Annotated in this window: 89 protein-coding genes; 51 read left to right on the top strand and 38 right to left on the bottom strand. The window is 72.7% G+C overall.

Going from position 1 to position 86,818, the window contains the following annotated elements; genetic code table 11:
- From C1I92_RS10455 to C1I92_RS10445, 3 genes are all read left to right on the top strand, one after another.
- On the top strand, window positions 1–233 hold a 233-nt coding region (locus C1I92_RS10455), incomplete at its 5' end, for a toxin-antitoxin system HicB family antitoxin (RefSeq protein WP_146605091.1).
- A gap of 31 nt (window positions 234–264) precedes the next feature.
- Window positions 265–1,110 carry a DUF4097 family beta strand repeat-containing protein gene (locus C1I92_RS10450; protein ID WP_111254599.1) on the top strand — a complete coding sequence of 282 codons (846 nt, stop codon included), beginning with the start codon at window positions 265–267 and terminating at the stop codon, window positions 1,108–1,110.
- Between the two features lie 36 nt (window positions 1,111–1,146).
- Window positions 1,147–1,338, top strand: coding sequence for a hypothetical protein (locus tag C1I92_RS10445; RefSeq protein ID WP_111254598.1), 192 nt, complete (start codon window positions 1,147–1,149; stop codon window positions 1,336–1,338).
- Window positions 1,339–1,357: 19 nt separating this feature from the next.
- Here C1I92_RS10445 and C1I92_RS10440 read toward each other — a convergent pair whose 3' ends face one another.
- The 5 genes from C1I92_RS10440 to C1I92_RS10420 form a co-directional block, all read right to left on the bottom strand.
- On the bottom strand, window positions 1,358–2,482 hold the full coding sequence (locus tag C1I92_RS10440) for a YihY/virulence factor BrkB family protein (protein WP_111254597.1): 1,125 nt from the start codon (window positions 2,480–2,482) through the stop codon (window positions 1,358–1,360).
- Window positions 2,483–2,490: 8 nt separating this feature from the next.
- The gene (locus C1I92_RS10435) at window positions 2,491–2,793 is read right to left on the bottom strand and encodes a DUF3618 domain-containing protein (protein WP_111254596.1); all 303 of its coding nucleotides are present in this window, start codon (window positions 2,791–2,793) and stop codon (window positions 2,491–2,493) included.
- Window positions 2,793–3,203: a phage holin family protein gene (locus tag C1I92_RS10430; RefSeq protein WP_111254595.1), complete on the bottom strand. Its 411-nt coding sequence runs from the start codon at window positions 3,201–3,203 to the stop codon at window positions 2,793–2,795. Before C1I92_RS10430 ends, C1I92_RS10435 begins: the two co-directional genes overlap by 1 nt.
- Window positions 3,169–3,480: a YtxH domain-containing protein gene (locus tag C1I92_RS34840; protein WP_111254594.1), complete on the bottom strand. Its 312-nt coding sequence runs from the start codon at window positions 3,478–3,480 to the stop codon at window positions 3,169–3,171. Before C1I92_RS34840 ends, C1I92_RS10430 begins: the two co-directional genes overlap by 35 nt.
- Before the next feature lie 97 nt (window positions 3,481–3,577).
- Complete coding sequence (locus tag C1I92_RS10420) at window positions 3,578–5,686, bottom strand: S9 family peptidase (protein ID WP_111254593.1); 2,109 nt, start codon at window positions 5,684–5,686, stop codon at window positions 3,578–3,580.
- A gap of 69 nt (window positions 5,687–5,755) precedes the next feature.
- Between C1I92_RS10420 and C1I92_RS10415 the strand changes: the two genes are divergently transcribed.
- Complete coding sequence (locus C1I92_RS10415; protein ID WP_111254592.1) at window positions 5,756–6,109, top strand: GntR family transcriptional regulator; 354 nt, start codon at window positions 5,756–5,758, stop codon at window positions 6,107–6,109.
- Window positions 6,106–7,113, top strand: a complete 1,008-nt coding sequence (locus C1I92_RS10410; RefSeq protein WP_111254591.1) for a DUF1648 domain-containing protein — start codon at window positions 6,106–6,108, stop codon at window positions 7,111–7,113. The genes C1I92_RS10415 and C1I92_RS10410 overlap by 4 nt, the downstream gene beginning before the upstream one ends.
- Before the next feature lie 3 nt (window positions 7,114–7,116).
- On the opposite strand, the gene C1I92_RS10405 is transcribed toward C1I92_RS10410, so the two are convergent.
- Entirely contained in the window at window positions 7,117–7,713 is a 597-nt protein-coding gene (locus C1I92_RS10405) for a nitroreductase family protein (RefSeq protein WP_111254590.1), read from the bottom strand.
- Between the two features lie 78 nt (window positions 7,714–7,791).
- Entirely contained in the window at window positions 7,792–8,220 is a 429-nt protein-coding gene (locus C1I92_RS10400; protein WP_199521111.1) for an SPW repeat protein, read from the bottom strand.
- A gap of 49 nt (window positions 8,221–8,269) precedes the next feature.
- Between C1I92_RS10400 and C1I92_RS10395 the strand changes: the two genes are divergently transcribed.
- Window positions 8,270–9,367, top strand: coding sequence for a hypothetical protein (locus C1I92_RS10395; RefSeq protein ID WP_146605090.1), 1,098 nt, complete (start codon window positions 8,270–8,272; stop codon window positions 9,365–9,367).
- A gap of 140 nt (window positions 9,368–9,507) precedes the next feature.
- On the top strand, window positions 9,508–10,935 hold the full coding sequence (locus C1I92_RS10390) for a multidrug effflux MFS transporter (protein WP_199521110.1): 1,428 nt from the start codon (window positions 9,508–9,510) through the stop codon (window positions 10,933–10,935).
- Window positions 10,936–10,945: 10 nt separating this feature from the next.
- Here the strand turns inward: C1I92_RS10390 and C1I92_RS10385 are convergent, their stop codons facing one another.
- The 3 genes from C1I92_RS10385 to C1I92_RS10375 all read right to left on the bottom strand — a co-directional run bounded on the left by C1I92_RS10385 (window position 10,946) and on the right by C1I92_RS10375 (window position 15,413).
- Window positions 10,946–11,968: a lactonase family protein gene (locus C1I92_RS10385; RefSeq protein WP_111254588.1), complete on the bottom strand. Its 1,023-nt coding sequence runs from the start codon at window positions 11,966–11,968 to the stop codon at window positions 10,946–10,948.
- 42 nt (window positions 11,969–12,010) lie between these two features.
- Entirely contained in the window at window positions 12,011–13,372 is a 1,362-nt protein-coding gene (locus C1I92_RS10380) for a GGDEF domain-containing protein (RefSeq protein WP_438940526.1), read from the bottom strand.
- Between the two features lie 733 nt (window positions 13,373–14,105).
- Entirely contained in the window at window positions 14,106–15,413 is a 1,308-nt protein-coding gene (locus tag C1I92_RS10375; RefSeq protein ID WP_111254587.1) for an MFS transporter, read from the bottom strand.
- Between the two features lie 929 nt (window positions 15,414–16,342).
- On the opposite strand from C1I92_RS10375, the gene C1I92_RS10370 reads away from it, so the two are divergent.
- The 5 genes from C1I92_RS10370 (at window position 16,343) to hutI (ending at window position 23,297) form a co-directional block, all read left to right on the top strand.
- Window positions 16,343–16,987 (top strand): hypothetical protein, encoded by a 645-nt coding sequence (locus tag C1I92_RS10370; protein ID WP_111254586.1) that lies wholly within the window; start codon window positions 16,343–16,345, stop codon window positions 16,985–16,987.
- Window positions 16,984–19,116: an Rv1355c family protein gene (locus C1I92_RS10365; RefSeq protein ID WP_111254585.1), complete on the top strand. Its 2,133-nt coding sequence runs from the start codon at window positions 16,984–16,986 to the stop codon at window positions 19,114–19,116. The genes C1I92_RS10370 and C1I92_RS10365 overlap by 4 nt, the downstream gene beginning before the upstream one ends.
- Entirely contained in the window at window positions 19,113–21,347 is a 2,235-nt protein-coding gene (locus C1I92_RS10360) for a putative bifunctional diguanylate cyclase/phosphodiesterase (protein WP_111254584.1), read from the top strand. The genes C1I92_RS10365 and C1I92_RS10360 overlap by 4 nt, the downstream gene beginning before the upstream one ends.
- Before the next feature lie 217 nt (window positions 21,348–21,564).
- Window positions 21,565–22,062 carry a helix-turn-helix domain-containing protein gene (locus C1I92_RS10355; RefSeq protein ID WP_111254583.1) on the top strand — a complete coding sequence of 166 codons (498 nt, stop codon included), beginning with the start codon at window positions 21,565–21,567 and terminating at the stop codon, window positions 22,060–22,062.
- A gap of 23 nt (window positions 22,063–22,085) precedes the next feature.
- Window positions 22,086–23,297 (top strand): imidazolonepropionase, encoded by a 1,212-nt coding sequence (gene hutI, locus C1I92_RS10350; protein WP_111254582.1) that lies wholly within the window; start codon window positions 22,086–22,088, stop codon window positions 23,295–23,297.
- On the opposite strand, the gene C1I92_RS35430 is transcribed toward hutI, so the two are convergent.
- Entirely contained in the window at window positions 23,256–24,242 is a 987-nt protein-coding gene (locus C1I92_RS35430; RefSeq protein ID WP_111254581.1) for a LysR family transcriptional regulator, read from the bottom strand. The genes hutI and C1I92_RS35430 overlap by 42 nt on opposite strands.
- A gap of 93 nt (window positions 24,243–24,335) precedes the next feature.
- Between C1I92_RS35430 and C1I92_RS10340 the strand changes: the two genes are divergently transcribed.
- On the top strand, window positions 24,336–25,520 hold the full coding sequence (locus C1I92_RS10340; RefSeq protein WP_146605089.1) for an MFS transporter: 1,185 nt from the start codon (window positions 24,336–24,338) through the stop codon (window positions 25,518–25,520).
- Window positions 25,521–25,574: 54 nt separating this feature from the next.
- Window positions 25,575–26,081: a ferritin gene (locus C1I92_RS10335; protein WP_111254579.1), complete on the top strand. Its 507-nt coding sequence runs from the start codon at window positions 25,575–25,577 to the stop codon at window positions 26,079–26,081.
- A 58-nt stretch (window positions 26,082–26,139) separates the two neighbouring features.
- Here C1I92_RS10335 and C1I92_RS10330 read toward each other — a convergent pair whose 3' ends face one another.
- Window positions 26,140–28,623 (bottom strand): M14 family zinc carboxypeptidase, encoded by a 2,484-nt coding sequence (locus C1I92_RS10330; protein ID WP_158564082.1) that lies wholly within the window; start codon window positions 28,621–28,623, stop codon window positions 26,140–26,142.
- 503 nt (window positions 28,624–29,126) lie between these two features.
- On the opposite strand from C1I92_RS10330, the gene C1I92_RS10325 reads away from it, so the two are divergent.
- Window positions 29,127–30,434 carry an SGNH/GDSL hydrolase family protein gene (locus C1I92_RS10325; RefSeq protein ID WP_111254577.1) on the top strand — a complete coding sequence of 436 codons (1,308 nt, stop codon included), beginning with the start codon at window positions 29,127–29,129 and terminating at the stop codon, window positions 30,432–30,434.
- Here the strand turns inward: C1I92_RS10325 and C1I92_RS10320 are convergent.
- Both C1I92_RS10320 and C1I92_RS35260 read right to left on the bottom strand, forming a co-directional pair.
- The gene (locus C1I92_RS10320; protein ID WP_111254576.1) at window positions 30,408–31,568 is read right to left on the bottom strand and encodes a heparan-alpha-glucosaminide N-acetyltransferase domain-containing protein; all 1,161 of its coding nucleotides are present in this window, start codon (window positions 31,566–31,568) and stop codon (window positions 30,408–30,410) included. The genes C1I92_RS10325 and C1I92_RS10320 overlap by 27 nt on opposite strands.
- Window positions 31,569–31,570: 2 nt before the next feature.
- A complete protein-coding gene (locus tag C1I92_RS35260) occupies window positions 31,571–31,699 on the bottom strand; it encodes a hypothetical protein (RefSeq protein WP_267896733.1) in 129 nt (42 codons plus the stop codon).
- Window positions 31,700–31,843: 144 nt separating this feature from the next.
- On the opposite strand from C1I92_RS35260, the gene dnaK reads away from it, so the two are divergent.
- Genes dnaK through C1I92_RS10295 form a run of 5 tightly spaced genes read left to right on the top strand, consistent with a single transcriptional unit; the run spans window position 31,844 to window position 36,729 of the window.
- Window positions 31,844–33,736 carry a molecular chaperone DnaK gene (gene dnaK, locus C1I92_RS10315; protein WP_111254575.1) on the top strand — a complete coding sequence of 631 codons (1,893 nt, stop codon included), beginning with the start codon at window positions 31,844–31,846 and terminating at the stop codon, window positions 33,734–33,736.
- The gene (gene grpE / locus C1I92_RS10310; RefSeq protein WP_111254574.1) at window positions 33,733–34,443 is read left to right on the top strand and encodes a nucleotide exchange factor GrpE; all 711 of its coding nucleotides are present in this window, start codon (window positions 33,733–33,735) and stop codon (window positions 34,441–34,443) included. The genes dnaK and grpE overlap by 4 nt, the downstream gene beginning before the upstream one ends.
- 31 nt (window positions 34,444–34,474) lie before the next feature.
- Complete coding sequence (gene dnaJ / locus C1I92_RS10305) at window positions 34,475–35,623, top strand: molecular chaperone DnaJ (protein WP_111254573.1); 1,149 nt, start codon at window positions 34,475–34,477, stop codon at window positions 35,621–35,623.
- Window positions 35,624–35,625: 2 nt separating this feature from the next.
- A complete protein-coding gene (locus C1I92_RS10300) occupies window positions 35,626–36,042 on the top strand; it encodes a heat shock protein transcriptional repressor HspR (protein WP_325048139.1) in 417 nt (138 codons plus the stop codon).
- Window positions 36,043–36,093: 51 nt separating this feature from the next.
- A complete protein-coding gene (locus C1I92_RS10295; RefSeq protein WP_146605088.1) occupies window positions 36,094–36,729 on the top strand; it encodes a hypothetical protein in 636 nt (211 codons plus the stop codon).
- A gap of 55 nt (window positions 36,730–36,784) precedes the next feature.
- On the opposite strand, the gene C1I92_RS10290 is transcribed toward C1I92_RS10295, so the two are convergent.
- Window positions 36,785–37,195, bottom strand: coding sequence for a hypothetical protein (locus C1I92_RS10290; protein WP_111254571.1), 411 nt, complete (start codon window positions 37,193–37,195; stop codon window positions 36,785–36,787).
- Between the two features lie 61 nt (window positions 37,196–37,256).
- Here C1I92_RS10290 and C1I92_RS10285 point away from each other — a divergent pair, with 61 nt between their 5' ends.
- Entirely contained in the window at window positions 37,257–37,862 is a 606-nt protein-coding gene (locus C1I92_RS10285) for a TetR/AcrR family transcriptional regulator (protein ID WP_111254570.1), read from the top strand.
- Here the strand turns inward: C1I92_RS10285 and C1I92_RS10280 are convergent.
- On the bottom strand, window positions 37,851–38,207 hold the full coding sequence (locus C1I92_RS10280; RefSeq protein ID WP_158564081.1) for a DUF4333 domain-containing protein: 357 nt from the start codon (window positions 38,205–38,207) through the stop codon (window positions 37,851–37,853). The two genes, C1I92_RS10285 and C1I92_RS10280, sit on opposite strands and share 12 nt — an antisense overlap.
- 107 nt (window positions 38,208–38,314) lie before the next feature.
- On the opposite strand from C1I92_RS10280, the gene clpB reads away from it, so the two are divergent.
- Window positions 38,315–40,903, top strand: coding sequence for an ATP-dependent chaperone ClpB (gene clpB, locus C1I92_RS10275; RefSeq protein ID WP_111254568.1), 2,589 nt, complete (start codon window positions 38,315–38,317; stop codon window positions 40,901–40,903).
- 25 nt (window positions 40,904–40,928) lie between these two features.
- Here clpB and C1I92_RS10270 read toward each other — a convergent pair whose 3' ends face one another.
- The 3 genes from C1I92_RS10270 to C1I92_RS10260 all read right to left on the bottom strand — a co-directional run bounded on the left by C1I92_RS10270 (window position 40,929) and on the right by C1I92_RS10260 (window position 42,767).
- Complete coding sequence (locus tag C1I92_RS10270; RefSeq protein WP_111254567.1) at window positions 40,929–41,687, bottom strand: siderophore-interacting protein; 759 nt, start codon at window positions 41,685–41,687, stop codon at window positions 40,929–40,931.
- Window positions 41,688–41,754: 67 nt separating this feature from the next.
- Window positions 41,755–41,964, bottom strand: a complete 210-nt coding sequence (locus tag C1I92_RS10265; protein WP_111254566.1) for a DUF397 domain-containing protein — start codon at window positions 41,962–41,964, stop codon at window positions 41,755–41,757.
- Window positions 41,961–42,767 carry a helix-turn-helix domain-containing protein gene (locus C1I92_RS10260; protein ID WP_158564080.1) on the bottom strand — a complete coding sequence of 269 codons (807 nt, stop codon included), beginning with the start codon at window positions 42,765–42,767 and terminating at the stop codon, window positions 41,961–41,963. The genes C1I92_RS10265 and C1I92_RS10260 overlap by 4 nt, the downstream gene beginning before the upstream one ends.
- Window positions 42,768–43,009: 242 nt before the next feature.
- On the opposite strand from C1I92_RS10260, the gene C1I92_RS10255 reads away from it, so the two are divergent.
- Window positions 43,010–43,237, top strand: coding sequence for a hypothetical protein (locus C1I92_RS10255; protein WP_111254564.1), 228 nt, complete (start codon window positions 43,010–43,012; stop codon window positions 43,235–43,237).
- A gap of 69 nt (window positions 43,238–43,306) precedes the next feature.
- On the opposite strand, the gene C1I92_RS10250 is transcribed toward C1I92_RS10255, so the two are convergent.
- Entirely contained in the window at window positions 43,307–44,722 is a 1,416-nt protein-coding gene (locus C1I92_RS10250) for a serine hydrolase domain-containing protein (RefSeq protein ID WP_199521108.1), read from the bottom strand.
- Between the two features lie 133 nt (window positions 44,723–44,855).
- On the opposite strand from C1I92_RS10250, the gene C1I92_RS10245 reads away from it, so the two are divergent.
- Window positions 44,856–45,620 (top strand): SDR family NAD(P)-dependent oxidoreductase, encoded by a 765-nt coding sequence (locus tag C1I92_RS10245; RefSeq protein WP_111254563.1) that lies wholly within the window; start codon window positions 44,856–44,858, stop codon window positions 45,618–45,620.
- 5 nt (window positions 45,621–45,625) lie between these two features.
- Here the strand turns inward: C1I92_RS10245 and C1I92_RS10240 are convergent, their stop codons facing one another.
- Entirely contained in the window at window positions 45,626–46,273 is a 648-nt protein-coding gene (locus tag C1I92_RS10240) for a hypothetical protein (RefSeq protein ID WP_111254562.1), read from the bottom strand.
- A 29-nt stretch (window positions 46,274–46,302) separates the two neighbouring features.
- Between C1I92_RS10240 and pyrE the strand changes: the two genes are divergently transcribed.
- Window positions 46,303–46,842, top strand: coding sequence for an orotate phosphoribosyltransferase (gene pyrE / locus C1I92_RS10235; RefSeq protein WP_111254561.1), 540 nt, complete (start codon window positions 46,303–46,305; stop codon window positions 46,840–46,842).
- Here the strand turns inward: pyrE and C1I92_RS10230 are convergent.
- Both C1I92_RS10230 and C1I92_RS10225 read right to left on the bottom strand, forming a co-directional pair.
- The gene (locus tag C1I92_RS10230; protein WP_111254560.1) at window positions 46,839–47,723 is read right to left on the bottom strand and encodes a hypothetical protein; all 885 of its coding nucleotides are present in this window, start codon (window positions 47,721–47,723) and stop codon (window positions 46,839–46,841) included. The two genes, pyrE and C1I92_RS10230, sit on opposite strands and share 4 nt — an antisense overlap.
- Window positions 47,716–48,201, bottom strand: a complete 486-nt coding sequence (locus C1I92_RS10225; protein ID WP_369124089.1) for a SigE family RNA polymerase sigma factor — start codon at window positions 48,199–48,201, stop codon at window positions 47,716–47,718. Before C1I92_RS10225 ends, C1I92_RS10230 begins: the two co-directional genes overlap by 8 nt.
- Before the next feature lie 155 nt (window positions 48,202–48,356).
- Here C1I92_RS10225 and C1I92_RS10220 point away from each other — a divergent pair, with 155 nt between their 5' ends.
- The 8 genes from C1I92_RS10220 (at window position 48,357) to C1I92_RS10185 (ending at window position 55,402) form a co-directional block, all read left to right on the top strand.
- Window positions 48,357–49,088, top strand: coding sequence for a DUF5642 family protein (locus tag C1I92_RS10220; RefSeq protein WP_111254559.1), 732 nt, complete (start codon window positions 48,357–48,359; stop codon window positions 49,086–49,088).
- Between the two features lie 89 nt (window positions 49,089–49,177).
- A complete protein-coding gene (locus tag C1I92_RS10215) occupies window positions 49,178–49,816 on the top strand; it encodes a hypothetical protein (protein ID WP_111254558.1) in 639 nt (212 codons plus the stop codon).
- Between the two features lie 35 nt (window positions 49,817–49,851).
- On the top strand, window positions 49,852–50,490 hold the full coding sequence (locus C1I92_RS10210; protein ID WP_199521107.1) for a TrmH family RNA methyltransferase: 639 nt from the start codon (window positions 49,852–49,854) through the stop codon (window positions 50,488–50,490).
- Entirely contained in the window at window positions 50,483–51,841 is a 1,359-nt protein-coding gene (locus tag C1I92_RS10205; RefSeq protein ID WP_111254557.1) for an FAD-dependent oxidoreductase, read from the top strand. The genes C1I92_RS10210 and C1I92_RS10205 overlap by 8 nt, the downstream gene beginning before the upstream one ends.
- A gap of 131 nt (window positions 51,842–51,972) precedes the next feature.
- Window positions 51,973–52,881, top strand: coding sequence for an ABC transporter ATP-binding protein (locus tag C1I92_RS10200; protein WP_111254556.1), 909 nt, complete (start codon window positions 51,973–51,975; stop codon window positions 52,879–52,881).
- Window positions 52,874–53,767, top strand: coding sequence for an ABC transporter permease (locus C1I92_RS10195; protein ID WP_111254555.1), 894 nt, complete (start codon window positions 52,874–52,876; stop codon window positions 53,765–53,767). The genes C1I92_RS10200 and C1I92_RS10195 overlap by 8 nt, the downstream gene beginning before the upstream one ends.
- Window positions 53,764–54,675 (top strand): ABC transporter ATP-binding protein, encoded by a 912-nt coding sequence (locus tag C1I92_RS10190; RefSeq protein ID WP_111254554.1) that lies wholly within the window; start codon window positions 53,764–53,766, stop codon window positions 54,673–54,675. Before C1I92_RS10195 ends, C1I92_RS10190 begins: the two co-directional genes overlap by 4 nt.
- Window positions 54,676–54,685: 10 nt before the next feature.
- Window positions 54,686–55,402: an ABC transporter permease gene (locus C1I92_RS10185; RefSeq protein WP_111254553.1), complete on the top strand. Its 717-nt coding sequence runs from the start codon at window positions 54,686–54,688 to the stop codon at window positions 55,400–55,402.
- A 4-nt stretch (window positions 55,403–55,406) separates the two neighbouring features.
- On the opposite strand, the gene C1I92_RS10180 is transcribed toward C1I92_RS10185, so the two are convergent.
- The gene (locus C1I92_RS10180; RefSeq protein WP_111254552.1) at window positions 55,407–55,904 is read right to left on the bottom strand and encodes a pyridoxamine 5'-phosphate oxidase family protein; all 498 of its coding nucleotides are present in this window, start codon (window positions 55,902–55,904) and stop codon (window positions 55,407–55,409) included.
- A gap of 128 nt (window positions 55,905–56,032) precedes the next feature.
- Here C1I92_RS10180 and C1I92_RS10175 point away from each other — a divergent pair, with 128 nt between their 5' ends.
- Both C1I92_RS10175 and C1I92_RS10170 read left to right on the top strand, forming a co-directional pair.
- On the top strand, window positions 56,033–56,680 hold the full coding sequence (locus C1I92_RS10175; protein ID WP_111254551.1) for an NADPH-dependent F420 reductase: 648 nt from the start codon (window positions 56,033–56,035) through the stop codon (window positions 56,678–56,680).
- A gap of 71 nt (window positions 56,681–56,751) precedes the next feature.
- The gene (locus C1I92_RS10170) at window positions 56,752–57,243 is read left to right on the top strand and encodes a DUF4262 domain-containing protein (RefSeq protein ID WP_111254550.1); all 492 of its coding nucleotides are present in this window, start codon (window positions 56,752–56,754) and stop codon (window positions 57,241–57,243) included.
- Between the two features lie 579 nt (window positions 57,244–57,822).
- On the opposite strand, the gene C1I92_RS10165 is transcribed toward C1I92_RS10170, so the two are convergent.
- The 6 genes from C1I92_RS10165 to C1I92_RS10140 all read right to left on the bottom strand — a co-directional run bounded on the left by C1I92_RS10165 (window position 57,823) and on the right by C1I92_RS10140 (window position 61,567).
- Complete coding sequence (locus C1I92_RS10165; protein WP_111254549.1) at window positions 57,823–58,266, bottom strand: hypothetical protein; 444 nt, start codon at window positions 58,264–58,266, stop codon at window positions 57,823–57,825.
- Window positions 58,267–58,332: 66 nt separating this feature from the next.
- Entirely contained in the window at window positions 58,333–59,010 is a 678-nt protein-coding gene (locus C1I92_RS10160; protein ID WP_158564079.1) for an HAD family hydrolase, read from the bottom strand.
- Window positions 59,007–59,468, bottom strand: a complete 462-nt coding sequence (locus C1I92_RS10155) for a PTS sugar transporter subunit IIA (protein WP_233506902.1) — start codon at window positions 59,466–59,468, stop codon at window positions 59,007–59,009. Before C1I92_RS10155 ends, C1I92_RS10160 begins: the two co-directional genes overlap by 4 nt.
- Window positions 59,465–59,695 (bottom strand): PTS sugar transporter subunit IIB, encoded by a 231-nt coding sequence (locus C1I92_RS10150; RefSeq protein WP_111254547.1) that lies wholly within the window; start codon window positions 59,693–59,695, stop codon window positions 59,465–59,467. Before C1I92_RS10150 ends, C1I92_RS10155 begins: the two co-directional genes overlap by 4 nt.
- Before the next feature lie 37 nt (window positions 59,696–59,732).
- On the bottom strand, window positions 59,733–60,773 hold the full coding sequence (locus C1I92_RS10145) for an SIS domain-containing protein (protein WP_369124091.1): 1,041 nt from the start codon (window positions 60,771–60,773) through the stop codon (window positions 59,733–59,735).
- A gap of 53 nt (window positions 60,774–60,826) precedes the next feature.
- The gene (locus C1I92_RS10140; RefSeq protein WP_111254603.1) at window positions 60,827–61,567 is read right to left on the bottom strand and encodes a GntR family transcriptional regulator; all 741 of its coding nucleotides are present in this window, start codon (window positions 61,565–61,567) and stop codon (window positions 60,827–60,829) included.
- A 249-nt stretch (window positions 61,568–61,816) separates the two neighbouring features.
- Between C1I92_RS10140 and C1I92_RS10135 the strand changes: the two genes are divergently transcribed.
- The 4 genes from C1I92_RS10135 (at window position 61,817) to C1I92_RS10120 (ending at window position 66,229) form a co-directional block, all read left to right on the top strand.
- Window positions 61,817–62,515, top strand: a complete 699-nt coding sequence (locus C1I92_RS10135) for a GntR family transcriptional regulator (protein WP_111254602.1) — start codon at window positions 61,817–61,819, stop codon at window positions 62,513–62,515.
- Window positions 62,516–62,567: 52 nt separating this feature from the next.
- Complete coding sequence (locus C1I92_RS10130; RefSeq protein ID WP_111254545.1) at window positions 62,568–64,043, top strand: PTS transporter subunit EIIC; 1,476 nt, start codon at window positions 62,568–62,570, stop codon at window positions 64,041–64,043.
- 91 nt (window positions 64,044–64,134) lie between these two features.
- Window positions 64,135–65,793 carry a phosphoenolpyruvate--protein phosphotransferase gene (gene ptsP / locus C1I92_RS10125; protein WP_111254544.1) on the top strand — a complete coding sequence of 553 codons (1,659 nt, stop codon included), beginning with the start codon at window positions 64,135–64,137 and terminating at the stop codon, window positions 65,791–65,793.
- A gap of 58 nt (window positions 65,794–65,851) precedes the next feature.
- The gene (locus C1I92_RS10120) at window positions 65,852–66,229 is read left to right on the top strand and encodes a RidA family protein (protein ID WP_111254543.1); all 378 of its coding nucleotides are present in this window, start codon (window positions 65,852–65,854) and stop codon (window positions 66,227–66,229) included.
- On the opposite strand, the gene C1I92_RS10115 is transcribed toward C1I92_RS10120, so the two are convergent.
- The 4 genes from C1I92_RS10115 to C1I92_RS10100 all read right to left on the bottom strand — a co-directional run bounded on the left by C1I92_RS10115 (window position 66,226) and on the right by C1I92_RS10100 (window position 70,677).
- Entirely contained in the window at window positions 66,226–67,404 is a 1,179-nt protein-coding gene (locus tag C1I92_RS10115; protein WP_111254542.1) for an ROK family transcriptional regulator, read from the bottom strand. The two genes, C1I92_RS10120 and C1I92_RS10115, sit on opposite strands and share 4 nt — an antisense overlap.
- Window positions 67,401–68,240 (bottom strand): carbohydrate ABC transporter permease, encoded by an 840-nt coding sequence (locus C1I92_RS10110; protein ID WP_369124090.1) that lies wholly within the window; start codon window positions 68,238–68,240, stop codon window positions 67,401–67,403. The genes C1I92_RS10115 and C1I92_RS10110 overlap by 4 nt, the downstream gene beginning before the upstream one ends.
- 86 nt (window positions 68,241–68,326) lie before the next feature.
- A complete protein-coding gene (locus C1I92_RS10105; RefSeq protein WP_111254601.1) occupies window positions 68,327–69,268 on the bottom strand; it encodes a carbohydrate ABC transporter permease in 942 nt (313 codons plus the stop codon).
- Between the two features lie 5 nt (window positions 69,269–69,273).
- The gene (locus C1I92_RS10100; protein WP_111254540.1) at window positions 69,274–70,677 is read right to left on the bottom strand and encodes an ABC transporter substrate-binding protein; all 1,404 of its coding nucleotides are present in this window, start codon (window positions 70,675–70,677) and stop codon (window positions 69,274–69,276) included.
- Between the two features lie 130 nt (window positions 70,678–70,807).
- On the opposite strand from C1I92_RS10100, the gene C1I92_RS10095 reads away from it, so the two are divergent.
- The 7 genes from C1I92_RS10095 to C1I92_RS10065 all read left to right on the top strand — a co-directional run bounded on the left by C1I92_RS10095 (window position 70,808) and on the right by C1I92_RS10065 (window position 78,642).
- The gene (locus C1I92_RS10095) at window positions 70,808–71,857 is read left to right on the top strand and encodes a zinc-dependent alcohol dehydrogenase (RefSeq protein ID WP_111254539.1); all 1,050 of its coding nucleotides are present in this window, start codon (window positions 70,808–70,810) and stop codon (window positions 71,855–71,857) included.
- Between the two features lie 142 nt (window positions 71,858–71,999).
- The gene (locus C1I92_RS10090; RefSeq protein ID WP_199521103.1) at window positions 72,000–72,422 is read left to right on the top strand and encodes an SDR family oxidoreductase; all 423 of its coding nucleotides are present in this window, start codon (window positions 72,000–72,002) and stop codon (window positions 72,420–72,422) included.
- Window positions 72,423–72,529: 107 nt separating this feature from the next.
- Window positions 72,530–73,795: an ABC transporter substrate-binding protein gene (locus C1I92_RS10085; RefSeq protein ID WP_158564078.1), complete on the top strand. Its 1,266-nt coding sequence runs from the start codon at window positions 72,530–72,532 to the stop codon at window positions 73,793–73,795.
- Entirely contained in the window at window positions 73,792–74,730 is a 939-nt protein-coding gene (locus C1I92_RS10080) for a carbohydrate ABC transporter permease (RefSeq protein ID WP_111254537.1), read from the top strand. The genes C1I92_RS10085 and C1I92_RS10080 overlap by 4 nt, the downstream gene beginning before the upstream one ends.
- Window positions 74,727–75,563: a carbohydrate ABC transporter permease gene (locus C1I92_RS10075; protein WP_199521102.1), complete on the top strand. Its 837-nt coding sequence runs from the start codon at window positions 74,727–74,729 to the stop codon at window positions 75,561–75,563. Before C1I92_RS10080 ends, C1I92_RS10075 begins: the two co-directional genes overlap by 4 nt.
- Before the next feature lie 12 nt (window positions 75,564–75,575).
- On the top strand, window positions 75,576–76,469 hold the full coding sequence (locus C1I92_RS10070) for a dihydrodipicolinate synthase family protein (RefSeq protein WP_158564077.1): 894 nt from the start codon (window positions 75,576–75,578) through the stop codon (window positions 76,467–76,469).
- Window positions 76,470–76,530: 61 nt separating this feature from the next.
- Window positions 76,531–78,642, top strand: coding sequence for an alpha-galactosidase (locus C1I92_RS10065; protein ID WP_111254535.1), 2,112 nt, complete (start codon window positions 76,531–76,533; stop codon window positions 78,640–78,642).
- Here C1I92_RS10065 and C1I92_RS10060 read toward each other — a convergent pair.
- Together C1I92_RS10060 and pdxR are read right to left on the bottom strand one after the other, a co-directional pair.
- Window positions 78,639–79,148, bottom strand: a complete 510-nt coding sequence (locus C1I92_RS10060) for a GNAT family N-acetyltransferase (protein ID WP_111254534.1) — start codon at window positions 79,146–79,148, stop codon at window positions 78,639–78,641. The genes C1I92_RS10065 and C1I92_RS10060 overlap by 4 nt on opposite strands.
- 15 nt (window positions 79,149–79,163) lie before the next feature.
- Window positions 79,164–80,579 carry a MocR-like pyridoxine biosynthesis transcription factor PdxR gene (gene pdxR, locus C1I92_RS10055; RefSeq protein ID WP_111254533.1) on the bottom strand — a complete coding sequence of 472 codons (1,416 nt, stop codon included), beginning with the start codon at window positions 80,577–80,579 and terminating at the stop codon, window positions 79,164–79,166.
- Between the two features lie 100 nt (window positions 80,580–80,679).
- Here pdxR and C1I92_RS10050 point away from each other — a divergent pair, with 100 nt between their 5' ends.
- Window positions 80,680–81,171 carry a DUF4440 domain-containing protein gene (locus C1I92_RS10050; RefSeq protein ID WP_158564076.1) on the top strand — a complete coding sequence of 164 codons (492 nt, stop codon included), beginning with the start codon at window positions 80,680–80,682 and terminating at the stop codon, window positions 81,169–81,171.
- A gap of 3 nt (window positions 81,172–81,174) precedes the next feature.
- On the opposite strand, the gene soxR is transcribed toward C1I92_RS10050, so the two are convergent.
- On the bottom strand, window positions 81,175–81,621 hold the full coding sequence (gene soxR, locus C1I92_RS10045) for a redox-sensitive transcriptional activator SoxR (RefSeq protein WP_111254531.1): 447 nt from the start codon (window positions 81,619–81,621) through the stop codon (window positions 81,175–81,177).
- Window positions 81,622–81,675: 54 nt separating this feature from the next.
- Here soxR and C1I92_RS10040 point away from each other — a divergent pair, with 54 nt between their 5' ends.
- Window positions 81,676–83,088, top strand: a complete 1,413-nt coding sequence (locus tag C1I92_RS10040; protein WP_111254530.1) for an MFS transporter — start codon at window positions 81,676–81,678, stop codon at window positions 83,086–83,088.
- Here C1I92_RS10040 and C1I92_RS10035 read toward each other — a convergent pair.
- A complete protein-coding gene (locus C1I92_RS10035; protein WP_111254529.1) occupies window positions 83,044–83,787 on the bottom strand; it encodes a TetR/AcrR family transcriptional regulator in 744 nt (247 codons plus the stop codon). The two genes, C1I92_RS10040 and C1I92_RS10035, sit on opposite strands and share 45 nt — an antisense overlap.
- A gap of 80 nt (window positions 83,788–83,867) precedes the next feature.
- On the opposite strand from C1I92_RS10035, the gene C1I92_RS10030 reads away from it, so the two are divergent.
- The 3 genes from C1I92_RS10030 to C1I92_RS10020 all read left to right on the top strand — a co-directional run.
- Window positions 83,868–84,806 carry an ABC transporter ATP-binding protein gene (locus C1I92_RS10030; RefSeq protein ID WP_111254528.1) on the top strand — a complete coding sequence of 313 codons (939 nt, stop codon included), beginning with the start codon at window positions 83,868–83,870 and terminating at the stop codon, window positions 84,804–84,806.
- Window positions 84,803–85,582: an ABC transporter permease gene (locus C1I92_RS10025; protein ID WP_111254527.1), complete on the top strand. Its 780-nt coding sequence runs from the start codon at window positions 84,803–84,805 to the stop codon at window positions 85,580–85,582. Before C1I92_RS10030 ends, C1I92_RS10025 begins: the two co-directional genes overlap by 4 nt.
- Window positions 85,579–86,818: excinuclease ABC subunit UvrA (locus C1I92_RS10020; protein ID WP_499797826.1), on the top strand; the 1,240-nt coding region annotated here is incomplete at its 3' end. The genes C1I92_RS10025 and C1I92_RS10020, both read left to right, overlap by 4 nt.

Genomic DNA, 86,818 nt, shown 5'->3' with positions numbered 1-86,818 from the left:
CACCGCAACCGCCCGCCCCGCCGATGCCGCCCACGCCGCCGGAGGACGAGAGCATGTCGCGGGTGTCGCTCCGGTTGCCCGAGACGCTCAAGGTCAGGGTGGAGGAGGCGGCCGCCGCCGAGGGCATGTCGGTGAACGCGTGGCTGATCCGCGCCGTGCTGCAGACCCTCGAGCCGGCCCGCTCGTCCGCCCGCGTGACCATCGGCCGCAACCTCACCGGCTGGGTCCGCTGACCTCCGACCGCTCGACCACCAGGAGACCACCGTGTCCGACATCGTCACGCACACCTTCGCCACCGACGGGCCGATCAGCCTCAGCGTCGGCCAGCGCTCCGGCGACCTCGTCGTCACCGCCGCCGACACCGCCGAGATCGTCGTCGAGCTGCGCCCGGCCGGCGCCGACGGCGAGGACCTCGCCCACCGCACCCAGGTCGAGCACCGCCCGGGCGCGCTGCGCATCGAGGTGCCACGCACCATGTCGGTGCTCGGCCGCTCGACGTCGGTCGACATCGTCGTCACCGTGCCGGCCGGCAGCACCGTCGACGCGACCGCCGGCTCCGGCGACATCCGCCTCGACGGCCGCTTCGCCGACGTCGCCGCCAAATGCGGCTCCGGCGACATCTCCGTCGACACCTGCGACGATGTGCGGCTCAGCACCGGCAGCGGCGACGTCTACGTCAACGAGAGCGCCGCCGCGAGCGTCCGCACCGGCTCGGGATCGATCCGGTTCGGCACCGCCGGGGGGAGCGTCGACCTCGAGTCCGGCTCCGGCGCCATCGAGGTCGAGCAGCCGCTGACCGACGGCCGCATCTCCGCGGCGTCAGGCGACATCCGCGTCGCCACCGTCGACGGCCGGGTCGAGCTGAAGACCGCGTCCGGCGACATCACCGCACACCGCGCCGTCGAGGGCGACCTGCGCGCCCGCAGCGCCAGCGGCGACGTGTTCGTCGGCATCGTCGCCGGCACCGCCGCCAACCTCGACGTCTCGTCGATCTCGGGGTCGATCCGCTCCGAGCTCGACCAGGCCGACGCCCCCGGCGAGTCCGACCGGACCCTGCTGCTGTCCGTCAGCACGGTCAGCGGCTCGATCCGCCTGAACCGCACGACGTGAACCCGCCCTCTCGCTTGTGACCGAAAGGAGGCCGCCGTGACGTTCGAGCCCTACGCCGACACCCTGCACCGGGTGCGCGCCGAGGAACTGCAGCACGACGCCGTCACCACCGCGTTGGCCCGCCGCGCCCGCCGCGCTCGCCGGCTGGACCTGGCCGCGCGGCTGCTGGACCGGCTGGCCCGCCGGCTCGAGGCCCGCGCCGGCGCCAGCCGGGCCCGCCTGCTCTGACCCGCGGACAGCGCGACCGTCAGCCGCGTTCCTCCGGCAGCGACGTGGTGTCGCCGCCGGACTGGCGCAGTCGCCTGCCGCGCCGGACCAGGGTCGTGTGCTTCTCGGCTTCCTTCTCGATCTGGCGCGTGTCGCGAGGCGGCAACTGGATCGCCTCCTCGGCGGGCACGCCGGCCAGCAGCTCGCGGGCCCGCTCGGTCTCGGCGTCGACCTCGGCGCCGAACAGCAGCGCCAGGTTCGTCAGCCACAACCACAGCAGGAAGACGATCACCCCGGCCAGCGACCCGTAGGTCTTGTTGTAGCTGCCGAAGTTCGCCACGTACAGCCCGAACGCGGCCGAGCCGAGCGCCCAGACGACGATCGCGATGAAGGCGCCGGCGCTGACCCAGCGGAACCGCGGCCGGCGCACGTTCGGCGTGCCCCAGTAGAGCATCGCCACGATCATCGCGACGACCAGCACGAGCGCCGGCCACTTGGCGATGTTCCACACGGTGACGGCGGTGTCGCCGACGCCGATCGAGTCGCCGATCGCCCGCGCCACCGGGCCGCTGACCACCAGCAGCACGGCGGCCGCCAGCACCAGCAGCATCGTCGCCAGCGTGAGCGCGAGCTGCTGCGGGCGCAGCTTCCAGAACGGCCGGCCCTCGTCGACGTCGTAGATGCGGTTCATCGCGCGGCCGAAGGCGCCGACGTAGCCGGACGCCGACCACAGCGCGGCCAGCAGACCGATGACCAGCGCTGAGCCGGCACCCGGGGCATTGGTGAGCTGATTGATGGGCCCCTCGAGATCCGACGTCATCAGTGACGGCGCGATGTCCTGGACGATGCCGACGAGCTGGTCGGTCGTCCGCTGGCTGTCCTGCCCGATGAGCGCCGGCAACGACGCCAGCGCCACCAGCGCCGGGAACAGCGACAGCATCGAGTAGTACGTCAGCGCCGCTGCGAGGTCCGGGCACTCGTCGCGGAGGAACTCGCGCACCGAGCGGCGGGCGACATACGTCCAGGACGGGCGGGTGAGGGAGGTCGGGCCGGCGGGCGCCGCGGCGCCCGCCGGCAGCGTGCCGTCCGGCTGCGCAGAGCCGGACCTGTCCAGCCGCGCCCCGCCCGGCGCCGGGGACGGTCGTCCGTGCGCGTGGGTCGCCATGAGCGCTCCTAGTGACGGCGCTTCCAGGCGACCGCGCCCGCCACTCCCGCGACGACCGTCGCGCCGGCGACGATCATCGTGACCGGGCGCATCGCCAGCATCTTGATCGTCGCGGCCATGGCGCCGGCCCGGTGGCGGACGGCGCTCAGCCGCTCGCGTGCCTGGCTGCGCACGTCGAGCTTGTGCTGCAGCGCCTCGACGGTGCGGCCGAGGTCCGCACGGGTGTGCTCGATGTGCTTCTCGATGTCCTCCGGCTTCGCGCCCTTCGGCGGTTCGGTGGACATCCTGCTGCTCTTCGTCGTGGTGCTCATCAGCGCCTGCCTTCCCTGAGCTCTTCGACGTCGCGCTTGACGTTCTCGACGGTGCGGTCCGGCGTGGGCGAGGCCTGCTTGGTCTCGCCGCGGCCGAGCAACGCGGCCACGCCGGCCAGTGCGAACAGCACGGCGGCGACGATCAGCGCCGCGGCCCACACGTCCAGACTGGTCAGCGACAGTCCCGCGATGGCGGCCGTCACCAGGGCTCCGACCCCGTAGAACGCCAGCATCCCGGCGCCGCCGTACAGGCCCATGCCGATCCCGGCGTGCCGCGCCTTCTGCGACATCTCCGCCTGGGCCAGCCGCATCTCGTCGCGGATCAGGTGCGACGTCTGGGTCGAGAACTCCCGGACCAGCTCGGCGACTGACCGCTCATCCGGGCTTCGGGAAATGCCCGTTGCGACCATGGGCCGTCACCTCCGGTGTGTCCACATCGTCGTGCCGCTGCATCGTCGAGCGCACCTTGTCGGTGGCCTTGGACGCGGCGTCGGTGACCTTCTCCTGCAGCTCCGGCGCCCGGGTCCGCACGGCCTCCTGCGCATCGGCGACCTTCTGCTGCACCTTCGGGTCGTGCCACAGTGCGTCGGCGCGGCCCTTCAGCTGCTCGTAGCGTTGCCGCCCGGCGCGAGTGCCGAGCACGTACCCGACCGCGGCGCCGGCCAGGAGGATCAACTTGCCCTTCATGGTCCCTCCAGGTGTTTCGCCGTTGAAGGGCGGTTACCCGATCGGGACGCACGCATGCGGCGGCGTTCGCGCTGGTCGCGAACGCCCGGAAGGTGAGCTATGCGAGGTTGGCGGGACTCGTCGTGTCGATGATGAAGGCCAGCGTGAACGCCTCGTCGCGCCAGGCGTCGTACCGGCCGGACGGCCCGCCGTGGCCGGCCCCCATCTCGGTCTTGAGCAGCAGCGGACGGTCGCCGGTGGCGACGGCTCGCAGCCGGGCCACCCACTTCGCCGGCTCGTGGTAGCCGACCCGCGGGTCGTTCAGCCCGGCCGTCGCGAGGATCGCCGGATAGGCGCGCGCCGACACGTTCTCGTAGGGCGAGTACGACTTCATGTACGCGTACACCTCGGCCGAGTCGACCGGGTTGCCCCACTCCTCCCACTCGACGACGGTCAGCGGCATCGACGGGTCGAGGATCGTGTTGAGCGCGTCGACGAACGGGACCTCGCCGACCAGTGCGGCGAACGTGTCGTCGGCCAGGTTCGCGACGGCGCCGATGAGCAGCCCGCCGGCGCTCCCGCCCCGGCCGGCCAGCCGGTCCCGCGACGTCCAGCCGGCGGTGACGAGGTGCTCGCCACAGGCGATGAAGTCGGTGAACGTGTTGCGCTTGTGCAGCAGCTTGCCGTCCTCGTACCAGCGCCGGCCCAGCTCGCCGCCGCCGCGGATGTGCGCGATCGCGAACACGTAGCCGCGGTCCAGCAGCGACAGCCGGGCGATCGAGAACCACGGGTCCATCGACGCCTCGTAGGCGCCGTAGCCGTAGAGGACGCACGGGGCCGTGCCGTCGCGGGGCGTGTCGCGCCGCTTGACCAGCGAGATCGGGACGCGGGTGCCGTCGGGCGCGGTGGCCCACTCGCGCACCGACTCGTACGCGGACAGGTCGACGCCGCCGAGGACCGGCTGGCGCTTGCGCAGCGTCAGCCCGCCGCCGGCCACGTCGTAGTCGTAGACGGAGCTCGGCGTGGTGAGCGACGCGTAGCCGAGCCGGAACACCGTCGTGTCGAACTCGGGGTTGCCGCCCGGGCGGACCGTGCGCACCGGCTCGTCGAACTCGATGTCGCGCCCCGGCCCCGCGACGGCGCCGTCGGCCAGGGGCAGGACGTGTAGCTCGGTGCGGCCCTCGCGGCGCATCGACACGACCAGGTGCCCGGCGAACGCGTCGACGCCGGTGACGCGCACACCCGGCGTGTGCGGCAGCACCGGCCGCCAGTTCTCCCGCCCCGGCGCGGAGACCGGCGCGACGACCAGTTCGAAGTCGACGGCGTCCTTGTTGTGCACGATGAAGAACGAGTCGCCGGTGTGGTCCAGGGAGTACTCGACGCCCTGCTCGCGCGGCTGGACGACGCGGAACTCGCCCTGCGGGTCGGTGGCCGGCAGCACCCACGTCTCGCTGGTGACCTGGCTGCCCAGCTCGATGATGACGTAGGCCTCGCTGCGGGTCAGCCCGACGCCGGCGAAGAACCGCTCGTCGGTCTCCTCGTGCACGATGACGTCGGCCGCGGCCTCGCTGCCCAGCAGGTGCCGCCAGACCCGGTACGGCCGCATGGCCTCGTCGACGGTGGTGTAGAACAGCGCGCTGCCGTCGGCCGCCCACGCCGACCCGTAGTAAGTGCCGGGTACCTCGTCGGCCAGGACGTCGCCGGTCTCCAGGTCCTTGAACCGCAGCGTGTACTTCTCGCTGCCGTCGAAGTCGGTGGAGTACGCGAGCAGCCGGCCGTCCGGGCTCACGTCGAACGTGCCCAGCGCGAAGTACGGCGAGTCGCCGGCCAGCTCGTTCTGGTCGAGCAGCACCTGCTCGTCGGCCGGCGAGACGATCGGCTCCGCCGGGTCGGCGGGCAGCGCCGGCTCGGTCAGCGAGCGGCAGTGGATCGGGTACTGGCTGCCCTCGAGCGTACGGGTGTAGTACCACCAGCCGTGGTGGCGCACCGGCACCGAGAGGTCGGTCTCCAGCGTCCGGCTCTTGATCTCGTCGAAGATCTCGTCCTGCAGCGCCTTCGTGTGCTCCGTCGCCGCCTGGGTGTGTGCGTTCTCGGCCTCCAGGTAGGCGACGGTGTCGGGGTCGTCGCGGTCCTTCAGCCAGGCGTATTCGTCGACGACGGCGTCGCCGTGGACGGTCCGCTCGGCGGGGACCGTCTTCGCTACGGGCGGCGCGGGGATCTCCGTCATGGGCCGACCGTATCGCACGACTGCGTCGGCCAAGTTGTTCTATTAGAGCTAGAACAATACAATCGAAGCATGCTCATCCGACTCGACCCGGCGTCCGCCGAGCCGCTCTTCGCCCAGCTGGCCGGAGCGGTCCGCGGCGCCATCGCGCGCGGCGAGCTGGCGGCGGGGGAACGGCTGCCCAGCGCGCGAGAGCTGGCCGAGTCGCTCGGGCTGAATGTCCACACGGTTCTGCACGGCTACCAGCTGCTGCGGGACGAAGGGCTCGTCGAGCTGCGCCGCGGCCGGGGCGCCGTGGTCACCGCGGCCGGAACGGACGGCCTGGCGCGGCTGCGCGAGGCCGTCGCCGGGGTGACCGCCGAGGCACGCCGGCTGGGGCTGAGCGCCGACGAGCTCATCGCACTGATCCGGAAGGAGTACGCATGACGACGACTGGAGCACCGGTGCGGGCCGTCCTCGCGGCGGCCGGGCTGCCGCTGCTGGCCGGCGCCGTGGGTGTCGCGTTGGTCCTGGGGTGGCGCGACGAACTGCCGTCGCGGATCGCGACGCACTGGGGCGTCGACGGGACGGCGGACGGCTTCGGGTCGGTCACCGCGGTGGCGTGGCTGATCGGCGGGTTCGCCGCCGGGTTCGCCCTGCTCGGGCTGGTGCTGGTGCTCGCCGTCCGGGCCGACGCCACCGTCACCCGGCTGGTCGCCGCCACCACGGCGGGGACGACGGCGTTCGTGTCGGCCCTGGTCGTGTTGCTGGCCGAGCGTCAGCGCGGGCTCGCCGACGCCGACGGGCTGGAGCTGCCCGGCCTGGTCGTCGTCGGCGCGCTGGCCCTGGGCGTCGCGGTCGCCGTACTCGCGGCGGTGCTGGCGCCCCGCCGGCCCGCGGCCGGGACGGCGTCGCTCGGCGCGCTTCCCGCGGGCGCCACCGAGCCGCCGCAGCTGACCGTCGGCGAGGGTGAGCGGGTCGTGTGGACGCGGCCGGCCGGCACCGGCGGCGTGCCCGCCGCCGTCCTCGTCGCGGGCACCGGCGTGACCGCGATCGCCGGCGTCGTCGGCCGGCAGTGGTGGGTGCTCGGGCTGAGCCTCGTGCTGGCCGTGCTCACGGCCGCGATGTTCTCCGTCACCGTGACCGTCGACGAACGCGGACTGACGGTCCGCGGCCGGCTGTTCGGGCGGCCGCGCATGCACACGTCGCTGGACCGGATCGCGCGCGCCAGTGTCGTCGCCGTCCGGCCGGTCCGCGACTTCGGCGGCTGGGGCTACCGCGTGTCGGCGATCGGTCCGCTCAAGGGCACGAGCGGCTACGTGCTGCGCGGCGGCGAGGCGCTGCTGGTCGAGCGGACCGACGGCGGGCGCACCGTCGTCACCGTCGACGATGCGGCCACGGCGGCGGCACTGCTCAACGGCCTCCTGCAGCGTCGTTTCGGCGGTGTCTGAGGCTCACCAGCGCCCGCGGTGCACAACGGCGTCGAGGTCGCGGCGGCCCCGCTTGAGCGACGGCGACGTCCGGTCCGGCGCGCGGTGGCCGATGCTGATCACGCCGATCGGCTTGTACTCGTCGGGCACGCCGAACGCCGCCCGGAACCCGTCGACCTGTTCCGGAGGGATGCCGAAGAAGCAGGCGCCCAGGCCCTCGTCGACGACGGTGAGCAGCATGAGGAGGCTCGCCATACCGGTGTCGATGTCCCAGTACGGCGCCGGCCAGCGCGCCTCGTCGCGGTCGGTCCAGCGCTTGTCCGGCTCGGCGTACCGGTCGAGGTAGGCCGCCTTCGACGACAGCGGGACGATCAGCACCGGCGCCCGGCGCAGCCCGGCGGACCAGGAGTCCGTGCCCTCGCCGGGCGGTGTGGCGGCGACCCAGAAACGGGCGACGTCGGCGGGGGTGTCCAGGCGCAGGAACGCCCAGCCCTGGCTGAACCCGGCGCTCGGCGCGTGCAGGGCATGCGTGAGGACCCGGTCGACGACCGCCGGGTCGACCGGCTCGTCGGAGTAGTTGCGGACCATGCGGCGGCGGGTGACGACGTCGGCGAACTCCATGCCGCCATCATGGCCGAGCGGCGCCCGGGCGGCGGCGCGCGGGATCGGGGAAGGGCGCCGTCGCCCGAGGTCCGTTGTTCAGGAGCGGGTCCGGCGCATGGTGCCGGACATCATGGCGAGGGCGCACAGCACGACGACCGCGCCGGCGATGACGTTGCTGACGATGGCCGTGTTCTCGGGTGTCGGCCCGTCGACGACCCAGGGCGCCACGATGGCCCACGCGCCCAGGATGGGTGCGACCCAGGCCATGCCGTGGAAGTGCCCGTAGGCGGCCACGAACCCGGCCGCCAGCAGTGCGATCGCGATGCCGGTGAACAGGTTGCTCATGGTGAGCGGGGAGTGGCCGGAGAATCCGATCACCCATGGCGACATCGCCAGGTAGAGGCCGGCCAGGAACGTGAGTCCGTCGGCGGACTGCGCCATCGGGCTCTCGGAGATCTGGTCGTACCTGTGCCTCATGACGGCGACGTCGGGGTGCTGTTCGATGTCGGGAGTCGGCATGGTCATGACCCCCACCTCCTTCGGAGGACACCGGGTCGATCCCGCACTCCTTATGATGCTCCTCTCGACCGTGATCGTCGACGCGATCAGCCGCCGCCGTAGAGACGAGCTCCAGATGGCGATCTTCCGCCGCAAGACCAAGGTGCCCGACGACCCCCGGCCCGCGATCGCCCAGTTCTGGGCGTGGTGGTCCGAGCACCGCGACGACGTCCTCGCGGCGTTCGAGGAGAAGCGCTCCGACGATCTCATCGAGCTGCTCCGCCCGCCGGTCGCCGCCATCGACCCGTCGCTGAACTGGGAGGTCTCGCCGAGCTCGGCGAAGCGGTTCATGCTGGTCGTCTCCAGCGGGGGCAAGGCTGAGCTGCGGGGGCTGGCCGAGCGCTGGGTGCTGGCCGCTCCCGACGACCCGGACGTCGAGTTCGCGCCGGTGCGCCGGGCCGACCCGGCGCTGTTCGACTCCGTCGTCATGAAGATCGACGACTACGACGTCGAGCTGCGCGAGCTGGTCGCCGGGACGCGGGTCGACCAGCAGCGCGGCCGGCTCGACGTCGTCATCCACCACCCGCTGTTCCCGCTGCTGGACAAGGAGCACCGGATCTCGGTGGCGTTCCACGGCCTGGACGCCGCGCTCGGCGAGGACGAGGCGGAGCGGTGGATCGGCGAGGTCGAGGTCTCCGCCGACCCGCCGCTGGACGCGATCCCGGTCTCGATGCTGGGGACGGTGGTCGACCAGTTGCACCCGTCCGGCGACGTCTGGGCGCTGCTGCGCGGCAACGGCCGCAAGGGGCCGATCGTCGCGATGGTGCGCCGCCCGCTGGACCGGGTGGAGCGGCCGCTCGCCGACACCCACGTCGCACTGCTGCTCGACTACCCGGCCGGTCCCGACGGCATGCCGGGCGACGAGAGCCTGCTCGACGATGCCGACCGGATCGTCGCGCAGGTCGTCGGCGAGCTGGGCGGCGAGGGCCCGCAGGTCGTCCATGTCGGCCGCGTCACCGGTGAGGGCCGGGTCGTCGTGCACCTCTACGTCGACGGCCTGGAGATCGACACCGCGCCGGTCGGCAAGGTGCTGGCGCAGTGGACGCACGGGACCGCCGCCGTGCAGAGCCGGCCCGACCCCGGCTGGAAGGCCGTCGCGCCGCTGCTGCGCTGACCATCGCGCTGTACGCCGCGTCACACGAAACTCGCTGTCGGAATGTCAGGCGCCTCTGGCACAGTTGACCCTGTCGGTGTTTCGCGCCGCAGCCGTCGCGAGCCAAGTTCTGCTGTACCAGCTCTGGAAGAGGCTTGCCCTTGTCTGCGCGCACTCGCGCCGTGCCGGACGCCGACGGCGACACCGTCCTGTCCCGCAGCAGGATGATCCGCCGGGTCCTCGTGCTCGGCGCGCTCACCGCACTCGGCCCGCTGACCATCGACCTCTACCTGCCCGCGTTCCCGGACATCGCCGGCGACCTCGGCGCCACCGAGGCCCAGGTCCAGCTCACGCTCACCGGAACGTTGCTCGGCTTCGCCGTCGGCCAGCTCATCCTCGGGCCGTGGTCCGACGCCGTCGGCCGCCGCCGTCCGCTCATCGCCGCCACCCTGATGCACGTGGTGGCGTCGCTCCTGTGCGCCCTCGCGCCCACGATCGAGGTGCTCGGCGTCTTCCGCGTGCTGCAGGGCATGGCCGCCGCGGCCGGCGCCGTCGTCTCGATGGCCGTGGTCCGCGACCTCTACACCGGCATGCCCGCGGTGCAACTGCTGTCGCGGCTCATGCTCGTCACCGGCGTCGCGCCGGTCCTCGCGCCGACGCTGGGCGGCCAGGTGCTGCAGTTCACCGACTGGCGCGGTGTCTTCTGGGTGCTGGCCGCCCTGGGCCTCGGCCTGGTCGGCGTCGTCGTGTTCGGGCTCAAGGAGACCCTGCCCGAGGACCGTCGCCGCTCCGGCGGCATCGCCGACACCATCCGCACCTACGGCTCGATCCTGCACGAGCGCACGTTCGTCGGCCTCATGCTCACCGGCGGGCTGATGATGGCCGCCCTGTTCGGCTACATCGCCGGCTCGTCGTTCGTCTTCCAGGACGTGTTCGGGCTGTCGGAGCAGGACTACGGCATCCTGTTCGGCGTCAACTCGCTCGGCCTGATCATCGCCACGCAGCTCAACGCGCGCCTGGTCCGGCGGGTCCGGCCGCAGTGGATCCTGGCGGGCGCGCTGGTCGTGGCGTCGTCGGCGGCCGCGCTGATGCTGGTGTTCGCGGCCACCGGGGCGCTGGGCATCTACGGCATCGCCGTCCCGCTGTTCGTCATCCTCACCTCGGTCGGCTTCACCATGCCGAACATCCCGGTGCTGGCCCTCGCGAGCCACGGCCGGTCGGCGGGGACGGCGGCGGCCCTGCTGGGCGCGATGAACTTCGCTGTCGGCGCCGTCAGCGCGCCGCTGGTCGGGGCGTTCGGCACCGGTTCCGCGGTCCCGATGGCCGCCGTCATGCTGACGATGGCCGTCCTCGCCGTCGGCGCGATGTTCCTCGTCGCACGACCGGCGCGGATCGCCGGACTGGAGCCGGACCCGCCGATCACGGGCGAGACCCCGCCGGTGGAGGTCGCGCCCGTGCGACCGGACCCGGCCCCGTCCGGACGGCGGCGCCGGCCCGGCCGGTTCGCGTCCGGCCGCGCACACCGTCCGGCCGTCACGCACGAGACCGTGCCGGTCACCACCCGGCGGCGGCAGCGGTCGCGGTCCTGAGCCGGACCGGTCAGCCGAACAGGACGTAGCTCGGGCTCGGCGTGCTCAGTACGTGGCCGGTCGGCTCCGGCAGGCCGGTGCGCTGGTCGACGCGGAACGAGACCAGCTGGTCGGAGAACTGGTTCGCGACGTAGAGGTACTCGCCGGACGGGTCCAGCTCGAGGTCGCGTGGGTGCGCGCCGCCGCACGGGACGGCGCCGACCAGCGCGACGTCCGGCCCGTCGACGGACAGCACGGCGATGTCGTCGACGAACCGGTTGGCGACGTAGAGGAACCGTCCGTCGGGGCTGAGGCGGATCGCCGACGGGTGGCTCGGCCCGCGTCCGTCGTCGACGTGCGTGGCGACCTCTGCGACCACCGCGGGCGCCGTCAGGTCGACGACGGCGACGGTCGAGGCCAGCTCCGTGACGACGTAGGCGTACCGGTCCCGGACGACCAGGTGCCGTGGCCCGGCGCCGGGCGACGTCGCGATCTCGTCGGCGAGCGTCAGCCGGCCGCTGCCCTCGTCGAGGACGTAGCGGTAGACGGTGTCGGTGCCGAGGTCGGCGGCGAGGACGTGGCCACGGGCCTCGTCGGTGACGATCATGTGTGCGTGCGGGCCGTCCTGCCGCCCGGCGTCGGGGCCGCCGCCCTCGTGCTGGACGACGTGCGTCGCGTCGCCGAGGGACCCGTCCGCGCCGATCGGCAGCACGCTCACCGAGCCGGACAGGTAGTCGGCGGTGAACAGGTGCCGTCCGCCCGGATGGACCGACAGGTGGCACGGCCACCTCCCGCCGGTCGGGCGTGGCCGGCCCAGCGGCCGCGGCACGTCGCCGTCGAGCGCCCACGCGCTGACCATGCCGTCCTCGGTCTCGTGGACGGTGTAGAGCACCCGGGCGTCCGGCGACAGGGCCAGGTACATGGGGTTGTCGACACCCTGGAGGGCGGGCTCGCCGACCGGCGTCACCACGCCCTTCTCGATGTCGGCGACGATGATGCCGGCGGCCGGTCCGCCCTGGCCGGCCGAGGTGGCGGCCCCGATGAATGCGCGCATCGGCCCATCATCCCGGAGCGATCCCGGGCGCCGCCGCGCGGGTCAGGCCCCCGGCGCCGGCGGCTCGGCCCGCTGCGGCAGCGCCGGCTGCTCCGCGGTGACCGGGAGGTCCGGGTCGCTGATCCGGACGGTGTTGCGTCCGCCGTTCTTGGCCGCGTAGAGCGCGGTGTCGGCCGCCAGCAGCAGCTCGTCGAGGGTGTTGACGCCCGCCGACGGGTAGATGGCGCCGCCGACCGACGCGGTGAAGGTGGCGTCGCCCGCCTCGGCGAGGTGCGCCGGCGGATCCACCACCACCGACTGGATGCGCCGCCGGATGCGCTGGGCGATGTTGCGCAGGTTGCGGCGGTCGCCGACGTCGGGGAGCACGATGACGAACTCCTCGCCGCCCCACCGGCCGCAGGCGTCCTCGTCGCGGATCTCGGCGATGAGCTCCTGCGCCACGGCCTTGAGAACGAGATCGCCGTACGGATGGCCGAAGGTGTCGTTGAGCCGCTTGAAGTGGTCGAGGTCGACGATGAGCAACCCCAGCGTCGTGCCGCGGTCGCGCGCGTGGGCCAGCGACTGATCGGCGAACTCGTGCCACCAGCCGGCGGTGGACAGACCGGTCTTGGCGTCGATCCGGGAGGCCTGCTGGTACTGGTTGACCAGGATGCCGCGGTGCAGCGCCACCATGGCGATGACGATGCCCGGCATGACGACCGGGTTCGTGACCACGATGGCGGCGGCGACGAGCCCGAGCCCCATGGCGCCGGCCTCGAGCATCTGCTCGCCGAAGTTCGAGAACAGCTCACGGACGGTCACGGTCGGCTTGGCCGCGGCGATGGCCGCCATGACCAGGCCGACGTTGATGGCCCAGCGGATGGTGGCCGCCGCGATGACGACGCCGAGGTCGAGCAGGCCCTGCCACACGCCGCCGGACGGGACGCCGGGGTAGCTGGACATGCCGGACGAGAGCACGGCGACCGCGATGTGGGTGCCGATCAGCACCGTCGCGCACGAGAACACCCACCGGTACGGCAGCTTCTGCGCCTGCGGCTTCACCCGGGACCAGGCCAGCGCGTAGGTGAAGAGCACCATCACGGTGGCGAGCACCGGTGGCAGCACGAGGACCGCGGCGAAGCTCCAGACCGCCTTGGTGTCGATGTAGGCCACCGTGCCGCCACGTTCGTGCTGACGGCGCCGTTCGATGTGGCGGGTCAGCTCGATCGCGATGCTCGCGCAGGCCAGCAGGATCGCGAAGTGGGTGAGGTCGGCGCCTTCGACGGGCAGCAGGAAGGCGGTCCAGACGCTGGTCAGCACCGCGACGACGTCGACGACCAGCACAAGCACGACGACGGCGCGCGGCATCTCCCACAGCGCCCAGCCGGCGGCCCACTTGCGCGCCCGTCGAGTCAAGCCGTGCACCGCCTTCACCTGCGCATATAGCTGTGCTTGTGATGCCACTGCTCATACTGCCCGATTTGGGGCGATCCTATCCTACGCAGCCAGAGACAATGGAAGGGCAAATCGGATCTTCCGGGCGCGAAACTGAGCGCGCCTGGAGCTGGGGTGGTGGAGGGAGCTGTGACGCGCATGCGCGACAACAACTGGAACTGACGTGTGGGACCGGTCTGCGCTGGAGCCGAGCACGGAGGGAGGCCGCGGACATGCGTGACAACAACTGGAACTGACGACATGAGCACCCGCCGGGAACGCAGATCGAGGGGAGGCCGCAGACATGCGCGACAACAACTGGAACTGACGCGATGGGTGACGTGCCGGCGAACGGAGACCGAGGAGGAGGGCAGCGCGATGCGCGACAACAACTGGAACTGACCCGCAGGGGACCGGAGGGGCTGGTGCCGAGCGCCGAGGGAGGCCGCGGACATGCGCGACAACAACTGGAACTGACGCGATGGATTCATGCCGGGGACGAGCGTCGAGGAGGGCACGGACATGCGCGACAACAACTGGAACTGACCCGCAGGGGACCGGAGGGGCTGGTGCCGAGCGCCGAGGGAGGCCGCGGACATGCGCGACAACAACTGGAACTGACGCGATGGATTCATGCCGGGGACGAGCGTCGAGGAGGGCACGGACATGCGCGACAACAACTGGAACTGACCCCGCGAGAGCGGTGGACGCATACCTGGACCGGTCATGCTTCGGCCGGTAGGTCGGAGGCCTCGCCCTGGGGTGGTGGATGGGCGCGGGGCGGGGCCAATCGTGACCAGCGGTGCCATGCCGCGCCGGCGGCGAGGACGCCCAGGACGGCCGCGACGAGGATGATCGTCGACGGCGAGAAGACCTGGGCGAGGACGCCGGCGGCGACGATGGCCAGACCTTGCGCCGCTCGGAGGGCGGCGATCGCGAGCCCGACCGCCTGACCGCGGCGGTGCGCTGGGACGGACTCGATGTAGGTGGCCTGGACCACCATGTCGTGGGCCGAGCATGCCCCGCTGACGGTCCACAGCAGCACCGAGACGGCCAGCCCGGGCAGCCAGCCCGTGGGGATCAGCACCAGACTGCTCGCCACCGCGAGCGGTCCCATCAGCGCGAGCCTGCGCTCCGGCCGGAGCCGGCCCAGCACGAGCATCCCGATGACCGTCCCGGCGGGGTTGGCGACGAGCAGCCAGCCCAGTGCGGCCGGGCCGGTGCCGAGTTCCGCCGCGTACGGCACCGCGAGCCCCTCGGGCACCACGTAGAACCCCGAACAGCAGGCGATGGCCAGCAGTGTCAGCAGCCGCGGGTCGCCGGCGACGACCCGCCAGCCGGCCCGGACGGTGGCCCACTGGCCGGCCCGCGCCGCGCCGGTCGCTGGACCGGTCGCCGGACCGGCCTGCGTCGCGACGGCCGCCGCCAGAGGTGGCGGCGCGGCGGGCGGGTGCGGGCCCATGCCGCGGGCGATCAGCAGCGCCGACAGCGCGAACGTCGCCGCGTTGATCAGCAGTGCCGCCGGCGCGCCGAGCCACGCCACGAGGGCCGCCGCGCCACCGAACCCCACGACGAGCGCGGCCTGGTACGTCATGGAGAAGACGCCGAGCCCGAGCGCCAGCCGGTCGCCGCGCAGGATGTCGGGCAGCGCCGCCTGCCGCGCGGCCGAGAACGGCGCCGTCAGCAGCTGCACCAGCACCAGCAGGAACACCTGCCCGGCCAGCGGCACGCCAGGGATGGCCATCACGGCGACCAGCCCCGCCCGGGCCAGATCGGTGACGACCATGACGTCGCGACGGGGGAAGCGGTCGGCGATCCCGGCCAGGGCGGCGCCCCCGACCAGGTCGGGCAGGTACGTCAGGGCATAGGTGAGCGCGGCCAGGCCGGCGGACTCCGTGCGATCGAACACGAGCAGCGTCAGCGCGATGCGCGCGAGCTGGTCGCCGATCACGGAGAGTAGGTGCGCCAGCCACAGCCAGCGGAACTCCGCCGCCGTGAAGACGTCGCGGTAGGAAGCCGGGGATCGAGACATTTCCGGAGAAGTCTGACCGGTCTGATGACGTCGGGCAAGATCTTGTTCACGGTTCGTCGCGCCGGCGGACGGCGTCGTCGCCGCCGGTCGGCGCCGCCGCCGAGTGGCCACTCCTACGTTGAACCGATTCTCCGGCCGGTAATGGAGAGGGCGCCGGGAATTGCCTCGTGGATCACTGAGAAAATCTCGCGTTCCACTTCCGCGGCCGGTGCAGCGGACGTTATTGTCCGGTGTCGCGAAGCGGCGATCCGGTCACGCGCGGTGACGTCCGGCGACGCGGGCTCCGGCGGTGAACAGTGACGTAGAGTGAGGTTTCGATCACTGAGTGTCACGCCGCGGCAAGATCGATCCCGCTACTCTCCGTCACTTTTTGTAACGCAAAGTAGTTGTTGCGCGATCTCTTTGCCCTGTCTATTCTCTAATCATCCGCACCGGCAAATAGGTGCTCAGATCCAATTCGTTGGATTGGCTGCGAGGGACGGGGACGTCGCGAAAGCGACACCACGGAGCCGCTGGGCATCGGAGGTGCGATTCACGGCTTCGAGCCGTGACCTTGGACCGGCACGGCCCTCCGCCCTGCACAGGCCGTGCCGTGAAAAGGGGACGTGGTGCGCGCGTCCGGGGACGTTCGCACCACGTCCCAAACGGGGCGGCGGCAGGTTTCCGCGGGCTGGTCCTGCCGCCGCAATGTGGAGACGCGGCGGGTCTGTTGGGGGGCAGGCACCCGTCGCGTTCTCCATTCCGGCGTTGACCTCGCGCCGAGTCGGGCATTATGACATCTATAGCGTGAACGGCGCATACGGTACAGATTGAGCAGACCGGACGGAGCCGTGAACCCAGATGTCGATGCCATGACCAGCCCCCTCAAGCCCCCCGCACCCGCGCCCACCACCCGTGAGTTGTACGGCTTCCGGGACGAGGCGTCGGGCATGATGATGCGTTTCTCGACGCCGAACCGGCGGTTCGATCGCTGGACCGCCTACGCCGACGGCGCCCGCGCCAGCTACCGGCGTCATCTCGTCGAGCACGCCCTCGCCCTGCCCGTGGTCACGCCGGAGTCCAGGGCGCCGGTGTTCGCCATCGCGTCCGACGACAGCGGGAAGGTCTGGGCCGGCTGCTACGTCAACGGCCCGCTGCGCTCCGTGCGCGACGCCTACGCGCCCCGTGAGTTCGGCGCCGAGCCGGTGTCGGCCTCGCTGGTCACCGACTGGATCGAGGGCGCGTTGCCGTACGGCGTCATCGAGCTCAAGGCGGTCTGGGTGGACGCGACGGCAGAGCACAAGTCCGCGCTGGCCGACCTCATGTCGAGGGCGTTCGTGCACGCCATCCGGGTGCTCGGGGTCCGCTACGCCTACTGCTCGGCGGCGGAGCACGCCGCGCCGCGCTGGGTCAACTCCGGCGCCGTGGAGCTGCCCGGCATCGTCCCGGCCCGCTACCCCGACGATCGCTACCGCACGACGATGCTGACGTGGGACGGCGAGACGGCGCTCGAGCGCGCCACCGACGAACAGCGCCGGCTGTTCGAGCACGATTTCCGCACCGCGACGGGCACGGAGGTTCCGGACGCACGATGATCGACGCCGTTGACGGGGCCAGCTGGCGCCCGGAACACGTGACCGACCCCGACCAGCTGGCTCGACTGAGGGCCGATCCGACGGTGCAGGTCGTCGACACGATCGAGCAACAGCGCCACGACCTCGCCAGGCTGCTCTCCGCGCCGCCGCCGGAGGTCATCGAGGAGCCGGCGCGCTGGTACTACTACCCGTGGCGGCGCACGCTGGTGCACCTGCTCGGGCCCGAGGCCTTCCAGACGCTGCGCACCGACCGCAACCGCAACAAGATCACCGCCGAGGAGCAGGAACGGCTGCGCCGGCTCTCCGTCGGGATCGTGGGCCTCAGCGTCGGTCACGCCATCGCGCACACGCTGGCGCTGGAGGGCAGCTGCGGTCACATCCGGCTGGCCGACTTCGACCAGATCGAGCTGTCCAACCTCAACCGCATCCCGGGAACGGTCTTCGACCTCGGCGTGAACAAGGCGGTCGTCGTGGCCCGCCGCATCGCCGAGCTGGACCCGTACATCGAGGTCGGCATCGAGCCGTCCGGCCTGGCCCTCGACTCCGTCGACGCCTTCCTCGACGGGCTGGACATCGTCATCGAGGAGTGCGACTCCTTCGACGTGAAGCTGGCGCTGCGCGACGGTGCGCGCCGGCACAAGCTGCCGATCGTCATGGAGACCAGCGACCGCGGGCTGCTCGACGTCGAGCGGTACGACCTGGAGCCGGACCGGCCGCTGTTCCACGGCCTGCTCGGCGACGCCCGGGCCGAGGACCTGATGGGGCTGTCGACGCACGACAAGGTCCCGTACGTGCTGCGCGTGCTGGAGCCGGCCGAGCTGTCCGCGCCGATGGCCGCCTCGATGGCCGAGGTCGACGAGAGCCTCAACACCTGGCCCCAGCTGGGCGGCGACATCACGCTGGGCGCCGCCTCGGTGGCCGCGACGGTGCGCAAGCTCGGCCTGGGCGCGCCGCTGCCGTCCGGCCGGGTGCGCGTCGACCTCGAGGCGATCCTCACCAAGCTGAGCGACCCGCCGCCACCGGTGGAGCTCGACCTCGGCCACGACGGGGACGCCGACCCCGAGCCGCCGCCGGCCGACCCGCGGGCCGCCGTCGCGCACGCCGCGCGGCTGGCGCCGTCGGGCGGCAACACCCAGCCGTGGCGGTTCACGCTCGGCCCGGCCGGACTGGACCTGGATCTGGACCCGAGCCAGACCTCCACCCTGGACGTCGCGTTCCGCGGCAGCCATGTGGCCATCGGCGCGGCGCTGTTCAACGCCCGGGTCGCGGCCGCGCGACACGGCCTGCTCGGCGACGTCGAGATCCGCCCCGACGGCGACCGGGTGGCCACCCTGCGCTTCGCGGACGGCGCCGACCCGGAGCTGGCCGGCCGTTACGACGCCATGCTGCGGCGGGTGTCGAACCGGCACCTCACCGAGCCCACGCCGCTGCCGGACGACGTCGCGCCGGCGCTGAGCGCGGCCGCCGTCGCCGAGGGCGCCGAGATCCACCTCGTCACCGCCCGCGACCGGCTCCGGGAGCTCGCCGAGCTGCTGGGCGAGTCCGACCGGCTGCGCTACCTCACCGAGCACCTGCACCGCGAGATGATGCGCGAGCTGCGCTGGCCCGGCACCGACGGGCTGGACTGGGGTCTCGACGTGCGGGCGCTGGAGCTGGACGCGTCCGACCTGGCCAAGCTGGGCGTCGCCCGCCGGGCCGACGTCATGGCGCTGCTGGCCGAGCAGGACCTCGGCCGGGCGCTGGGCGAGTCCACCCGCGACCGCATCGGCGCCGCCTCCGGGCTGCTGGTCGTCTCGGTGCCCGGCCACGAGCCGGCCGACTACGTCCGTGGTGGTCAGGCCGTCGAGCGGGTGTGGATCGAGGCCGAGCGGCTGGGGCTGGCCGTGCACCCGATGTCGCCGGTGTTCATCTACGCGGTCGACGACGAGGACTACCGGGAGCTCTCCCCCCGCTACGCCGACCGGCTTCGGCGGCTACGGCACGATTTCGCCGGGATCGTCGGTCTCGGGGACAGGCACGTCGCACTGGTGATGCGGATCGGCTACGCTCCTAGCGTCAGCGTCCGGAGCCGCCGCCTGTCTGCCCACCGCACCGTCCGGGACGCCCTGGAGGCAGGGAGCAACCTATGAAGCTGGACCCGGAGACCATCCAGCCGCTTCTCGAGGCGCTGGCTCGGGCCACGGACTCCATCTCGGCCGACGTTCTGGCCGTCGAGGCCGGTATGCCGCTGGTCTCGTGGGGGAGCGCTCCCGCGGCCGGCGTCAAGGGCAAGGACCTCACGGTCATGCGCGACGCCATCCGGGCGGCCACCGCGCACGTGGCCCGCGACGCCTCCGCCGACCTGTTCGAGGACGCGGAGACACCCGGGCTGACCATCCTCGCGACCAAGGTGGCCTACCGCGACTTCCGCGGCAGCATCTGCCTGGTGCGGCTGGACGGGCGGACGTACACCTCGAAGGACCGCGAGCTGCTGTTGGTGTCGGCGCAGCTGTGCACCGCGGTGATGGAGGCCGGCGAGATCACCGACCAGCACGGGCGGCTGGACGCGCTGGTCACCTATGTCGCCGCCGAGCTCATGGGCGTCACCGCCCGCGACCTCGCCGAGACGCTGTTCCGGGTGATCAGCGAGCTGGGCCGCTATTTCGGCGCCGACACCTGCTTCCTGCGGCACAACGATCCGGAGCTGCAGGCCAGCGTGCTGGTCGACGAGTGGCCGCGGCGGCCGGACGTCCCCGACCCCGATCCGCTCGGCATCGTGCCGTGGGACACCGACGACCCGATCTTCTCGATGATCAAGGACCAGCGCGAGCCGTTCATCACCCGCCCGTCCGACGGTCAGCTGAGCTACCAGGAGCGGGTCCGCGCCGGTTCCGGCGTGCCCGAGGTCTCGCTGGCCATGGTGCCGCTCATCCACGACGACACCACCAGCGGCGTCCTCGGCCTCATCCACTTCGGCGACCGCATCTGGACCCGCGCCGAGGTGCGGGCGCTGCGCGCCATCGCCTCGCTGCTGGTGCAGCTGGACGCCCGGGTGGCGGCCGAGGAGAGCCTGCACCACCACGCGTACCACGACGAGCTGACCGGCCTGTGGAACCGCCGGGCGTTCGTCGAGGACCTCAACGCCGTGCTCGAGGCCGACCCGCGGGCGCCGCTGGCGGTGCTCTTCGCCGACATGGACCGGCTCAAGACGGTCAACGACGTGCTCGGCCACACCGTCGGCGACAACTTCATCCAGGCCGTGGCGCAGCGGCTGCGCGACTCCGTCCGGCCGCACGACGTCGTCGCCCGCCTGGCCGGCGACGAGTTCGTCATCGTGCTGCACGACATCGGGTCCATCTCCGCCGCCGAGCGGGCCGCCCGTCGCATCCTGGATCGCGTCGCCGAGCCGCTCGACGTCGGCGGCCACGCCATCAGCCGCAGTGCCAGCATCGGCGTCGTGGTCAACGGGGACATGCCCAGCACGGTCGACGAGCTGCTCGGCAACGCCGATGTCGCGCTGCTCGAGGCCAAGGAGCGCGGTGGAGACTCGGTAGTGGTGTTCAACGACGACCTGCGATCGAAGCTGCTCGTCCGCGCCGACCTCGAGCTCCGGCTGCGCACCGCGATCGCCAACAACGAGATGCGGCTGTACTTCCAACCCGAGTTCGACCTGCGCGACGGCCGGATGACCGGCGTCGAGGCGCTGGTGCGCTGGCAGCATCCGGAACGCGGCCTGCTGGCCGCCGACGCGTTCATCTCCGTCGTCGAGGAGATCAACCTCTCCGCGGAGCTGGGCCGCTGGGTGCTGGAGGAGGCCTGCCGGCAGCTCGCGACCTGGAAGCGGACGTCGCCGGTGCCGCCGCCGCTGGTCCGGGTGAACATCTCCGCCGGCGAGCTGATCAGCGCCGACTTCGTCGGCTTCGTCGCCACGCTGCTGAGCCGCTACGGTCTCGCCCCGGCGGAGCTCGGCATCGAGATCACCGAGAGCACGGTGATGCGCGAGATCGACGACGTGCAGGCCACCCTGAACGGGCTGCGCGGCCTGGGCGTCACGCTCGCCATCGACGACTTCGGCACCGGGTACAGCTCGCTGGCCCAGCTCAAGCAGCTACCGGTCGACATCCTCAAGATCGACCGCAGCTTCGTCTCGGCACTGGCCGAGAGCAGTGGTGATCGCGCCATCGTCGCCGCGATCGTCCGGCTCGCCGAGGCGTTCAACCTGACCACGGTGGCCGAGGGTGTCGAGGATCCCGCAGCCGTCACGACGCTGCTGGACCTCGGCTGCTACCGCGCGCAGGGGTTCTTCATGTCCAAGCCGTTGCCTGCCCAGGTCGTGCTGGAACAGGCGCGGAACCCGGGAGTCCCGTTACGCATGGTGTGACGTGGGACACGTGGCGTTGGCGTGTCAGCGTCAGACCTCCTAGCATTCCTAGCTGAACAAAAGTCGCGGACGGCTGGGTGATCAATCGGCCGCGAATGCCCGGTATCCTCTGAATCGTTCCGGGCGTTCTGTCCGGGATCCTGCCAGGGGGGCGGCGCAGGCGTGCTGGTGCGGGCGGATCAGTACGGAGGACGAGGCACCTTTGGAGAGCTCGACGATGAAAGACGGCAGTCCTGACTCGACCGAGGAGGACTTCGCGAAGGTCGTTGGCGCACGGTTGCGCGCGTTGCGCAAGCGCCGGCGGCTGTCGCTGCAGGCCGTCGAGGAGAAGTCCGGTGGCCGGCTGCGCGCTGTCGTGGTCGGCTCCTACGAACGCGGTGACCGCGTGGCGTCGATCCGGCGCATCGCGGAGCTGGCCGAGTTCTACGGCGTCCCGATCGACACGCTGGTGTCCGACGGCGCCCGGTCCCGTATCCCCGCGCAAGAGGGCAAGGTCGTCCTCGATCTCGACGCGTTGCGCAACGCGCCGCCCGAGGCCGAGCGCCTGGCCACCTTCGTCGCGTCCATCCAGCGGCAGCGCAATGACTTCGGCAGCCCGGTGCTGACCATCCGGGCCGAGGACATCTCGCTGGCCGCCCTGCTCTACGAGATCCCGCCCGCCGAGCTGCGGGAGAAGCTGGTCACCTGGGGAGTGCTCGCCAGCACGAGCCCCTGAGCCCGTCCCGTTAGGCTGCGGTCGTGGCGACGACCCTGCTCGACGGCATCGGGCTCCTGGTGACCAACGATCCCGCGCTCGGTGACGGCTCGCCGCTCGGTGAGATCTCCGGCGCCGCCCTGATCGCCGACTCCGGCGGTCGGGTGCTCTGGGTGGGCCCGGCCCCCGCCGCACCCAGCGCCGACTCCCGCATCGACCTCGACGGCCGCTGCGTCGTCCCCGGCTTCGTCGACAGCCACGCCCACCTGGTCTTCGCCGGCGATCGCTCGGCCGAGTTCGCCGCCCGGATGAGCGGGCAGCCCTACGCCGCCGGCGGCATCCGCACGACGGTCGCCGCCACCCGGGCCGCGCCCGACGAGCTGCTGGCCGCGAACCTCGCGCGGCTGGTGCGCGAGATGGGCCGTCAGGGCACCACCACCGTCGAGATCAAGAGCGGCTACGGGCTGACGGTGCCCGACGAGGCCCGCGCACTCGCGCTGGCCGGGCAGTACACCGACGAGACCACGTACCTCGGCGCGCACGTCGTGCCGGCCGAGTACGCGCCGGACCCGGCCGCCTACGTCGATCTCGTCACCGGGCCGATGCTGGACGCCTGCGCGCCGCACGCCCGCTGGGTCGACGTCTTCTGCGAGACCGGCGCGTTCGACGCCGACGCCGCCCGGGCCGTGCTGACGGCGGGCATCGACCGCGGCCTCGGCGCGCGGGTGCACGCGAACCAGCTCGGACCGGGGCCCGGTGTCCAGCTGGCCTGCGAGCTGGGCGCCGCCAGCGCTGACCACTGCACCCACCTCACCGACGCCGACGTCGACGCGCTGGCCGGCTCCGGCACCGTCGCGACGCTGCTGCCCGGCGTGGAGTTCTCCACCCGCTCGCCCTACCCGGACGCCCGCCGGCTGCTGGCCGCCGGCGCCACCGTCGCGCTGGCCACCGACTGCAACCCCGGCTCCTGCTTCACGTCGTCGATGCCGTTCTGCATCGCGCTCGCGGTCCGCGAGATGGCGATGACGCCGGCGGAGGCGCTGTGGGCGGCGACGGCGGGCGGCGCGGCCGCGCTGCGTCGCACCGACGTCGGCCAGCTGTCGCCGGGCTCGCGCGCCGACCTCGCCGTGCTGGACGCGCCGTCGTACGTCCACCTGGCCTACCGGCCCGGCGTCCCGCTGGTCGCCGACACCTGGCTGAACGGCCGGCCGGCCTCACTGCTCGACGTGCAGCAGCGCGCGGTCGGCGGCGGGTAGCCACGCGCCGGCCGGCGGGTCGAGCCAGCCCTCGGCCGGGATCAGCCGGTCCAGCGCCCGGTGCAGCGCGTCGACGCCCGGGTGCCGCAGGGTGTCGCGGTGCGCCATCCACCACGGGTAGAGCGGGGTGGGCTCGGTCAGCGGCCGCACGACGGTGCCGGGGATCGGCGCCGCGTCGGTCTTGGTGAGCACCGGCCAGCCGGTCGTGCGCAGGTGGTGGGTGGTCTCCTCCGGTGGCGCGGCGGCGACAGCGGCCATGCCGGGGTGGTGGTCGGGCGCGACGACGCCGCCGTGCCGCTCGACCAGCTCCGCGCCCAGGTCGGTCCACTCCGGCGCCTCGGGATTGCCGCCGCTGGTGTCGATGGTGCGGCCGCGCAGCAGCGCCATCGCGATGGTGTCGTGGCGCGCGAGCGGGTCGTCGTCGAGGACCATCAGGCCCAGCGGCTCCAGCCGGACCAGCCGGCGGGTCAGGCCGGCGGGCGGCGCGACCCGGACCCCGGTCAGCCGGCCGAACACGACGTCGACGCGGTGGGCCGCGAGGCCCCGCACGGCGGCATCGCAGCCGCCGTGGAACCGGGCCTCGAGCTCCACGTCCGGCGCCAGCGGCCGGGCCGCCTCGAGCACGCGCAGCGCAGTCGAGCGGTCGTGCATGACGTCGACCAGCAGCGGGCGCGTGGTGTCGCGCAGCTCGGCGAGCATGGCGTCGTGCAGGTCCAGCAGCTCCGTGGCCCGGACGAGCAGCCGTTCGCCCGGCGGCGTCAGCGTCACCCGGCGGGTCGTGCGGTCGAACAGCCGGACGCCGAGATCGCGCTCGAGCCTGGCGACGTCGCGGCTGAGCGCCTGCTGGGCGACGAAGAGGCGGGCCGCCGCCCGGCCGAAGTGGAGCTCCTGGGCCACGGCCACGAAGTGCCGCAGCAACCGGGTGTCGACCTCGGACACGGCCACGCGACCCACTCTAGCGATTGACAACGCAGAGCGGTCAATGGCCTCTGAACAGGTGTTGGACGCCTTCAGGTGACCGCGCCGATCGTGGAGGGCATGACGACCACCACGCTGCTCGCTCCCACCCGCCCGAAGGTGGCGCTGCTCGCCGCCGCCACCGCCGTCGGCAGCATCGGCCTGGCCGCCGGTGGCATCGCCGGACCGCTGCTGGCGGTCGACCTGACCGGTGACCCGGCGACGGCCGGCCTGCCGGTCGGCGTGCACGTGGCCGGCTCGGCCGCTGGCGCCGTCCTGGTCTCGCGCGCCAGCGCCCGTATCGGCCGGCCCGCGGGGCTCGCCCTCGGCTACGTCCTGGGTGCTCTCGGCGCGGTGGTCGTCGTCGCGGCCGCCGCCGGGGCCGGCCTCGGCCTGCTGCTGGTGGGCAGCGCGCTGTTCGGCGTCGGCAACGCGCCGGTGTTCCTGGCCCGCTACGCCGCGGCCGAGGCCGCCGGGCCGGCGAACCGCGGACGGGCGCTGGGGATCGTGCTGTTCGCGGTCGCCGCCGGCGCGGTCGCGGGGCCGAACCTGCTGGCCGGGAGCGAACGGCTGGCGTCCGCCCTCGGCCTGCCGCCGTTGACCGGCCTGTACCTGATCGCCGTCGCCGCCTTCCTCGCCGCCGCCGGCGCCCTGCTGCCGAGCTCGGCGACCGGCCGGACGCCTCCACGATCGAGGGGGACCGGGGCGAGGGTGCCGTGGCGGGCGGTCGCGCTGCTGGCCGTCACCAACCTGGTGATGGTCGGGGTGATGGCGGTGGCGCCGGTGCACCTCGTCGCGCACGGTCACGGCCCGGCATGGGTGGGCGGCATCGTCAGCGTGCACGCGCTGTGCATGTTCGCGCCGTCGCTGGTCTCGGGGCCGCTGCTGGACCGTACCGGCCCGGCCGTCGCGACGCTGCTGGCCGCGGCGCTGCTGGCCGCGGCGGGCGTCGTCGGCGCTCTGGGGCCGGACGACGCGATCGTGCTGCTGGTCTCGCTGGGCCTGCTCGGCCTGGGGTGGAACGCCGGCGTGCTGGCCGGGAGCGCGCTTCTGACGGCGGACGTGCCACCGCGCGACCGGCTGCGCGCCGAGGGTCTCGGCGAGGTCGCGATGGGCCTGGCCGCCGGCGGCGGTGCGCCGATCGCCGGGCTGGTCGTCGCGTCCGGCGGCTTCACGGCGCTGGTGGCCGGCGTGGCGATCGTCGTGCTCGTCGTCGCCGTCCCGGTGGCGGTCACGCTCACACGGAGGTTCGGCGAACCTTCTTAAGGTTAGGCGCGACTTCGTGGAAATGCGCTCTGAGCTGCGTTAACGTCGGACCCTATGAAGCTCAACGACACACTTGCCAAGGCCTTCTCCGAGCAGATCACGCTGGAGCTGGAGTCGTCCATCGCGTATCTGCAGCTGGCCATCGCGCTCGAGGACGCGAACCTGCCGGGCATGGCGTCGTGGATGCGCATCCAGTCCGACGAGGAACGCGTGCACGCGGCCAAGTTCATCCAGCACGTCACCGACCGCGGCAACCGCCCGCAGATCGGCGACATCGCCGCGCCCGCCGACCCCGGGTCGAAGGTCGTCACGGCGTTCGAGGCGTCGCTGGCGCACGAGCAGAAGGTGTCCGAGTCGATCCGCGCGCTGTACCGGCTGGCGCAGGCCGAGGGCGACATCGACAGCCTGCCGCTGCTCAGCTGGTTCGTCGAGGAGCAGGTCGAGGAGGAGTCCACCGTCTCGGAGATCCTCGGCCGGCTGCACCTCATCGGCGACGACGGCCCCGGGCTGCTGCGCCTCGACGCCGAGCTGGGCGCCCGGGCGCCGGGCGCGGAGGAGTAGCCGACGGACCCCCCGCGACCCGGCAATCGGGCCGGGCCGCGAGGGCGGCCACGCGCGGTTACCGTGCCGTCAGCCGCGCCGCCAGATCGGCCGCCGTCAGCGCGGTGCCGGGACCGTTGTAGAGAGCGTTCGACACGATCGTCCACGTCGCCCGCGGCCAGCTGCGGAAGGTGATGTCCGCACCCGCCACGGTCGCCTGGCCCGACCCGACCGGCACGGTGACGACGTTGGCCAGCCCCGCCAGCGCCGCCTGGCCGTGCGCGTAGCCGCTGGCCAGCAGCTCACCGGAGGCCGGGTAGCTGGAGCCGACGGTGGCGCCGGAGCCGGCCGTCACCCGGTAGGCCGGGCTGTTGTTGAACCAGACCGGCCAGTTCGCCGGCATCCCCCAGGTGGCCGGGGCGGCCGGGTCGAACTGGGCGTTCAGCAACGTGCCGGGGGCGCTGAACGCGGCCCGGTCCGACGGGGTCGCGTTGGCGATCGGCAGCGCCAGCAGCTCGCGCGCCGTCTCCGCGGCCGCCCCGACGGCGACCAGGTTGCCGCCGTCGCGCACCCATGTCGCCAGCGCCTGCCAGCCGGCCTCGCCGACGCCGCGGGCCCAGTGGAACTCGGCCGGGTACTGCGCCGGGTTGAGGCCGTTGACGATGCGCGCCTTGTTCACGCCCGGTGCGACCAGGATGGTGTCGTACTGCGCGAGGTCGGCGTAGTCGTCGGCCTCGACCACCTCGTAGTTCAGCCCGTACGTGTCGGCCAGCCACATCAGCCAGCCGCCGGGCATGTTGTTCGCGCCGCGGATCAGGCCGATCCTGGTGTCCGGCTTCAGCTCCAGCGCGTCGACGGCGGGCACCTGGGGCGCCGTCGTCACCGGCAGCGCCGTCAGCTCGGAGACCTCGGTCAGCGTCGTCCGAGCGGCCGCCGTCGCGGGGACGATGAGCGTGCCGGGCTCGTACGTCGCGCTGCCGGCTGCGAACGCCGCCGCCGCTCGGAACACCGGGACGTCGTCCTCCTGCAGCCGGGCGATCGCGTGCGTCAGCCCGTAGGTCGTCGGCCGCACCAGGTACGCGCCGCCGCTCGGCGGGCTCGGCACCGCCGGGGCGGTGACGTCGTCGGCGGTGATCCGCTCGGTGCGGGCCACCCGTGCGTCGTCCGCCGGCACCACCGTCAGCCCCAGCAGCATGCCGAGATTGTCGGTGGTCTCGCTGTAGGGCATGATCAGCGGGCAGGCGGCGCACTTGCGCGCCGAGTCCGGGTACTGGTCCACCTCGAGCACCTGGTCGACCCAGCTGCCCATCGGCTGCCGCGACTGGATCAGCAGCGTGCCGGCCGGGTAGGTCTGCCGGCCCACCCGCACCGTCGACTTCGCCCGGTCCACCTCGACGCCGGCGATGTCGAAGATCTCGACCAGTTCCTTGACGGCGAACGGGTCGCGCTGGCCGGCCGGGACGAGGTACGTCTCCGGGCCGCCGTCGGGCTCCATGTTCTTCCGGTTGACCCGGTAGAGGTTGTTGAACAGCCAGTCGTCGGCGTCCTTGGCCACGCTGTCCAGGCCGGTGTACATCGACAGCTTCGCGTACTCGACGATCTGCTCCAGCGTCCACGTCGACTCGGTGTACGGGTCGAACGTGCGCATGGTGCGGTCGCGGGCGCCGGGCGGGCTGCCGTCGGGGTTGGAGAACGGCAGCGCCAGGTCGCGCACCGAGGCGATCTCGTGCAGGAACAGCGACGCGCCGCGGTGCGGGCCGGTGCCGAACACGTCGGCGTTCCAGAAGATGCCGTACGCGTCGTCGGTGCTGACGCCGGGCAGGCCGGCCTCGGCGGCGGCGTTCGCGATCTCGGCGCCGAGCGCGTTCGAGGCCGAGATGGTGATCGAGTCGATGTTCGGGCCGAGTGGCTCGTCGAACGGCGGCACCCACATGCGTGGGCTGTTGGTGCCGGCCTGGTGCATGAAGTGCAGCAGCACCGGCCGGTACTGCTGCTCCAGCCGGGTCCGGATGCGGGACTCCTCCTGGGTGAAGAAGATCCAGTCCCGGTTGTTGTCGTGCCCGACGTACTTGTGGTACAGATCCGGATACGTACGCGCGTACGACGTGCCGTCGGTCTCGTTGAAGTAGTCGACCAGCAGGTGCTGCCCGTCCGGGTTGGCCGACGGCACCACCAGGATCACCAGGTTGTCGAGGATGTTCTGGACGTACTCCGACCGCTCGGTCGACAGCCGGTGGATCACGTCGACCAGCGCCGGCAGGTTGCCCACCTCGGTGGAGTGCAGCGTCGCCTCGAGGTAGTAGACCGGGACGCTCTGCTCGGCCAGCGTGCGGGCCTCGCTCTCGGAGAGGTCCGAGCGCGGGTCGGCCAGGCGCTCGTTGGCCGCCAGGATCTCGTCCAGCCGGGCCAGGTTCTGCGCCGAGCTCACCCGCAGGATCGGGTATTCGTGGCCCAACGTGGTGGTGCCGGCCACTTCGTACTCGACGCTGTCCGATTCCTCGGCGACCAGCTCGAAGTAGTCCTTGATCTGCTCGAAAGGCGCGAGCTTTCCGCTCGTGCCCATCGCGAATCCGAAGAATTCGGTGGGTGTGGGAATGTCATCGGGCGCGGCGTCCGCGGTGTCCGTCCCTCGCTCGCCTGGCACGACGACCAGCACTGTTGCGGCGAGGGCGGCTGCGGCCACACCCGTCAGGGCGCGCTTCATCGACAACGTGGGACCTTTCGTGAAATGGTCCGGCGACGCCTGCCGTGCCCTGCGAAACACCGGACAATACGGACGTGGGGGTGTCCGTAACCTAGCGACAGGAATCGTGGCGGTCAATGCTCCTGTCGAAATGAAAGTGGCTATTGACGGGCGTAATAACGAACCGGTAAATTGAGGTCTTTCCCGTGCCGATTCCGGCATGAGCCCATGACCCGGTTCGCGCCCCGCGGCGTCGCCGCTCGGCGCAGCGCGGCGGCCGTTCGCCGCAGCGGACCTGGCGGGACGCCGCCCACGCGCATAGCCTCACCAGTGTCGCGCCCGGTCACCCCCTGCCGGGCGCGGCGACTCGACAGGAGCCGCCGATGCCGCCGTCCCGTCCGCTGCCGGCGGCGCTGCGCCGCTGGGCGGGCCCGCTGGCGGTGGCCGCCACGGCCGCGATCCTCGTCGCCGGCGTCACGACCGCCACGCCGCCCGCTCCCGCCGTCTCCGCCGAGCCGGCCGCTGTCTCGCCGGCCGCAGCGCCCGCCGCCACCGGCTGGGTGGGCACCTGGGCCACCGCGGTGGCCCGGCCCGAGGACGGCCAGGCGCTGGCCGGGTTCACCGACACGACGCTACGCCAGCGGCTCCACGTCTCCGTCGGCGGCGATCAGGCCCGGCTCCGGCTGACCAACGTGTACGGGACGCGCCCGCTCGTCGTCGCGGCCGCGACGCTCGCGCTGCCGGGCGCGGCGCCCGGCGACGTCGACCCGGCGACGGTGCGGGCGGTGACGTTCTCCGGCGACTTGGCCGTGACGATCCCGGCCGGCGCCGAGCTGGTCTCGGACCCCGTCGCGCTGCGGATCGCCGATGACGGCGACGTGATCGTCAGCCTCTACCTGCCCGGACCGACCGGCCCCGCGACCTACCACACGGCGGCGCGCGCGACCGGCTGGATCGGGACCGGCGACCGGACCGCCGCCGCCTCCGGCGGGTCGTTCGCGAGCACGACCGCCTCGTTCTGGTTCCTCGACGGGCTGGACGTGCGTGGCGCGGCGTCCGGCGCGGTGGTGTTCCTCGGCGACTCGATCACCGACGGCGGCGGCTCGACCCGCGACGCGGACCGGCGCTGGCCGGACCACCTGGCCGACCGGATGCTGGAGCTGCCGCCGTCGCACCGGTTCGGCGTCCTCAATGCCGGCATCGGCGGCAACCGGCTGCTGCTGGACGCGAACAGCCCCGGCCAGGGCGACAACGCGCTGGCCCGGCTCGACCGCGACGTGCTGACACAGACCGGCGCGGGCACCGTCGTCGTCTTCGAGGGCGTGAACGACATCCAGCAGCCGAACTCGCAGGACGACCCCGAGCGGCTGGTCGCGGCCTACGAGCAGATCGTCCAGCGCGCGCACGACGCCGGCCTGCGGGCGGTCGGCGCGACCATCGCGCCGTTCCAGGGCTGGCGCACGTGGACGCCGGAGCGCGAGGCCGTGCGGGCCGCCGTCAACGCGTGGATCCGCGACTCCGGCACGTTCGACGCCGTGATCGACTTCGACGCCGTCCTGCGCGACCCGGATCGGCCGCTGCGGCTGCGCGCCGAGTACGACTCCGGCGACCACCTGCACCCCGGCGACGCCGGCTACGCGGCGATGGCCGCCGCCGTCGACCTCTCAGAGCTGGCGCCGCGGCGACGGTGACAGCACCGCCTCCAACGGCCCGCGCCCGATGAACGCCCGCCACGGCAGCGCGATCGCGAACATGATCGCCACGTGGATCAGGTAGGTCGACAGGTCGTGGCCCTGGACCGGACCCGACAGCAGCACGACGTGCAGCGTGTACAGCGTGAACGTCATGCCGCCGATCGCCGCCAGCGGCCACACCAGCCAGCGCGCCCGGGAGGCGACCAGGAGCATGAGCCCGAGCACGGCCGCGCTGGTGCCGATCGTGTGCAGCAGGTCGAACGGCGTCGCCGTGTGTGGCGCGGCCACGATCAGCCACCACCAGCTGGTGGCCGGTGTGGTGCCGTAGAACGACGTGTGGTTGACGTCGGCGCCGATCTCGAACGGGCTGGCCGGGTGCCCGCCGAGCCCGGCGGTCACCAGGTGCTCCAGTCCGCCGTTGTCGAGCAGGATCGTCGACGTCACCCAGGCCGCCACCGCCAGCGCGGCGCCGCCGGCCAGCAGCGCCGTCGCGACCCGCGTCGACGACAGCGCCAGGCGGCCGATGCCCAGCCCGACCAGCACGTAGGCCAGCCACGGGAACACCGGGTAGTAGCCGGTGACGAGCAGCTCGCGCAGCAGGTCGGCCGGGTGCTCCAGCGAGTCGAACGTCGGGGTCTCGTACGACGCGAGCGGCTCGCCGACGCGCCACCAGTGGTTCAGCAGCGGCGCGCCCGCGGCCCACACCAGCCCGAGCGGCAGCAGGATCTTCGGCCCGAGCCCGAGGAACGGGATGGCCAGCAGGAACAGCACACCGTAGTAGGCGAGGATGACCGCGACGCCGGACGGGAACGCGCCCAGGGCCAGGCCGACGAGGAAGATGACGAGCGCCCGCAGCGCCACCCCGGCGCTCGCCGCGGCCAGCGGCCGGCCCCTCGGCGGCGTGCGCCCGCCGGTGGCCAGCGCCAGGCCGACGCCGGCCAGCAGCGCGAACAGCGCCGACGAGCGGCCGCTGGCGAGCACCCGCGACGCCGTCAGCCCGCCGTCGTCGCCGATCCCCGGGATGATGTGCACCGACATCATGCCCAGCAGCGCGATGCCGCGGGCCGCGTCGACGCCGAGCAGCCGGTCGCGGACGGCGACCGGTCGGGTGTCCTCGCGCACCGTCGTCACGGCTAGAAGACCAGCGCGGCGAGGAACGGAGCCACCCCCGCGACCAGGCAGAGGATGAGGACCGCCGCCACGATCTTCGTGCGTACGTCGCGTCGGCGGGGTGCGTCGTCGTCCTGGAACTCCGGGAACATGCCGGTCAGCGTACGCGCCGAATCTGAGGGAATCCTCGGAGCGGCCCGCTCGTTGTCCGGGAGTGAAGTTGAGCCACACCGGCTCAAGGTTGTAGGTTGAGCCATACTGACTCAACACTGAAGGATCAACTGGAGGTAACTGCCATGGCTCGAGCCGTCGGCATCGACCTGGGCACGACGAACTCCGTCGTCGCCGTCCTGGAGGGTGGCGAGCCCGCCGTCATCGCCAACGCCGAGGGGTCGCGCACCACCCCGTCCGTGGTGGCCTTCGCCAAGAACGGCGAGGTCCTGGTCGGTGAGGTGGCCAAGCGCCAGGCGGTCACGAACGTCGATCGCACCATCCGCTCGGTCAAGCGCCACATGGGCTCCGACTGGACCCAGAAGATCGACGACAAGACCTTCACGCCGCAGCAGATCTCGGCGTTCGTCCTGCAGAAGCTGAAGCGCGACGCCGAGGCGTACCTGGGTGAGACCATCACCGACGCCGTCGTCACCGTCCCCGCGTACTTCAACGACGCGCAGCGCCAGGCCACCAAGGAGGCGGGCGAGATCGCCGGCCTCAACGTGCTGCGCATCGTCAACGAGCCGACCGCCGCCGCGCTGGCGTACGGCCTCGACAAGGGCGAGCACGACCAGACCATCCTCGTCTTCGACCTCGGTGGCGGCACCTTCGACGTGTCGCTGCTCGAGATCGGCGAGGGCGTCGTCGAGGTCAAGGCCACCAGCGGCGACAACCACCTCGGTGGCGACGACTGGGACCAGAAGGTCGTCGACTGGCTGGTCGGCCAGGTGAAGGCAGCGCACGGCATCGACCTGTCCAAGGACAAGATCGCCATGCAGCGCGTCCGCGAGGCGGCCGAGCGGGCGAAGATCGAGCTGTCGTCCAGCACGCAGACGTCCATCTCGCTGCCCTACATCGCGCAGGACGCCGAGAAGAACCCGGTGCACGTCGACGAGACCCTGTCGCGCGCGCAGTTCGAGCAGATGACGTCGGACCTGCTGGCCCGCACGAAGGCGCCGTTCCAGAACGTCGTCCGCGACGCCGGCATCTCCGTCGACCAGATCGACCACGTCGTCCTGGTCGGTGGCTCCACCCGCATGCCCGCCGTCGTCGACCTGGTCAAGGAGCTGACCGGCGGCAAGGAGCCCAACAAGGGCGTGAACCCGGACGAGGTCGTCGCCGTCGGCGCCAGCCTGCAGGCCGGCGTGCTCAAGGGCGAGGTCAAGGACGTCCTGCTGCTCGACGTCACCCCGCTGTCCCTCGGCATCGAGACCAAGGGCGGCGTCATGACGAAGCTGATCGAGCGCAACACGACCATCCCGACGAAGCGCTCGGAGATCTTCACCACCGCCGACGACAACCAGCCGACCGTGGGCATCCAGGTGTACCAGGGCGAGCGGGAGATCGCGGCGTACAACAAGAAGCTCGGCACCTTCGACCTCACCGGCCTGCCGCCGGCGCCGCGTGGCGTCCCGCAGATCGAGGTCACCTTCGACATCGACGCCAACGGCATCGTGCACGTGTCCGCGAAGGACCTCGGCACCGGCCGCGAGCAGTCGATGACGATCACCGGCGGCTCGTCGCTGCCCAAGGACGACATCGAGCGCATGGTCCGCGAGGCCGAGCAGTACGCCGAGGAGGACCACAAGCGGCGCGAGGCGGCCGAGAACCGCAACCAGGCCGAGTCGCTGGTCTACCAGACCGAGAAGTTCCTGGCCGACAACACCGAGAAGGTCAGCACGCTTTCGCAGGAGGTCCGCGACGACGTCGACACCTCCCTGGCCGAGGCGAAGAAGGCGCTCGAGGGCAACGACGACGCGGCCATCAAGTCGTCCACCGAGCGGCTGCAGACCGCCTTCCAGGCGCTCGGCGCGGCCATCTACGCCACCGCGCAGGCGCCCTCCGGTGACGGCGCCGGTGCCGACGGCGCGCAGGCCGGTCCCGACGCCGGCGACGGCGCGTCCGCCACGGCCGACAACGCCGAGGAGGACGTCGTCGAGGCCGAGATCGTCGACGACGAGAAGGACACCAAGTGACCGATGCGCAGCGACCCGAGGGTCCCGGGGAGGGCGCCGAGGAGCTGAAGCCCGTCATCCGCGACCGGCGGCGCATCGATCCCGAGACCGGTGAGCGACGCGCCGCGGACGACGCCGGCACGGACGCGGGGGCCACGGCTCCCGCGTCCGGCGGCCCCGGCCCCGCAGCCGGTCCTGCTGCCGGCGCCGGCGCCGAGGAGCTGGCGGCGGCCAAGGCCGAGGCGGCCGAGCGCCTGGACGACCTGCGGCGGCTGCAGGCTGAGTACGTCAACTACCGCCGCCGGGTCGAGCGCGACCGCGAGGCCAACCGCGAGGCGGCCAAGGCCGAGGTGCTGGCGGAGCTCCTCGGCGTGCTCGACGACATCGGCCGGGCTCGCGAGCACGGCGACCTCACCGGCGCGTTCCGGTCGGTCGGCGAGGCGCTCGAGGCGGTGACGGCGAAGGCCGGCCTGGTCCGCTACGGCGAGCCAGGCGACGCCTTCGACCCGATGATCCACGAGGCGCTGATGCACGGGTACGCCGACGACGTCGACGTGCCGACCGCCACGCAGATCCTGCAGCCCGGCTACCGCATCGGCGAGCGGATCATCCGGCCCGCCCGGGTCGCGGTGGCCGAGCCGACGGAGAAGCTGCCGGAGCCGGTCGAGTCGCCGGCGACCGACGACGCGGCGGAGAATGCGGCGGAGAATAAGGACGACCAGAACTGACGTTCCGTAGACGGAGAGGAGGGGGGAGCCCGTGAGCACCAAGGACTGGATCGAGAAGGACTACTACAAGATCCTCGGCGTCGCGAAGGACGCCGACGCGGCCACGGTCAAGAAGGCCTACCGCACCCTTGCTCGCGAGCTCCACCCCGACCGCAACAAGGACGACAAGGCGGCGGAGGAGCGCTTCAAGGACGTCTCCGAGGCGTACTCCGTGCTGTCCGACCCGGCCAAGCGCAAGCAGTACGACGAGGCGCGCACCCTGTTCGGCAGCGGCATCCGCACGCCGGCCGGCGGTGGCGGCGGGAACTTCAACTTCGACCTCGGCGACCTGTTCTCCGGCAGCGGCGGCGGTGGTCTCGGCGACGTGTTCGGCGGCATCTTCGGCCAGCGCAACCGGCCGCGGACCACGGGCGCGCGCCGCGGCGCCGACGTCGAGCGCGAGGTGACCGTCACGTTCAGCGAGGCGGTCGAGGGCAAGACCATCCCGCTGAAGCTGACCAGCTCGTCGGCCTGTTCGGCCTGTGCCGGCACCGGCGCGCGGGCCGGCACCGTGCCGCGGGTCTGCCCGACGTGCTCGGGCACCGGCTTCACCAGCACCGACTCCGGCGGCTTCGGCATGGCCGAGCCGTGCAAGGACTGCCGGGGCCGCGGCCTGGTCGTCGACGACCCGTGCCCGGTGTGCAGCGGCTCCGGCCGCGGTACCACGAGCAAGGTCATGCACGTGCGCATCCCGGCCGGGGTCACCGACGGGCAGCGGATCCGGCTGCGCGGCAAGGGCGTGCCGGGCGAGCGCGGCGGCCCCGCCGGCGACCTGTACGTGATCATCCACGTCGGGACGCATCCGGTGTTCGGCCGCCGGGGCGAGCACCTCACGGTCTCCGTTCCGGTGACGTTCCCCGAGGCGGCACTCGGCGCGGACATCAAGGTGCCGACGCTGGGCGGCAGCGCGGTCACGCTGAAGCTGCCGCCGGGCACGCCCAACGGCCGCACCTTCCGGGTGCGCGGCCGCGGCGCGTCCCGCAAGGACGGCACCCGTGGTGACCTGCTGGTCACCGTCGAGGTGGCGGTGCCTCCGTCGCTCGAGAACGACGCGAAGCAGGCGCTGGAGGAGTTCCAGACGGCGACCTCGGGTGAGGACGTCAGGGCCGAGCTGATGAATCTGGCGGCGAAGGAGGGGTGACCATGGAGGCCGGAGGACGGTTCATCGTCGCGATGTCCGGCGCCGCGCGGCTGGTCAGTGACGACGAGCCGCTGTACGTCATCTCCGTCGCGGCCGAGATGGCCGGCATGCACCCGCAGACGCTGCGTCAGTACGACCGCCTCGGGCTGGTGTCGCCTCGGCGCACCCCCGGCGGCGGCCGGCGCTACTCGCTGCGCGAGGTCGAACTGCTGCGCGAGGTGCAGCGGCTGTCCCAGGAGGACGGCGTCAACCTCGTCGGCATCAAGCGGATCCTGGCGCTCGAGGCCGAGGTGCACGCGCTTCGCCAGCAGCTCGAGCTCATCACCGGCGCGGCCGAGGAGCCCGTCGACTACCTGCCCGTGCCGGCGTTCACGTCGGCGCTGGCCATCTACCGCTCGCGCTACGTCGCCGGCGACTGACCGCCGGGGGTGGCCGCGACGCAAAGTCGCCGGGGCTGTCATAGTCGCGTCATGACACGAAGGATGACGATCGCGGCCGCCGTGCTGGCCGCGCTCTGCACTCTGTCCGCATGTGGTGACGACACGGACGGCGAGGGCGGGTCGAGCCCGTCGGCCGGGACCGAGGGCCAGGCCGGTGCGTCCGAGGATGGCTCGGACGGCGGCGGGTCGAGCCCGTCGGCGGAGGACGAGACCGAGGACCAGACCGGTGGCGCCGAGGACGACTCCGGCGACGCCAGCGAGTTGACGGGGGCCACCGCGATCCCGGCCGATCAGAGCGACCTCACTCCCGAGCAGGTCTGCGCGGCGATCCCCGTCGCCGAGCTGCCGGTCCCGGTCGAGGAGCTGAAACCCTTCGCCGACCCGTCGCCGGCCCAGTGCATGATCGACCGTGCCGACAACCTGGACGTCACCACCTCGGTGAAGTTCTCGGCCGGCACCGAGGTCAGTGGTGACGGAACCACCATCGACGGTCGTGATGCCCGTGTCCTTGAGGTGCCCGGTGTCGGCTGCCTGGTGGAGTTCGGCCGGGGCGACGACTCGGTCGGCGTGGAACTGGCGACGGTCGAGTCCGCCTACACCGACGACATGTGTGACACTGCCCAGCAGATCGCCGAGGTGGTCGCGCCGTACTTCCCGGAGGACTGAGCCAGTCGGGCGCGGCGGCGGTGCTGCTGGCAGCATGGGTCGCCGCGCCCGAGCGTCAGGCCGTCAGGAGGCCGACACCCAGCGTGACCAGGCCCGCGGCCAGGATCGCCGCGCCGATCCAGACCAGCCAGATCAGCCGGTTCGGCGTCGTCCGGCCGGGACCGAGCGAGGAGAAGAAGAAGCCGGCCGGCATCACGATCGCCGCGATCGGCACGCCGCTGCGCGCCACCCAGGCCGCGAACCCGTCCAGCGACGTCGCGTCGGTGAGCACCGCGGTGAGCAGTCCCAGCGTGACGAACATGCCGGCGTGGCCGTGCCCGGCCCGGGCGAACGAGCGCTGGAAGTCGGTGGCCGGCACCGCGCCGCGGGCGATCCGGGTGAGGTACCAGCCGCCGGACTCGATGGTGACGGCGGCGAGCAGGAGGATCCCGGCCAGCCGGGTGGCCTCGGTGCTGAGTTCGAGCATGACGGCTCCTGGTCTCGTTTGCTAACACTGTTATAAAACAGTGTCAGGATATGCTCGTCAAGTGGGCAGACCTCGGCTGCACGACGACGCGCTGCGCGAGCGGCTGCTGGACCGGGCCGCCGCGACGGTGTCCTCCGACGGCGTCGCGGCGCTGAGCCTGCGCGCGCTGGCGGCCGAGGCCGGCACCTCGACGGCGGCGGTGTACTCGCTGTTCGGCGGGAAGCCGGGGCTGGTGTCGGCGCTGTACGAGCAGGTGTTCGCCCGGTTCGCGGACCGGCTGACGGCGGTCGGCGTGAGCGACGACCCGCTCGCCGACATCGTCCGGCTCGGCCACGCCTACCGCGACAACGCGCTCGCCGACCCCAACGGCTACCGGGTGATGTTCGGCGACGAGGTGCGCCCGTCCGACGTCGGTCGGCGGGCCGCGCGGACCGGGGCGCGCACGTTCCGGCCGCTCCTCGACGCGGTACGGCGTGCGGTCCGGGCCGGCGCGCTCCCGAAGCGGCCGGCGGCGGAGTCGATCGCCACCGCGCTGTGGGCCAACGTGCACGGGCTGGTGTCGATCGAGCTGGGCGAGTTCATGCCGCCGCGGGCCGGCGATCCGGCCGCCGTCTTCGATGCGGCGGTGCGGGCCAACGTGGCCGGCTGGGCGGCGTCAGGTCGCTGACGGTGACGGCGCCGGCTCGGTCGCCGGCTGGGTGGGCGTGGCGGTGTCGTTGCGCACCTCGTACCGCACGTCGTTCCCGTCGACGTCGGTCGTGGTGACGGTGAGCCCGACCGGCTCGCCGTCGACCGTCGCCGTGCAGTGGACCGACGCGTCCACCTCGCCGGCCAGATCGCCGTCGCAGCTGACGGACTCGACCTGCTGGCCGGACTGCTCCTCCATCAGCTGCTGGACCGCGTTCTCCAGGTCCGAACGGGGTACCGTGCGGTCGCTGAGCGCCGAGCATCCGGCCAGGGCGGCGACGGCGGTGAGGGCGGCGGCGAGCGCGGCCGGGAGGCGTCGGGACATCGCCGTCATCGTTCCACAGCGGGGGGCTGGCGGCGCAGAGTTGAGTGGAATAGGCTCAACTTCGTGGCGGTTGTCTCTGACAACGAGACCGAACACCGAGGAGATCGATGACCGACCAGCTCACCACCAAGGCCCAGGAGGCACTGTCTGTCGCCGTGCGCAGCGCCGCGACCGCGGGGAATCCGGCCGTCGAGCCGGTGCACGTGCTGCGTGCGCTGCTCATCCAGTCCGGTGGGCTGACTGGGTCGCTGCTGGAGGCCGCGGGCGCCGACCTCGCCGCCGTCCGCCGTGATGTCGACGTCGCGTTCGAGGGGCTGCCGAAGGCGGCCGGCTCCACCGTCGCGTCGCCGAACCTGGCCCGCACCACGTACGCCGTGCTGTCGCACGCAGGCGAGGTGGCCCGCGAGCTGGACGACCAGTACGTCTCCACCGAGCACCTGGTGGTCGGGCTGGCGCACGTCCCGTCGCCGGTGCAGGAGCTGCTGGCCCGGCACGGCGTCACGGCCGAGAAGGTGCGCGCGGCGTTCGCCGAGGTGCGCGGCTCGGCCCGGGTGACCAGCCCGGATCCCGAGGGCACCTACGACGCGCTGAACAAGTACGGCGTCGACCTCACCGAGCGGGCCCGCGAGGGCAAGATCGACCCCGTCATCGGGCGCGACTCCGAGATCCGCCGCGTCGTGCAGGTGCTGTCGCGGCGCACCAAGAACAACCCCGTCCTCATCGGCGAGCCCGGCGTCGGCAAGACCGCCGTCGTCGAGGGCCTGGCGCAGCGCATCGTGGCCGGCGACGTGCCGGAGTCGCTGCGCGGCAAGCGGCTGGTGTCGCTCGACATCGGCACGATGCTGGCCGGCGCGAAGTACCGCGGCGAGTTCGAGGAGCGGCTCAAGGCCGTGCTCGACGAGATCAAGGCCAGCGACGGCGAGGTCGTCACGTTCATCGACGAGCTGCACACCGTCGTCGGCGCGGGCGCCACCGGCGACTCCGCCATGGACGCCGGCAACATGCTCAAGCCGATGCTGGCCCGCGGCGAGCTGCGCATGGTCGGCGCCACGACGCTCGACGAGTACCGCGAGCGGATCGAGAAGGACGCCGCGCTGGAGCGCCGGTTCCAGCAGGTCTACGTCGGCGAGCCGAGCGTCGAGGACACCGTCGCGATCCTGCGCGGCCTTCGCGAGCGCTACGAGGCGCACCACAAGGTGCAGATCGCCGACAGCGCGCTGGTCGCCGCCGCCTCGCTCTCGCACCGCTACATCACCGGCCGGCAGCTGCCGGACAAGGCCATCGACCTGGTCGACGAGGCCGCGTCCCGGCTGCGCATGGAGATCGACTCCTCGCCGGTCGAGATCGACACGCTGCGCCGCCAGGTCGACCGGCTCAAGATGGAGGAGCTGGCGCTGGACAAGGAGTCCGACGCCGCCTCGCGAGAGCGGCTCGCGTCGCTGCAGGCCGAGCTGGCCGACCGCGAGGAGGAGCTGCGTGCCCTCGAGGCCCGCTGGGAGCAGGAGAAGGCCGGGCTGAACCGCGTCGGCGCGCTGAAGGAGCAGATCGACGAGCTGCGCGGCCAGGCCGAGCGGTCGCAGCGTGAGGGCGACCTCGCCGGCGCCAGCGAGCTGCTGTACGGGCGCATCCCGGAGCTGGAGAAGGAGCTGGCCGCCGCCAGCGAGGCCGCCGAGACGCAGGCCGCGACCACCACCATGGTCAAGGAGGAGGTCGGCCCCGACGACGTCGCCGACGTCGTGGCGGCGTGGACCGGCATCCCGGCCGGCCGGCTGCTGGAGGGCGAGACCGAGAAGCTGCTGCGCATGGAGGACGAGCTGGGCAGCCGGGTGGTCGGCCAGCGGGCCGCGGTCGCGGCCGTGTCCGACGCCGTCCGCCGCTCCCGCGCCGGCATCTCCGACCCCGACCGGCCCACGGGCTCGTTCGTCTTCCTCGGCCCGACCGGTGTCGGCAAGACCGAGCTGGCCAAGGCGCTCGCGGAGTTCCTCTTCGACGACGAGCGGGCGATGGTCCGCATCGACATGAGCGAGTACGGCGAGAAGCACAGCGTCGCCCGGCTGGTCGGCGCCCCGCCCGGCTACGTCGGCTACGAGGAGGGCGGCCAGCTCACCGAGGCGGTCCGTCGCCGCCCGTACTCCGTCGTGCTGCTCGACGAGGTCGAGAAGGCGCACCCGGAGGTCTTCGACATCCTGCTGCAGGTGCTCGACGACGGGCGGATGACCGACGGGCAGGGCCGCACGGTCGACTTCCGCAACGTCATCCTGATCCTGACGTCGAACCTCGGCTCGGTGTTCCTCGCCGACCCGGCGCTGGAGGAGAAGGCCAAGCGCGACGCCGTCATGGAGGTCGTGCGGGCGTCGTTCAAGCCGGAGTTCCTCAACCGGATCGACGACATCGTGATGTTCGAGCCGCTCGGCACCGACGAGCTGGCCCGCATCGTCGAGCTGCAGGTGGTCAAGCTCGCGCAGCGCCTCGCCGACCGGCGGCTGGCGCTGCGGGTCACCGACAGCGCGAAGGAGTGGCTGGCGCTGACCGGGTACGACCCGGTCTACGGCGCCCGGCCGCTGCGCCGGCTCGTGCAGACCGCCATCGGCGACCAGCTGGCCAAGGAGATCCTCGCTGGCGAGGTCCGCGACGGAGACACGGTCGTCGTCGACCTCGACGAGGGCGCCGACAAGCTCAGCGTCCGCCCCGCCTGACCGCCCCGGCCTCGCTCCGGGTCGGTCAGGAGGGGGAGCCGGCGCGGCCGAGGCGCCAGTAGCCGAAGGCGTGCAGGCGGCCCCGCTCGACGGCGCGGTCGGTGGCGGCGAACCGGCGGATCGAGCGCACCTCGCCCGCTTCGCCGGCGACCCACACGTCGACGGCGCCGGCCGGCCAGTCCAGCGACCGGACCGCTCGTTCCAGCGCGCCCGTCGTCCCGGCCGGGGCGCCGTCGCGATGCAGCCAGCCGACCCGCAGATCCGCGGCCGACGTCAGCGCCTGCTCCTCCGCCGCGTCCGCCACCTCGACGACCGCGTGGATCGGCAGCCCGGCGGGCGCGGCCTCGACGATGGCGGCCAGCGCCGGCAGCCCGGTCTCGTCGGTGACCATGACGACGGCATCGGCCTCGAAGGACGGGACGGCGTGCGGCCGCGGGCCGGTGAAGTCGAGCGGGTCGCCGGGCGCCGCGCCGCGTACCCACCGGACGAACAGCCCGTCGCCGTGCAGGACGACGTCGATGTCGAGCCGGTCAGAAGCCGGGTCGGCCCGGCGGATCGTGTAGGTGCGGCTGGCCGGCCGCGCCCCGCTGAGCACGCCGGCGTCCGGCTCGGGCTCGGCCGGCGGGGAGAGTCGCAGCACCCGGTTCGGGCCGGACGGGTCCAGCGGCAGGTGCGGCTCCTCGACCTGGACCGTCAGTCGCAGCATCGCCGGCGTGACCTGCGTGGTCGCCACGGCCCGCAGCCGGCCTACGGCGCCGCGGGCGGGTCCGGTCGCGGCGAGCATGTGCGCATCGTAGAACCGCCCCCGCAACCTCTGGGTTGCGGGGGCGGTCAAAGAGGTCGGTACGGTCTCAGTCGAACTCGCCGGCCTTCGCGCCCATCACGAACGCCGACCACTCGCCAGCGGTGAACTTGAGAACTCCACCGTTGGGGTTCTTGCTGTCGCGCACAGCCATGCCACCGTTCGGCAGCGGCGTGATCTCGACGCACTGCCCACCGTCACCGTTGCTGTAGCTGGACTTGCGCCACACGGCGCCGGCCAGCTCCGACACCTCGCTCATAATTCCTCCAAGACTTGACGGATCAGATCCGCCGATTCATCTGGTGACAACGCCTGGGCCCGGAGCACATCCATCCGGTCCACGGCATCGCCCACGACCCCGCTGTCCGTCATGAGGTGACCCCCGGTGGGGCCCTCGTAGTACAACACCGGCTGCCCGTTGAGGCGGTCGAAGATCGTCATTTGTCCGTTCAGCGCGGCATGCGCTCCCGCGACGAATGGCATCACCTGAATGGTGATATGCCGCATCTCGCCCATTTTGAGCAGGTGTTGAAGTTGATCTCTCATGACGTCCGGCCCGCCGATCATCCGACGAAGCGCGGCCTCGTCGATCACCGCTCGAAGCCTCGGTGGATCATCGCGACGCAGGATCTCCTGCCGCCGCATCCGGGCTTCGACCTGCGTGTCGACGTGGTTGTCATAGGCCATCCTGACGCCCGCCAGGAGCTCGCGTGCATACGCCTGTGTCTGCAGGAGTCCGGGCGGAAAGGTCTGCTCGTACGTATGGATCGACTTTGCCCGTTCTTCCTCCTCGATGAACCCTCGATACTTCGCGGGCACCGACTCGCGACTCACCATCTTCCAAGCACGGACGAGGAGGCCGTCGGTTCCCAGGATCTCATCGCAGCGTTCCGCGAACTCTCGCTGCGGAGGCCGCTGCGCAGTTTCCACATTAGCCACGGCTCCGCGCGAGTAGTTGAGCTTTTCGGCCAACTGTTCTTGAGTGAGACCGGCACGGTGACGCGCGCGTGCCAGCTCACCACCGAAAAAGGCGGCCGCGGAATCCGGATCATGGTCTGTCACGGCATCTCCAGGCGATGTCACAAAGTCGCGGGCGGCGTCACAGGTGGTGGGCGTGACAGCCGAATTGTTCCCGCCGGTGGCTCAGATCATGCACGATACTTCGCCAAGGGCGTCGGCGCAGCGTTTCGGCTGATCCGAGCCGTGGCGAAGCGCTGCCAGACCCCCGTCCGCGACCCCGCCCCACCCGGCGCGGACGAGCCCGGAGCACGGGCCTTCGACGGGCCCGGCACGACGGAGGAGAGATGGCCGGCTACACGGCGCGAGCGCACGGTTACGGTCTGGTCGACTGGACCGCCGACGAGGTCGACGCCTACGCCTCACGTCTGCTCCGCGACCACGTTCCGGGCCGTCGCTGGATGCCGCACCGCTGGTCGTCGTGCCGCGAGTGCGGAGAGAGCTGGCCGTGCCCCGCCGCGACGTGGGCGGGCCAGTGGAGCCACGGCGTGACCCGACCCGATCAGCGGTTCTGAACCCGGTGAGTGAGATGTCCTCGACCCTCGTCGTCCTTGCCCTGCCCCTGCTGTGGGCCGTCTGCGAGATCATCTCGAGGGAGCGTCGCCGGCACCACCCGTGACCAGCGGCGTGCCGGGAGAGACCCGGTCGCGGGTGTGCACCGCCCGCGCCACCCGGTCGATCGGGTACGCCGTCATCGCGAAGGCCTGCACCGAGTCGACGCCGTCGAGACCGAAGTGGTACCGGATGGTCTCGCCGACCGGCGCGTATCCGGTGCCGCCGCTGATCCGCAGCGTGTGGTCGTCGATGACGGCGAGCGTGATCGGCTCCTCCGTCGGGTCGCGCTCGGTCGGATCCAGCAGGAACAGCCGGCCGGCGAGGTCGACCACGTCGAACACCCGCCACATGCTGGCGAACCGGCCGGTGAACCGGGACAGGTCCGCCGGCGATCGCTCCAGCTGCGGGCTCACCCGCTCGGCGAGGTTCACCAGCCGGATCAGCCCGTCGGCGAGCATCTGCGCGGGGCCGTCGATCGCGTTCGTGAGCACCGAGACGGCAAGACGCCCGGAGGGGTCGAACGACGTCCGGGTGATGTGCCCGGGGTAGCCGCCGCCGTGCCCGAACACCAGCCGTCCGCCGATCATCGACCGGCCGAAGCCGAGCCCGTACTCCGCGCCGCCGCGGCCCTCGACCTTCCACTCCGCGCGCTGCATGAGCCGCTTCGACGCGTCCGAGACCAGCCGGGTGTCGCCGTGGAAGTGCGCCGCGACGTAGTTCACCAGGTCCTCGGCGGTGCTGTAGAAGCCGGTGGCGGCGGCCATCGCGGCGGTGTCGACGTGGTCGATCGGGATGCGCCGGTCGGCGTAGGAGAGCGCGGTGTAGCCGGTGGCGTAGTCGCCGGCCCGGGCCGGGTCGTACTCGGGACCGGTGTTCTCCAGCGACAGCGCCTCGACGATGTGCTCGTGCACGAAGTCGTGGTACGGCTGCCCGGAGGCGGCCGCGACGATCAGGCCGAGCATCGAGTAGCCGATGTTGGAGTACTTGAACCGCTCGTTCGCCGGCAGCACGCCGGCTCCGTCGTCGAGCAGGATCGCGCGCAGCCGGTCCTCGTCGGGGAACGCGTGCGCCAGCTGCCAGAAGTCGCCGTTGTGGCTGTCGCGGACCACGCCGCCGCCGTGCCCGAGCAGCTCGCGCACCGTCACCGCGGCCAGCGGGGTCTCGCGCAGGAACGGCAGCCAGTGGACCGCCTGGTCGTCCAGGCGCAGCTGATCGCGCTCGGCCAGCTGCAGGACCGCGGTCGCCGTGAACGTCTTCGAGTGCGACGCGATGCGGAACAGGTGGTGTGGGGTGAGCGCGACGCCGTGCTCGACGTCGGCCTGCCCGTGCGCGCTGGACAGCAGCAGCTTGTCCTCGTGCAGGACCGCGGCCTGGATGCCGGGGACGTGGTCGTACTGCTGCCGGAACGCCACCCACGAGTCGAAGTAGCGGGTCGCGTCGGCCACGGCGGGATGGGAAAGATCGCTCACGAATCCTGACCTTATCGACCACAATGACCGATGTGTGACCATGATCGTCGTGATGTATCGCAATTCGGCTGCCGGTCTCGCATCGTGGTCGGCGGCGTAGGGTCTGCGCATGGCAACGGCACTCGTCACCGGGCCGACCGCGGGCATCGGGCTGGCCTTCGTCCGGGCGCTCGCGGCGCGCGGCCACGACGTCGTTCTCGTCTCGCGCGACGAGGCCCGGCTGCAGTCCGTCGCCGCCGAGGTGCGCGGCGCCTACGGGGTCGGCGCCGAGGTGCTGCCGGCCGATCTCGCGACCGACACCGAGGTCGTCGAGCAGCGGCTGCGTGCGACCGAGCGACCGGTGGACCTGCTGGTCAACAACGCGGGCTTCGCGCTGCGCGGCAAGTTCCTCAGCACCGAGACCGCCGACGAGGAGTACCTGCTCGACGTGCTGGTGCGCGCGGTGCTGCGGCTGACTCACGCGGCGCTGCCCGGCATGGTCGAGCGCGGCCGGGGCGCCGTCATCAACGTCAGCTCGGTCGCCGGCTGGGTGCCGCGCAGCACCTACAGCGCGGCGAAGGCGTGGGTGACGACGTTCAGCCTCGGCCTGGTGCCGCAGTTGCGCGGCACCGGCGTCCAGGTGATGGCGCTGGCCCCGGGGTTCGTTCGCACCGAGTTCCACGACCGCGCCCAGCAGGACATGTCATCGCTACCGTCCTGGATGTGGCTCGACGCCGACGCCGTCGTCGCCGCCGCGCTGAAGGACCTGCGGCTGGGGAAGGCCGTGTCGGTGCCGGGGACGGTGTACAAGCTCGCGGCCGCCGCGCTGCCCCGGCTGCCGCGCCGGCTCGTGCTCGGACTCGGCCAGCGGCATCCCGCCGGCCGCCGCCGCTGACGGTGTCAGGCGACCGTGGCGCCTGGTAGCCCGGCGATCACGTCGGCGAGCGCGGCCGCCACGTCGTCGCCGTCGGTGAGCGTCGTGACCGGCCAGCCGCGGGCCGCCGCCGACCGGGCCCAGAAGTCCGGCGGGCCGACACCCGGGACGTCGGCGCCGGTGCGCAGGTAGGCGCACGGCGCATCCGGCCAGTCCGGCGCCGGCGGCAGCCGCTCGGTCCAGAAGTCGTGGCCGCCCGGGTGCGCGGCCTCCGGCGGCCAGCCGGCGTCGCTCGCATGGAGCGCGTCGTGTGCGGCGTCGGCGGCCGCACCGTCGGCGGCGCGGAGCAGGTCCAGGTGCGACGGCGCCCCGGGCCGCGGCAGCGTCGCGTCGGCGAACACATAGCCGCCGATCCGCCGTCCGGCCGCCCGCTGAGTCCGGGCCAGCGCCGGCAGCAGCGGCCCGGCGGTCCCGTGCGCGACCAGGACCAGCGGCGACGCGGGTGCTGCCGCGAGCAGGTGGCGTGAGGCGGCGGCCAGCCAGCTGACGGAGTACGGCGGCCGGTCGGCCACCGGCGCGGCGACGACGACGGGATACGGCGCCGTGCTGGGCGGCGGCCCGCCGGTCCACGGACCGAGCGGGCCGGACACGATGACGACGGCTCCGGGCTGCACGCCGACAGCCTGCCGTACGCTCGTGCCTCGTGAGTGCCTGGGATGAGCTGCGTCGCCACATCGTCGAGAAGGCCGTCGTCCGCGGCCGGGTCGTGCTGTCGTCGGGCCAGGAGGCCGACTACTACGTCGACCTGCGCCGCATCACCCTCGACGGCGCCGCCGCGCCCCTCGTCGGGACCGTGATGCGCGAGCTCACCACCGATCTCGCCTACGACGCCGCCGGCGGCCTCACCCTCGGCGCCGACCCGGTTGCGACGTCGATGCTGCACGCGGCCCACACCGCCGGGCAGTCCCTCGACGCGTTCGTCGTCCGCAAGGACGCCAAGCAGCACGGGCTGCGCCGCCGGATCGAGGGCCCGGACGTCGCCGGGCGCCGCGTGCTCGCCGTCGAGGACACGTCGACCACCGGCGGCAGCGTGCTGACCGCCGTCGAGGCACTGCGTGAGGCCGGCGCCGACGTCGTCGCCGTCGCCGTCATCGTGGACCGCGACACCGGGTCGCGGGAGCGGATCGAGGCGGCCGGGCTGGAGTACCGGGCCGCCTACTCGTGGTCCGACCTGGGTCTCTAGGGCTCTGGCAGCACCGGCCGAGCCGGGTACCAGAGGCCGTTGCGCAGTTCGCGGTCGCCGAGCGGCTCGTCCAACTCGACCGTGACGGGTGTCTCCGGGTTGCCGACGCAGGTGAGGAGCTCGCCTTCGGGTGGCTCGATGCGCATGGTGATGACGACGGCGTCGTCCTGGTACTCGACGATCGGGTCGGCCAGCCGGCCGTCGGCGGGCTGCCCGCTGGAGCAGTCGATCTCGTAGGCCAGGATCGTCACCGCCGTGGCATCGGGTGGCGGCTGCTCGCCCGGGAGCCGCCAATCGGCTGGGTCGAGTCCGTCGTCGAAGTATCGCTCCGGCTGGCATTCACCGGTACCTCGAACCGACCAGGTGCCGTCGGCGGCCTGCTCGTAGGTCGCCCCGACGATGCTGTTCGGCGCGATGTTGCGGGCGGTCGCGGTCTGGTCCAACCAGATCAGGAGGTAGGCCGTCGAGCCCACCTGGTCGACCAGCGTCCAGCCGTCGATCAACCCGGCCGCGACCGGCGGCCGCGCCGTGGTGCGGACGGCGACGCCGAGGTCACTCTCCGGGTCGAGCGCCGGCCGCTCGGTGAGCAGCACCGGGTCGAACGCCGGCCAGGTTTCTCCGCAGGTGACCAGGTCGCCGACCGGCGGGGTGTCCGCCGGTTGCGGCTCGGCGTCGCCGGCGACCGGGACCAGCCCCCGTCCGGCGAACCCGGCCACGGCGCCGATCGCGAGCACCGCCGCCGTTCCCGCGATGCGGCGCCGCCGCCGTCGGGCCACACCGGCGCGCGTCGCGCTGTCGGCGAGGTCGTCGCCCCCCGGAGCGTGCGCGGCGCGCTCGGACAGGGTGGCGCGCAGCGCGGTCTCCAGGTCGAGGTCAGACACGGGTCCACTCCTTCCGCAGCGTCGCCAGGGCCCGGGACGCGTTCGACCGGACCGTCGAGGGCGTGCTGCCGAGCAGTTCGGCGATGCGGGCGTCGTCGAGGTCCTCGTAGTACCGCAGCACCAGCACCGCCCGCTGCACGCGCGGCAGCCCCGCCAGCGCGGTCCACATGACCGTCCGCTCGGCGTGCGCGTCGCCGTGGTCGGGCCCGGGCGCGACGGCGGGCAGGTCGGCCGGCGCGGTCGCCGCCTCGGTGGAACTGCGCCGCCGCCGGCCGTCGAGGTAGGCGTTGACGACCATGCGACGCACGTAGGCGTCGGGCTGGTCGGCCCGGCTGACCCGCCGCCACTGCCGGAACGCCCGCAGCAACGCCGTCTGGACGACGTCCTCGGCGAGGTGGGCGTCGCCGGTCAGCAGGTACGCGAGGCGCAGCAGCGGCTGCCGCCGGGTGACCACGTACTCGTGGAAGTCCACGCCCATGTCCCTGAGACGTGGCGAGGCGGCCGATCCGCTGCATCGTCCGTCCGGCGCGAATCTCCGGACCCGCCCACACCCGCGCCCACGACTCGGTACATTTGCCGCCGTTCCCCTGCGTGACAACACGCATACCCTTCTGTCAAGGAATCAGACAAACGATGCGAAAGCTCGGAATTTCCGCACTGCTGGCCGCCACCCTGTTCCTCGCCGCCTGTGGTGGCGACGACGACTCCGGCGACGACGCGACGACCGGCAGCGAGGAGACCGCCGCCGCCGCCGAGACGGCGGCGGCCGGCGAAGGCGAGGGCGACGGCGAAGGCGCCGCCGGCCTGCAGGGTGCGCTGCTGACGGCCGAGGACCTGCCCGAGGGCGCGACCGTGTCCGCGTTCGACGTCGCGCAGCTCAGCAGCGCCGGCGAGAGCATGGCCCAGCTCATGGAGGGCGTCACCTACGAGCCGGCCGACTGCCAGGCCTACGACTCCAACCCGCTGCAGAAGGACGGCGCCGACGCGGCCGGCATGACCGCGACCTCCGGCACCGACGTCCTGGTCAACGCCGTCTACACGAACGCGAGCGCCGACGACGTCGCGAGCGTCCAGGAGTACTACGACCGCTGCGGCGAGATCACCATCAGCGGCGAGGCGGCCGGTCAGCCGCTGGACATGACCGTCCGCACCAGCACCGTCGACGCGCCGGACGTGGACGCGGACGAGGTCATCGCGGTCGAGACGGTCACCGAGTCGGCGGCCATGCCGGGTGTGCCGACGCGGGTCATCTACATGATCGACGGCGACCGCGGCGTGTACGTGGCCGGCAACCCGGAGTCGACGACGTTCGACCTGGACGCCCTGGCCGCCGCGGCGCTGGAGAAGCTCAAGGCGCAGGGCTGACGTACCGGGTCGCGCCGGGCCGCCGAGCGGGCGGTCCGGCGCGACCGGTAGATTGGCCGACCCACCCGGTCAACGAGGAGCCGGCCATCATGCGCAAGACGGCCTTGACCACGCTGGTCGCCGCGGCGCTGCTCACCGGCTGCGGCGGCGACGACGGCGTCGACCTGGAGGCGGCGCTGCTCACCGCCGACGACCTCCCCGAGGACGTCGACCTGTTGCCGCTCGACGCGATCGAGCTGACGGGGACCATCAAGAGCATGGCGCGGCTGCTCGAGAACGTCAGCTACGAGCCGGCCGAGTGTGCCGAGGACCCCGCCGATCCGCTGCACCGCGACGACGTCGAGTCCGCGGGCGTCACCGCGGTCTCCGGCGAGGACGTCTTCGTGCAGGCCGTCTACACCGGCGCGTCCGTCGACGACCTCACCGCCATCGAGGACTACTACCGCCGCTGCGCCGAGGTCACCGTCCGCGGCGAGATGGCCGGCGAGAAGGTCGACCTGACGATCACGACCGAGGTCACGGGCGGGCCGCCGGTCGACGCCGACCACGTGATCGCGCTCGACAGCACGACGAGCGCGGCCGGCGCCCCGGACATGCTGAACCACGCCGTCTACCTGATCGACGGCGCCGAGGGCATGTTCGTGGCGGTGACGCCCGAGTCGCGGACGTTCGACCTCGACGCGCTGACGGTGACGGCGCTGGAGAAACTGCGCGCCGCGCGGGGCTGACCCGGCCGGCACCCGGCACCAACTACGGTGGTGACGTGAGCGAGGAGACGGCCGCGACGGCGCAGCCCGGCGTCGGCCCGTGGCCGGGACCCTGGCCGGACGACCCGCGCTACGACGCCGACCTGCTCGCCCACGGCGACCGCCGCAACGTCGTCGACGGCTACCGGTACTGGAGCAACGACGCGATCGTCGCCGACCTCGACCGGCGCCGGCACCCGTTCCACGTCGCCATCGAGAACTGGCAGCACGACTTCAACATCGGCTCGGTCGTGCGGACGGCGAACGCGTTCCTCGCCGCCGAGGTGCACATCGTCGGGCGGCGCCGCTGGAACCGTCGCGGCGCCATGGTCACCGACCGCTACCAGCACGTCCGGCACCACTCCGACCTCGCCGCGCTCGCCGCCTGGGCCAAGGAGGAGGACCTGCCGGTGCTGGGCATCGACAACCTGCCCGGCGCCGTCGCGCTGGAGACCTACGACCTGCCCCGCGCGTGCGTCCTGCTGTTCGGGCAGGAGGGGCCCGGCCTGTCCGAGGCCGCCCGCGAGCACGTCAGCGCCGTCCTGTCGATCGCGCAGTTCGGCTCCACCCGTTCCATCAACGCCGGCGCGGCCGCGGCCATCGCCATGCACGCCTGGATCCGCCGGCACGTCGTGCCCGGAGGTGCCGATGGCTGAGCGCGTACTGGTGATCGGGGCGGACGCCGGCGGCATGAGCGCGGCGTCGCAGGCGCTGCGGACGGCGAAGGCGGCCGGCCGCGACCTCGACGTGATCGCCGTCGACCGCGGGCACTGGACGTCGTACTCCGCGTGCGGCATCCCGTACTGGATCGCCGGTGACGTCGCCTCGGCCGCCGCGCTGGTGGCCCGCACGCCGGAGCAGCACCGCGCCAACGGCATCGACGTCCGCATGGTCACCGAGGCGGTCGAGCTCGACACCGACGCCGGCTGGGTCGAGGTGGTCGACCACGCGGCCGGGCGGCGTGAGCGGCTCGGCTACGACCAGCTGATCATCGCCACCGGCGCGACCCCGGTCCGCCCCGACGTCCCGGGCGCCGACGCCGCCGGCATCTACGGCGTGCAGACGCTCGACGACGGCGGCGCGGTGCTGCGCCACCTGGCCACGCCGCGGCAGCGCGCCGTCGTCGTCGGCGCCGGGTACATCGGCCTGGAGATGGCCGAGGCGATGGTCCGCCGCGGCCTCACGGTCACCGTCGTCGACCGCGGCCCGGAGCCGATGAACACGCTCGACCCGGACCTCGGCACCCAGGTGCACGCCGCGATGGAGCGCATGGGCATCGACGTCGTGACCTCGGCCTCGGTGACGGCGTTCGAGACCGGCCCGGACGGCGCCGTGACCGCCGTCGCCACCGACGCCGGCACCTACCCCGCCGACGTCGTCGTGCTCGGGACCGGCGTGCGGCCGGCCACCGACCTGGCCCGGGCCGCCGGGCTGCCGCTGGGCCCGTCCGGCGGGCTGCGCACCGACGACACGCAGCGGGTCGTCGACGGCGTGTGGTCGGCCGGCGACTGCGTCGAGACGTGGGACCGGGTCCGGCGCGACTGGGTGCACGTCCCGCTCGGCACGCACGCGAACAAGCAGGGCCGAGTGCTGGGGACGAACCTCGGCGGCGGCTCGGCCCGGTTCCCCGGCATCGTCGGCACCGCGCTGACGAAGGTGTGCAACCTCGAGCTGGCCCGCACCGGGCTGACCGAGGGCGACGCCGTCGCGGCCGGGCTGGACCACGTCGCGGTCACGATCGAGTCGACCACCCGGTCCGGCTACTATCCGGGGGCGGAGCCGATCACCGTCAAGATGGTCGCGCAGCGCCCGTCCGGCCGGCTGCTCGGCGCGCAGATCGTCGGCCGGGACGGCTCGGCCAAGCGGATCGACGTGTGCGCGATGGCGCTGTGGAGCGAACTGACCGTCGGCGAGCTCGCCATGACCGACCTCGCCTACGCGCCGCCGTTCTCGTCGGTGTGGGACCCGGTGCAGATCGCCGCCCGGAAGGCCGCCGACCGGCTCTGACGCCCGACCCTGAGATCATTCTCAGGGTTCGCCCGCGCCACGGACTCCGGGGTGGTCGTGCTCGGGGACGACGCCGCGTGTCGTCCCTCGGCCGGACGCGCTGTGTCGCGCCGCGGCGGTACCGTCGAGCCGTGCCAGTCATCCAGACCGAGGAGCTGACGAAACGCTTCCCGGCGACCACCGCGCTCGACCAGCTGACGATCGACGTCGAGCCGGGCGTCGTCGGCCTCGTCGGCGCCAACGGCGCGGGCAAGTCGACGCTGATCAAGATCCTGCTCGGGCTCTCGCCGGCGACGTCCGGACGGGCCAGCGTGTTCGGTCTCGACGTCGTCAAGGACGGCCCGAAGATCCGCGAGCGGGTCGGTTACATGCCCGAGCACGACTGCCTGCCCGCCGACGTGTCGGCGACGGAGTTCGTCGTGCACATGGCCCGCATGTCCGGGCTGCCGGCCGACGCCGCCCGCGAGCGGACCGCCGACACGCTGCGCCACGTCGGCCTCTACGAGGAGCGGTACCGGCCCATCGGCGGCTACTCCACCGGCATGAAGCAGCGGGTCAAGCTGGCCCAGGCGCTGGTCCACGACCCCGAGATCGTCATGCTGGACGAGCCGACGAACGGCCTTGACCCGGTCGGCCGCGACGACATGCTGGCGCTGATCCGGCGCATCTGGGCCGAGTTCGGCATCACCGTCCTCGTCACGTCGCACCTGCTCGGCGAGCTAGAGCGCATCGCCGACCACGTCGTCGTCATCGACGCGGGCCGGCTGCTGCGCTCGTCGTCGACCTCGGAGTTCACCCGCACCAGCCAGTTCCTGGTGGTCGAGCTGACGGCCGAGACCGACGCCGTCGCCGCCACGCTGGCCGAGCAGGGCCTGACGGTGAAGCGCGACGGCGCCCAGCTGGTGCTCTCGCTGGACGACGAGGCGATCTACGACGTCGTCCGCGACGCCGTCGCCGCGCACGGCGTCGGCCTGATCCGGCTCGAGCAGCGCCGGCACCACATCTCGGAGATCTTCGGAGCGGAGCCGGCCGATGACTGAGCAGACCCCGTCGGGCGTCATCCACGACATCGGCTACCGCAAGTACGACGGCGCCCGCCTCGGCCGCGCCCGGGTCGCGCGGGCGCTGTACGCGCACAGCCTGCGCGGCGCCTACGGACTGGGCCGGTCGGCCAAGGCGAAGGTGCTGCCGATGCTGCTGCTCGGCGTCATGTGCCTGCCGGCGTTCATCATCGCGGTCATCGCGAACGTCACGTCCACCATCACCGCCGAGCTGCCGCTGCCGTACTCGCGCTACGTCGTCGTCACTCAGGGCATCCTGACGATCTTCGTAGCTGCCCAGGCGCCGGCGTCGCTCTCGCGCGACCTGCGGTTCAAGACCGTCCCGCTGTACTTCTCCCGGCCGATGGAGCGCACGGACTACGTGCTGGCGAAGTTCGCCGCGCTCTCGACGGCGCTGCTCATGCTGATCGCGGCGCCGCTGCTGATCATGTACGTCGGCGCGCTGCTGGCCGAGCTGCCGGCCTGGGAGCAGACCAGTGACCTGCTGCTGGCGCTGCTCGGCGCGGTGGTGTTCTCGGTCGTGTTCGCCGGCGTCGGGTTGCTCATCGCGTCGCTGACCGCGCGCCGCGGGTTCGGCGTCGCGGCGATCATCACGGTCTTCGCGCTGAGCTTCGCCGCCGTCAGCGCGCTGCAAGGGATCATCCGCTACGAGGTGGAGGACATCGACCTCGCCGGCTGGCTGGGGCTGCTGTCGCCGATCACGCTGGCCGACGGGTTCCAGACCTGGGTGCTCGACGCGTCGTCGTCGGCGGTCGCGCCACCGCCAGGCGCCGCCGGCGGCGTGGTGTACGTGCTGGTGACGTTCGCCGTCATCGGCGCCTGCTGGGCCCTGCTCAACCTGCGCTACCGGAAGGTCTCGGCATGAGCGTCCTCTCCGTCGACACGGTCTCGCGCTGGTACGGCAACGTCGTGGCCGTCAACGACGTCACGATGACCATCGGCCCCGGCATCACCGGCCTCCTCGGCCCGAACGGCGCCGGCAAGTCGACGCTGATCGGCATGCTGGCCGGCTTCCTGGCGCCGTCGGCCGGCACCGTCACGCTCGACGGCGGCGCCGTCTGGAAGAACCCCGAGGTGTACCGGACGATCGGGCTGGTGCCCGAGCGCGAGGCGGCCTACGACTTCCTCACCGGCTGGCAGTTCGTGCTGGCCAACGCGGAGCTGCACGGCCTGGCCGACCCCGGCGCCGCCGCCAAGCGCGCCCTGGCCACCGTCGAGATGGAGTTCGCCCAGTCCCGCCGCGTCGGTGAGTACTCCAAGGGCATGAAGCAGCGGGTCAAGATGGCGTCGGCGCTGGTCCACGACCCGTCCGTGCTGCTGCTGGACGAGCCGTTCAACGGCATGGACCCGCGGCAGCGGCTGCACCTGATGGACCTGCTGCGGCAGATGGGCGCCGAGGGCCGCACGGTGCTGTTCAGCTCGCACATCCTCGAAGAGGTCGAGCAGCTGGCGCAGCAGATCGAGGTCATGGTGGCCGGCCGGCACGCCGCCTCCGGCGACTACCGCGAGATCCGCCGGCTGATGACCGACCGGCCGCACCAGTACGTCCTGCGCTCGTCCGACGACCGCGGCTTGGCGTCCGCGCTGATCGCCGACGGCTCCACCGCGGGCGTCCAGCTGGTCGACGGCGTGCTGAGCGTCGAGGCCGTGTCGTTCCTGCGGTTCACCGAGCTGCTGCCGCGCGTCGCCCGCGACGCGGGGATCCGGCTCTACGAGGTCTCACCGACCGACGAGTCGCTCGAGAGCGTCTTCTCCTATCTGGTGAAGAGTTAGGGGTACCGACATGAACGGGACCGTTGTCCGGTTGACCTACCGGGCGTTGCTCGGGGGCCGGCGCGCCTGGCTGTTGTTGCTGATGTCGGTGCTGCTGCTCTCGATGGCCGTGCTGCTGCGGATCGCTGTCGGGGTGGACCACCAGGTCACCGCGGACTTCCTCGGCGCGGTCGCGGTGGCCGCGCTGGTGCCGTTGTTCGGGCTGATCGTCGGCACCGGCGTCATCGGGCCGGAGATCGACGACGGGTCGATCGTCTACCTGCTGTCCAAGCCGATCTCGCGCCCGAAGATCATCATGAGCAAGCTGGTCGTCGCCGCCGCAGGGACCGTGCTGTTCGCCGCGGTGCCGACGTTCGTGGCCGGGCTGGTGATGTCCGGGACGACGGGGCGCATCGCGCTCGGCTTCGGCGCCGCCGCGCTGGTGGCGTCGCTGGCCTACAGCGCGATCTTCCTGCTGCTGGCCGTCGTCACCCGGCACGCGGTCGTGTACGGGCTGGCGTACGCGTTGATCTGGGAGGGCCTGCTCGGCTCGTTCGTCCCCGGTGCGCGGACGCTGAGCGTGCAGCAGTGGTCGCTGTCGCTGACCGAGGCGATCGCCACCCGCGACATCGTGTCGTCCGACGTGCGGCTGGCGGTCGCCGGGGTGCTGCTGGCCGTCGTGATCGTTGGCGCCACCTGGTACGCCGGCCAGCGGCTGCGCGTACTCACGCTGGCCGGCGACGAGTGAGCCATCAGGCGTTCTGACGCTCGGCCCGCTCCCGCACCAGCTCCTCGACGGCGAGCGGCAGCGTCGTGTGGAAGTCGATCAGCTTCGCCCACGTCGGCCTGACCACGATCCGCACCATGCGCTGGTAGAGCGAGCGGACCTCGGCCTCCCACTCGACCCGCTGCTCCGGCGTCATCTCGTAGCTGGTGTTCATCTCCATGTACTCGGCCGGGATGCCCTCGACGAAGTCCAGCTCGGCCTGGCCGCGCAGCAGCAGGATCTTCGGCGGGTGCACCTCGGTGTCGATGGTCAGCGCCACCGCCGGGTTCGCGCGCAGCGCCGCGATCTTCGGCGCGTTCGGCGTCGTGCACATGACGATCTCGCTGCCGTTCCAGGTGAACCCGATCGGGACGGTGCGAGGCGTGCCGTCGGCGGCGACGTACGCCAGCCGGGTGATGTCGCGGGCCAGCAGTTCCTGGCTCAGCGGGCGGTTCAGGATCTCGGCGATATCGTGCTGCTGCATGGTGTGCTCCTCGGGTCCTCCGGCCGCCCCGTCGGGGCTGCTCGTACACCGGGGACGGAGCCGGTGCCGCGTTCTCGACATTCCACCGGACGGGATTTTCCGGCGGCCGGTCCGGCGTTGCAGCACGCATGACGACAGTCGGGTTCATCGGCGCCGGCAACGTCGGCGCGCAACTGGCGCGGCTCGCCTCGGAGCACGGCTATAACGTCGTGCTGAGCAACTCGCGCGGGCCCGAGACACTGGTGGACCTGGTCGACGAGCTGGGCGACAACGCCCGGGCCGGCACCGCCGAGGACGCGGCGGCCGGCGGCGACATCGTCGTCGTGGCGATCCCGCTGCGGGCGATCGGATCGGTGCCGGTCGAGCCGCTGGCCGGCAAGATCGTCATCGACGCCTGCAACTACTACCCCCGGCGCGACGGCCACATCCCCGAGCTGGACGACGAGTCCACGACGACGTCGGAGCTGGTGCAGGCGCACCTGCCGCGGTCGCACGTCGTCAAGGCGTTCAACCACATCCGGGCCGGCGAGCTGACCACCGACGGCCGGCCCTCGGGCACCTCCGGGCGGCGGGCGCTGATCGTCGCGGGCGACGACGCCGACGCCAAGGCGCGGGTCGCGAAGCTGATCGACCGGTTCGGCTTCGACGTCGTCGACATCGGGCCGCTCGCCGAGGGCTGGCGCATTCAGCCGGACACCCCGGGCTACGGTCAACGGCGTACGGCGGACCAGTTGCGCGCCGACGTCGCCGCCGCTCGTCGCTACCGGGACAGGTGATTTCGCCGGACGTTGTCAGTGGCTGCGACTAGTGTTCGAACTCCAGTTCAAGCGAAGCCCCGGAGGCCGACATGATGTTGGACACCTGTCCCGCCGTCGAGCAGCAGCAGTGGCGGGACCAGGAGGACGCGTGGCTGCGCGACACGGTCCGCCGGCACGGCATGGCCGTGCAGTACGCCGCCGGCGCGCCACCGTTCGCCTACTCGGTCGGGCTGTTCGGTCTCGGCCATCCGGAGCTGCTGGTGTACGGGCTGGACCTGCAGTCCAGCGCCTGGGTGCTGAACCACCTCGGCGAGCGCGTCCGCGACGGCGAGCGGTTCGGCCCGGGCCGGCCGCTTCGACTGCACGGCTGGTCGCACCGGCTGCAGCTGTTCCCCTTCCACGACGGGGAGGAGCCGGCGGTGCTCGGCTCGGCACAGCGCTTCTACGGCCGCGGCCCGGCCGACCCGGTGCCCGCGCTGCAGCTCATCTGGGACGACGCCGATGGGCGGTTCCCCTGGGACGAGGGGTACGAGCTGCCGGCCGGGCTGCAGCCGGCGCCGCGGCCGCACTCACCGGAGTAGGCGCGTCCTCGTCAGTGACGCGGTCGTCGGCGACGCCGTGGTCGGTGACGCGGCTATCCGTGACGCGGTTGTAGGCGACGCGGTGGACGGTGACGCGGCAGGCGACGGCGCGGTCATGCGGCGAGCACGGCGTGCGCCGTGGGTAGGTATGACCCGCCCCTCTAGGGAGGGTGCCCACCCTACGGGCGGGCACCGACACTGTCCGCGATCGCCGTCGCGGAGCGGGCGCGGGGCCGCACATAGCGGCGGGACGGGCCGTGGGGCGATGGCGGCCGTGCGGGAGCACCGCTAGGGCGGGCGCAGCGTGCGCCGTGAGGTAGGTATGACCCGCCCCTCTAGGGAGGGTGCCCACCCTACGGGCGGGCACCGACACTGTCCGCGATCGCCGTAGCCGAGCGGGTGCGGGGCCGCACATCACGGCGACGCGGGGCCGTCTGGCGCGCTGGCGGCCGGGCGTGGACGCCGCAAGGGCGCGGCGGCTGGACGGGGCACGGCGATGCGCCAAGCCGGGGCAGCGTGATCCGGCGGCGCGTGCCGTCACGTCACGCGCCGCCGGGGCGCATACGCCCGCCGCAGCGGTCAGTTCTGCGCGGCTTCGGCCGGCGGCTTGTCGTCGGCGTGGTGCCGGCGCCACCGGCTCAGCCGGCGGTGCGCGCCGTCGTCCCCGGTGTCGACGACGCCATCCGTGGCCGAGTCGGTGGTGGTCCGGCCGGTCGTGGTGCCGGCCACCGGCATCGCCGTGGTCGCCTGGTCCTCAGCCAGCTCCTGGTGGGCGACCTTCTGCCGCAGGTACCTGATCTCCGTCCGCCGCGACCGGGCGGCACGCAGGCCGGCGGCGAGCGCGGCCACCGCGGCCAGCACGACGAGCATCGTCACGGCGCCGGCGACGAAGACGCCCCACACGGGGATGTCGACGTCCAGGCCGAACGATTCGACCAGCACCTCGCCGGTGCCGTCAGCCGCGGCCACGTACATCGCGGCGCCGACGACCACGAACAACAGCAGTGCGAGCACGATCAACATGGCTCCCGACCTCCTCTGGAGTCTGCGAAGCTCACGTACCCGCGCGGGCCGCCCCCAAACCGGCGGTCAGGACCGCAGCAGCTCCGCGGGACCGGCCACGACCCGGTGCGCACCGCCGTCGAGCAGGACCTGCGGCGACGTGCCGGTGGCGATGCCGATCACGAGGCCGACGCCGGCGGACAGCGCCGACCGCACGCCGGGCACGGTGTCCTCCAGGGCGACGGCGTCGGCCGGCGGCACACCGAGGGCGGCGGCACCGGCGAGGTACGGCGACGGGTCCGGCTTGCCGGCCGACGTCGTCTCGGCGGTGACGAGTTCGGCGAACAGGTCGCGGATGCCGAGGACGTCGCCGATCGCGCGCTCGGCCCACCACCGCCCGGCCGACGTCACCAGCGCGATCGCGACACCAGCCGCATGCAGCCGGCGGACCAGCTCGGCCGCGCCGGGCACCGGCCGCAGCGGATGTGCCTCGTGATCGAGATGCGACAGCACGCCCTCGACCAGGGCGTCGGTGTCCTCGCCGGTCCACGGGCCGGGAAGCTGAGCGAACACCTCCTCGCCGCGACGGCCGGCGAACGCGCGCAGCACCTCGGGTCCGGCGTCCCAGCCGCGGGCGGTGAAGTACGCCCGGTAGGCGGCCTGGTTGGCCGGCTCGCTGTCGACCAGCGTGCCGTCGAGGTCGAGCAGCGCGGCCCGCCGGCCGGCGAGCACCTGGTCGACCCCCGGGTCCAGCCCGTCGCTCACCGGTTCCACACGAACAGCACCTCGCCCGCGGCGACCGCGCCGCCGGCGTGCAGCGAGGTCAGCTGGCCGGCGGTCGCCTCCAGCGCGATCACCGGCGCCACCGGCGACCGGCCGCCGGACTCGACGGCGGCGGGATGCCAGGTGACGACGGCGGCGCCGGCGGCCACCGTGTCGCCCTCGGCGACGTGCAGCTCGAAGCCGGCGCCCTCCAGCTGCACGGTGTCGATGCCGAGGTGGGTGAGCACACCGGCGCCGTCCTCGGTCTGGACGACGAACGCGTGCGGGTGCAGCTTGACCAGCCGGCCCGGCACCGGCGCGACCGCCGTCACCGCGCCGGTCCGGTCCGGGTCGACCGCGAGGCCGGGGCCGACCAGGGCCTGGGCGAAGACCGGGTCCGGCACCTCGGCCAGCTCGATCACCCGCCCGGGCACCGGGGACAGCACGTCGAGCTGGGTCACATCAGGTCCTCGATGTCGGTGGCGATGGTGTCCGCCTCGGGCCCGACGACGACCTGGACGACCTGCCCGGCCGAGATGACGCCGAACGCGCCGGCGGCCTTCAGCGCCTTCTCGTCGACCTTGGACGAGTCGTGCACCTCGGTGCGCAGCCGGGTCGCGCACGGCTCGATCTCGACGATGTTCTCGGCGCCGCCCAGCGCCTTCAGGATCTGCTCGGCCTTGTCCATGGGTCCCCTCCGTTGGTGTGTGAAGTGCGCGGCCGGCTCAGCTGCCGGCCGGGTCTGTCTGGGTGACCTTCGAGAGCCCGCGGGGCGCGTCCGGGTCGAGGCCGAGCCTGCGCGCCAGCGCCTCCACCGTCAACTGCGCCGGCACGACGAGCGCCAGCGGGGCCACCAGCTCCCGCAGCGCCGGGCCGGGCACGCAGACGTCGACGGCGCCGGCGAACCCGGCGTCGCCGCCGATGCCGATGGTCGCGGCCGCGCCGCGGCGGCGCAGGTCGTGCGCCAGCTCCGTCATGCCCGACACCATCGGCCCGTCGGCGGCGGACACCAGCAGCGCGACGTGCTCGGCGTCGACGACGGCGATCGGGCCGTGCCGCAGGTCGGCGTAGGACAGCCCGCGCACCGGGCGAAGGCAGGTCTCCTCCAGCTTCAGCGCTGCCTCCAGCGCCGTGCCGAACGTGATGCCGCGCCCACTGACCAGCGTCTCCGGCGTCGACGCGAGCCGCTCGGCGGCCTCGTCGACACCTTCGCGCCGCTCGATCAGCCGCTGCACCTCGCCCGGGACCCGGTCCAGGTCGGCGTCGAGCGTGCCGGGCTTCGCGGCCAGTGCGTCGGCCAGCACGGCCATCGCGGCCAGCTGGGTGGTGTACGACTTCGTGGCCGGCACCGCGAGCTCCGCGCCGGCCTGCGTGACCAGCGCCAGGTCCGCCGCGCCGGCCAGCGCGCTGCCGCCGTCGTTGGTGACGGCGATCGTGCGGGCGCCGTGGGCGGCGGCCCAGGCCTGGGTCTCGACGATCTCCGCGGTCTCCCCGGACTGCGACACCGACACGACCAGCGCCTCGGAGAGATCGAGGTCGGAGTGGTAGTGCGTCGCCACACTCGGCGCCGCCAGCCCGCCCGGGACGCCCGCGTGCACCTCGAGCAGGTACCGGCCGTAGATCGCCGCGTTGTCCGACGACCCGCGGGCGACGAACAGCACGACGCGGCGGCTCTCGGCCAGCGTCTTCAGCTCCGTCCGCAGCGGCAGCAGCGACTCCAGGGTGCGGGCGATGGCCTCCGGCTGCTCGGCGATCTCGCGGGCCATGATCGTGTGGGTCACGGGGCGGTCTCTCCTGTCGGGTCGATCGGCTGACGGGGTCAGGTGGTGGCGTCGGGCGCCACGCTGCGCCGACGAGGGACGACCGATGGGTTCGGGCGGGCCACCGGTACCCACAGTGTGTACCGGTCCGAGCGGAACGCCGAGCGGCTGTACTCGATCGCGGAGTCGCCGGTGAACGCGCGCCGGGAGATCCGCAGCACCGGCTTGCCCGGCTTGATGTGCAGCAGCTTGGCCTCCTCGTGGTCGGCCTCACCGGCGTCGATCGTGTCCTCGCCCCAGTCGGGGATCAGCCCGCGGGCGTCGAGCTCGACGTACACGCTGGCCGGGACGGCGCCGTCGAGGAACCCGGGCAGCCGGCCGGCCGGCAGCCAGGTGTGCTCGACGGCCATCGGCTCGTCGTCGGCCAGGCGCAGCCGGTGCAGGTGGATGAGGTTCTCGCCGGGCGCGACCTTGAGCGCCTCCGCGATGTCGTGCTCGGCCGGCGCGAAGCCCGCCGAGAGCACCTTGACGCCGGCGGTCATGCCACGCCGGGTCATCTCCTCGGTGAACGACGCCAGCCGGACCTGCAGGTCCACCTTGGGTGGCGCGACGAACGTCCCGCGACCCTGCACCCGTTCGAGCACGCCCTCTACGACCAGCGCGTCGACCGCCTGGCGCACCGTCATCCGGGAGACGCCGAACCGCTCGCACAGCATCCGCTCCGACGGCACGGGGTCGCCGGTGCGCAGCTCACTGAGGACGAGAGTGCGCAGGTAGTCGCGCACTTGTAGGTACTTCAGCGTCGATCGGCGCAAGGACAGCACGGGACTCGCATCGGGTCGGGGCCACCGGAAATCCGGTCGACCGGCTGATCGAGGGCACACACCCCTTGACAAGTGTGGGGCGCAGCCACATTGTATGGGCCACTGGTCAAGTCATCTAGACCAGTTCCTACCACTGTCCGTGATGTCGGAAATGAGAGGGTCTCCGTGAACGTGGTCGACGGACCGGTGCCCAAACACCGGCAGCTCAGAGAGATCCTGCTCGCGATGATCGAGGGCGAGCTGGTGCCGGACGCGCCGGTGCCCTCGGAGCGCGAGCTGGTGGCGCGCTTCAAGGTCAGCCGGGCGACGGTGCGCGAGGCCGTCGGCCGGCTGGTCGCCGAGGGCCGGCTCTACCGCGTGCGCGGCAAGGGCACCTTCGTCGCCGCGGCCAGCATCGAGTCGCAGATGCACCTGTCCTCGTTCACCGAGGACATGCGCCGCCGCGGGCACAAACCGTCGACCGTCGTGCTGGGCGCCGACGAGACCGCGGCGCCGCCGCCGGCCCGCGCGGCGCTCGGCCTGGACGTCATCGACCGCGCCTACCGGATCGAGCGGCTGCGCTCGGCCGACGGAGCGCCGATGGCGCACGAGGTGTCCTGGCTGCCGGCGGCGCCGCTGCCCGGGCTGCTCGAGCGCGACCTCACCAGTTCCGTCTACTCGATCCTGGCCCACGACTACGGCCGCGTCCTCGACTCCGCCGCCCAGACGGTGTGGGCCGAGGGCGCCGACCCGCTGCGCGCACGGCTGCTTCGCGTCCCGCCGGCCGCGCCGCTGCTGGTCTTCCGCAAGACCTCCTACGCCGCCGGGCGGCCGATGGAGCACGTCACCTCGTGGTACCGCGCCGACCGGTACCAGGTGCACATGACGCTGGAACGCACCCCCCACACGGGCTCGGCGGGCGCCGGACCCGGACATCACCTGTAGAGGAGAAGCACGTGAACCCTCACATCCTCACGACGACGAGAGGGGCGACGGGATGAGCGCGGTGACCGCCACCGCGACCGGGAAGCGCGGCTTCCCCGGTCTGGCCGTTCTGCAACGCATCGGCCGCAGCCTCATGCTGCCGATCGCCGTCCTGCCGGCCGCGGCGCTGCTGCTGCGGCTCGGCTCGAACGACATGCTGGGAGGCGAGCCGGGCACCGTCGCGCCGGGCATGCCGGCCGGCCTGGCCCAGTACGACGGGCTGCACTGGCTGCAGCCGGTCTCCGAGGTGGTGGGGGCCGCCGGCGCGGGCATCTTCAACAACCTGCCGCTGATCTTCGCGCTCGGCGTCGCGATCGGCTTCGCCCGCAAGGCCGACGGCTCGACGGCGCTGGCCGCCGTCGTCGGCTACCTGGTCTACGACAGCGTCTCCGACGCGATGTCGCCGCACGTCCTCGACCGGGCCGCCGAGGGCGAGACCCAGCAGCTGATCAACTTCGGTGTGCTCGGCGGCATCATCATGGGCCTCACCGCCGCCTTGCTGTGGCAGCGGTTCTACCGGATCAAGCTGCCTCCGTACCTGGCCTTCTTCGGCGGCCGCCGGTTCGTGCCGATCATCACGGCGTTCGTGGCGATCTTCATCGCCGTCGGCATGAGCTTCCTGTACAAGCCGTTCGATGCCGGACTGACCAACCTCGGTGAGTGGGTCACCGAGAACGACGTGCTCGGCGGCGGGCTGTACGGCTTCTTCAACCGGCTGCTGATCCCGCTCGGCCTGCACCACATTCTCAACTCGTTCCCGTGGTTCCAGTTGGGCGAGTACACGACGGCCACTGGCGACGTCGTGCAGGGCGACATCTTCCGCTTCCTCAACGGCGACCCGACCGCGGGCGCGTTCATGACCGGCTTCTTCCCGATCATGATGTTCGCCCTTCCGGCCGCGGCGCTGGCGATCTGGCAGACCGCCCGCCCGGCGCAGAAGAAGATCGTCGGCGGCATCATGCTCGGCGCCGCGCTGACGTCGTTCCTCACCGGCGTCACCGAGCCGCTGGAGTTCTCGTTCCTGTTCGTCGCGTTCCCGCTGTACTTCATCCACGCGGTCCTGACCGGTACCGCGCTGGCTCTGACGAACGCGCTGGACATCCGCGACGGGTTCGGCTTCTCCGCCGGCTTCATCGACTACGCGATCAACTTCCGGATCGCGGAGAAACCGCTGCTGTTGATCGTCATCGGCCTCGGCTACGCGGCGATCTACTACTTCCTGTTCCGCTGGGTGATCACCAAGTGGAACCTGCGGACGCCGGGCCGCGAGGAGGACGCCGAGGCGGTGGAGGCCTCGCTCGGCGAGGAGGCCGCCGAGATCGTCGAGGAGCAGGAGAAGGTGCCGGCCGGCGCCCCCGTCCCGCCGGACCGCTCGACGGTGGCGGACGGCCCGGTGGTGTCGGACGGCCCGCCGGTGGCGCCGCCGCCCGCGCCGGAACCGCCGACCGCGCCGCCGACGGCACCGCCGTCGGACGGCCGGCAGAACTGACCGGTTCGCTGTGATCGTCGGCACTTCCCGCCCCGCGACGGGCGGGAAGTGCCGATGATCGTGTGTGGGGGAGAGTTCGAGGAGGAGCACGGTGGCAGTGATCAGCGGAGTGGGTGTCAGTTCCGGGCGGGCGGTGGGACCGGTGGTCCGGATGCCGGACCCGGTGGCCGAACCGGCGGCGGGGTCCACGGTGCCCGACGGCGCCGACGTGGCGGCCGAGGGCGCCCGCATCGCCGCCGCGGCGGAGCAGGTCCGCGCCGACCTCGAGCGGCGGGCGGCGGCCGCGCACGGCGACGGCGCCGCCGTGCTCGAGGCGACGGCGCTGATGGCGGCCGACCCGGCGCTGGTCACGGCCGCGCAGAAGAAGGTGGACGACGGGACGGCGCCGGCCCGCGCGGTGTGGGAGGCGGCGGCCGAGGTCCAGGCGATGCTGGAGTCGCTCGGCGGGTACATGGCCGAGCGGGCCCGCGACGTCGCCGACGTCCGCGACCGGATCGTGGCCGTGCTCGACGGCCGCCCGGCGCCCGGCGTGCCGGAGCGCGACGAGCCGTTCGTCCTGGTGGCGCACGACCTCGCCCCGGCGGACACCGCGACGCTGAATCCGGCGACCTGCCTGGCGCTGGTGACCGAGGGCGGCGGGCCGACGTCGCACACCGCGATCCTGGCCCGGGCCCTCGGGCTGCCCGCGGTCGTCGCGGCGCCCGGCATCCTGTCCGTCGACGAGGGCACGGTCGTGCTGGTCGACGGCGGAGTCGGCACCGTCGAGCCGGACCCGGCGGCGGACGTCGTCGAAGCGGTCCGGGCCGCGGCCGCCCGCGTGCTGATGTTCGACGGCACGGGCCGCACTGCCGACGGGCACCGCGTCCAGCTGCTGGCCAACGTCGGCGACGCGAAGGGCGCGGCCGCCGCCGCTGAGGCCGGCGCCGAGGGCGTCGGGCTGTTCCGCACCGAGTTCTGCTTCCTCGACCGTGCCGAGGAGCCCACCGTCCAGGAGCAGGTCGAGCAGTACCGCGCGGTGCTGGAGCCGTTCGCCGGCAAGAAGGTCGTCGTCCGCACCCTCGACGCCGGCGCCGACAAGCCGCTGCCGTTCCTCACCGACGCGACCGAGGCCAATCCCGCGCTGGGCGTCCGCGGCTACCGCACCGCCGTCCGGCATCCCGAGGTGCTCGACCACCAGCTCGAGGCCATCGCCCGGGCGGCCACGACCTCCGGCACCGAGGTGTGGGTGATGGCGCCGATGATCTCGACCGCGGCCGAGGCCGCCGACTTCGTCGCGCTCGCCAACGGCCACGGGCTGGCGACGGCCGGCGTGATGGTCGAGGTGCCGGCGGTCGCGCTGACCGCCGACGCGCTGATGGCGAACGTGGCGTTCGCCAGCATCGGCACCAACGACCTCACCCAGTACGCGATGGCCGCCGACCGGCTGCTCGGCGACCTGGCCGAGCTCAGCGACGGGTGGCAGCCGGCCGTGCTGCGGCTGGTGCACCTGACCGCCGAGGCCGGGCTCCAGGCGAACCGGCCGGTGGGTGTCTGCGGCGAGGCCGCGGCCGACCCCGCGCTCGCCGTCGTGCTGACGGGGCTCGGCGTCACCAGCCTCTCGATGACGGCGCGCGCCATCCCCGAGGTCGCCGCGACCCTGCTCTCGGTCACGAAGGCGGAGTGCCAGCGGCTGGCCGAGCTGGCGCTGGCCGCCCCCGACGCCAAGGCCGCCCGCGCCGCCGTCCACGCCGAGCTTCCACCGCTGGCCTGACCGAACGCGGGCGTCGCCGGGGCTGGACAGCGCCGGGGGTGCGCAGTAGCTTGCGTCGGTGCGCGAAGCGATCACGACCTCGCAGGCCCCGGCCTCGCCGCTGTTCAGTCAGGCGATCAAGGCGGGCCAGCACATCTACGTGTCGGGGTTGGTGGGCGTCGACGTAGCGACCGGCAAGCCCGCCGGCCCGACGATTCAGGAGCAGACGCGACAGGCGATCGCCAACTGTGAGGCAGTGCTTCGCGCAGCGGGCGCCACCCTTGATGACGTTGTCGAGGTCGGGATCCTGTTGAGCGATCCGGCGGACTTCCCGGGCATGAACGAGGAGTACGCCAACTGGTTCTCGGACCCGCTCCCGGCGCGCTACGCCGCGAAGCTCGGAGCCGAGATTCCTGGGATCCTCGTCTCGATCCGGATGACGGCGGTCACCGGCTAGGCCAGGCCGAGGCGGGCGTCGACGGCGGCGGCTGAGAAGACGTGGTCGACGACCATGATGCGGGCGCCCTCGATGGCGGCGCGGTCCTGCAGGGCCGACGCGGTGATGGTGAGGTTGCGGGTGGCCAGCGGGACCGTCCGCTCGTACAGCGACTCGCGCACGCCGATGAGGAAGTGCTCGTGCGTCATCGCCATCGAGCCGCCGATCACCAGCACGCCCGGGTTGAGCAGCGCCACCGCCGTCGCGAGCACCTCGCCGACCAGCTGGCCGGCGGTGCGGACGAGCGCGATCGCGTCGGCGTTGCCGGCCTGCACGAGCCGGGCGACGTCGGTCGGGGTCTCCGCCGCGATGCCGCGCTCGGTCAGCTGCCGGACCAGCGCGCCGCCGCTGGCGTGCGCGGCCAGGCAGCCGTTGGCGCCGCACGCGCACACCGCCCCCGCGACGGGGTGCGCGATGCGGATGTGCCCGATGTCGCCGGCGCCGCCGGCGATGCCGCGCTCCGGCCGGCCGCCGAGGATCAGCCCGGCGCCGATCCCGGTGCCGACCTTCACGTAGAGCAGGCTCGGCACGTCCGGGTGGTGCCGCCGCGCCTCGCCCAGCCCCATCAGGTTGGCGTCGTTGTCGATCAGCGCCGGCACGCCGAACCGCTCCTCGAACACGGTCGTCACCGGGTGGTCGTCCCAGCCGGGCATGATCGGCGGCTGCTGCAGCCGCTTCGTCGCGACGTTCACCGGGCCGGGCACGCCGATGCCGATGCCGCACAGCCCGTCCCGCGCCGCGGAGCCCGCCGGTGCCGACGCGAGCAGCGCCTCGAATCCGTCCAGCACGGCCGCGAGGACCGGGTCCGGGCCGTCCTGGATCCGGATCCGGCTGGTGCTCTCGGCGATGACCGCCCCGGCGGCGTCCTGCAGCGCCAGCCGCGCGTGCGTCGCACCGAGGTCGGCGGTCAGCACGTACTTGTCGGTGTCGACGAACGACAGGCCCTTCGCCGGCCGCCCGGCCACGCCGGAGTGCTGCGCGCCCGCCTCGCTCAGGTACCCGCCCGCGGTCAGCATCGCCAGCCGCTGGGTCAGCGTCGAGCGGGACAGCCCGGTCTGCTCCTGCAGCTCGCGCCGGGTCGTGACCTCGCCGGAGCGGACCAGCTGCAGGATCTGCCCCGCCGTCGTCCCCGTCATCCCTTCTCCGCGCCGCTGGTGAGTCCCTCGACGAGCATCCGCTCGGCCAGGAAGAACAGCGCGATGATCGGCACCGTCAGCACCACCGAGCCGGCCATCAGCACCGTCGTCGGCACCTCGATCGACCCGGACAGCCGGGACAGGCCGAGGCTGACGGTCCAGTTGTCGCGCCGCTCGACGAGGAAGAGCAGCGCGAACAGGAACTCGTTCCACGCGATCATGAACACGTAGAGCCCGGTGGCGATCAGCGACGGCATCGACAGCGGCAGGCTGATCCGCCGGATGACGCCGAACCGCGTGCACCCGTCGATCAGCGCCGCCTCCTCCAGCGACACCGGGATGGTCGCGAAGTAGTTGCGCAGCATGTAGATCGCCACCGGCACAGTCTGCGCCACGTACACGATCGCCAGCGCCAGCAGGTTCCCGCGCAGGCTCAGCTGGGAGAACAGCACGAACAGCGGGATCGCCAGCAGGATCGGCGGGAACAGGTAGACGACGAGGAACAGGGCGCCGGACGCGCCGCGGCCGCGGAAGGCCAGCCGGCTGACGGCGTACGCGCCGAGGATCGACGCCACCAGCGTCACGATGACGGTGACGGTGGCGACCAGCGCGCTGTTGCCCATGTACTGCAGGAACCCTTGGCCGCCGTCGTCGACTGACGTCAGCACCTCGCGGTAGGTGTCGGCGGTGAACTCCGACGGCGACACCCACAGCCGGCCGGGATCGAGCAGCACCTCGGCGATCGGCCGCACCGAGAGCACCAGCATGTAGAGGAACGGCACGATCGTGACCAGCGCCAGGACGACGATCGTCACGACCCGCAGGGTGCCCCACACCCGCTCCTCGCGGCTGCGCGCACGCGACCGGCGGCGCCGCGGCGGCGACGGTGTGCGCGGCGGTGCGGTCGCGACGGTGTCCACGCTCACGACGTCTCCCCTCGGGCCCCTGCCGTGCGCAGGTACACGGCGATGAAGACGGTCAGCACGGCGGCCAGCACCAGCGACTGAGCCGCCGCCGCGCCGATGTCGGTGCGCGCCGTCAAGAACTCGTACACCCGGATCGACACCACCTCGGTGCCGGCGCCACCGCCGGTCAGCAGGTACACGTCGTCGAACTTGTTGAACGTGAAGATGAACCGCAGGATCGTCAGCAGCGCGATCACCGGCATCAGCTGCGGCAGCGTGATGTGGCGGAACCGCTGCCAGATCGACGTCCCGTCGACGACGGCGGCCTCGTCCAGCTCGCCCGGCAGCGCCTGCAGCCGGGCGATGAGGAACAGGAACGCGAACGGGAAGTACCGCCACGCCTCGAACGCGATCACCGTCAGCAGTGCCAGCGGCACCGTCACGTCGACGCCGAACAGCCCGACCGAGTAGTCTCGCTGGGACAGGAACGGCACCGGCTCGTCCCAGCCGAGGAACCGGGTGCCCCAGGCGTTGACGATGCCGAACTGCGGGTTCAGCGCGACCGACCACACGAACGTCGCCGCGACGACCGGCGCGACATAGGGCAGCAGCATCGCCGCGCGCAGCAGACCGCGGCCGCGGAACGGCCGGCGCAGCGCCAGCGCGGCGACCAGCCCGATGGCGATCGAGCCGAGCGTCGCGCCGACGGTGTACACGACGGTGATCCACAGCGACGACCAGAACCCGGACGAGCCGAACACCGTCGAGAAGTTGTCCAGGTTGTACTCGCCGAAGAAGCCGGCGTCGCGCAGGTTGATCAGCCGGACGTCCTGGAAAGCCAGCGAGATCGTCCAGATCACCGGCAGCACCACGACGACCAGCACGATCAGCAGCGTCGGTGAGATCAGCCGGTACGCCAGCCGGGACTCCTGGCGGGCCAGCGTGTCGGTGCGCGGCATCCGCGTCACTCCAGGCTCTGCTGGATCTCGGTGACGGCGTCCTGGGCCTGCTGCGCTGCCTCCTCACCGGTGCCGCTGCCGCTGACCAGCTCGTTCAGCGCGGCCGCGACCGGCAGCTCGCCGAGCGTGGCGCCGACCAGCTGGCCCTGGCCCTGCTCGAAGCCCCAGCGCTGGATCGTCTCGGCGCTGGTGCGCACGGTCTCCAGCGTCTGCGCGTCGTAGAAGTCCGAGAGCGGCGCCAGCGTGTCGACGCCGGCGTCGAGGCCCTCCCACGCGGTGACGTACTCCTCGGCGTCGTCCGCGCTGCCCTGCCGGGTCGGGATCTTCCCCTCCGGCGCGACGGCGAGCCAGTCGATGTAGCCGTCGGAGAGCATGTACTGGACGAACTCCGACGACGGCTCGGTGGCAGAATCGGCGGTCATCGCCCACGAGGTGATCTCGCCGTACGAGGCCGGCTCGTCGCCGCTGGGCCCCTGGACCGCCGTGACGACGCCGCTGTTCTGGGCCAGGAACGCCGGGTCCGCGCGGCACTCCTCGCAGGTCGGCAGGGCGTCGTTGCGCAGCCCGGCCAGCTCGTCGAGGATGAACGACGACCACACGAGCATCGCGGCCTGGCCGGCGAAGTAGGTGGCCCGGGTCGTGTCGACGTCCTGGTTGCCGGCGACGGAGTAGTTGCGCACGAGGTCGGCGTAGAAGTCGAACGTCTCGGCGCACTCCGGCGAGTCCAGCGTGACCGTGCCCTCGTCGTCGACCAGCTCGCAGCCGTTGCCCAGCGCGAAGTACTCGAAGCTCTGCTGGGTGAACGCGTCGCCGGGGATGGTCGGCGCGGCGATGCCGGCGACGGCGTCGCTGTCCAGCGCCTCGGCGGCGGCCGTGATCGCCTCGAACGTCGTCGGCGGCTCCAGGCCGGCCGCCTCGAACAGGTCCTTGCGATAGACCATCAGCTGCGGCCAGCCGTCGCTGGGAACCGCCAGCTGCGTGTCGCCGTCGCGGGTCAGCTCCAGCGCGGCCTGGGCGAAGGTGTCCTCGCCGAGCTCGTCGACGATGCTCGCCGGGGTCTCGGTGTCCAGCAGTTCGTTGACGGCCATCGACTGCACGCCGGCCAGGCCCACCGCGCCGATGACGTCGGGCAGGTCGCCGGCCGCGGCGGAGGACGTGATGAGCTGGTCGAAGTCGCTCTCGGCCACCGACACGAGCTCGATGTCGACGCCGCTGGACTGGCTGAACGCGTCGGCGATCGCCTCGATCGCGGTGACCCGGTCGGCGATGTCCTCGACCACCCACACGGTGATGGCGTCGGCGTCGCCGGCCGAGTCGCCGCCGTCGTCGTCGCCACCGCCGCACGCGGCGAGCAGGACCGATCCGGCGAGGACGGTGGCCGCCCCGCGGCCGAGGGTGCGTGCTCTCATGCGAACCTCTCATCGTCGAGAGTGCCAGCTCTTGGGTTACGGCCATGAAACACCTAATAATGTCCGATGACAAGACATAATTCGCCTGACCGTCCGACACAATTACATTCAACCGAAGTAGGGGTGTCTGATGCCGCTCGTCGTGCAGTTCACCGGTCCGCGTGAGGTCGGCGTGGCCGACGAGCCGTCGTCGCCGCTGGGCGCGGGGCAGGTCCGCATCGCCACCTGGTACTCCGGCATCTCCGCCGGCACCGAGCTGACCGCCTACCGCGGCTCCAACCCGTACCTGAACAAGACCTGGGACGCGGCGGCGCGGCTGTTCACCGAGGGCGCGCCGGCGTTCTCCTATCCGGTCTCGGGCTGGGGCTACCAGGAGGTCGGCCAGGTCACCGAGGTCGCGCCGGACGTGACGTCGCCGCGAGTCGGCGACGTGGTCTACGGCATCTGGGGGCACCGCGCCGAGACCGTCGTGCCCGCGGCGATCGCGGCCCGGCGGCTGCTCCCGGCCGGCGTCGACCCGGTGCACGGCGTGTTCGCCCGGGTCGGCGCGATCGCGCTCAACGCCGTGCTCGCCGCCGACGTGCACCTCGGCGAGCACGTGGCGATCTTCGGCCAGGGCGTCATCGGGCTGCTGGCCACGCGGCTGGCCGGGCTCAACGGCGCGTCGGTGACGGCGGTCGACGGGCTGGCCGACCGGGTCGCGCTGGCGTCCCGGTTCGGCGCCGTGCAGGCGGTCCCGGCCGACGTGGCCGGCGGTGCGGCGGTGGCGGTGCGGACGGTCACCGGCGGCGCCGGCGCGGACACGGCGATCGAGCTGAGCGGCAGCTACCGGGCGCTGCACGAGGCGATCCGCTCCGTCCGCCCGGGCGGCCGCGTCGTAGCGGCCGGCTTCTACCAGGGCGACGGGGCCGGGCTGCGGCTCGGCGAGGAGTTCCACCACAACCGGGTCGAGATCGTGGCCAGCCAGATCAGCGGCACGCCGCGGGCACTCGGCGACCGGTGGAACCACGACCGGCTGCTGTCGGTGGTGATGTCGCTGGTCGCGTCCGGCGCGGTGGACGTCGCGCCGCTCGTGTCGCACGTCATGCCGGTGACGGAGGTGGCCGGCGCGTTCGAACTGCTGGATCGCCGGCCGGCCGAGGCGCTGCAGGTGGTGCTCCGATTCCCGGGCGCCCCATGATCATCAACCTTTCGCGTCGTCTGGGCAGCACCGAAGGTTGATGATCATGGGACGCTGCTGCCCATGACCCGGCCGCCATCGCCTCCGCCGGCGGTCGTGCCGCCGGCCCGGTCGCGCCCATCACCGAGATGACCGTCGAGCAGTGGGACCACATGCTCGGCATCAACCTGCGCGGCCATTTCTCGTCACCCGCGCGGTCGTCGGGCACCTCGTCGCCGCGGGCTGGGGACGCATCGTCAACATCTCCAGCATCTCCGCGCTCGGCGACGACGGCCGGTCGCACTACTCCAGCGCCAAGGCGGGGCTGCTCGGCTTCACCAAGTCGCTGGCGTTGGAGCTCGCACCGCACGGCGTCACCGTCAACGCGATCGGGCCCGGCTTCATCGCCACCGACATGACGGCGGCCAGCGCGCGGCGGGTGGGCCGGACCATCGAGGAGCACCAGCGGGCGGGCCGGGTCGGCTACCCCGACGACATCGCGCACACCGCGTCGTACCTGATCAGCCCGGATGCCGGCTTCGTCACCGGGCAGGTGATCTACGTGGCCGGCGGCCCGGTTGGCTGAGCTCCTCACTCCTCGGGATCTGCCCTCGCAGATCCGCCCATTGACGGGATATGGGATATCTGACTACTGTCTCGGCGAGGCGCGATTCGCGGACACAGGGAGGTGTCATGGGCAGGACAGGCGGGCGGTCGGCCGCATGGACGGCACGGGCGGTGGGGGTGCTCGCCGCGGCGGCACTGCTCACCGCGTGCGGCGGCGGCTCCGACGACGAGACCAGCGGCGACGGCGGCAGCACGACGCTGTCGCTGTGGCACTACTACGGCACTCCGGACACACCCACCGGCGCGGCGTTCGAGAACCTCGTCGACCGGTACGAGGAGGAGCACGAGGGCGTCACGATCGAGGTGCGGCACATCCCGTTCGGCGACTTCACCCGCACGCTGCTGCAGTCCGCGGCCGGCGGCGACCTGCCGGACATCGCGCTGATCAACGGCTTCACCACGCAGGCGCTGGCCGACGCCGGCGTCATCCAGGACCTCAGCGACCGGGTCGAGGAGTGGGGCGAGGCCGACCGCTACTTCGAGACCGGCTGGGAGACCACCCAGGCCGACGGCGCCACCTACGCGATCCCGCACGTGGCCGACGCGTACGCCGTCTACTACAACGAGACGATGCTGGCCGAGGCCGGCCTGCAGCCGCCGACCACGTGGGCGCAGATGCAGGAGTACGCCACCCAGCTGTCCGACGGCGAGCGCTACGGCCTGGCCTTCAGCGGCATCGAGGGTGACGAGGGCGCGACGGCGCTGGTGATCCGGCTGCTGGCGGCCGGCGGCGACCCGGCCGACGTCGACACCGAGGCCGGCGCCACCGCGCTGGGCCAGTTCACGGACATGATCGCCGGCGGCGCGGTCTCCAGCGGCGTCCTCACCTGGAACGAGGAGGACGTCAAGAACCAGTTCGCCAACGGCCAGGCTGCCATGATGATCAACTCGGCGACGTACCTCAGCATCCTGGCCGAGGAGAACCCGGAGCTGCAGTGGAACGTCGCGCTGCTGCCGTCCGACGTCCAGGCCGCGACGTTCCTCAGCCAGGAGAACCTCGCCATCAGCACGACGACGGAGAACGCGGACGCCGCGTGGGACGTCATCGCGTGGATGCAGCAGCCCGACGTCCTGGCCGAGTACCTGCCGGAGCGGAACAAGCTGGCCGCGCGCGACGACGTCGACACCGGCGACGACCCGGTCCGGGCCATCTTCGCCGAGCAGCTGCAGCAGGCGTGGGCGCCGGAGGGTGACCTCGCGGCCGCGTCGTCGGAGGTGCTCACCCGGATCCAGGGCGCGCTGCAGGCCGCGGCCGGCGGCGGGACGAGCGTCCCGGACGCGCTCGCCGAGGCGCAGGGCCAGATCGACGAGGCGCTGGCGAACGTCGAGTGACCACCACCGTCGCCCCGCCGGGAACGGCGAGCACCACTCCGGCCCGGGCCCCGCGGCGGGCCCGGCGCTGGGGCGACCACCTGTTCGTCCTCCCCGCGGTCCTCTTCGTCGCCGCGACCGTGCTCTACCCGCTGGTCTTCAACGTCGACCTGAGCTTCCGCGACGTCGGCGTCGCCCAGATCGTCAACGGCGGCGGCGAGTGGGTCGGCTGGGAGAACTACGCCGACCAGCTGGGCCGCGACGAGTTCTGGCACGCGCTGGCGATCTCGCTGCTCTACACCGGACTCGCGGTCGCCGTCGCGTTCGCGCTGGGCATGGCGCTGGCGGTCTACTTCAACCAGCGCTTCCCCGGCCGCAACCTCATGCGTTCGCTGCTGCTGCTCGCCTGGATCCTGCCGACGGTGGTCAGCGCGAACGTCTGGCGGTGGATGCTCGACGGCAGCTACGGGCTGATCAACACGCTGCTGGAGTCGGTCGGCCTGATCGACGGCGACCTGTTCTGGCTGGCCCGGCCGGTGCCGGCGCTGTTCGCGGTTGTGTTCGCGACCGCGTGGTCGTTCACGCCGTTCATCATGATCCTGCTGCTGGCCGGCCTGCAGGGCATCCCGGACACGCTCTACGAGGCGGCGAAGATCGACGGCGCCGGCGCCTGGCGGCGGTTCACCAGCGTGACGATGCCGCTGCTCAAGCCGGTGAACCTGACCGCGCTGCTGCTCTGCTTCATCTCCACCTTCAAGACCTTCGACACGGTGTTCCTGATGACCCGCGGCGGTCCGGGCGAGGCGACGATGATCCTGCCGATCTACGCCTACAACGAGGCGTTCGAGTACTTCCGGTTCGACACCGGCGCCGTCGCGACCACGCTGATGCTGGTCGTCCCGCTCGGGCTGTCGGTGTTCTACTTCCGCTCGCTGCGCCGCGAGGAGCTGTCGTGACGGCGACCGCGGCGCGGCGCCGCCGCTGGCTGAGCGCCGGCGGCGTGCTGATCACCGTCGCGTACCTGCTGCCGGTGTACTGGATGCTGGCGACGTCGCTGAAGCGGTCGTCGGACATCTTCTCCACGCCGCCGGACCTGTTCCCGTCGCCGATCGCGCTGACGTCGTACACCGAGACCGTCGTCAACCATGCCGGGATCGGCCGCGGCCTGCTCAACAGCACCGTCATCGGCGTCGGGACCACGATCGTGACGCTGGCGGTCGCGGTGCCGGCGGCGTACGCGCTGGCCCGGCTGCGGGTCCGGTTCGTGGCGCTGCTGATGCTGCTGTTCCTCGTCGTGCAGATGGTGCCGGCGGTCAACCTCGCGCTGCCGATGTTCGTGATCTTCAGCCGGGCCGAGCTGGTGAACTCGTTCGCGGGGCTGATCCTGGCGAACTGCTCGCTGGCGATCCCGCTGGCCATCACGATCCTGCGGCCGTACTTCCTGTCCGTCCCCGGCGAGGTGATCGAGGCGGCCAAGATCGACGGCTGCACCACCTGGTCGGCGTTCCTGCGGGTGGCGCTGCCGGTCTCGACGCCGGGGCTGATCACCGTCGCGGTCATCAGCTTCCTCGGCGCGTGGGGCGAGTTCGTGTTCGGGCTGGCGCTGGCCTCGGACGAGAGCATGCAGCCGATCACCGTCGTGCTGGCCGGGCTGACGAACTCGTTCGGGACCCGCTGGAACGACCTGATGGCGGTCTCCGTCGTGGTCGCGCTGCCGATCATCGTCGTCTTCGTCTTCCTGCAGCGCTACATCGTCGGCGGCCTCACCGCCGGTGCCACCAAGAGCTAGAGGAGCATGTGCATGAGCGCGTTCGAGCTGTGGGCGGCGACGCCGACCCCGTTCCGGGCCGACGAGAGCCTGGCCACCGAGGTGGTCCCCGCGCAGTCCGAACACCTGGTCGCGCTCGGCATCGACGGCGCGTTCGTCGGCGGGACCACCGGTGAGTCGATGGCGCTGACGGTGGACGAGCGGGCCGAGCTGATCAGCGCCTGGGCCGAGCACCGCGGCGACCGGCTGCTGCTGGGCGCGCACGTCGGCGACCTCAGCCTCGTCGACGCCCGGCGGCTGGCCCGGCACGCCGCCGACGCCGGCGTCGACCTGATCGCCGCCGTCGCGCCGTTCTACGGCGAGCCGCCGTCGGTCACGGCGATCGTCGACTACCTCGCCGCGATCGCCGACGCGGCGCCCGACGTGCCCCTGTGCTACTACCACATCCCGTCGATGACGGGGCTGCGCGCTGCGCCGTCGGCGGTGGTCGAGCAGGCCGTCACGCGGGTGCCGACCCTGCGCGCCGTCAAGTTCACCGACGGGGACCTGCAGGAGTACGTGCGCACCCGCGAGGCCGCCGAGGGGATCCGGGTCTACTTCGGCCGGGACGAGCTGCTGCCGGCCGGCGTCGCCTGCGGCGCGACCGGCGCGATCGGCAGCCTCTACAACATCCTCGCCCCGGTGGCGCGCGAGGTCGTGGCGCGGCTGCGGGCCGGCGAGGTGGAGACGGCGCTGGAGCTGCACCGGCCGTTCCGATCCATCGCGACGGTGGCCGACCGGTGGGGCTCGATCCCCGTCGTCAAGGAGCTGATCAACCGGTTCGGCCCGGACGCCGGCGCGGCCCGGGCGCCGTGGGGCCGGCTGAGCCCGGACGCCGTCGCCGCCGTCGACGGGCTGGTCGAGGAGTTGAAGGCGGTCGCCTCCTGAGCGTCGCGAGCGGTCTGACAGGCTGATCCGGACGTTCGCGGCCGCGTGAGGGGATCGCTCGATGGACGACCGGATGGTGGTGCTGGCCCGGGCCGGCGCCGGCCTGGTGCTGGACCTGGACACGCCGTGGCTGCCGCGGGTGCTGCACTGGGGCGCCGACCTGGGTCCAGGGGTCGACGCCTCGGCGCTGCGGGCCGCGGCGGTGCCCGGCCGGCGCGGCGGGGCGCCGGCCGACCCGGCTGCGCCGTCGCTGCTGCCGGCGCAGGCCGACGGCTGGGTGGGGCGGCCGGCGATCTCCGGCGACCGGGAGCGCGCGTATCCGCACCTGCGGCTGGTCCCCGAGTCGGTGTCGTCCTCCGACGGTGCGGCCGCCGAGATCGTCTCGCGGGACGCGGCCGCGGGCATCCGGGTCGTGAGCTCGCTCGTGCTGGACGACGCCGGGGTGCTGCGGGTGCGGCACACGCTGCACAACGAGGGCGGCACGCCGTGGTCGATGGAGGGCCTGCGCGCCGTCCTGCCGGTGCCGGACCACGCCACCGAGCTGCTGCACTTCAGCGGCCGGTGGGGACTGGAGAAGATCCCGCAGCGCGAGGCGTTCCTGCCCGGCATCCGATCGCTGGAGACCCGGCGCGGGCGCACCGGCCACTCGCACACCGGGCTGCTGGTGGCGGGCTCGGCCGGGTTCGGGTTCGGGTCCGGCGAGGTGTGGGGCGTGCACGCCGGCTGGAGCGGCTGGACGGTTCACGACGCCGAGCGACTGGCCGAGGGCTGGTCGACGCTGGGCGCCGGTGAGCTGCTCGCCGCCGGCGAGGTGGTGCTGGCGCCGGGGGAGACGTACGCGACGCCGGACGTCTACTTCGTGTACTCGGACGCGGGGCTGGACGGGCTCTCGGCGCGGCTGCACGCGTCGCTGCGCGCCCGTCCGTCGCACCCGTCGACGCCGCGTCCGCTGGTGCTGAACACCTGGGAGGCCGTCTACTTCGACCACGACCTCGACCGGTTGCGCGGGCTCGCGGACCGGGCCGCCGCCGTCGGCGTCGAGCGCTTCGTCGTCGACGACGGCTGGTTCCTCGGCCGCCGCGACGACCTGGGCGGCCTCGGCGACTGGTACGTCGACCCCGACGTCTGGCCGGACGGGCTGCACCCGCTGGTCTCGCATGTTCGCTCGCTGGGGATGCAGTTCGGCCTGTGGGTGGAGCCGGAGATGGCGAACCCGCGGTCGCGGCTGGTCGAGGAGCACCCGGACTGGCTGCTCAGCGACCCCGACCGGCTGCCGCGCCCGTGGCGCAACCAGCACACCGTCGACGTCGCCAACCCCGACGCCTACGCGTACCTGCTGGAGCGGCTGGACAAGCTGGTCGGCGAGTACGCGATCGACTACCTCAAGTGGGACCACAACCGCGACCTGCTGGAGGCCGTCCACGACGGGCACGCGGGCGTGCACGAGCAGACCGCCGCCGTGTACCGGCTGCTGGACGAGCTGCGGTCGCGGCACCCGTCGCTGGAGATCGAGTCGTGCTCGTCCGGCGGGGCCCGGGTCGACCTCGGGATCCTGCAGCGCACCGACCGCGTGTGGGCGTCGGACAGCAACGACCCGCTGGACCGGCAGGCCATCCAGCGGTGGACGTCGCTGCTGCTGCCGCCGGAGCTGATCGGCGCCCACGTCGGCCCGTCGCACACCCACGTGTCGGGCCGGGTGACGGAGCTGGAGCTGCGGTGCGCGACCGCGTTGTTCGGGCACGCCGGCATCGAGTGGGACATCACCGAGTGCTCGCCCGCCGAGCTGTCGCTGCTGCGCGAGTGGGCGGCCACCTACAAGCGGCTGCGTCCGCTCCTGCACACCGGCCGCGTCGTCCGCGCCGACACCGACGACGCCCACGTCCTCCACGGCGTCGTGGGCCCTGGCCATGCGGTGTTCGCCTATGTCGCGCTGGAGACGATGACGGTGGACATCCCGCCGCGGCTGCGGCTGCCCGGCCTCGACCCCGACGTCACCTATCGCGTGACGCCGGTCGCGGGGTTGAGCAGCGCGCTGCCCCGTTGGGCCCGGCCGGCGGCCTGGCTGGAGGCCGGCACGGTGGAGCTGCCCGGCCGCGTGCTCGCGACGGCCGGCCTGCAGGCCGCGCCGCTCAACCCCGGCCAGGTCCTCACCCTGGAGCTGACCGCGGTCTAGCCCAGGCTCCGGACGTACTGACGGCACACATGGACCCGGCGGAACCGGGCGCGCAGCTGCGCTTCCCGTTCGATCGGGGCATGGGCGAACACCCGGACCGGCGTGCCGAGCTCGCCCGGCGCGGCCAGCCCGGCGTCGCGCTCGTCCCAGTCCTGGTAGACGTGCAGGTAGCGGTGGCCCTCCTGGAACCCGCTGCGCCGGTACCACGCGTTGGCCGCAGGGTCCTCCCGGGTCCACGCGTCCAGGGTCCGCGGTCCGCGCCGCTCGAGCTCGGGGAGCGCGGTGTGCAGCAGCCGGGTGCCGATGCCCGCGCGGGCGTGCTCGGGCAGGACGGCCACGGTCTCGATCGTGGCGGCGGCGTCCCTGATCGTGACGTCGAGGATGCCGACGACCTCGGCTCCGGCGGCCGCCACGAGCTGGATCGACGGCTCGTCATACCGGGGCCGCCGCGTGACGACGTCGTCGTAGTACTGGGTGGCGAAGAAGCTCAGCAGCCGGCAGCGCATCGCGCCGCGGACAAGTCACCGCAAGGACGCGCGCAGGCGGGTGAGGCCGGCGGGGATGCGGTCCTCGGCGATGGCGCCGTAGCCGAGCGCCAGCCCGCGGACCGGGTGCGCCACCGCCAGCGGCGACAGCGGCAGCACCTCGACGCCGGCCGCGCGGGCACGGGCGGCGGCCTCGACGTCGTCGCCGCCGTGGGTGAGCAGGGCGGTGACGTGCAGCCCGACCAGCGACGGGACCGGCTCCAGCAGCCCGGCGAAGTCCCGGCGCAGCAGCGATGTCACCAGGTGGTGCCGCCGCGCGTACACCCGCCGCATCGCCTTGAGGTGCCGGGCGAACGCGCCCTCGTCGATCAGCTCGGCCAGCGCCGCCTGGGCCGGCACCGCGGTGTGCCAGTCCAGCAGCTGCTTGGCCTTGTGCACGGCGTCGCGCAGTGAGCGCGGCACGACGACGAAGCCGAGGCGCAGCGTGGGCAGCAGCGTCTTGGAGAACGAGCCGACGTACGCGACGTGGCCGGCGGCGCCCAGTCCGGCCAGCGGCTCGAACGGGCGGCCGGCGAAGCGGAACTCGCTGTCGTAGTCGTCCTCGACGATCAGCGCGCCGGTCCGCCGGGCCCACTCCAGCAGCGCCAGCCGCCGGCCCAGCGACATCGACGTGCCGAGCGGGAACTGGTGCGACGGCGTGACGTAGACCAGCCGGGCGGCGTCGGGCAGCGCGCCCACCACCAGGCCCTCCCCGTCCACCGGTACCGGCACGACCGTGTGGCCGGACGACGTGAGCAGCTTGCGGGGCAGTGGATACCCGGGATCCTCGACGGCGACGACGTCGCCGGGCGCCAGCAACACCCGGGCCAGCAGGTCGACGGCCTGCTGGCTGCCGCTGGTGACGACGACGTCGTCGGCGGAGGCCGGGACACCGCGGGCGACGGCGACGTGCCGGGCGATGGCCGCGCGCAGCGGCGGATGGCCCGCGGCGGCGATGTGCGCACCAGCGCCCACGGCGGAAGCGCGCAGCTGCCGCGCCGTCACCCGGCGCCAGGCCGCGTACGGGAACAGCGCCGCGTCCGGTACACCGGGCCGGAAGTCGAACTCGGGCTCGGCCGCGGCCAGGTCGGTCGCCGCCGGCAGCCCGGCCCACACCGCCTGCGGGAACAGGGCGACCTGGTCGCCGTCCGCCTCCGGCGAACGATCCTGGGCGAGACCGTCGGCGACGAACGTGCCGACGCCGGGCCGGGCGGTGAGAAAGCCCTCGGCGGCCAGCCGGTCGTAGGCCATGCTGACGGTGTTGCGGGCGATGCCCAGTTGGCCGGCCAGCTCGCGCGACGGTGGCAGCGGCTCGCCCGCCGGCAGCCGTCCGGCCAGGATCGCCGCGCGCACCTGCCGGTAGAGCTGGCCGGACAGGTCGGCCCGCCCGTCCAGGCGCACGTGCAGCTCCATGGGGCGCGAGTGTAGGCGTCACCGCGCCGTGACCGGCTCAGTGCACAACCCGCCGCCGTGGCCCAGCGGACGCCGTCCGGCGCTGGTTAGCGTGCCGGGCATGCGGACATACAAGGTACGAGCGATCGTCGGCGTGCTGGCCGCCGCGGCGCTGGCGCTGCCGGGCATCGCCGCGACGTCGGCCGCGAGCGGCGGCGGAGACGGCGGGCACCGCGGCTGCGCGGCGAAGTTCGACGAGGCCCAGCGCATCGACATGGAGTCGTTCCGCGACTTCGACGCCGAGGCGTGGCGCGAGGGACACCATGAGGACGCCGTCAGCGTCTTCGCCAGCGGTCACCGGTTCGACGGCATCGACGCGATCATGGCGGCGCAGCAGAGCCACTTCGCGAACCGCGAGGCGATCTGGACGTGGACCGAGATCGACCGGCACGTCTACGGCTGCAGGAGCGCGACCATCGAGTACGACGCCACCTACGAGCTGCCCCGGATCGGCTTCAAGTCGCGCGCGCTCACCGTCGTGACCTACACGTACGAGCGCGGCCGCTGGCTGTCGATCTACGACCAGGGCACCGCGTTCCCGGCCGGGTCCTGACGCTCACTCGGTGGCGGTGACCCGGAGCGGGCCCGTCCCGCTCTCGCCGCAGACGTCGCCGGGGTTGAGCAGGTAGCACGCCTTCATCGACAGGCAGCCGCAGCCCATGCAGCCGGTGAGCTCGCGCTGCAGGTTCTCCAGCTCGTGCTTCTTCGCCTCGAGCTGGGCCTGCCAGCGCCGGGACAGCCGATGCCAGTCGTGCGAGTCGGGCTTGCGCTCCATCGGCAGCGTGGTGAACACCTCGGCGACGTCGGCGAGTGAGATCCCCAGCCGCTTGGCCACCAGGATCAGCGAGATCCGCCGGATCATGAACCGCGGGTAGCGCCGCTGGTTCCCGGCCGTGCGCGACGACTCGATCAGGCCCAGCTGCTCGTAGTAGTGCAGCGCCGACACCGCGACGCCGGTCCGGTCGGAGACCTCGCCCACGGTGAGCATGTCCTCGGGTTCCATCGCGCCCCTCTCGGCCTTGACCTCAAGTTCCCTTGAGCTTCTAGTTTCGCCTCCATGACGACAACTGACCAGCGCCCGGCCGGCTTCCGCGACCTGTTCGTCGCGACCAGGGCCGCGACCTCACTCGTCCTGGCCGGCGGGATCGCCCTGCACGCGGTGAACATCTTCCTCACCACCAGCCTGCTGCCGACGGCGGTCGACGACATCGGCGGCGAACGGCTCTACGCGTGGAGCACGACGGTCTTCATGATCGCCTCGGTGATCACGTCGATGCTGGTGAGCCGGACGCTCGCGCTGCGCGGCCCGGTCGGCGCGTACCTGATCGCGCTGACGCCGTTCGTGGCCGGCGCGGTGATCGCCGCGGTCAGCCAGACGATGACGGTGCTGCTGGTCGGGCGCGCCATCCAGGGCGCCGGCGGCGGCATGCTGGCCGGGCTCGGCTTCGCCGTCATCCAGGCGGCCTACCCCGAGCGGCTCTGGGCCCGGGCGACGGCGCTCGTGTCGGCGATGTGGGGGGTCGGGACGCTGGTCGGCCCGGCGCTGGGCGGGGCGTTCGCGCAGTTCGACGCGTGGCGCTGGGCGTTCGGCGTGCTGGCGCTCGGCGGTGTCGCGCTGGCCGTGCTGGTGCCGAAGGCGCTGCCCCGCTCCGGTGGTGACGGTGTCCGGGCGCCGATCCCGTACGTCTCGCTCGTCCTGCTGACGGGGGCGACGGCGCTGATCAGCGTCGCGAGCCTGCGCACCGAGCCGGTGGAGCTGACGGCCCTGGTCGCAGCGGCCGCGCTGGCGATCGTCGCGTTCGCCGGCTGGGAGCGGCGGACGCCGGTGCGGGTGCTGCCCGCGTCGACCTATGCCGCCGGGTCGCCGCTGCGGTGGCTGTACCTGGGCATCGCGACGCTCGCGATCGGCACCGTCGCGGAGGCGTTCACACCGCTGTTCGGTCAGCGGCTGGCCGGGCTGGAGCCGCTGGTCGCCGGGTTCCTCGGCGCCGCAGTGTCGGTCGGCTGGTCCGGCGCGATGGTGTTCAGCTCCGGCGCGCAGCGAGCGGCGACGGTGCGCCGGGTGACGATCGCCGGGCCGGTCGTCCTGGCCGTCGGCCTCGCCGTCACCGCGCTGTTCCAGCGGGAGGACGCCGGCGCGGGGCTGGTGGTGGTCTGGGTGCTCGGACTGGTCGTCGCCGGCGCCGGGATCGGCATGGCGTTCCCGCACGTCGTGGTCGCGGTGATGCGCACCTCGCCGGACCCGGCCGAGGCGGGCCGGGCCAGCGCCGGCGTCACCACCGTGCAGCTGATCGGGATGGCCATCGGCTCGGCCGTCGGCGGGTTGCTGGTCAACCTCGGCGCGCCGTCCATGGTCGCGTCGGCCCGGTACCTGCTGTTCGGCCTGGCGGCGACGGCGCTCGTCGGCGTGCTCGCCGCGCTCCGGTCAGCCCAGCCGCGCGCCGACGCCGTCGAGGAACAGCTCCAGTGACAGCCGCATGATCGCCAGCGGGTCGCCCGCCTCGACCGCCTCGCCGGTCGCGGCGCCGACCCGCTCGGCCAATGGGAACTGGTGCCCGCCCATCGCCTTGACCAGCGCCGGGCTCACCGTCGCCCACCAGTCCAGGTCGCCGCCGCCGGCCCGCACCCGCGCCAGCCCGACCTGCTGCCGCGCCGTCGCCTCGACCAGCGCGAGTACGCCGCACAGCACCTGGTCCATCTCCAGGTCGGTGAGCCCGATGCCGTCCAGCGGCGCCAGCTCCACCTCGTACTTCGCCGACACGCCCGGCCCGAGCACCGGCCGGCCGGGCACCACCTCGACCGTCCACGGGTGCCGCAGGTGGTGCGCCCAGTTCCGCTCGGCGATGTGGCGCACGCCCTCGCGCCAGCCGTCCTTCGCGCCGGGGACGTCGCCGTCGGCGTAGGTCTCGCCGGCGACGGCGTCCAGCATCAGCTCGACCAGCTCCGGCTTGCCGGGAACGTGCGTGTAGAGCGTCATCGCGCCGACGCCGAGCCGGTCGGCGACCCGCCGCATGGTCAGCGCGCCGAGCCCCTCCGCGTCGGCGATCGCGATCGCGTTCTCGACGACGGCGCCCTTGGTCAGCCCGGTGCGGCCGGCCCGGTCCGACGGCTCCCAGAGCAGCGAGACCAGCCGGACGGGGTCGGACGGGCGCGGGGCGTTCGGAGGCACGGGAACATCCTCTCACTCTCCCGTACTTTGGTACGTACGTTGTACCGTACACTGTACGAGTCACGGACGAAGGAGGATGAGTGGGCGCAGCCATCGAGGCGCGGGCGGTGCGCAAGCACTACCGCGGAGCGGAGCGGCCGGCGCTGGACGGGTTCGACCTGCGGGTCGAGGCCGGGACGGTGTGCGCGCTGCTGGGCCGCAACGGCGCGGGTAAGACGACAGCCGTGCGGATCCTGACGACGCTGCTGGACTTCGACGACGGCGCGGCGACGGTGGCCGGACACGACGTGCGCTCCGGCGGCGACGGCGTCCGCCGGGCGATCGGGCTGGTCGGGCAGAACGCGGCCGTCGACGAGATCCTCGGCGGCCGGGCCAACCTGGTGCTGTTCGGCCGGCTGCGCGGGCTGTCGAAGACGGCGGCGCGGGACCGGGCCGCCGAGCTGATCACCCGGTTCGGGCTCGACAACGCGGCCGGGCGAGCCGTCGGGACGTACTCCGGCGGCATGCGGCGCCGGCTCGATCTCGCCGCGAGCCTGGTCGTGCCGCCGTCGGTGCTGTTCGTCGACGAGCCGACGACCGGCCTGGACCCGGACGCGCGCCGCGAGGTGTGGGCGACGGTGCGGCGGCTGGTCGACGACGGCGTCACCGTGCTGCTGACCACGCAGTACCTGGAGGAGGCCGACGAGCTGGCCGATCACGTCGCGATGCTGCGCGACGGGCGGGTCGTGCTGGAGGGCAGCCCGGCCGAGCTGACCTCACTGGTCGGCGACACCCGGGTCGAGGCGACGTTCGGCTCGCCGGCCGATGCGGCGGCCGCCGCGCGCGTGGCCCGGCCGCACGCCGTCGGGCCGGTCCATGTGACGGGCGCGTCGGTGGCCGTGCCGGTGGCCGACGCGGCCGCCGTCACCCGGCTGTGCGCCGCCCTGGCCGGGGCCGGCGTCGCGCCGGTGGACCTCGCCGTCCGGCGGCCCACCCTGGACGACGTCTTCACGCACGTCAACACGGAGGGAGCGCGATGAGCGCACTGGTCCACGACTCGCTGCTGCTGGCCGGCCGCACGTTCGGGCACTGGCGGGCGCAGCCGGTGCCGTTCCTGGTCACGCTGCTGTTCCCGGTGCTCGTCGTCCTGATGATGGGCGGCCTGTTCGGCGGCGCGATCGCCGGCAGCGCGGGCGACTACATCCCGTTCGTCGTGCCCGGCGTGCTGGCGCTGACCATGCTGTTCGGCCTCGAGACGACGATGATGGCGATCACCACCGACGCCCGGCGCGGTGTGACGGACCGGTTCCGGTCGCTGCCGATGCACAGCGGCGCCGTGCTGGCCGGGCGCTGCCTGGCCGACCTCGCCGCGTCGGTCGCGGGGCTGGCGGCGATGACGCTGGCCGGGTTCGCGCTCGGCTGGCGCTGGTCCGGCGGCGCCGGCGACGTGCTGGCGGCGTACGGGCTGCTGCTCCTGCTCCGGTTCGGGCTGCTCTGGCTGGGCATCTGGGCCGGGCTGAAGGCGCCCGGCCCGGAGGCGGTGGCGGCGGTGCAGATCCTGGTCTGGCCGGTCGGGTTCCTGTCGACGGTGTTCCTCGACCCGGCGACGATGCCGGCCTGGCTGGGCGCCGTCGCGGAGTGGAACCCGCTGTCGGCCACGGCGGACGCCGTGCGCACGCTGTTCGGCAACCCGGGCGTCGCCGGCGGGAGTTGGGCCGCCGATCACGGACAGGAGTTGTCAGTGATGTGGCCGATCCTGATGGTTGCGGTGTTCGCACCGCTGTCCGCTGCTGCCTACCGGAGGCTGAACCGATGACACCGGCCGATCACGGCTTCATCGAGGTCCGTGGTGCCCGTGAGCACACGCTGAGGAACATCGACGTCGACATCCCCAAGCACCAGCTGACCGTGGTCACCGGCGTGTCCGGGTCGGGCAAGTCGTCGCTGGTGTTCGACACCCTGGCCGCGGAGTCGCAACGCCAGCTCAACGCCACGTTCAGCGCGTTCGCGCAGAGCCGGCTGCCCAGCTACGGCCAGCCCGACGTCGACCGGATGGCGCACCTGTGCGCCGTCACCGTCGTCGACCAGAAGCGGCTCGGCGGCGGCGCCCGGTCCACCGTCGGCACCGCGACGGACATCGGCGCCCGGCTCCGGCTGATCTTCTCCCGCGCCGGCCGCCCGTTCGCCGGCTACTCGAACGCGTTCTCGTTCAACGACCCGCAGGGCATGTGCCCGGCGTGCCAGGGCCTCGGCGTGGTCAGCGTGGTCGACGAGTCGCAGCTGGTCGACCGAGACCGGTCGCTGGAGGACGGCGGGCTGACGTTCCCGGCGTTCGGCGTCGGCGGCTGGTTCTGGCGGTCCTACGCGCGCAGCGGCTTCTTCGACCCGACGGTGCCGCTGCGCGAGTTCAGCGACGAGCAATGGCGCATCTTCATGTACGCCGAGCAGGGCGAGCTGAAGCCGCCGAACCCCGACGTCACCAGCTACGAGGGCGTCGTCGCCCGGTTCAACCGGCTGTACCTGCACAAGGACGCCGACTCCTACAAGGGCAAGACCCGCGAGGCGTTCGAGCGGATCGTCACCCGCGGCGTCTGCCCGGACTGCGGCGGGACGCGGCTGGCGGAGGGAGCCCGCTCGTCGCTGATCGACGGGCGCTCCCTCGCCGACCTCAACGCCATGCAGGCCGACGAACTGGCCGGCGTGATCCGGGCGATCGACGACCCCTCGGTCGCGCCGCTCGTGGCCGACGCGGCGGAGCAGGTCGAGCGGCTCGGCATCCTCGGCCTCGGCTACCTGAGCCTGGACCGGGCGACGTCGACGCTGTCCGGTGGCGAGTCGCAACGCGTGAAGATGGTCCGGCACCTCGGCAGCAGCCTGTCGGACCTGCTGTACGTGTTCGACGAGCCGACGGTCGGGCTGCACCCGCGCGACGTGCACCGGCTCGGCTCGCTGCTGATCGAGCTGCGTGACAAGGGCAACACGGTCGTCGTCGTGGAGCACGATCCGGAGATCATGGCGATCGCGGATCACTGCATCGACATGGGGCCGGGGG

The sequence above is a fragment of the Jiangella anatolica genome, from assembly GCF_003236295.1.
Classification (GTDB): Bacteria; Actinomycetota; Actinomycetes; order Jiangellales; family Jiangellaceae; genus Jiangella; species Jiangella anatolica.
Note: the sequence above shows the minus strand (reverse complement) of the source record. Positions and strands in the feature narration are given on the sequence as shown.

Bases quoted from the DNA above. Each gene is read 5' to 3' on its own strand.
- C1I92_RS34840 (WP_111254594.1), bottom strand. From the start codon at position 3,480: ATGAAGGGCAAGTTGATCCTCCTGGCCGGCGCCGCGGTCGGGTACGTG.
- C1I92_RS10375 (WP_111254587.1), bottom strand. From the start codon at position 15,413: ATGTCTCGATCCCCGGCTTCCTACCGCGACGTCTTCACGGCGGCGGAG.
- C1I92_RS10215 (WP_111254558.1), top strand. From the start codon at position 49,178: ATGCGCAAGACGGCCTTGACCACGCTGGTCGCCGCGGCGCTGCTCACC.
- C1I92_RS10165 (WP_111254549.1), bottom strand. From the start codon at position 58,266: ATGTTGATCGTGCTCGCACTGCTGTTGTTCGTGGTCGTCGGCGCCGCG.
- C1I92_RS10225 (WP_369124089.1), bottom strand. From the start codon at position 48,201: ATGGGCGTGGACTTCCACGAGTACGTGGTCACCCGGCGGCAGCCGCTG.
- C1I92_RS10100 (WP_111254540.1), bottom strand. From the start codon at position 70,677: ATGAGAGCACGCACCCTCGGCCGCGGGGCGGCCACCGTCCTCGCCGGA.
- C1I92_RS35260 (WP_267896733.1), bottom strand. From the start codon at position 31,699: ATGTTCCCGGAGTTCCAGGACGACGACGCACCCCGCCGACGCGACGTA.
- C1I92_RS10430 (WP_111254595.1), bottom strand. From the start codon at position 3,203: ATGGTCGCAACGGGCATTTCCCGAAGCCCGGATGAGCGGTCAGTCGCC.
- C1I92_RS10300 (WP_325048139.1), top strand. From the start codon at position 35,626: ATGGAGGCCGGAGGACGGTTCATCGTCGCGATGTCCGGCGCCGCGCGG.
- C1I92_RS10395 (WP_146605090.1), top strand. From the start codon at position 8,270: ATGCTCCTCTCGACCGTGATCGTCGACGCGATCAGCCGCCGCCGTAGA.
- C1I92_RS10180 (WP_111254552.1), bottom strand. From the start codon at position 55,904: ATGCAGCAGCACGATATCGCCGAGATCCTGAACCGCCCGCTGAGCCAG.
- C1I92_RS10290 (WP_111254571.1), bottom strand. From the start codon at position 37,195: ATGCTCGAACTCAGCACCGAGGCCACCCGGCTGGCCGGGATCCTCCTG.
- C1I92_RS10150 (WP_111254547.1), bottom strand. From the start codon at position 59,695: ATGGACAAGGCCGAGCAGATCCTGAAGGCGCTGGGCGGCGCCGAGAAC.
- C1I92_RS10085 (WP_158564078.1), top strand. From the start codon at position 72,530: ATGGGCAGGACAGGCGGGCGGTCGGCCGCATGGACGGCACGGGCGGTG.
- C1I92_RS10340 (WP_146605089.1), top strand. From the start codon at position 24,336: ATGACGACCACCACGCTGCTCGCTCCCACCCGCCCGAAGGTGGCGCTG.
- C1I92_RS10095 (WP_111254539.1), top strand. From the start codon at position 70,808: ATGCCGCTCGTCGTGCAGTTCACCGGTCCGCGTGAGGTCGGCGTGGCC.
- C1I92_RS10385 (WP_111254588.1), bottom strand. From the start codon at position 11,968: ATGCGCGCATTCATCGGGGCCGCCACCTCGGCCGGCCAGGGCGGACCG.
- C1I92_RS10190 (WP_111254554.1), top strand. From the start codon at position 53,764: ATGAGCGTCCTCTCCGTCGACACGGTCTCGCGCTGGTACGGCAACGTC.
- C1I92_RS10245 (WP_111254563.1), top strand. From the start codon at position 44,856: ATGGCAACGGCACTCGTCACCGGGCCGACCGCGGGCATCGGGCTGGCC.
- C1I92_RS10265 (WP_111254566.1), bottom strand. From the start codon at position 41,964: ATGAGCGAGGTGTCGGAGCTGGCCGGCGCCGTGTGGCGCAAGTCCAGC.
- C1I92_RS10420 (WP_111254593.1), bottom strand. From the start codon at position 5,686: ATGACGGAGATCCCCGCGCCGCCCGTAGCGAAGACGGTCCCCGCCGAG.
- C1I92_RS10175 (WP_111254551.1), top strand. From the start codon at position 56,033: ATGACGACAGTCGGGTTCATCGGCGCCGGCAACGTCGGCGCGCAACTG.
- C1I92_RS10440 (WP_111254597.1), bottom strand. From the start codon at position 2,482: ATGGCGACCCACGCGCACGGACGACCGTCCCCGGCGCCGGGCGGGGCG.
- C1I92_RS10255 (WP_111254564.1), top strand. From the start codon at position 43,010: ATGGCCGGCTACACGGCGCGAGCGCACGGTTACGGTCTGGTCGACTGG.
- clpB (WP_111254568.1), top strand. From the start codon at position 38,315: ATGACCGACCAGCTCACCACCAAGGCCCAGGAGGCACTGTCTGTCGCC.
- C1I92_RS10330 (WP_158564082.1), bottom strand. From the start codon at position 28,623: ATGGGCACGAGCGGAAAGCTCGCGCCTTTCGAGCAGATCAAGGACTAC.
- C1I92_RS10065 (WP_111254535.1), top strand. From the start codon at position 76,531: ATGGACGACCGGATGGTGGTGCTGGCCCGGGCCGGCGCCGGCCTGGTG.
- C1I92_RS10105 (WP_111254601.1), bottom strand. From the start codon at position 69,268: ATGCCGCGCACCGACACGCTGGCCCGCCAGGAGTCCCGGCTGGCGTAC.
- C1I92_RS10220 (WP_111254559.1), top strand. From the start codon at position 48,357: ATGCGAAAGCTCGGAATTTCCGCACTGCTGGCCGCCACCCTGTTCCTC.
- soxR (WP_111254531.1), bottom strand. From the start codon at position 81,621: ATGGAACCCGAGGACATGCTCACCGTGGGCGAGGTCTCCGACCGGACC.
- C1I92_RS10205 (WP_111254557.1), top strand. From the start codon at position 50,483: ATGGCTGAGCGCGTACTGGTGATCGGGGCGGACGCCGGCGGCATGAGC.
- C1I92_RS10145 (WP_369124091.1), bottom strand. From the start codon at position 60,773: ATGGCCCGCGAGATCGCCGAGCAGCCGGAGGCCATCGCCCGCACCCTG.
- C1I92_RS10335 (WP_111254579.1), top strand. From the start codon at position 25,575: ATGAAGCTCAACGACACACTTGCCAAGGCCTTCTCCGAGCAGATCACG.
- C1I92_RS10405 (WP_111254590.1), bottom strand. From the start codon at position 7,713: ATGGAGTTCGCCGACGTCGTCACCCGCCGCCGCATGGTCCGCAACTAC.
- C1I92_RS10400 (WP_199521111.1), bottom strand. From the start codon at position 8,220: ATGACCATGCCGACTCCCGACATCGAACAGCACCCCGACGTCGCCGTC.
- C1I92_RS10280 (WP_158564081.1), bottom strand. From the start codon at position 38,207: ATGTCCCGACGCCTCCCGGCCGCGCTCGCCGCCGCCCTCACCGCCGTC.
- C1I92_RS10325 (WP_111254577.1), top strand. From the start codon at position 29,127: ATGCCGCCGTCCCGTCCGCTGCCGGCGGCGCTGCGCCGCTGGGCGGGC.
- C1I92_RS10060 (WP_111254534.1), bottom strand. From the start codon at position 79,148: ATGCGCTGCCGGCTGCTGAGCTTCTTCGCCACCCAGTACTACGACGAC.
- C1I92_RS10170 (WP_111254550.1), top strand. From the start codon at position 56,752: ATGATGTTGGACACCTGTCCCGCCGTCGAGCAGCAGCAGTGGCGGGAC.
- C1I92_RS10195 (WP_111254555.1), top strand. From the start codon at position 52,874: ATGACTGAGCAGACCCCGTCGGGCGTCATCCACGACATCGGCTACCGC.
- C1I92_RS10050 (WP_158564076.1), top strand. From the start codon at position 80,680: ATGCGGACATACAAGGTACGAGCGATCGTCGGCGTGCTGGCCGCCGCG.
- C1I92_RS10270 (WP_111254567.1), bottom strand. From the start codon at position 41,687: ATGCTCGCCGCGACCGGACCCGCCCGCGGCGCCGTAGGCCGGCTGCGG.
- C1I92_RS10435 (WP_111254596.1), bottom strand. From the start codon at position 2,793: ATGAGCACCACGACGAAGAGCAGCAGGATGTCCACCGAACCGCCGAAG.
- C1I92_RS10410 (WP_111254591.1), top strand. From the start codon at position 6,106: ATGACGACGACTGGAGCACCGGTGCGGGCCGTCCTCGCGGCGGCCGGG.
- C1I92_RS10295 (WP_146605088.1), top strand. From the start codon at position 36,094: ATGACACGAAGGATGACGATCGCGGCCGCCGTGCTGGCCGCGCTCTGC.
- C1I92_RS10070 (WP_158564077.1), top strand. From the start codon at position 75,576: ATGAGCGCGTTCGAGCTGTGGGCGGCGACGCCGACCCCGTTCCGGGCC.
- C1I92_RS10415 (WP_111254592.1), top strand. From the start codon at position 5,756: ATGCTCATCCGACTCGACCCGGCGTCCGCCGAGCCGCTCTTCGCCCAG.
- dnaK (WP_111254575.1), top strand. From the start codon at position 31,844: ATGGCTCGAGCCGTCGGCATCGACCTGGGCACGACGAACTCCGTCGTC.
- C1I92_RS10365 (WP_111254585.1), top strand. From the start codon at position 16,984: ATGATCGACGCCGTTGACGGGGCCAGCTGGCGCCCGGAACACGTGACC.
- C1I92_RS10130 (WP_111254545.1), top strand. From the start codon at position 62,568: ATGAGCGCGGTGACCGCCACCGCGACCGGGAAGCGCGGCTTCCCCGGT.
- C1I92_RS10040 (WP_111254530.1), top strand. From the start codon at position 81,676: ATGACGACAACTGACCAGCGCCCGGCCGGCTTCCGCGACCTGTTCGTC.
- C1I92_RS10025 (WP_111254527.1), top strand. From the start codon at position 84,803: ATGAGCGCACTGGTCCACGACTCGCTGCTGCTGGCCGGCCGCACGTTC.
- C1I92_RS10370 (WP_111254586.1), top strand. From the start codon at position 16,343: ATGATGATGCGTTTCTCGACGCCGAACCGGCGGTTCGATCGCTGGACC.
- C1I92_RS10360 (WP_111254584.1), top strand. From the start codon at position 19,113: ATGAAGCTGGACCCGGAGACCATCCAGCCGCTTCTCGAGGCGCTGGCT.
- C1I92_RS10355 (WP_111254583.1), top strand. From the start codon at position 21,565: ATGAAAGACGGCAGTCCTGACTCGACCGAGGAGGACTTCGCGAAGGTC.
- C1I92_RS10135 (WP_111254602.1), top strand. From the start codon at position 61,817: ATGATCGAGGGCGAGCTGGTGCCGGACGCGCCGGTGCCCTCGGAGCGC.
- C1I92_RS10115 (WP_111254542.1), bottom strand. From the start codon at position 67,404: ATGACGGGGACGACGGCGGGGCAGATCCTGCAGCTGGTCCGCTCCGGC.
- pdxR (WP_111254533.1), bottom strand. From the start codon at position 80,579: ATGGAGCTGCACGTGCGCCTGGACGGGCGGGCCGACCTGTCCGGCCAG.
- C1I92_RS10185 (WP_111254553.1), top strand. From the start codon at position 54,686: ATGAACGGGACCGTTGTCCGGTTGACCTACCGGGCGTTGCTCGGGGGC.